Source organism: Leptonema illini DSM 21528 (assembly GCF_000243335.1).
Taxonomy (GTDB): Bacteria; Spirochaetota; Leptospiria; order Leptospirales; family Leptonemataceae; genus Leptonema; species Leptonema illini.
The window spans coordinates 2,379,242-2,471,368 of record NZ_JH597773.1; the positions used below are offsets into that span (position 1 = coordinate 2,379,242).

Consider the following 92,127-nt stretch of genomic DNA (forward strand, 5'->3'; position numbering starts at 1 on the left):
GGGTAAGCTACGGTCATCAAACCATGCGAGGATTTCCATGACGTCCGTCTTTGACCGCCCTCTCTCTGACGTATTCCTGATTATCAGCGGCACAACGCTATTGCGCTACCTATTTTTTGCCGGCTTCGCCTACGTCGCCGTCTGGATCGTTCTGCGTAGCAGGCTGCTTCACCGTCGCATTCAGAAGTCGTTTCCAAAAGCGAAGCATCTGCGCCGTGAGATCGGCTACTCTCTGCTCACCGTATTGATCTTCGCCTCCGTAGGCGTCGGCATGCATATGGCGCAGAAGGCCGGGTACACTCTCATGTACAGCGACTTTCACGAATACGGATGGGGCTACTTTTTCTTCTCGCTTGCCGCCCTCATCGTTTTGCATGACGCTTATTTCTACTGGGCCCACCGACTGATGCATCATCCGAAGATCTTTGCCCGCGTTCATCTCGTACATCATAAGTCGACCGACCCCTCGCCGTGGGCCGCTCTTGCCTTTCACCCTTTTGAAGCGGTGCTTGAGGCGGGCATCCTCCCGATGGCCGTTATGCTCTTCCCGCTGCATGTGTACACGTTGCTTGCTTTTCTCGGCTTTATGATGTTCCTGAACGTGCTCGGCCATCTCGGATTCGAGCTGTATCCGAAGGGCTTCACAAAAAGCCCTCTGATGGGCTGGAACAACACGGCGACGCATCATAACATGCATCACCGTTACTTCAACTATAATTACGGGTTATACTTCAACTGGTGGGATCGTATCATGGGTACCAATCATCCGAAGTACCATGAAACGTTCGAACGCATCACATCGACTCCGTTGATCGGTTCAGGGAGAACCGGCTCCATTGAAGTGGCCGAAGAAGGGGCTTGAATCAACGAAGGATGCTCGACACATAACGGACAGGCCACCGCTGAATGCTCAAGCCCTCTTTATTGGAATGTGTTTGAGGGCTCAGTTAACGGCGTTTTTGATCGCCTTCTCTTTCTGATCTTCGAGATTCTGAATCTGCTTCTTATTTCCTTCGAGGACGGCGCTGTATTTCGACTTCATATCGTCGTCCATCTCATCGCCCATCTTTTCAAGAACGTATTCAAGCAGCTCGGCTCGATCCTTCATGCCCTTCATCTGAAAATCATAGAAGGTCGTAATATCGTCGGCCGAAGCCTTTCGCGAGGTGATGCGCTGCTGGATGTCGACGATGCGGCGTCGCTCTTCTTCAAGCTGCTGCTGTCGCTCGGGCGTTACGCGCTGCGGAATAATGGAGTTACCCGGAAATCGCTTACGCAGCGTGTCGAACTGCGACATCTGCTCGTCCGTATAAGGCATGCCCGTTTGCGGGTTGGTCGGATTGCCCTCACTTGCCTTTTCGAGAATCTCGGGTTCTTCTTCCAGCGGAGCCGGTCCGCCTTCGTCGGGGATGGCGCTTTCGCCGACGCCCGTTCCCCAGAACTTCGAATCAAAGACCGATGTTGGAGCGCCGGCATCGGAGCTCGATCGTGACGATCCGCCCCCGAAAATGGCGGCCATCGCCTCTTTCTCGCCATCGACCTCGCCCGGGCGTGTATCGTCCGGCGCCGTCCATACAACGATAGCGGCAAAGATCACAGCGATGATAAGAAAAGTAATGCGCGATTTCGACATGGTTCCTCTATTTTAGAGACGAACCATGCCGCAACTCTGTTTCTTTTTTTCTCAGCTCTCAAGTATGGTCGGAGTGCAGCTCTTTGTAAAAATCTTTAAGCCGATCATACATCTTTAAATAAACGTTGCGATAGATGCGCTCATACGTTCGATGCACGGTCGGATTCGGCTCGAATCGGCGCGGAGCTCCACTCATACGCTTGATGGCCGTCTGCACATCGGGAGCAAGGCCTAAAGCGGCCGCGGCGATCATCGCCGCTCCCAGCCCTGACGCCTCATAGATCGCCGGACGTTCGACCGGCATGCCAAAGATGTCGGCCGTCATCTGCATGATGACGTCGCTCTGCGATCCGCCGCCCGCAGCCACGATTCTGCGAATGCGCTTCGCTCCCGATTTCTCGATACGCTCCTTGCCTTCGCGCAAAGAGTACAGCAGGCCTTCAAGAATCGCTCTGTAAATATGGTAGCGGTTATGCCAGTCCGTAAAGCCGATGACGGCGCCGCGAGCCTCGGGACCGGGCACCTTCAGGCCAGGCGACCAGAACGGCTGCAGCACAAGGCCTTCAGAGCCGGGCGGAATATCGCGGATGCGCTCTTCAAGGATCTGCTCGGCGCTTTTGCCGAGCTTCGCCGCCTGCGCCTCATCCTCAAAGCCGAACTGCTTTTTGAACCAGCTCACCATCCAGAAGCCGCGAAAGATCTGAATCTCGTTGCTGTACTGGCCGGGAAGCGCCGCGGGGTAAGGCGGAATAAAGCGCACCGCCTCTCTGTATTTCGCCGAGAGAACGTTTACCGTCGCCGTCGTTCCAAAGCTCAGATGGGCGGTCTCTTCATCGCTGACGCCGCTGCCGAGCACCTCGCAGGCCTTATCGGCGCCGGCGGCGACGATGGGTAACCCTTCGGGGATGCCGGTGACCCGTGCAGCCTCTGCGCTGACGTGGCCGATGATCTGGCCCGGCACGACCAGCTCGGGCAGCTGTTCGGGACGAAGACGCGTTACCTGCCACTTCCAGTCCGATGGAGAGGCCCAGGCATGCTTCTTGTAATCGAAGGGAATATAGGCGACCTGTGAGGCGACGGAATCGCGATACTGTCCGGTCAGGCGATAGATGAGATATCCCGAGAGCAGAATATACTTCGAAGTTCGCTTCCAGATATCGGGCTCGTTATGCTCGATCCAGGTGCTCTCGGCCATGCTCTGAAAATAGCGGATGGCGTCGGTCATACCGATCAGACGAAAGGCCAGGGCCCAGAGCCCCTGCACCGGACGAAAATTAAAACATCTTCGTTTGTCGAACCACAGGATCACCCGGCGAAGCGGCTTTCCATTCTCGTCCAGGTTAACGACGCTGCCACGCTGCGATGTCAGCGCCATACCGGCGATGCGTGCGACGACATCGGGACGCTTTGAAAATAATTCCTGCGTCGCCTGCCCCAGGGCTTGCCAGAAGACCTCGGCATCCTGCTCCCCCCACCCGGGTTGTTCGGCTACATAGTCGAGTGCGACCTGCGATTTATCAAGCAGCTGTCCGTCGGCGTCAAAAAGCAGGGCGCGCAGGCTCTGCGTTCCACAGTCAATGGAAAGAATCAGATTTTTCATAAACACTCCTCAACATTCTTTTTTTATATCAAGAACACGTCCCGAACCCCCTCCTGAGTTTCAGAACCAGCTCAAGCGCCTGCACGTTATGAATAGCTTTTCGCTATCAGATCCTTGTAGCGCTGTTCTTCCTGCGCATAATAATCCTCGCTCCAGCCGGCCTTCAGACACATCGTACGGATCTCGCCAAGCACGGCCTTCCCGCCTTCGGGTAACAGGATGCCCAGTCGCAGTCGTCGAATCATCAGATCGTCAAGATGCACGACCCACTCCTTCTCAAGGGCATAGCGCGCCGCCTCTCTCAAAATCTGCGTACCGGCGAAAAAAGGAGAGGGCTCCTGCTCGAGCCTCGATTCAAGGCCGGCAGCGTCGGCTCCATAGGCCGCCGATAGATAACGCGAAAGCTCAGTATTCTGTTTCATGGCCGGATTCGCAAAAGGACGCGGACGCAATCCTTTCAGAGTCGGGAATATGCCATCCAGTTTGGTTAACGCATGAATCGCCTCGTTGCGAAAGGTCGTCAGCTTGCCGCCCGTTACCGTCAGCAACCCTCGATCGAGGTCGATGAACATGTCACGGGATTCTTTCGACGGATCCTTTGCACCGCTTGAAACGACGGGCCGCACGCCCGACCACGTCGAGATGACGTCGGCCCCGGTGATCTTCGCCTCGGGAAACATAGCGTTCACCGCCTCAAGCAAATACCTGCGCTCCGCATCGCTGATGACGGGCAGCGTATCGGCCGGAGCGTCGTGATCAAGATCGGTCGTTCCGACAAAGGTCACGCCCAACCAGGGCAAGAGAAAGACGTTGCGCCGATCGACGGGATGCGAAAAGGCAAGCGCCTTTGTAACAGGAAGCCTTTCGTTCTTGAAAACAAGGTGGCTTCCGCGAAGAGGCCGTATCAGTTTCGGAAGGCCAAGCGTCTTACGAAGCTGGTCGACGTTCGCTCCCGTAGCGTTTACAAGCACGCTGCACGGAATAACATGTTCCGTGCCGTCGATGCGATCCTGGATCTTCACGCCTTTTACGCCTCCGCCTTCGAGCAGAGGCTCCACAAGAGGCGCATAGTTCATAATCGCAGCGCCCGCGTTCTCGGCATCATGCAGAATGCGCATCACAAGACGCATATCGTCGGTCTGCGCGTCATAGTAAACGTAGCCGCCCAGCAGATTGGCGGACTTCAGACCGACAAAGGCATCTTTCATCGCCTGCGCCGATACGGAATGATGATACGATTTACCCGCGAAAATATCGTATACCATCAATCCGACCTTGAAAAGCACTCTGTTCTTCGTTGAATAAACAGGAAGAACAAAATCGAGCGGACGTATCAGGCCGGGCAGTTCTTTCATCAGCGCCTCTCGCTCGCGCACCGAACGATAGGTCACGCCGGGCTGACCGGATTGCAGATAACGCAGACCGCCATGTACGAGCTTTGAAGAGCAGCTCGAAGATCCCCATCCGAAATCCATCGATTCAACAAGCAACACCTTGAGGCCGGCAAGCGCCGCCTCGCGTGCGATGCCCGCTCCCGTCACGCCGCCGCCGGCGATCACAAGATCAGGCGGATGTTGCTTCATCTTTTCAAAGACGGCTCGTCTCTGCTCTTTCCATTCGTTCATATAGATCTCCTTCTCTCGGATCAGCTCTTTCGGATCTGTCCGCTCTGACCCCTATCAGATCGGTTCCGTACCAATCGCCTAATATTCCGGTTAACGCTGCGTCAGATTACCCGTATCAAATAATCCCTTCGGATCAGCCGTTTTGATCATCGACTCAAGCCACTTCATGCCTACCTCGCCTTTTTCAGCGGGCAGGTACGGAGAATGATCGCGGCCGACTCCGTGCTGATGACTGATCGTGCCGCCCATCTCCACAATCGCGCGACTGGCCGCATCTTTCATACGTTTCCAGAGCTGCAGCGTCTTTTCAGGCGTCGCCTGTGCGCGAAAGACGTAGGTCGTATAGATCGCCGATCCCGATCCGTAAAGATGCGATAGATGCGTATACACCAGCAATCGCTCGCCTGCTTCATCCATGGCCGCTTTCTGCAACGCCTCTTCGATGCGACTCACACCATCGGTCACCTTATCCCACGGAACGGCCGTTTCAAGCGTGTCGACGGCCCAGCCCATCTCCCACAGCGAATTGCGCATATAGGGCCCGCGAAAGCGATTCTTCTTCCAGGCCGAACCGAGCTTCTGACCGAGAGAGACACCGTTATATTTCGAGGCAAGATGCATCGTAATCTTCTTCGTATGGCTAACATGCGCCTTCGTTCCCGTAAAACCGACGATAAGAAGGCACTTGCCCTCGCCCACTCCGCGAAGAGCAAGATAACGCTCCATCCATTTAATCAACGAAGCATGACCGGCCAGCGACAGCGTAACGAACGTTTCGCGCGCAGAGCTCAGACGCATCATGGATAACGGCAGGCGATTCTGAACGGCTGCCCGTGCAAAGGCCTCGGCTCTTTTCCAGTCAGGGAAGAATACGCCGTGAAACTCCTCGGCCTCGGGAATAGGCCGGGCACGCACCGTCACCTCGGTGATAACGCCCATACGCCCTTCTGAGCCAAGAAGCACCTGACGCAGGTCAGGCCCGGCCGCACTCGCCGGATGCAGCGGCAGATTAATCTCTGCATCGGCAGTAATGACGCGACCGCCGGCAAACTGATCTTCGATACGGCCATAATAGAGGCTCTGCTGACCGCTGGAACGAGCAGCCACCCATCCGCCAAGTGTGCTGTATTCGTAAGACTGTGGAAAATGCCCGAGCATCATTCCGTGCGGCGCAAGCTGGCGCTCGACGTCGGGGCCTGCAACGCCGGCCTGAAAACGAGCCAGTCGACTGACCGGATCAAAATGTAGAAGGCGGTTCATGCGGCTGAGATCAAGCACAAGCACGGCCCGATCCCCTTTCGGACGATTGATATGCCCGACGACGCTTGTGCCTCCGCCGTAGATCATCACGACGGCGTTTTTTTCGGCGGCCAGCGTTAACAGCCGGCGCACATCCTCTTCGCTTTCAGGAAAAGCGACGGCGTCGGGAAAGTCCAGGCCGATGCCCTGGCGCAGAGAAAGCCAGTCGGGTAACGATTGCCCGCGTGCATGCCACAGTCGGGCCTCAGCCGACGTATCGACGCCCGGCATACCTTCGAGTCGTGACGGTCCTACAAGGCGCAGCGCCTCTTCGTAGGTAATATCTCTTGTCGCCTTCTCAGGAGGCGTCGGCTCTCCCGTAATCTCTTTTAAAAAGCGGATTCCATCTTCGGGTAACCCCACATTGATCGAATCATCTCCCCATCCGTTCCAGCGTTTCATCGTCTCCCCCTTTTCTTCGATTTTGTTGATGCCTGTTCGCTTCCTGCCGCCCCACCGGAGGCGGCAAGCCATATATCGATGCTGCGCCTCATCACGATGCGCACCTCTTCGGCGGCTCGCTCCGCATCGGGCAGAGCGGCCATAAGATCGGAATAAAACATACGTGACGATTCGCGGGCGCCGGGCAGCGAGAAATACAGCTCACCTGCCTGCCTGTAGACCGATGAGAAGCTATTGAGAAGCATCGGATACACAGGATTGCCCGACTCGATACAGAGAAGGCGATGCAGCTGCCAGTCATAGATAGCAAAGGCATCGGCGGCGTCGGTTAACAATGTCGAGCGTTGCAGATAGGCCTCGATTCCGGCTGCGTTGCGCCTCACGGCGGCGTAGCCATAGGCCGGCGCAAGGGCCAGGCGCACATCAAGCAGCGACGAAATCCAGCCTGCATCAAGAAGCTCCTGCCGGGCCAGCGTATCGAGAATCGTCAGGCCGCCCTCTTCTCGATAGTTGCGAATGACGGTCGGCTTGCCGTGCCGTATCTCAATCCAGCCGTCGCGGCTCAGCCGCTGCAACGCCTCGCGCAGAGGCTGACGATTCACGCCCAGCGCCAGAGCAAGCTCTCGCTCTGAAGGCAACGCATCGCCCGGAACGCCTGCCATGATACGATCCAGCAACGCCTTCTCGATATAATCCGAAGGCCGAAGAGCGCCCGGCTCCGGTTCTGTTTTCTCATGAGTTCTTTGCTGTGTCGAAAACGTCATTGTATCGCCTTTTCTTTTTCGAGAGCCGGCAGCCCTCACCATTTCGGCATTCAGATCACCCGCTCTGGTCGGAGGTCCGACCAGTTCAAATCTGTGAGATTCCAGAAATCCTGTCAAACAAAAAAAAGCGGCTACTGGGGGTGGCCGGGGCGTGGGGGCAAAAAGGCAGATTGTCCTACTCGCAACTTCCATCGACATATTCGCATCCACTCGACTTTCTGCACTTTGTTTGTCGAAAAAACAGTTGAAACAGAAGCCCCGCAATACACTGTTTTCAGTGCCAGGACCTCACAGTCCGATATCGCCAGGGAATATGAAGCACACACACACCTTCTTTATATCCTTTCAGCTCTCATGCTTCTGGGGCCTTGCTATACGGGAGCTGAAACACCATCCGGTTTATGGAAGGTCGCCGGTAAGATCACTGTGCCCGATAACAAAGGACGACTACACGCCTGCTCAGCGAACGGAGTATCCTACATCGCCAATAATGTATCCCTATTATCATCGAGAGATAACGGTTCCACATGGAAGGAAGAGCGATTCCCCGTAGAAACGGTAACCATTGTATTCTGCAACCAGCATATTCTCATCGCCGGGAATATTTCTGACCTCAGAGTCAGTCGAGATGGAGGCCTCACCTGGTTGCAAACAACAGGCATTGACACTCCTCAATGGACGATGGACCCCGTTTTCGCCCGATGTGGCGAGAAGACCTTTGCCGGCATTAGCCAGATCGGCGATATGATAAACACTCCTGACAGCGGTGTTCTCTATTTACTCAGAGAGCAAACCTGGATACCATACGCCGACTGGAAACGAGGACCCGTCTATCAACTGCATTGCAGTGAACACGGACTCTTTCTGGGGGACGATACAAATATTGAAATCGTCAAACTGGACGATAGTCCAGTAAGCTGGCAGGTCACACTGAATGATGGCCTTCGGGTCCCCTGTCCGATGTACCGCTTTGGTTGCGATATCGGTCGCAGTGAACCCTTCCTGACAACGCCCGACGGGATTTTTCTTTTCACAGGCTGGGCTATTTTCAAATTTCGTAAGAATTTGACTGGCTGGGATAACACAGGTACGACCATTCCCGATTCTTTCTACGCCGATGAGGTTATACACTGCAAAAATCAGATCTACCTGACCGGGAAAAAAGGACTGTTCCAGGTAAACTTCCAAGCGCCACCGAATATGGAAATCATTCCCGTCGATGGGCCTCCGGGTTCCGGCCGCAGCTACTGGTCTTCAAATGGTGACCTGTTATCCATCAATAGTGCTGGCGAGATCTACAGACATCAATGTAATTGACATAGGAACGGGACTACAAGACAGAGAGCGGGTCGGCGCCTTTCATTGAAAACAAGCTCTCTTGCATGAAAGATTTCGGTATGTGACCGGGGACTCACCATCGTTGTCCCCGGTCATATAAACACATTCCGCCCGTGCCAAAGCTCTTCTCACGAATTGCGGAACTGTCGCTCCATCGCCTCATCAATCGGATAAAAATGCACGAACGCAATGCCTGCCATCATCAATGCGATGGGCAATGCCGTGAGCAGGATGCGGATTCCCGTCAGCGTTCCGTCGCCGAGTGTGCCCGACTCGCCTGCCGATGCGGAGTATCCGGCGAGGTCAAGGCCGAGGCCGGCCAGCAATCCGCCCAGGGCAGCGGCGGCCTTGAACGAGAAATAAAAGAAGCCGTAAAAGAGCCCTTCGTGACGCTGCCCTGTTTTCCATTCGCTGTAGTCGATCGTCGACGGAACCATCGACCAGGGAAAGACGTAGATCGTCGACATGCCGGCGCCGGCGACGATCATCACGGCGATGACGACATACGGATTCGGATTCTCGATCAATAAAAGCGGAACAAGCATCAACGACAGAAGCGCCATTCCGGCGTTAAACGTAGATTTGCGTCCGATCTTCTTTTCAAGCCTCAGCCACAGCGGAAGCGTCAGAGCGGCGGCAACAAACAGACTTACAAAGGCAAGAGGAGTAAGAGCCTCGCTGCGCAGGTTATACTTGAAGTAATAATTCACAATCGTCGCCACAACGGTGATGGCGGCAAGATGCACGATGATCGCTCCGTTCAGAAGCAGGAACGGCACGTTGCTCTTAACGATGCGCAGGCGCTCGATGAATCCCAGATGCTCCACGATCGTAACGCGACTGCGCTCGTAGGTTGTGGCAAAGGTAACGATCGTAAAGACCGCAGCCAGCACACCATAGAGAAGACCGACATAACGAAAGCCTTCCTGAGGAGTGTCAAACGCATCGACAATCGGACGCGTCGCTCCGCCGACAAAGAGGATGGCCAGGATGGCAAAGGCCATGCGATAGGCGGTGAGGCTTGACCTCTCTTCAGGGCTGCTGCTGATGCTTGCCGTGATAGCCCCATAAGGAACAGAGACGATACTGTAGGCCGTCGAAAAAAGCAGGAACGTGACAAGAGCATATGCGAACTTCGCCTCGATCTGCGGAGCGGCGACCAGCAGAAAGAAGCTGATGCCGAAGGGAACGGCCCCAAAGAGCAGAAAGGGCCGTTTCTGCCCCCAGCGGGTTTGCAGCCGGTCGCTGAACGATCCGATCGCCGGATCACAGACGGCATTCCAGAGCTTCGCAATTGCGAAGATAAGACCGGCGGCGGCGGCGCTTAACCCGAATACGTCGGTAAAATAAAATACGATAAACAGCGTGACGCTCTGAAACGGAATACTTCCGCCGAAATCGCCAAGCGCATAGCCGATCTTTGTCTTCAAGCTTAATCGTTCTGTGTCTTGCATGAATCATCCTCTTTCTTCTTTCTCTTTGTGTGGGCGATCATCGCCCGGCTATATTTGAGCCACCCTTTCGTCCTATATATGAAACGCAGCTCGCAGAGGCAGTGCCTCTTCAAGGCGCCCCTCGACCTTCAATCTGCCCTGTAAAAAGGCCGTCTCGATCCTCTTTTTACCGAGCAATATGGCCGCCCACGTCCCTGCCGGAATCGTTATCGATAAGACGGGCTCGGCGGGTAACCCGACCTCAAGCCTGGGTTTGCCGTCCGCGATATAAAGACCGAAGGCCATGGCCGGCGCCGATCCGTCGGCAAGCAGCGAGATGCCGATGGTGCTGCTCCAGCCCTTTGCCTGACTCTCATCATAACGATCGAGCAGGTTCAGCGTAAGCGATTCGGCCTGCGATGCATAACGCTGCGTGCTACCGAAGAGGCGTGCGAGCAATCCCTCTTTCGACTGTAACTTTTTATCTGCGCGGCGAAGACGCATCCTGGTTAGCAGAGGCCATGTGGAATCAAGCTCTTCGACGAAGACCTCACGGTGTTCGACGGCCGAACGCTGGATGGCCAGGCTGAGGCGCAGAATCTCATAGCCCGATGTTCCATCAAGATCGGGCTTCGCCCTGCCCTGAATGGATTCGATGAAGTTCTGCGTCGCTCCGCGAAAGCCCTCCAGCCAGTCCGACGCAATATCTGAAAAATGCTGCCATCCCTTCTCGTTAAAGAGACTGATGATCGGCCCCGTATCAAGACGTCCCGTGCAGCGACGCACGATGGCGACGCCCCGGCTACCGCTTACCTCGAACCATTCGTCGTTCGCATAATAATCCGAGGGGATGGACAGCTCGGCCGCATGCGCGTACTCGCACATGCCGTAACGCATCGGATCTCTGTATTTCCAGGTGACGACGGCAGGCGAATCGATCACCCCGTCGATGGAATCGATCCAGGCATGCACGCGATCGATGGAGCCGAGCAGATAGGTGGCCGCCGCCCAGAGATGATGACCGTGATCGAAGGTCTGCATGCCGCGTCCTTCTTCGCGCTCCTGCATACGCCATTTCCAGGACGAGGCCGGAACCTGCCATCCACCGAGACCGCCGCTGATAAACTTGATGCGCAGATTTGTCGGCGTACCTATCTCGCCGGCATCGATCATCTCGCGAAGACGCACAAGCGGCGGATAATAGATATAGTTATCCGTCAGTCGAAAGACGCATCCCGATGCCTTCATCGCCTCGATCATACGCCGGGCCTTCTTGAGATCGATCGTCATCGGCTTCTGTAGGGCGACATGCTTCTTTGCCCGCGCGGCGGCGATGACCATGGGCTCATGCAGTTTCTGCGGCGTCAGAATCTCCACGGCGTCGATATCGGGATCGGCAAGCAGGGCATCGTAGTCCGTATAAACTCGTTCGGCATTCCATTCCTGTTTACGCTTCGCCACAAGGGTCGGATCGGTATCGCAGACGGCGAAAATACGGGCATCTTCGCGGCCCGCATAACCCGGAGCATGCATGTCGGCGATGCGTCCGCAGCCGACGATGGCGACGTGTATCGGTCTCATCGCACGACCAGGATCAGGCCGACAAGCATGAGCGCCAGGCCGCCTATCTTCTTGAACGAGATCGGATCAACGGGCGAACCCAGCCATCCGAAGTGAGAGAGCAGAAGACCGATCAACACCTGGCCTGTGACGAGAAGCAGGAATCCCGTCGCCGCCCCGCCCGTGCGCTCAGGAATGAGAAAGGTTACGGCAAAAACGATGGAGGCACCGAAGGCGCCGGCCAGAAAGAGCGGGCGACTGCCGGCCTGAAAGAGCTCGGTCATCGAGCCCGGGCGGAATACGAAAAAATACACGGCGGCAAGAGTGGCTCCAATCAGCCAGAAGAACAGATTCGCCGCAGCGGCGGCCTTCATGGGGCTACCGGCGACGGCCTGCATCTCGCCGCCCAGTCGGCCGTTCATGGCAAGGTGAAGGCCGATGGCCATGCCCACCCCCACCGTAATCAGTGCATAAACTAACTTTTCCATATTGAGATCTTCCTGAATGGTTTTTCTGGTTTTATGTTTTTCTCTATAAAACTTAACCCTATCGATTCCAATCGAATCCAGAGAATCGATTATCTCGATCTATGTAATGAGAACTCCCGTTTACGTAAACGGAAAATTTTGGTCATACCAATCCATAAGAAGGCCGTCTTTCAGGTCAAGAGCAATAGAAGGGCTAAATTTCGGACAGTTCAGAGCGGAAAATGGGACGGCGGACCAACTTTGCCTTCTTTTGACAGAAAAAAAGTCCTCCGCTTCAAAATAGGATTGAACGCTGAGCTTTTTCGTGTACAATTCCTGTCGCATGAGAGAAGCCTGGGTCGTCGAAACTGCATGGGAGGTCTGCTGGCAGCTGGGTGGCATCTATACCGTTCTTCGTAGCAAGGCGCCTGCGATGACGGCCCGCCTTCAGGATCACTACTGTCTGGTAGGTCCCTATAATCAGGCCACAGCCTCCATTGAGTTCGAAGAGACGAACGAAGATACGCCCTTTCATCGGGCGGCGGCCGAGCTGGCAGCGAAAGGGGCACATATCCATTGCGGTCGATGGCTTGTCAGCGGACGTCCGCTTGTCGTGCTCATCGACTTCCTCGCCTCCTGGAATAAGATCGCCGAGTGTAAGTACTTTTTCTGGAAGGATCATCAGATCGACGCCGGCGACGAGGCTGAGGTGAACGACGTCGTGCTTTTCGGCTACCTTGTCGCCGACTTCTTTCAGCAGCTGCAGGCGCAGATCGCCCTTCTTCCCGAGGCCGAACGTTACCCTGTCATCGGACATTTCCATGAATGGATGGGAGGGGCGGCCATCCCCATTTTAAAGAAGCGCCACGTCGGCATAGCGACGGTCTTTACGACACATGCAACGCTGCTCGGTCGCTATCTTGCGTCCGATGATCCTTTCTTCTACGGGCGGCTTCCGTCCATCGACGCCTACAGAGCGGCCGGCGATCGCGGCATCTACAACCGCTTCGCCATCGAACGGGCCGCCGCACACGGCGCCGACTGTTTCACGACCGTGAGCGACATCACCGCCGTCGAGGCCGAACATCTGCTCGGACGCCGGCCCGATCAGGTTCTACCGAACGGTCTGAACATACGACGCTTTGCCGCTCTTCACGAATTCCAGAACCTGCATCAGCTTTACAAGCAGGCCATCCATGAATTCGTCATGGGTCATTTTTACCCGAGTTATACATTCGACCTCGATAAGACGCTCTATCTTTTCACGGCCGGTCGCTACGAATACCGCAACAAAGGCATGGACCTTTTCATAGAGTCGCTGGCGAGGCTGAACTTCAGACTGAAAGAAGAGAAATCGGATCAAACCGTCGTCGCCTTCATCGTCACAAAGGCGCCCGTGCGCGCCATCAGCGTCGACGTTCTCAAAAGCCAGATGATGTTTCGCGATCTGAAGCATACGTGCGAGCGCATCAGCCATCGTATGACCGAACGCCTTCTGTATTCGGCCGCTCTCGGCAAGGTGCCGACGATTGAAGATCTGCTCGAAGAGAGCTCGCAGATGGCGCTGAAGCGGCAGCATCACGCCTGGAGGCGCCAGGGATGGCCGGCCATCTGCACGCATGACATGCTGCATGACGCCGAAGACGCCGTCCTGAATCAGCTGCGCACCTGTCATCTGTATAACGCACCGGAAGATCCGGTCAAGGTCGTCTATCATCCGGAGTTCCTGACCGGTACGAGTCCGCTGCTCGGCCTGGACTACGATCAATTTGTTCGCGGAACACATCTGGGCGTATTCCCGAGCTATTATGAGCCATGGGGCTATACTCCGATGGAATGCGCCGCCCTGGGCATCCCCTCGATTACAAGCGACCTTGCGGGCTTCGGTTCGTATATTCAGCGTCAGATGCCCGATCACGAAGAGAAAGGCCTGTACGTCTGCCGCCGTAATATGCTCAGCTTCGACGACAGCGCCAATCATCTCGTCGATCAGCTCATGAGCTTTATCAAAACGAACCGTCGCGACCGCATCGAGATGCGAAACCGCGTGGAGAGCACCAGCGACCAGTTCGACTGGAACGTGCTTGTCGAGAACTACTGGAAGGCGCATGACCTGTCGCTCTCGTTCTTCGAGCGCTTACAGAAGGGCGGATCTACAAAAGCGGAATAGCCCCTTCTTGCAGTTTCTGGTGGCAGTGCCACGGCCATGGCGAATACGGGCCGGCAAAATCCACATGAAAGGGCTTGCCCCGTCGCCTGACGCTGCAAAAACGGAGGCATGAGGGCCTTTTTCAAGCTCACTGTCGCCTTTTCGCTCCTGGCCGGATGCGGGGTGAACACCGATTCGCCGGTCTACCCCATCTCGTCGCTTCTTGCGATCGGCGCTCCGACGCTGGTCAACCTCGAACCCGTCGCCTCCACCGATCCCGATGTCGCTCCGTATTTCAAGGTCTCTTATTTCGTAACGAATCAGGAAGATGAGTTCATCGGCTACAACCTCTACGTGAGCAAGGTTCTGCTTTCAAGTGAGGCCATCATTACCGGAACTGCCGGATCGCCCTATCTGCCCGACGGCCTTGATCCGACCTTTCGCCACACGAACGATGAAGCAAGCACGCTCTCGACCGACTTAAAGACAGAGACGATCTCGTATTTCAAACCGCCGCCGTCGCCTGAGCATTTTCAATACTGTCGCGTCTATTATTTTGCCCTGCGAGCGGTGCTTTTAAACGGCCAGTACTCGCAGCCCGGACCGCAGCTTTCGGCCTGCATCACCGATGCGAACCACTGCCCTACCAGCAATGACTGCAACTGAAGAAATGCCGGCCGGCCTCTATGTGGCCGCCACGCCCATCGGAAATCTGCGCGATATCACGCTTCGCGTTCTTGACGCCTTGAAGTCGGCCGATCTTATCATGGCCGAAGATACGCGCAAGGCCGGCCTGCTCTTGAAGCACTTCGAGATCTCAAATGCTCTGAAATCCTTTCGTATCCATCGGATGCGCGAAGATACGGAGTATGCTTTGCGCGAGCTTGCGGCGGGTAAATCCATCGTTTTTGTCACCGACGCAGGCACCCCCGGAATCTCAGATCCCGTCTCGCATCTGATCCGTGAGATCCGTCAGCGCAAGCTTTCGGTGCCGGTCATCCCCCTGCCCGGTGCCTCGGCCATGACGGCAGCCCTGTCGGTCAGCGGCTGGCAGGCCAATCCGTCGGTTTTTGCCGGATTTCTGAGCCCGAAGTCGGGTAAAAGGCGAAAAAGCCTTGAACAGATGAGAGAATTCGACGGAGTGATAGTGATCTACGAGTCGGTGCATCGCATCGACCGGCTGCTCGAAGAGATTGTGCAGATTCTGCCCGACCGGCCCGTGCTTGTCGGCCGTGAGATCACCAAGATCCACGAGCAGTTTATTGAGATTCCGCCGGGCGGGCCGATCCCCGATTTCGTCAGAAAGGGCGAATTTACGGTTCTTGTGGGGCGCCCCGATGACGGAAAATAAGAAGAAAATGTTTCACTTTTTCGAGCATCCGACCGATATTGTGATTGAGGTAAATCCTGATGGTTGTGGATAAAGTAGGCGGCATAGGTCCCGGATACGGACCGAAGAAGATTCAGACGAAAGCAGAGGTCAATCGAACCGATGCTCCGAAGGATAACGTGACGATCTCTGATGCGGCCATGCGTCAGCAGAACATCGATCGCGTGAAGAAGCTTGCTCTGTCCACCGAGAACCGCACGGATAAGCTGAAAGAGGTGCGCGAGCGTCTGGCCGAGGGTGTGTACGATAACCCGTCCGACGAGATCCTTGGAAAGGCCGCCGATCAGATTACCGATTTCTTTCTCACTCGCTGAAAGCCGCTTTAGCTCTGAGAATAAAAGGCCGGGATAACACCCGGCTTTTTTATTTGGGGCGGCTCAATATGACTTTTCTTCGCAACTCTCCCTCTTTTGAAGGTAAACCGCACACGCCGCGATTGCCACAGATTCCCACCCGAAATCAGAATCCACAATGTTCAACCCAAGGGCGTCCAGACAATTGGGCCGATAGATATCCTCCAGATCTGCTTCGCAGGCACTCCTGGGAGTTAGATCGGTGCATCTGACAGATAGGAAGATTATCAAAATCAGTATCGTAGGTTTCAGTAACTTCACTATGTTTCTCCGTTTTGACTTCCAGCCTCTCGACAAATCCTTATGCTAATCAGGCTGTCGAACATAAGACTTTTGTCCACGAAATACACAAAAGGCGCGAAAGTTTCGATCCGAAATCAGAAAGTAAACCTGACGGCATCTTGCTGCTATCCGGCGAACATGGAGCAACAAGATGGCTTGCAAACGCCCCCTCCCTTTTCGGCTTTCTCAGCGCCCCCCGTGCCCTCTGTAGTTAATCGGTTCCGGTTCTTTCACTAAACCGCACAGGGTCGTGCTTTGCCAACCCAGCAGGATCCCAGGCAGCAATCTCTGCCCTAAAAACCTGCTTGCCACCGCCGGCGCTGCTCTGTAGATTTGCCTTACCTGCATGACTGACGCGTTCGAGGAGCACCTCGAGGGAGTGCAGGGAATTCACGCCGTGCGTCTGGGCGCCTTAATCTCTAATTGCAGGAGGAGCCCATGACCGCTCAAACCGATAATACGCTGAAATCCATCGACAGCGAGGTATTCAACCTCGTTCGCTCTGAGGAGTCGTATCAGCGCTCGACCATCCGCCTTATCGCCAGCGAGAACTATACGTCCCGTGCCGTTCTCGAAGCGTGTGGCACAGTATTCCAGAACAAATACTCCGAGGGTTATCCGGGGGCCCGCTTTTATCAGGGGCAGATTAACTGCGACGCCCTGGAACGCCTGGCCATCGATCGCGCAAAGGCGCTTTTCGGAGCGGAGCATGCAAACGTGCAGCCCTACTCGGGCTCGCCGGCTAACCTTGCCGTGTACCTTGCCTTCGCAAAGCCCGGCGATACGATCCTCGGCCTTAACCTGAGCCACGGCGGACATCTGACGCACGGCTCAAAGGCCAGCGTTACGGGCAAATGGTTCAACGCCGTGCATTACAATCTCAATCCCGATACGGGCCTGCTCGATTACGACGAGATCCGTCGTCTTGCTCTCGAACACCGACCGAAGCTTCTGATCGCCGGGCATTCGGCGTACCCGCGGCAGCTTGATTTCGCTAAGTTTCGCGAGATTGCCGACGAAAGCGGAGCGATTCTCTTCGTTGATATGGCGCATTTCGCAGGTCTTGTCGCAGGCGGGGCGCATGCGAATCCCGTTCCGTTTGCCGATGTCGTGACGACGACTACGCATAAGACGCTGCGCGGTCCGCGCGGAGCGATGATCCTCTGCAAAGAGGTGCACGCAAAGGCCATCGATAAAGCGGTGTTCCCGGGACTTCAAGGCGGACCGCATAACTCGACGACTGGCGGCATCGCCGTCGCCCTGAAAGAGGCCGCTACTCCGGCCTTTAAAGAATACGCCCATGCCGTCGTCGCCAACGCGAAAACCCTTGCCGCCGAGCTTTCGGCTAAAGGATTCAAGCTCGTCTCGGGCGGAACGGATAACCATCTGATCTTGATCGATCTGACGAATAAAGGCATCACCGGCAAGGAGATGGCCATCGCCCTTGAAGCGGCCGGCATCGTGCTGAACTATAATACGGTGCCGGGCGAGACGCGGCCGGCCTTTGATCCGTCGGGAATTCGACTCGGAACGCCGTCCGTAACCAGCCGCGGCTTCGGCGTCGGCGAGATGAAACGCATCGCCGAATGGATGGATGCGGTGGCATCGGATGCAAAGAATACCGATAAGCTGGCCTCTATTGCCCGTGACGTTGCGACGCTGTGCAGCGGTTTTCCCGTGCCTGGAATCGATTGAGGAAATAAAAGCCTTCCCTATAGGCAGATGATTGTTGTAAGGCAGGCGTCGCGATGGCAGCGGCGCCGGCTTAACCTTGCTCACTTCATGTTTCAAGATCCTGTACCGTCAGCCCGGTAATGCCCGATATTTCGTTGAAAGGGTAACCCTTCTTGAGCATAGCCCTTACAGTCACGTGCGCCTGCATCTCTATGTTGATCCTGCGGCCTCTTGAATCCCTTGCAAGGATATCGAGAATCGCATTCTTATCGTCGATGGCCTCACCGGGTAGTTCCGGGTTTTGAATAATGGGGGACTGGAAGTTGATGAGGAGGCCAGCATAAAGTCGGGCGCGACATAATTTCGTTACTGTCGCGGCAAAAATGTTCCGGTAATCTTATTATGTCGCCGGTGAAGGACCTCACGCAGCCATTAACATCTCGAAGTCATGAAGTCTCTGCATTTTTTCCACAGGGACGCTTGTTTTTGCTGGACCGATTAACTATTGGGCAGTAAAATCATCTATCGACTGCAAACATGCAATAAACCATTCATGACCGACGTCTTTTCTAAAGAACAGCGCTCCTGGATTATGGGTCGCGTAAAGGGATCAGGAAACAAAACCACGGAGCTTGCCCTGATTGCGCTTTTTCGCAAATACCGAATCACCGGTTGGCGTAGGGGCAGCAACTTACCCGGAAGGCCGGATTTTGTGTTCCCGACTGTCAGGGTCGCTATCTTCGCCGACGGCTGCTTCTGGCATGGTCATGACTGTAGAAATACCCAGCCCCTTGGAAACGGCAGCTTCTGGCGCGAAAAAGTCGAAAAGAATAGAAAGCGAGATCGCCGAGTAAGCCGAAAATTAAGATCTATGGGCTGGTCGGTTTACCGGATTTGGGAATGCCGAATAAAAAAAAGGAAGCTGCCGGCCACTCTTCTGGCCAAAGTCGGACCTTCATAATCATATGAAACGCGTATCATTCAAAACCCGGGCGAGAGTAGTCGACCTTCTCGGACGTGAGCAAATTGCCGATGCACCCACCGCGCTTACGGAGCTTTTGAAGAATGCCGTCGACGCTCAGGCCGAAACAGTGACGATTCACTTCCACTCTCAAGCGGGCCTTCTCGAAGTCAGCGACGACGGGCTTGGCATGCGACCGGAGGACTTGATGGACCGCTGGCTGGTGCTTGCCACGGACTCCCGGCACGGTAAGCCAGATCCGGAATGGTATAAATATGCAACACCGGAGCAAACAAAACGCTTACAGCACGATAAGCCTTTCGGTGAGAAAGGCATCGGACGACTTGCCGTGGCCAGTCTTGGAAATGGCGTTCTCGTATGGACGAGATGGGGTAAAGGCAAAAATTTTAAGCGCTCAATGGCCCTCGTTCACTGGCATCTTTTTCGGTATCCCAAGCTGAATCTCGATGATGTCTATATACCGTTTATGGAACTGGGGGCTCAGGATAACCCCAAAGATGCGGCAAAGCTTCTACTCGAGTCTCTAAAGGATTGGTACGAGAGACATAGCAAGGATTTCTATATCGATAAAAAATCCTCCATTGATCCGAAAACGATCAGCAATGACATAAAGCGAGGCTTTGCGCAGGCCATAGACTCTATCGTTGATTATCATGCAGACTCACCGGGGACCAGCTTTTTTATTCTTTCCACAACTGATGAAGTTCCGGATATTTTTCAATCCGGAGCGGAAAGGAAAGGAGAAAGTAATTGGCCCTCAGAGGGATTGCGCGCTATTCTTGGTTTTTGCAACCCATTCTCCGATGATGCTCCTCGCATCAAAATTGAAGCCTTCGCAGACGACCGACCAGCGTTTGAAGGGAAGAATGATTTCTGGAAATCGAAAGATTTTGAAGAGTGTGATTACTTTATTCATCTCCGCTCTAACTCGGAAGGATTCGTTAAAGGAGAGATTAGACATTATTCAAAAAAAATAAAATACGAATTTCAAACGCCACAATTGCCGCCGCAAAGTGATTATCCTGGCCCGTTCGAAATCAAGCTTGGATATGTTCTCGGTAAGCCGGAAGAATCACGATTAACACCGGATCGATTCGCATACTTCAGTAAAAAGTTGGAGGATATCGGCGCTCTTTACGTCTACCGAAACGGCATAAGGGTCATGCCATACGGTAGACAGGATACAGACTTTTTGGAATTCGAATATAGGCGCAGTTTAAACGCTGGCACTTATGTATTCTCCCATCGACGTATGTTCGGGTATATCGGAATCGATTCCGAAAATAACCCTGGCCTCATCGACAAGGCTGGGCGCGAAGGATTGATCAAAAACAAGTATTACCGGGGGCTATACAAGATCGCTACGTCAATCTTTATCGATATTGCTAAGACCCATTTCGCAACCAAAGTTAAGAAAGAACAGAAATTGAAACTGGATACGGCCTTAAGAGCGGAAATAGAGGTGCAGACCCGTTCTTTCTTAGAAGAGTTTAAAAAATCCCGAAAATATTTGAGCGAAGCCGAAAAGCTTCTCGAAAAAAAATACGCCGACCTGTATTCTCGCTCCAAGGATATAGAGAGAAGTTCAATTGATACAATCGATCGATTTTTCCAAGATTTAGAAGCTCTACGAGATCGTTTCCGGCTTGATATAGATACTATGTCAATGGAAATCCCTTCCCTTGCTTCTCCCTCACCGAAAGTCCTCGCTGCGTGGGATTCTTACCAGACAGACCGCCAACAATTTGAAATCCGCTGGAACCGAGACCTGCTCCAGCTTCAGCGAAAACTATCTGCGGCCTTAAAGCGTAACGCGGACAAAATTAAATATCTAAATAAACTGAGAACGCGCCTATCGAGCAATGAACTCCGTATCCAAGCAAGGTTAGAGCAGAAGCGAGACCGTCTAATCGATGGGGCTCGCCAGATTGCCGAAAAAAAAGCGCCGATATGGTTCAACAACCATGTTGAAAAAATAAAGAGGATCCCCCGCGATCTGCTTGGTGAAGATCCACCTCAAGCAGTCGTCAATGGGTCTGACCAAGCCGCTGTCGATTTTGAGGATGCGATCCTAAAGCAAGATATTGTAGCCAAGGGCGAACTCGAGCCTTACTGGGAAGGTATTTTAACCGATATCGAGCGAATAGCCACCGCACGCAGCATGGATGGCGCCGTAGGTGCCTTGAGTCGTGAAATGGAAGCCCTCAAGGAACGAGAATTCGTGTACATTGAACTTGCGCAGCTTGGTCTAATTGTCGAAGGGATCGACCATGAGTATCGCACGCTCTTCTCTCAAGCGAAGAAAGACTTCAAAACTCTGCGCTCCGGCAAAAATACAGTCGACAGCGAAACTTTCGATCACCTGTACTCCGTCTTTAACGCGATCAATGAAAAGATCGAATCCCTAGCTCCTCTATATCGAGCAGGAAGAAGAAGATACGAAACGGTAACAGGCGACAGCATCCTAAGCTTCATAAAAAGTCGCTTCCAACAGGAATACGAGACTGGCTTGATTCAAGTAGACAAGTCCTTCTCAACGTTAAGATGGAGCAGCACAAACAGGTCAGTTCTATTTGCTGCCATCATCAACGTAATCAACAATGCCCTTTATTGGATTGAGAAATCGGTCACCCCAAAGGAGATCCGGATCACTCTAGATCACGAGGATTTTGTGATCTCCGATTCGGGCCCCGGGGTGGCACCGAGAGATGCGGACCGAATCTTCGAACCGTTCTTCTCCCGCAAGCCCTCAGGACGAGGCTTAGGACTGTATCTCTCCAAAACGGCGATGCAACAGCATGGCATGGATTTAACGCTGGCAGACGAGCCGAGGAAAAAGGCCCTCCAAGGGGCTAACTTTGTTTTCAAGAAACCCGAACAGGAAGAATGAAATGACGGCGACGATTGAAGACTTGAGATCTCAAATAGCAAGGAAATATTGCAGGACTTTGACCGTTATCGACGATGATGCCTACCAAACCGGAACCTGGGAATCAACGAACCCTGTGATTGACGAAACGTACGTAGCTCTCGTAAAGAAGTGTAACGAGGATTCTATTCTTTGCCATTTGCAGTACTATCCAAACGGAAAATTGGGCGGCCCCGATATTGAATTTTACAAAAAATATTATGATCGAGCTGTTCAAACCGCAAAAAACTCTGAGGTTGTAATCCTCGATTGGTATCTCGGTGCTGAAAGTTCGGAGCACTCTATTGCTTTGCTCAAAGAGCTTGCAGCGGACGGAGCTCTGCGATTTGTGATCGTATATACCAAGCATAAGGAAGATGCGACGAGTAGTCTGGAATCCGAAGGCTATCATCGATTAACTATCTCCACGAATCACTCCAACTCGCCTGTCGAAGACGACGATACTTTTCAACCCATTGGGGTGCACGACAGCCAGACGGCAGCCGTTGATTTTTTTTCCAATGAAAATAGCAGTATCTTCATCTTGGTACAGGATAAGCCTTCGGAACCTGAGAAAAATACGCCTGATCTCTTAACGCTCATTACCCAACTGATGCTGGCTGCCTACCCTGACTTCCTTCATTGGGCTGGATTGGAGTTGCATACTTTCATCCGCGAGAAAATGCCCCAATTAATATCCAAGCTGCCGACTGGCACTGACCACGCAATCGTGTATCAGAGCTTATTTACCGATCTCCCGGACGATGTTGCCCACCAAGTTGCAGTTATTCATCTTGAACAGATGGAGCACGAACTTTTCAAAGAGCCCTTACAAGCGGTTTGCGATTTATATCTTCACCAAGCCATTGAGAAAGACAAGGAATGGACCAAAATCAAGGACGAGCCGACGATAAAGAAAAGGGATAACGCTCGAACAAAAATAAACGAAAAAGAAAAAACGGGAACAAATGGGTTGAAACTCACCACTGCTATGAATCAACCTGATTCAGCCTTTCGGGCACATACCAAGCTTGCCTATATACAAGAGTCCTACATTGACATCAGTCAAGAAAAGCTATTACTGAGGCGAGGAACCATCTTCAAGAAGAAGCAGGCCACCGACGATGGATGGGATTTCCTGCTATGCATTACACCAGAGTGCGATCTTTACAGATTAAATGACGGACAACATATTCATTTTATTCAAGGAAGACGTAAGGACAATCTTGACAAGACTAGCGGTCCTTTGTTTTTTCAAACCTTTGTGTCGGAGTCTACCCAAATCGAATGGGAAAGCTTTCGAACCAAGGTAATTCTCGCACCGACAGGCAGCGCTGCCGGCTTTCCATCTATCTCAGATGCGGCTTTCACTGATTACGAATACGTTGGCCAAATCAAAAGTCGGTTTGTCGATCGCATAATGCAACGTGGCTGGTCACAGCAAACACGTGTTGGCGTCGATACTGCAGAATATATAAGGTTTGTTAGAAGTGAGAAGTAAACCGACTGCCATCGATCTCTTCAGCGGATGCGGCGGAATGACGCAGGGGTTGAAGTCCGCGGGCTTTAGCGTTTTAGCCTCCGCCGAAATTCTTGCCGTAGCGCGTGAGACGTATCACGACAATCATCCCGAAGTTCGCCAGTATACCGATGTGCGGCGGTTAACAGGAGCGACGCTGCTATCCGATTTGAATTTGCGCCCAGGCGAGCTTGATCTTCTCGCAGGCTGCCCGCCCTGTCAGGGTTTCTCGACCATTCGCACGAGGAATAAGCCGAATCCGGTCGCCGACGAGCGCAATGAACTGATTTTCGATTTTTTACGACTTGCGCTTGCTCTACGACCGAAAGCCATCCTCATGGAAAACGTCCCGGGTTTGATGAAGGATCGCCGTTTAGAAAAAACGGCTCGTAGACTGCGAGCCGCAGGGTATGACGTTGAGGTCGACGTCATCGATGCGGCGGATTTCGGCGTACCGCAGCGCCGGAAGCGGATGATATTAGTGGCGACGCGAACCGGCAGAGCCAGTCTTCCCTCGGGGGACAGCAAACAGCGCACCGTCGCCGATGCTATCCGTGATCTGCCGAAGGCGGGGAAATCGGGAATACACTGGCATGACCTGAAACGAGATCACTCGGAAAAGGTGATGAATATAATCCGCCGTATTTCGAAGGACGGGGGTAGCAGGAGCGACCTCGGAAAGGAGCAATTGGAATGCCACAAGCGAACGGACGGCTTTCGCGACGTTTACGGTCGATTATCCTGGAACAAAGTCAGTTCCACGATCACCCGATCATGCGTTAACCCTTCTAAAGGAAGGTTTATTCATCCCGAAGAAGACAGGGCTATCACGGTTTTCGAGGCTGCTCTATTGCAATCCTTCCCGAAGTCATATCGATTTTCCCGATCGATTAATCTGACCGAGGTCACATCCATGATCGGTGAAGCCTTGCCCCCTTTGTTCGCCAAGAAGCAAGGCTTACATATCCGTCGAAAGATTCTGAACCGCCAATAACCCCTCCAGCACGCATCCATCCGAACCCCGCCTGGCACTCAACCAAACAACAAAAGTGCCACCCGCGGGGTGAGGAATGAGATGCGTGCGGGAGTTATTTATACTTCTCGACTTCGACTGCCAGTTTCTGCGCCAGTTCAGTGTAGGACTTGCGCATCGCGTCGTCGGCGTTATCCGAGATCGAGGCGGGTTTGCCCGATTCGCCGGCTTCCATGACGTCGGGCTGCAGCGGCAGCGATCCGAGGAAAGGAACGCGGTATTTTGCGGCGAAGGCGGTGCCGCCGTTCTTCGAGAAGATATGCGAGGTCTTGCCGCAATGCGGGCATACGAACTCGGCCATATTCTCGACGACGCCTAAGATCGGTATCTTCACTTCCTGGAACATGGCGACGGCTCGCGTCGCGTCCTGGATGGCGACGTTCTGCGGAGTCGTGACGACAAGGGCGCCGTCGAGGTCGATGAGCTGGGCCAGCGAAAGCTGTACGTCGCCGGTGCCGGGCGGAAGGTCGATGAGCAGGAAGTCGAGCTCGCCCCACATGATTTCGTAGAGGAACTGTTCGACGGCCTTGCCGAGCATCGGGCCTCTCCAGATGACGGCCTGATCGGGATTCAAAAGAAAGCTGAACGACATGACCTTCACGCCGTATTTCTCGGGCGGGCTGATCTTATTCTTGCCGTCGCCTGTAAGCGAGAGCTTGCCGTCGAATCCGAACATCTTGCCTATCGACGGTCCGTAGATGTCGGCGTCGAGAACGCCTACTTTCAGGCCCATCTGCGCCATGGCAGCGGCGAGGTTGGCCGTTACGGTGGACTTGCCGACGCCGCCTTTGCCTGATCCGACGGCGATGACGTTTTTCACGCCACGGATGCGGTTTCCAAGCGGTTCGGGTTGCAGCTCGGGATCATATTCAAAGCGGATCTTGAACTTGCCGGGAATGCCCACCTTGCCCAGGACTCCGCGCAGCTGCGACTCAAGGCCGATCTGCACGCGACGATCTTCGTCGGGGCTTTTTACGATGATGCGGAGTTGTTCGCCGTCTTCTTCGACGCGGCCAAACATACCGAGATCAAAGAGGTTTTCTTTAAAAGTAGGATGTTCGACCTTAGTGAGAGCTTCTTTCACCTTCGATTCGATTTCGGTCAGATTCATAGATCCTCATTTTAGGAGTGTTAGGTGTTGATAAGGAAAATAATACCAATCCTCCGACTCAGCCAGAAAAAAGGGAGAATCGCCCGTTTTCCCGTTCAACGGGTCGCAAGGCCACCTTCATAACTTGCTATCGACGCATGCCCGGCTTCTTCTCGACAGCACTGGCAGGGCGGAAATTCCATTCGTATGGGCTCGCTGGGAGACGGTATCCATACGGAAGGACGCTTCACGTTCGGAGGAGACGTGCCGGAACGCTTCGAAGAACACGCCCGCCGCTCCATTCCGCTCTATGACGAAGGGCATGAGCTTATACTGAAGATAAGCGACTCCTTTATCGGCGAGAATTCCGTCGTTTACGATCTCGGCTGCTCTACGGGTCGCCTGCTCTATCGCCTCGCCGAGAGACATGCCGCTCAGGGCATCCGCTGTGTCGGAGTGGAGCGCGAAGAGGCGATGATCGAATATGCGCGCCGTCAGAATGCGCATCCGGCGATTGAATATAAGGCCGAAGACGTGCTGGAGTTCGATCTCGGTCAGGAGAAGGCCGATCTGATCATCTGCTATTATACCGTGCAGTTCGTGCGGCCGGCGGTGAGGCAGGATCTGATCAACCGGATCTTTCAGGGATTGCGGTGGGGGGGCGCTCTGCTGCTTTTCGAGAAAACCAGAGGCCCCGATGCCCGTTTTCAGGATCTGCTGACGGGTCTGTACAACGATTTCAAGCTGGATCGCGGCTATGAGGCCTCTGAAATTCTACGAAAATCGCAGTCCCTGCGAGGAGTTCTTGAGCCATTTTCTACGCAGGGGAACCTCGACTTGCTTGCACGTGCGGGTTTCCAGGATTGTATGACCATACTGAAATATATCTGCTTTGAAGGGATGATTGCAATCAAATGAAAAGCTTCATGATCACGGTCGGGAATTTCTTTTTTCGCTGGAGGGACACGGCCTTCTCTCTGATCTTTCTCGGCGGACTGGTTCTGATCGCGTATCCGCGGCCCGGCTACTGGGTAACGGGATGGTTCGGCGATCTGCAGGTCGATCAGATCCTCTCCCTTCTCGGACTTCTGCTTGCGCTGTCGGGCATCGGAGTGCGCGCCCTTGTGATCGGCTTCATCTACGTGAAACGTGCGGGCGATCGTAAAAAGATCCACGCCGACGAGCTCTTTCGCGACGGCCTGTTCGCACATTCGCGCAATCCGCTGTACGTCGGCAACCTGCTCGTCGTCACCGGAGCGATGTTCACGGTGAACCTGGGGCTCTTCTGGTTTATCGTTCTGCCTTTCTTCTACTTCGTCTATTATTGCATCATTTTCGCCGAAGAAGACTTCCTCTCGAAAAAATTCGGAGCCGGCTATGCCGAGTATATGACGACGGTCAACCGTCTGTTTCCCGGCAACCTCGGCAAACTGAGCAGCTCGTTTAAAGGCCTGACCTTCCTCTTCAAAAGAGTCGTCAAGGTCGAGCATGCTTCGACGTCGCTGATCCTCTTCTCGGTACTTGCGGCAAATCTTCTGAAGTTCCGTTACCGTTACGGCATCGATTATGATACGGCCCTGCAGCAATCTCTGATCGCCGGTATCGTTATCGTGCTGCTCTATTTCATCACGGCCACGTCGCTGAAGCAGGCGGGTAAACTGGAATGGAATCAGAACGACTGAGCGACCTCGTTTCTTGGCCGCTGCTTGCCCTGGGCATCGTTCTTACGCTGATCGGAGTGTCGCCGCTTCTTACAGCGGCGGCCATCATGGCGGGCCTGATGCCGAAGCCCGAGACGATGCAGATCGGCGGCATGTTTCTCTCGGCCGCCTTCTTTCTTGCAACGGGCCTGCCCGCTCTCTTTTCGTTCGTGCTGCGTGAGAAGGCCTCTTCACGTACGCTCGCCCGGGTGACCGGTGGGCTGCTTCTGATTTTCGCCCTAGCCTTCCCGTTCACGCTTGCGATTAACGTTCCGTTTTTTATTCCGCTGTTTTTCTATGTTAGCGGGGCCACTGGAATCTGGGCGCTTCTGCGGAGTAGATAACGGGAGCGTCGCCCCAGAGCTTTTCGAGGTTGTAGTAGTTCCGCTGCTCCTGCACGAAAACGTGCAGCACGACATCGACGAAGTCGTGAATGACCCATCCCGATTCCACATCAAGCGGTCGTATCTTTTTATTTGTCAGATGCTCGCCAAAACGACGCGAGATCTCACGAGCCGTCGTTCCGAGCTGAAGCGATGATCCGGCCGTTGCGATCATAAAGAAGCAGAAATACGGATTCACATCTTCCAGATTCATCACCTTGATATCGGTGAGCTTCTTCTCATCGAGAAAGGCGACCAGATCCTCAACAAGCTTGCGGATCACGGGATCTGACGATGGCTTGCGATACTCTGCTTCGACTGCAGGCCGCTGCGCTTTGACGACGTCGGCCTTCTTCGCAGGGGCGACCTTCTTAACCGGCTTTATCGCTTCTTTTTCAGTCGCCTTTATGGTCTTTTTTGTGGCCTTTTTTGCGGTCTTTTTCACCGTCTTCGTTACAGCCTTCTTAACGGCCTTTTTTACGGCCTTCTTTGCGGGCGTGACGGCCGATCTTTCGACCGACTTCTTTGCCGTCGCCGGGGATTTCTTTGCCGTCGTTTTCTTCGCTTCTTTCGTAACGCTCTTTTTTACGGATTTCTTTGTCGCCATTTTAAGATTCCTGAATGATTTCTGAGAGACACGTTTTGAGCCCCTACGGCGAAAATCCATAGCAAGCGCACCGGTAAAGTAAATTCGAAGCAAGCAGAAGCTGCCCTGCTCTTTGCGTGCGGGCGAGTGAACCTCAGAGAGCACTGAGCACGCAGAGAATAGGCAGAGCAGTGTACCACAGAGGACCCGGAGGACCCGGAGAAGACCAGAGAGAAGAATACTTAGAGGACTATCTCCTCCCGTTCTCTTTCGCGCCTTTAGCGTATTTCTCGGTCAACAACTTTTCTTCTTTTCTCTCTTCCTGCGCGTCCTCTGAGACCTCAGCAGTTAAACCTCTTTGCGTCATCCTGAATAGAGAAATTCAACCAGTAGAGTAGAGAGGGTGCCGGAAGCCCGGCAGCCCTCCCCCTCGTCAAACCGGACGTGCAGATTTCCCGCATCCGGCTTTCCCGAAAACAGACCATCCCAGAGCGTATTCATTTGAGATAGAGCAGTCCCATTTTGCTTATCTGGGAGTAGAAGCTCACACCATTCGGCGGGCGAAAACCACGCTGACTTCTTCTCTTTAAATGCACTGTTAAGCGATGAACTGTATAGGAGTTGACTTTTCTAAAGGAAGCCGCTGGATAACCGAAGCGAAAATAATTTGACCAGCCGACAAGGGTTCTGTTGATACCGCCTATCATCTCATCAATAGGTTGATAGCACATCTTCTTGCCCGTCATGATCTTAAGCCTATCCCGCATCCGCTGCACGGCTTTCTTAGAGGGTAACACATTCAAATAGTCTCGATTTCTGCCCTTGAGATCGCGATCAAACCGAAAGGTAAACCCGAGAAAATCCAGACTCGCTTTCTTCTCCTTCAAGTTGACTGTCTTCGTCTTGTCACGATTGATCTTAAGACCCATGCGGGCTTCAATGAATCCCTCAACAAAATCGGTGAGGCGATCCGATTGATACCGGGCCAACACGACAAAGTCATCCGCATAACGAACAAGTTTTGCGTTGGCCCACACAGCGGGTCCGTTACGACCATGAAACACCTTATCGAAGTAATGTAGAAACAGGTTCGCGAGCAGCGGGGAGATCACTCCCCCCTGAGGCGTTCCCTGTTTCGATCTTGCGATGCGTGGTGGACTCCCTTTATCGTCGGGGGGTTCAACCACAGGCGTCTTCAACCACATCCGGATCAGTCGCAAGACCGACCTGTCACTGATTCTCTGCTCAACGCAGAGAATCAGTTTGTCATGTGGGATGGAATCGAAGTATCCTTTGAGATCAGCATCATATACAGCCTGAAAACCCGACAGAATATGACTTCTGATTTCTGCGAGCGCTGTATGTGCAGATCTTTTCGGTCTGAACCCGTAGGAACAGTCGAGAAAATCAGCCTCATAGATAGGCTCGATAATCAGGAGAGTCGCCATTTGCACGACTCGGTCTTTAATCGTCGGAATGCCAAGAGGACGGCGTCTTCCATCCGGCTTCGCAATATACTTCCTGCGGACCGGGCTTGGTCTGTACGTCTTCTCTTTCAGTTCCTTCTGTATCGATTCAAGAAATGCTTTCGCACCTCCTTTGCTGTTCTCAATTTGTTTGAAGGTTATCCCGTCAACGCCGGGAGAACCGCGATTCGCTTTCACTCGTGAATACGCCGCCTCCAGAACGTCCATCCTGAAGATACGATCATAAAGCACGTAAAATTTGAAGCGTGGTTCGTTCCTCGCCTTGTGATAGAGTTTCGATCTCAAAAGAGCGAGCTTCTCGGAAAGTCCCTTCTGGTTAAGCGGTATCGCTGCCTCAGTTCCCTTTCCTTCTTCCGTAGAGGATGTTTCCATCAAGCGGTCTTACTCCTTTTCTTATCCAAACTTGTTTTCGGCAGAGTCCCTTCGCTCCACCGGAATTACCCGACTTCCTCGCTACTATGGACTCCTCCGACTCCCGATGAGGATGAGTCACAGTTATGGATTCCTGTCACTCGTTGCCGAATCCCTCACCGGGCCTCCCAGGTTCCTCATGTCTTCCTTCTGCAAGTGCTATCCGCTCTGACCCCGAGCAGCCAGTCGGGTGCTAACCATTGCTTCCCCGACCGTGTCAGGCTTCACCAACTCCGAGAGGCTGGCCGCTGCTAATGGTGTAACGAGGCTCATGTCGGTTCACTTTTGTTACGGCCCTTACATTTGATCCGCGTGGCTTCACCCAAATGGATTACTCCAGCAGATGCACGCTTCACTACCCGCCGAATGGCTAATTGCGGGGTGGGTACCTTTCAACCCACGGGAGAACACAGGCTTATCCTGGCGCACCGGAGGCACGGAGAAATCTAAAAGAAAAGCCGGGAGAAGGGATCGGGCCATCAATCCTTCCTCAACCGTTCATTCTCCCCGTGGTCAATTCCCTCCGCGTCCCCTGAGCCCTCTGCGGTTAAACTTCTTTGCTGCGATGCTACGAGAAAAACCACGACAAGCTACCACGGAGAACCCGGAGAAGACCAGAGAGAAGAATATTTGGAGCCCCGTCCCATTTCGCGCTTTTAGCGTATTTCGCGGTTAAAAACTCTTCTTCTTTTCTCTCTTTTCTCCGCGCCATCAGGGACCTCTGTGGTGAATCCTTCTTCCCTCGCTGTCCCTCGTAACGTTCTGCTATTCCTTCAGCAGGGATTTCATGTTGAAGTCCTTGCCCATGATAACCGTTGCATGCAGATCGAGAGCACGGCGTCTGAAAAAGACGCGATTCTCTGACAGGCCGAGCAATTCCATAAGCAGCCGTGCCTTTCTGAAGTCTCCGGAATGCTCGATGGCCGTCGAATGAGCGAAGTCCTGACTGCGATAGTTATCCGTATTGAGTACGCGCACGCCGCGATTGTGAACGAGATCTTTCACCCGAGACGCAAGCCGGCTTGTATCGGTTCCGTTTAACACCTGAATCGGAAAACCGTCCACTTTAGTCTTCAGCGATTTTACATAATCGTTATACAGGAATTCAGCCCGATCGGCCTTGAAAAGCAACACCTTCTCGCCGAAACCTGCCGTGCCGAGTTCCAGAGGCGCTTCCATGACCGAGACGTCGAAGGGTCGGTCCGATCCAAAAAGCAGAAGAAGCTCGCGAAACTTCTCTTCAGAGAGATCGGTATCGAGTAAAGAATGCATCAGCTTGATCTGCTCGGGCCTGTCGATCTGATCCATCTTTCCTGGCAGCTGCCATAAGACGTTCATGAGCACGCTCTCTGCGCGAAACAGGCGATCGATGTCTGCCAGATACTCCGATCCCTTCTCAAATTTTCCTTTTGCCAGAGAGAACTCTTTTGCCTGCTCTCCAGAGAAGAGTTGCACTCCGTCAGGATACTGGAATTTACCTTTATCAAAGATCACGGGATCCTCGACAAAGAAATCGACCCCTTCGGTTAAATCGATCAGACGTGAGAGAGACTCAGGGCTGATCGTGATCTGATGATCATGCCCTTTTCCCGTGATCTCCTTCATCGGATCGCCGAATACTCCAAAGCCCTTACGTAACGGATCAGCCGTCGTCTCGGTGCGGGCCTCGGTATTCACGAAAAAGAAAAGGGCGCGACGCTCTGTCGGGAAGATCACAAGCCGACCGTAAAGGAAAAGAGACTTATCGTTCTTATCCTGCAGGGATAGCCTGATATGAATCGGATCTTCGGAAGTGGTGAAGTCTCCGCCGCCAAACGAGCAGGCGGTCAGCATTAACCCAATCAGAATAGTTAACAGACGCTTCATGCGACGGATTCCTCGGCCTTGCGCAGATTCATAATCGATACGGCCTCAACGTTGGTTTCGTTCGTGATCTCTTCATGAGCCAGAACGGCAAAGTTACGCTGCGGAAAGAGACGCTCCAGCAGCGTGAAAAGACCGGCGCGAATCGAGCGACTCGCCAGAAATAGCGGGAAGTAGCCCTGCTGATTCGCCTTTGACACCTCTTCGGCCAGGGCCTGCTGAAGCGCCTGTTGAAAATCGGGTTTCAGCGCCATAATAAAGCCCTCTTCGGGATCTCGGTGAATGCCTTCACGCAGCCTGCGATCGATATCGGGATGTACCGAGATGCAGCGAATCGTGCGCTTGTCGTCCTGATACTCGGCGATGATCTGTCGGCGCAAAGACTGGCGCACCGATTCGGTTAACAGATAGGGGTCGCCCTGCGAACGATCGGCGTTTGATGCGATGGCTTCCATAATGCGTGACATATTGCGAATCGAGACGTTTTCTTTGAGAAGGCTCTGCAAGACGATCTGAATCGTTCCCAGGCCGACCTTCTTCTCGGAAAGCACTTCGTCGACGACGACGGGATTCTCTTCGCGGACGGTATCGACGATGCTTTTGATCTGCTGGCGTCCCATGATCTCCTGACTGTTCTGCTGGATCATGCCCGACAGATGCGTGGCGATGACCGTAGACGGATCGACGACGTCGTAATCAAGGCCTTCGGCCTCGCTCTTGCGATCCGGAGTGATCCAGTAGGCCGGCAGGTTATACGTGGGCTCGCGAATCTCGGTCAGTCCTTCGATCGGGCCTCTCGTGCGTCCCGTATTGATCGCAAGCAGATGATCGGGCTCGACGCTCGACTGAGCGATCGTCGTGCCATGCAGCCGGATCGCATACTCGTCGGCCTCAAGGTTCATGTTGTCGCGAATCCGCACAGGAGGAACGATCAGGCCCAGATCCATCGCAAAGCGACGACGCAGACGCGAAACCTGCTCAAGCAGAGTACCGCCCGATTTTGGATCCACAAGCGGAATCAGGTTATACCCCACTTCCACCTCAAGAGGCTCGGATTTCAGGTGTTCGAGATAGGACTCGGGTTTCGTCTCTTCTTTCTTCTGCGTCTCTTCTTTCTTCTGTTGTTCGACAAGAACCTTTGCCGCCTTATCGACGCGGTAGGCAAGAAAGATCAGACCTCCGCCCAGTATAAAGAGAGCCGTCGTCGGAAAGCCAGGAATAAAACCCGAGAGTACAAGCAGGCCACCCGTAATATAAAGCGTCGTCGGTGAGGCAAGCAGCTGCTTCTTCAATTCTTCGGGCAGCGATTCATCGGCCGCCGAACGTGAAACGATAATACCTGTGGCAGTGGAGATCAGAAGCGCCGGGATCTGCGAAACAAGACCGTCACCGATCGTGAAGCGCGTATACACCTCAAGAGCATCGGTGAAGTTCATGCCCATGAGCGTAAGACCGATAACGATGCCTCCGATGATGTTTACGGCGGTGACGATCAGCCCGAGACGGACGTCGCCCTGAACGAATTTTGAAGCACCGTCCATCGAACCGTAAAAATCCATCTCTTTCTGTAAAAGCTGGCGGCGACGACGCGCCTCTTTCTCGTCGATATAACCGGCCGTCTGATCGGCATCGATGGCAAGCTGCTTACCGGGTAACGAATCAAGGGCGAACCTTGCGGCCACTTCAGAGACACGAGTGGCGCCCTTTGTAATGACGATGATCTGAACGAGGGTCAGGATAACGAAGATCACGACTCCCACAACAAGCCCCGACGTCGAACCGCCGCCACCCACGACGAACGTACCGAATGCTGTGATCATCGAAGAATCGGCGGCTGCTCCTTTCGTGAGAATGAGTCGGGTCGTCGAGATGTTCACGGCGATACGATAGATCGTCGTAATCAAAAGCAGGGTCGGAAAGCTGCTGAAATCGGCCGGGCTCGTGCTGGAAAGCGCCGTCAGAAGAATCAGCAATCCGGTAAGAAGGCTGATGCCGATCAGAAGATCGAGCAGCACTCCAGGCAACGGAATGATGATAAGCGCCAGGATAAAGACGACGCCTAATCCAAGGACGGCATCGCTGTTGCCCGCGTAGCGGCGTATCGTTTTTAAGATGTCATCCACGTCTGTTCAACCTCATTCCTACAAGCTGTCTCAAAAATAGCCGCACTTCACCGCGCCATTCGACGGAACCGCTCCAGTTTCTGGAATATTAGAACGATCGAGCGAAAGAAGTTCTCGGGAATCTCTTCGCCGATCTCCACCTGATCATAAAGCGCCCTCGCAAGCGGCGGATTCTCTTCTATATGAACGCCGTTCTCGCGAGCGATGCGCCGGATCATCAGCGCAAGGCTATCCTGCCCTTTGGCCACAACAAGCGGCGCCGAGGCCTGAAGCGGATCATAACGCAGAGCGACGGCGAAGTGCGTCGGGTTCGTCACGATGACGTCCGCCGTCGGCACTTCATCGAGCATTTGTCGGTTCTGTCGCATCTGCATCGCCCGCTCACGCTGCCGCTGTCGCAGCATCGGATCGCCCACGTCCTCTTTCAATTCACGCTTCACGTCTGAGATGGACATCTTCAGGTTCTCAAGGTATTCGAACCGCTGGTAATAATAATCGGGAATGGCGATCGCGAGAAGAAAGACGCCCGTGGCGATCAACAGCTTGAAGGCGATGCTACCAAATAAAGCCACCGCTCCGCGCAGCTCCATGCCCGACGTCTTGAGCATCGGGATCAGGTCATCAATAACGATAAGATACGCGAGAAAGCCGACGGCGATTACCTGTACGAGCACTTTGAGCAGATTCACAAAGTTGCGGCGCACCGGAAGCACACGCTTGAAATCGGGAATCAGACGCTCCAGCTGAAACTCAAGCGGTCGCGTCGTGAACATGAATCCGACCTGAACGAGATTGCCGACGATACCGAGGATCATGGCTATGATCAGAACCGGAAAGATAATCGCACCTGTCTGAAAAAAGAAATCGCGCAGGAGCAGTCGCACCTCTTCTTCACCGAATCCCGTGCCTACCGAGGCGATGCGGCTCAGATAGATGCGAAAGACCTGAAAGATACGCTCGGCCATAAAACCGGCAAACAGAAAGAGCATCACGGCAGAACCGAGAAGCACAAGGGCTCCGGGCAGATCCTGTGAGCGCGGAACATTACCGCGTTCCCGCTCCTCACGCTTGCGCCTTTCCGTCGGATCTTCGGTACGTCCCTCATCTTCGGCCGCGAAACGCTGCAGATCGATAAAGACGTCGGGATACGAAAGGACGGATAACGCGAAAAATCCGGATTCAACCGGCCTGTTCTTCCATTCAAGGAAATCTTGATCAAGGAACGTCGGGGTCATGTCGCCCCCTTCGGCCATGCGTTCAGCATCTCGCCGATCAAATCATACATGTGCTGGAACGAATCGCGCATGAGCGGTATGATCACGGGCATGAGCACGGCCAGGATAACAAGCCCGACCATGACGTTGATCTGAAGGCCCATGTTCATCAGATTGAGCTGCGGCGCGGCCTTGCCCGCCACACCGAGCGCCACCGACGTAATAAAGAGGATGCCAGTTAGAGGCAGCCCGATACGCAGCGCCGTCAGGAACATCACTCCGAAGGCCTGGTCGACGTAGGCCAGAAGTCCGCCCATCGTTTGAATATCAAGCACCAACGTAGGCGCCTGCTGAAACGAATAGCTGAGGGCGCGAAAGACGTGCAGATACGCCGGTACGTAATAGCCGTCGAGCTCGAAGTCGACCGAAAGAAAAAGCAGGATGGCGATCATATTCTTGAGCGTGCCCAGAATCGGAATCGAAACCTGCGCCTGCGGATCAAGAACCTCAGAAAACGATACGCCCATCTGAATACTGAAGAATTCGCCAGCCAGGATAAAGGCGGCAAATACGATCTGCAACAGATAGCCGATCATGACGCCGATGAAGGCCTGCGAGGCGATCTCGAGAATGTATAACGGCATCGCATCAAACGACGTCGCCGACAGAAAGTTGCGCACGACGGGATACAGCACTCCGGCGATAAAAAGCGCAAGGATGGCGCGCACGCGATACGGAACGCCCTCCGCCGACAGAATGGGCATAGTAAAGAGAAGGCCCGTCGTTCTTGCGAAGACGAGCAACCAGCTCCAGAATCCGTCGCTGTAGGCCGCAAGCTGCATGTCAGAACCTCGCGATCAGAGCGAACATCTCCTTCGTATAATCGACCGTCGTATGCAGGATGTAGGCTGCGAACAGCATGATGGCGAGAAAGACCGACACCAGTTTCGGCACGAAGGTCAGCGTCTGCTCCTGAATCGACGTCGTCGTCTGAAGCACCGAGATGACGAGTCCGGTCACCATGCTGAAGATAAGCACGGGCGCCGAGATCTTCAGCGTTACGATCAGAGCGTCGTAGATGATTTTAATGACGTCGGTTTCCTGCATATCGTCCTCACATCACGTAAGATTGCACAAGGTTGTAGGTGATCAGATGCCATCCGTCTACAAGGATGAAGAGGATGATCTTAAAAGGCATCGAGATCATTGCCGGCGGTAGCATGATCATACCCATCGACATCAGCGTCGAGGCGACGACAAGATCGATGACGATAAACGGAATAAAAATCAGGATGCCGATGATAAAGGCCTTCTTGATCTCGCTCAACATGAATGCCGGAATTAGAATGTACGAATCGATATCATCGACCGATTTGATGTCCTTGAGGTTCTTTCCCGAAAGCTTTGTGAAGAGAGCGATCTCCTTCGCCCCATCCTTGCCGATCTGCTTGATCATGAACTTGCGGAACGGAACCATGCCCTTCTCGATAAAGGTCGGAGTGCTCATCTTATCGCCGCTGATATAAGGCGTGAGCGCCGTCTGGTTAAACTCGCGAAACGTCGGCGCCATGATAAAGAACGTCAGAAAAAGCGCCAGACCGAAAAGCACCTGATTCGGCGGCATGTTCTGTAGCGCAAGGGCGCGACGCACGAAGTCAAAAACGATGACGACCTTCGTAAAGGACGTCATCATCATGATCAGGGCCGGCGCCAGGCTGAGCACCGTAACAAGCATGATCAGGGCAAGAGACGTCGACGCCTCCTGTCCGCTGCGAGCGGCGCGCACGTTATCGAGGACAGGTATGGGAAGGCCCGGGATCTCCTGCGCAAGCAGAGGATCGGCAATCAGCAGCGCTGCCAGGCTGACGAGAAATAGGACGACTCTGCGTTTCATAACCCCGGATCACGATTGGCCGGAACTCCGGCCTGTACAGAAAAAAATTGCCCCCGATAAAAAAATTATGTCACATGCCGTCGACACTGGCCTGTAATTTGCGGTTTAACATGGCACCGATACTGGCCCATTTTTTTCCGGTTTATCTTGCCGGCAAAACGGGCTGTCTCTTCCGGTTCATCCTGGCGCCGATACCGGCCTCTTGTTTCGCCCGTCCTCCGCCGCCGTACTAACGCTCCGGCTCTTCCTGCTCTGGCTTCGTCGATCGCCGGATCTTTCGGTTCTGCATCTGCAGCAGATCTTTCAGGCGATCGGGCGGAACGTCCTCGCCCGTCTTCTCGCCATTCAGAAGATCCATGAAATCGGGACGATCCTTCACTCGCTCGCCGCCCCAGAACTTGAACTCGCCCTGCTTGATCGATTTCTGCACGGCATCAAGCAGCGAGGTTGCCGTCGGCTTCGGACGGCTCTGATGCCACAGACGAATGCGCTCCGCCGTCGTCGCACTGTCGATCTCATAGACGAGACGCACGCCCTGCTCTGACACGCCAAGCACAAGCAGCTGCCCCGCAAGATCGACGATCTGCAAGAACTTACCCGGCATAAGCGGCACCGATGCAAGCACCTCCACAGGCCCTTCTTGTGGATGCAGGATGCCTGCCTTCTTTTTGAAGAAGCGAACAAAGAGATAGAGACCGCCGCCCATCAATCCGGCAATCAAAACAAAGCGAAAAAGAAGTCCGATAAACGACGGCGCCGCATCATCGGCAAAGAGCGCACCTGGCGGAGTTGCGGGTTGCGTCGCTTCCGGTTCTGCGGTACCGGGCTGCGCAGCGGGCTGCTCGGATTCCGACTCCTGCGCCGGCGCTCCCTCACCCTGAAGCTCCTTCATCCAGCTCTCTTCGATAGCCTTCTCCTGCGCCCTCTCCTGCGGATTGCGCGGAGCGGGGTCCTCTCGCTTCTCACGAGACTCAGGTCTCTCGCGCCGCTCCTCTCTGCGCTCACGAGAAGGCTTCTCCTGCGCCAGAAGCAGGCCCGGAAAAAGTGCAATCAGAAGAAAAACGGAAAGCGTACGGCGCATCGATTCCAGTATGCAATCTGGCGAAATCGTGTACACAATTTTTTCGGGAAGAGCAGACGCTGAGCGGATGGGCGGGAATAGCGAGACGCTATGAACGGCCGGCATGGCAGCAAAGCGGGAAGATACGAGCAGGCCGGCGTGAGCGGGGCTGGAGCATGCGGGAAGGCAAGCGTGCGACCGTGACGGGAGCGTGCGGGAAGGCAAGCGTGGCCGTGATGGGAGCATGCGGGAAGGCAAGCGTCGGGCGCCACGGGAGCGTGCGGGAAGGCCAGTGTGTAGCCGTGATGGGAGCATGCGGGAGGGCAAACTTCGGGCGCCATTTTTTTCTTGACAAACTGGAAAAAATGCAACGAGGGGGTGCCCCGTGACGCTGCATGAAATCTGATTGACATTTCATGCAGTCGTGTGCTACATTATGAGCGGAAGGGGTATATGGCAATACTACAGGTAAGAGATATTGATGACCGACTCTACTCTCTTCTGCGCGACAGGGCGAGGCTGGAGAACAGGTCCATCAGTCAGGAGGTGGTAACGATTCTCGAAGCATATCTGGCCAATCCGGCAATGCATTCGGCCAATCCAACACGCGACTTCCTGTCGCTAACCGGATCATGGGAAGATAATCGTTCGTCGGCCGAGATAGTTCAAGAGATCAGGCGGATGAGGAAAAACAGCCGACGCTTTGAGGATGCCGATGTCCTATTTGATTGATACGGATATCATCATTTACAGCATTAAGGGAAATTCTACCGTTCATGACAATTTCTCCCGGAACGAGAAGATCCCCAAGTCCATCTCGGTTATCACATACGGAGAGCTTTTATCTGGAGCAAAGAAATCGCAAAACCCGGCCAGGAACCTTGCCGTCGTTTATCGTATTCGCGAGTTATTCCCTGTCATCGATGTAGATAGAGCCGTCATCGAAACGTTCAGTGATCTCAAAGCTCGAGGCCAGAGGACAGGCAGCGTCGTCGATGACATGGACCTTTTGATTGCAGCAACGGCGCTGACTTACAATCTAACGCTTGTCACAAACAACATAAAGCATTTTCAAAAGATCGAAGGCTTGAAGATCGAAAACTGGAGCAAGCCGTGAAGGCCAGCCTGGGCCATAACGGGAGCATGCGGGAGGGCCAGCGTGGCTGTGATGGGAGCGTGCGAGAGGGCAAACGTCGGGCGCGATTTTTTTTCTTGACAAACCGGTATTGTTTACGGCGGCCCCTCCGAAATCTGATTGATTCTCCATGAAGCGATAGGAACGTTTCGATAGTGCAATATGTCTGCCCGCGAAAGACAGAGAATCTTCGACCTGTACCACAAGCAGTACGTCGAGTTGAACTTCGAGCGACTTGAGCTCTGGAAGGCCGCCCGGCAGCATCTTCAGTCCGAGAACGTACTCTACGTCGGCTCCTCCATCCATATCACTCCGTCCTTTGTTTTTCAGAGTGTCACTTATGTTGATCCCGGCACGGGAGCCCGTGACTTCTTTCAAGATCTATCAGCCGTGAAAGACCTGATTCGCTCACAGGCTATCTACCGAAGCGATCCTTACGTTGCCTTCCTACCGGACGACATCCGCACCTGTACGCAGCTGCGTCCTGACTCGTATGAGCTTGTCATCACAGGCTACTCCGGCGCGATCGGCCGGTACTGCTGGCCTTATCTGCGCGCAAACGGGCACTATCTGTCGAATAACCATGAAGGGGATGTCGTCGATCTTCTTCTGCTGCCTGATGCGCAGTACACGGGATACTTTGCGAAAGCCCATCGACAGTATGCGTTTCACGCCACGACCGATGTCAGTTCGATCCTGCCTCCGCCTGTCAGCTATAAGGGACACCGAACCGGACAGATCTCTTATCTGGAGAATGAGCGTTACTACCTCGTCAAGAAGCGTGCGGGTGTTGCGCGGAATTAAGGCTGGAGTATGACGGATGTCATCGTCGTATGCTATAAGCGGAGGCATGGATTCCACTCTGAGGGCCGTTAACGGAGAAGCCTCTGCGCCTGCTGCGTACCATACGCAGAGGCGCAGAGGCTATTGTCGGGCGCCCTCGGATTTTTTATTGACAGGCAACGGGCCAAACAGGAGAAATGCGTTAGGCGGATGCCATGTGCAGATTTATAAACAAAAGCAGCCTTTTTCTGATTTTCACGCTCTCAGCGCTGAGCTGCTCGCTTGCTGCCGATGAGCCTGATCAACTTCGTGTGGCGACTCGGAAGGGCCTGTATCTGCGTGAAGCCCCGAGCACAACGGCCCCGAAGATCAAGCTTGTTCCATATAGAGGTGGTGTAACCAGAATCACCGTAACCAATGTCATAGCGGAAATCGATGGCATCACTGCTCCCTGGATTCAGGTTTCATATAAAGACAAAACAGGTTATATGTTCGGTGGCTACCTCACGCATTTACCATTACCATCGACGAATTGCACGTCTCTCTCCCAATACTGGAAGCAGATACACGGCGAGAGTAGCCTTCGCAGATACTATCAGATCGCACAGAAGAACAGCAAAAACGAATACATTACTCAGGAACGAGAATATTCCGAAGAACCTGCAATTGATTACAACAGCCAGTTGCTCATATTGGAAGAAAAGGGCTCCGCAAGCGCAATGCGGTTCGAAAGCTGGACGATTAACGGTGCTGGATCGGAGTCGCTCACATTCAAGAGAGGAACGGCGACCGATGCGTATCTCATCCTGCTTCTTTGCGGTCCACGGGGTATTGAAACGCTTTCTTTCTTCCGCTCGAATAATCATCAGTGCATCTATGACGATGTGGGAACCTATTCCATCAGCCTCAAAGAATCGACTGACTCGACGACTGTTCGTATTGACGGCAACCTCGGTCCGACAAGCGGGGATTGTCCAGGCCCGAAAAATTAGGAGCATGCGGGTAACGGGGCTCGGGAAGGTTTCACCGACATACTCACAACACAGCATCTCTGAAATGGCCGATAAAAACCGATTGACATTTCTTCCACACCTTTAGACCATGAGTCCATGATCCACCTGCAATCCATACGAATATGATGCCCTTCCGGCGCGTATTCTCGTATTGGGATGTAGCTCAGGTGGTGAGAGCGGCGACCTTATAAGCCGCGTCTGTCGCGGGTTCGAATCCCGTCATCCCGACTGAAGCCGCTCAGGAATCATTCAACATGCTACGAATCCAGCCAGTCCGAATCGGCATCCATATCCACGGCCAGCTCATGTTTCTGGGAAATGCGGTAATGGCCCGCTGTATGTATGCCCTCGGGAATTCAGGCATTAGCGCAGCAACGGGCACAGGCTCTGGCAAATGAAACGCTATCTTTACACCATCAGCCTGTTCGTTCTCGTCAATTGTGTTCCTTCCCTCAACGAAAAGGAGCGGATTCAACTCTATGAAGCCGGCATTCATCTCATGCACAACCATCCCCAAAGTAAGCTCCGTTACGCGACAGGCCTGCCACCGGAGATTAAAGATTTAGGCCCGAGTCGCGTTTACTTGAGAGACGAAGGGCTCTATATCGTAACATTCTCGTTCTTCGTAGAAGAGCATGGATTCTTCATTCCCCGAGCGAAAAACAACGAGAACAACCTATCTGAGCACGGCGATCCATCATACAAGCATATCGGCAATGGCGTCTACAGATTCCGTATTAAGGGCTGAATGCAATGACCTACAACTCTCAACGAAATGCCGCCCTTGATCCAGACCGACCGATTGAACAACGAGCATCACATCTGCGCTCCTGCGCCCTGCTTGTGGGCCGACAGAGGTCAGCTCAAAGATCAACGATCATAGCAACCATGAAGAACGACTTGAGCGTCAGTATAGAACACGATCTTGCTTCTGAAGATATCATGCGCTGCGTTCAATATCTTGATCGCTTGAAAGAGGAGTTAAATCGCCGATGAAAGTCACGTATATCTTCATTAATAGTGTATTGACTGCCTTGATATTCTTCTCTGACCCGGCATTTGCCGATCCCGCCTACATCACAGGCAGCTCGGTCAATATTCGCAAGGCGCCCGATATCAAGGCGCCAGTGGTCAAGGTCGTTCCATTCTTGCAACCGGTAACCATTATTGAAGAGGGACCGTTTGTGGAAGTCTCTGGAATAGGACGAAACCTCTGGTATCGAATCGAAACCGGCGGCAGGACGGGATGGGTATTCGGTAGCTTTGTTACGAAGAACTATTGCCTGAATTCAAGCGGACAGGTGCTTGTTTATGCTCAGGCATACGATGTTTATGGTGCCACTTCATTATTTCGAATTGGCTTCATGCGTGACGAAGGGCCTTTAAAGTATCAGATAGAAGCCTCGTCCGTTTCCCTGTCTCCATCGTGCACATATCTTGCTACGGATTCCGGTTCAGATATCATCGGCTTGATTGCCTTTTATAAGGCAGCCAAACCCGACTCCCGACCAATATTCCAGGCAACGCACGATCGCGGGGAACTGGTATGGGAAGGAGAATGCTTAACTTTCCATGACATCCAGTATATCGGAAACGGCTGCACGCTCTGGAAGGAAAAGCAATTCTGCAATGGGTCGGTTGCCGAAACAGGCCGGACCGGTCGATCAATATTCCACGAAACGGCATCGACCCCTGACCGGCGCTGCAACCAATGAACCCGGAACCCTCGTATACGACAAGTTTATGATAGAGAACGATTCCTTCGTTCTGAAAGCATTCCAATCGGTCAAGCGAAGGCAATGAAGGAATACTCTGCATGAGGCAAAGCGACTGGCAAACCATGATCAAGGATGCCGGGACGTTCGATGAAAAACTTCGGATCGTCTGCGAGGCCCTTAATGAATATCCGGATGACTATGACTTGCTCATCATGAAAGGCGATTTTATCCAGCTTGCCGATGATAGCGAATACGATCTCGAAGAAGCAAAACGGCAGTATGAACAGGCGTTGAGCATCGATCCCGCCCGACCGGAAGCCTGCGCGTCCCTCGGTTATTTCCACTATGCCATCCTTGATGACGATGAGGAGCAGAGCTATGGTTTCGCAAGTCCTTGAACATACGACCAACAGCCGAAGCCGTCATCGGCGTAGCGAAAATATTGCTCGACAGAGGTAAACGAGCGGAGGCAGTAGATTACCTCAATTACATGAATAGATCGATCCATGACAGGACCATTCTCTCCTTCATCGAAACTCTTGAGACAACGGATTCGCTCGGCCATGATTAATGAGGAAGCTCTTACCTGCTTCATCCCATGCTTGCACAAAATAGAAAAGATACTCTGACGCTCTCTTTTGCTGTAACCTTCAGCATCATAGCGTCTCTCTTTCTCTATGCGGTCATTCTGCCGAACTATTCTTTCGGCAGAGCCTGCTCCCTTTTTGATGGAGTGGCTTTGCCTGATCGTTCAGGTTATATACTCTATCACAGCGGTTTACTTCTGTACTCGATAATACTGCTCGGTCTTTTTTTCGTCATCTTTCCACATCGCGCGGACCGGAGTTCGCTGTTCCGTCTGATCCTCTGCGCTCTTCTCATTTATCCGCCCTGGTGGATTCTCATTGATTCGCCCCTTATTTTGAGCTTTATGGCTGCTTTGCTGCTTTCTCCTCCGGAGCCCGCAGCGTTTTCAGCTATTGCTATTGGTCTATCTCTACTCGTCATCGTCCCCGTAACTCTGCTATTCCTGCTTACGGCGATCTTGCTTCGCTTTATACTCAACCTGCACACAACGCGCATCCGCCTTTTTCTGTTCCATGCGACCGCCGTGGCCACAGGCATTGTCTTCGGCTACTTCGCCCTTGCTGAATTTCTGAAGCCTTTCTTTCCGCCCCTCTACGAATAATCCTCCTCCCCCTTTTTTTGAGATGCCGGATCAGCCCTTCATTCCTTCATTCTAATTCTATTTATGGATGCCAATTTCTGGTTACAGCGCTGGGATGAGAACAACATCGGCTTTCACGGAAACGAGGCCAATGCCCTTCTCGTAGAACACCTTCCCTCGCTCGGTCTGACTGCGAACAGTCGCGTTTTTCTTCCGCTTTGCGGCAAGACTCTTGATATCGCCTATCTGCTCTCGCGCGGCTATCGCGTCGTCGGAGCGGAACTGAGCGAGAAGGCCATCGAACAGCTTTTCGACGATCTGGGAGCCCGACCCGAAATCGTCGATATCGGCGGCCTCAAACACTACCGTGCAGATAACCTCGATATCTTTGTCGGCGACATCTTTCATGTTTCGCGATTCCTGCTCGGTACCGTCGATGCGATCTATGATCGAGCCGCTCTTGTCGCCCTTCCGCCGGCCATGCGCAAAGAATACAGCAAACATCTCATGCATCTGACCGAGACGTCGCCGCAGCTGCTCATCACCTATGAATACGATCAGACGGTCGTGCCGGGCCCGCCTTTCTCGGTGAGCAAGGATGAGGTGCACGAACACTATGATGCGGCCTATACCGTGAAACATCTTGCACGCATCGAAGCGCCATTGCGCGGCAGCGTACCGGCCGAGGAGAACGTATGGTTGCTGCAACAGCGATAAAACCCGGCTCGCAGGCCAGTACCAGAATGCCGCGCATCCTGCTTTCCGTAGATTCCCTGGCCGCCCTGTCCGTCGGACTGATAACGCTTCTTATAACGCCGTTTCTTGCAGATCTGTACGGCTGGACCGAGGGCTTTACCCGCTTCATGGCCGCGGTAAATATCGCCTATGGTTCCTTCTCGGGTGTGCAGGCCTGGCTCTTTTTGCGGCATGGGCGACTGTTCCGGCCGGCTGTGCTTCTGCTTGTCATCGCAAACGCCGCCTGGATCGGTCACTGCCTCGCGCAGATCTGGTACCTCTATGATACGGCGACCTTTTTCGGGCTTGCCCAGCTCGGACTCGAAGCGATCTTCGTCGGCGGTCTGGCCGCCCTTGAAGCGCTCTATGTGCTGCCGTTAACCGATGATCGCTCTTAACGTTAAGAAACAGTAGACTAACGTTCTTCCAGAAGCTCCGGAAGAGAGTCCCACATCTGTGCGAGCACGATCAGATCAGGGAGAAACGCCTTTAGCTGGCGCCCCGTGATTGAGTGGCACTTATGGCCTCCTCCGCGCGAGGGGCTCGCCGAGATCTGTTCGCCGGAGAGGTACATCGTCCCCATAGTCCACCGCCATTTTTTCGCCAGCTCATCAAAAAGACGCAACGAAGGGCCGGCATGCCGCAGGGCCTCCGCCACACTTCTGGATGCAACAGGATTGCTATCACAACGAGTGAGAACGCTATGACTTCCGTTACCATTTTCTTACTTTGATCTTCCTATTGCCTCATTCATATCGGCGTTTTCCCCCCAGGCTGATATCTGACAATTCTCGTTGACCCGGCCCGCTTCTTCCGTCTATGCTCTTCCAATGAGCGGTCCGATACGCATTTACTCCAATACCGAGACAGAACTAAAGCATTTTTATCGGGTATTTCTGGTTCTCTCTTTATTGCTTCTCTCTGCTGCGATCGCCATCTGGATTCTCCTGGTCAGGGACCAACTGACCGGTGAACCTGCGCTGAACCGGTGAACCTGCGCTGAACCGGTGGCCCTTTGTGCTGTACATACTCCTGCTGGCCCTGGCTCTGCTCTGTTCCGCCTTTACGATCATGGCGCGCACCGGAGCAAGGTGGAATCACGTCTCTCATTTTCTGGTTACGCTTCCCATCGCTGGAATGATGTTCCCTGTAGTGGGAACGATACTGTGCGGATACTGTTTGAAAAAGATCGCCGGCCCCGAGCTGCCCGAACTCATGTTTTCTCGTAAGCCCTTCAGACGCCGCTACAGAGGACCGGATATGCATCCGAGAGTTTATACGAAGGTTCCCTTTCGCAAAAGCAACATACCCGGAATAGCGAGCCTATCTTTTATCATAGCCACCCATGTCTTCTACCTGAGCATGAGCCTTTTCTATGCTATCACGGACTGAGCGCCGCGAGATCACGGTCCGGATGCTGCCCTCATAGCCCTACCATACCGCCCTTAAAAAGGCCCTTGCTCCGTCAGCAGCCCGCGGATCATAAGCATCAGCTCGGGGATCTGCGACAGCTCCCCCGTAAGAATCACCTTTAACGCACGGCGTCCTTCATAATAAACGCATTCGACGCGACCGCCTGATGTGGCGCCGCTGTTCATGACGGCCATTGCCGAGCTGACAGGCGAGCTGCTGCTCGAATCGGTGGGGGATTTTCTTGATCTGCTTGCGAACGCTCCGAGCTCAAGCATCGTCATTAAAAAAACGTCAATCCACGAATCCTTCTTCGATCTGCGCACGCAGTTTGCCGGCGAGATCATGCAGAAGGTGACGAACTACGGCGTGCGTCTGGGCATCGTCGGCGATTTCTCGATCTATTCGAGCAAAAACCTCGCCGACTTTATGCGCGAGAGCAACCGATCCAACCGCGTCGTTTTCGTCGATACGGTGGACGAGGCCCTGCGTCGCCTCGACGGTTAACGATCTTCGAGTTCGGCCAGACGGGCAAGCTGCCGCCTGTTCCATTCATCCGTGCTTTTCTCGGTGTCAAACCATGCATCAAGAATCTCACGGGCGCGGACCGGCGTGATCAGCCGGGTGCTTAACGCAAGTACGTTCGCATGATTCCAGATTCGGGCCCCTTTTGCCGTTTCCGGATCGATGCAGAGGGCGGCACGAATGCCGCGCAGCTTGTTGGCGGCGATGCTTGCGCCGGTGCCGGTATAGCAGAGAACGATGGCCTCGTCGGCCTCGCCGCTTTGCACCTGTCTGGCCGCCTCAGCCGTGACGGCCGGCCAGTCGGCTGCCGTGTCGCCTTTACGAGGCCCGTGGTAAAACACGACATGCCCTCGCTTCTGACATTCGAGCTGCAATACGTCGACGAGCTCGCAGTATTCGTCGCTTGATATGGCTATTTTCATTTCGCGCCTCCCGCTCCTCCTGCCGGCTCTTCCGGAATAAGAACCCGTCCCGAACGGGTTCCGCAACACAAGAAGCGTTGCCCGCATGCTCTATTTCGATCGACAACCCGATTGACCGCTTCGTTGCATCCGGTTCTCTGGGTCTGTGCCGATCCTCTTTTTTTTCCTGACCGCCCTTCTTCATACGATGGTGCTGCTTCTTCCACTCTTTTTTGATTTCATGATTATTCCGGGCTATGCAGGACTATTTTTTCTGATCTCCCTCCCTCTGTCGATGCTTGCTCCGCGCGTCGGCGGCCTGAAGCGATGGCATTTTCTCGCCTTTCTGCCCGTGCTTTTTCTTATTGAGCGGCTTGTTCTGATGTTGCTTGAACGTCTTCCAGGCCTCATCCCCGCCACCGTCTTGCAAACGCAGGAATTCGTGAACGGGATCGCTCCAACGGGCATTATCAGCAGCCTTGGAGTCTATTTCTTTGCGAGCATGATCGCGATGATCTCACTTCTCTTACAGGAGAAGAGATCGATTCTCTATATCCATCGCATCGTCGATACTGAGGATGAATGGAACAGGGTATTCGCCTGGCTTCGCGACAACGATGCTGCCGGCGACATGAGCGAATTCCGCTGGCGCCTGATGCAGAATCGATGCTTTGCCTTTGTCGCCGTCGTCGCCGACCGCATTCTTGCAAGCGTCCTTCTTACGCCTGGAAAGCCGGGCGTGGTTTTCATTTCGGATTTCGTCTTTCGCGAGAACGAGATCGGGCTCGAATTACTTTCGGGCCTTCTCGGTCGCCCCGAACTGCGTAAGGTGAAGCAGATTCATTTTATCAGTCGTCTGCCCGACGATACGCCGCAGAATTCCGAGGCCATGCCCGAAACCTGGCTACGCCAGCTTTATTCCGAGGATTGTTTTCAGGTCGTTCCCGCTGATGCGATGGGCGAGCTTCGCGAATTCTCGCCCGACGGCTCGGCGCTGCGTCCGTTTGCGCTCGCACGTCCACTTTTTACGTTTCTGCCCGAGGCGGCCCTTGAAGCAGAGGCAAAAAACACTTGAAAATCGCCGAAAAATCAGAAAGCTGTACATCATATCTATGAAACGTTTTATGAAAAAGATCCTCATTCCCATCGACGGCTCTGAAAGCTCGAAAAAGGGATTGGAGATGGGTTTATCGATCGCTGAATCCGCAGGAGCCAGCGTTACCGTTCTCGAAGTCATCGAGGAGTTTGGTCCGCTTCCTGGCTACTATGAGGCTCCTCCGGCAAACGTCAATCGAGTGAAGTGGGTATCAGAGCAGCGATTCGAGAAGGTTCACGACCCGCTCGATAAAACCAAGGTTAAATGGGATCGCCGCGTCGAAGAAGGCTATGCCGCCGAAACCATCGTGCGTATCGCCGAAGAAGGAAAATACGACCTCATCGTTATCGGCAGCCGTGGTATGAACTTTTTAGGCCGTTTCCTGCTTGGTTCCGTGTCGGATCGCGTCGTGCATCACGCTCCGTGCAGCGTTCTCGTAGTCCGCTGAGCTTTAGCCGCTCCGACTATTGCTATTGTTCTATCGTAATTTCAAGAAACACAAGAGGAGAATTTCATGATCAAGGTTGGCATCAACGGCTTCGGCCGCATCGGTCGGATGGTATTTCGCGCCGTTGTCGAGCAGAATCGCAACGTAGAGATCGTCGGTATTAACGACCTTCTCGACGCCGAGTACATGGCATACATGCTTCGCTATGACTCCACACACGGCCGTTTCACCGGCGACGTTAAAGTAGAAGGCGGACAGCTGATCGTAAACGGCAAGAAGATTCGCGTTACCGCCGAATCCGATCCCGCAAATCTGAAATGGAACGAGATCGGCGCCGAGTATGTTATCGAGTCGACAGGCCTTTTTACGACGCTTGAGAAGACGCAGGCCCATCTGAAGGCCGGTGCGAAAAAGGTCGTTATCTCGGCTCCGTCGGCCGACGCTCCGATGTTCGTCATGGGCGTAAACCATTCATCTTACAAAAACGACATGGACATCGTCTCGAATGCAAGCTGCACGACGAACTGTCTGGCTCCGATCACGAAGGTGATCAACGATCGCTGGGGCGTTGAAGAAGGCCTCATGACGACCGTGCATGCCGTAACGGCGACGCAGAAGACGGTCGACGGCCCTTCGAAGAAGGACTGGAGAGGCGGTCGCGGCGCCTATCAGAACATTATCCCCTCCTCCACCGGAGCGGCAAAGGCCGTCGGCAAGGTCATTCCCGAGCTTGCAGGCAAGCTTACCGGCATGTCTTTTCGCGTACCGACGTCTAACGTTTCGGTCGTCGACCTTACCGTGCGCCTGAAAAAGCCGGCGAAGTACGAAGACATCTGCAAGGCCATGAAAGAGGAGTCTGAGGGAGCGATGAAAGGCGTTCTCGGTTATACCGATGAAGAGGTCGTATCAAACGACTTCCTGCACGACGCCCGCACCTCGATCTTTGATGCGAAGGCCGGCATCCAGCTTTCTGACACCTTCGTTAAGGTTGTGAGCTGGTATGATAACGAATGGGGCTATTCCTGTAAGGTCGTCGATCTCGTCGAGTATATGAATACGAAGAAATAATCTGACAGGACAACACATCTACGAAGGCGGGCGCAATCCCGCCTTTTTTGCGCCATAACCGACTAAACCGTATTAACACGAGGAAACCGCATGGATTATTCAAAGATCAAAAATATCGATCAGATCGACGTAAATGGTAAACGCGTACTGATCCGAGTCGACTTCAACGTGCCCGTAAAGGGCGGAGTCGTCACCAACGACCTGCGCATCCGTGCCGCTCTGCCGACGATTGAATCGCTCTTGAAGCGAGGCGGACGTCTGATTCTCGTCTCGCATCTCGGCCGTCCTAAAGGCAAGGTCGACGCACAGTACAGCATGAAGCCCGTACAGGAGGCCCTTGCGAAGCTTGTTTCTGTTCCCGTGCATTTCTGCGAAACGATCGAATCGCTGAAAGGGGCGTCAGAATCGCTGAAACCAGGCGAGATCCTGCTTTTCGAGAACATCCGTTTTTATGCAGGCGAAGAGAAAAACGATCCCGATCTTTCGGCGAAGCTTGCTGAAGCGGGCGACGTCTATGTTAACGACGCCTTCGGTACGGCGCACAGAGCACATGCCTCCACCGAGGGGGTGGCCAGGCTTCTCCGTCCGGCCGTATGCGGCTACCTCATGAAGAAAGAGCTCGATTTTCTCGGCAAGGCCGTGAGCCATCCCGAGAAGCCCTATGTGGCCATCATCGGCGGAGCGAAGATCTCGGGTAAGATCGACGTGATTGAGAACCTGGCCTCAAAGGTCGACCATCTGCTGATCGGCGGCGCCATGATGTTTACGTTCAACAAGGCAAAAGGACTGCCGACGGGTAAATCGCTTGTCGAAGAGGATCGCGTCGAGATGGCGAAGGACCTGCTGGCGCGCTTCGGGCAGACGATCCTCTTGCCCACGGATTGCATGGTCTCGACGAGCTTCGATTTCGAGAAGATGACGGTCGGGCCTTTAAAATCGGTGGCCGTTGACGCTCTCGGCTCCGACGACATCGGACTTGATATCGGCCCCGACACGATTGCACGGTATCGTGATCTTCTTCTTTCGGCTCGCACGGTCGTCTGGAACGGACCGATGGGTGTGTTCGAGGTCGATAGCACGGCTAAAGGCACATTCGCTCTTGCCGATGCGTTAGCCGAAGCGACATCAAAAGGTGCGACGACGGTGATCGGCGGCGGGGATTCGGCGGCAGCCGTCGAGAAGGCCGGTCTTGCCGACCGCGTATCGCACGTATCGACGGGCGGAGGCGCTTCGCTGGAATTCCTTGAAGGCAAAGAGCTACCTGGGGTTGCGGCGCTCGATCGCAACTGATGCGGCGACAGATACGGCCAGCAAAGCCTGCCTCTCTCACAACGAGAGAACAAAAAACCCCGACCGGAAATGGTCGGGGTTTTTCTTTTTCCGGCTTGAGCCTGTCCGAGCCCTCTTCGGAGCAGGCGCCGCCTTCAATTGATCAAAGTAGCTCGCTTAACGTGGAACGGCCTTCTGTCCTTTTCTCGAATAGTCGATGGAAAGTCCGAGTACGCGGGCCGACTCCTGAGGAGCGTGAAAACCGGTGGAGTTCTCGGCTTCGACAAAGTCAAAGAGGAACTGCGCCTTGCGCTGGTAATCACGGGCCTGTGTCAGAGCGGCATCCGATGCGCCTTTATCGCGAGCCTTCTTGATATCCTGGATCAGATCGATCAGTGCATCAAAGGCGACGTTACGCAGCTGCCAGTGGCTATCCTGAATGACGTCGATGCGCTTCTGCAGCTGATCCTCGGGTAACGAATGGCATGTTCCGCACGATGCCTGCGTATTCATATACGGGCTTCGCACCTGGTGATCGCTGATCTTGGCGTTGCCCTCACGCTTGAACGGCATATGACAATCCGAACAGGTGACTCCGGAACGAGCATGAATGCCCTGAGAGAACATCTCGAACTCAGGATGTTGCGCCTTCAATGTCGGAGCGCCGGTCTCTTTATGCGTCCAGTCTTTGAATCCAACCTTGTCGTAGTAAGCGAGAATCTGATCGGCCTTGAGTCCTTCGGACCACGGATACGTCAGGGTCTTTTCCTGACCTTTAAAATAATACTCCACGTGGCATTGAGCACAGACATAAGTGCGCATCTCCTGACGGGTCGCATCTCTGTTCACGTCATAGTCCTTGATGCCCTGCGTCGCCTTAAAGGCCTTGAGGCCTTCCATCAGCGCCGGTCGGGTAACGCGTAGAGACATATCGGTGGCGTTATGACAGTCGATACAGGCGACGGGATGATCGACATGCTCTTTTACCTCGACGTATTTCATGGCGTTCATCTTATGAAAGCCGTCGATGATGTCGCCGTTGCCCAGCTTCTTCATGGCGCCATAGGTGGAGGCATGGCAGTTCACACAGGTGCCAGGCTGACCGACCTTCTGGCGCTCGGTGTAGATCTGGTCTTCAAGCATGTAGGCATGCCCGCGCTCTTCACGAAAATCCTTCGAGAAGGCGTAGCCCGCCCACATCGTCACAAGCCGCGGATCTTCGTGCAGCTTCGACTGAGCCACCACCGATCGCGGATCGGCCTCAGTCGGCGTATGAGGCATGGCCTCGCTACCGCCGTAACGCGTGCGACGCATGTCGGCCGTTTTCAGGTAATCTTCGTATTGCATGGGGAAGTTCTTTCCCCAGATGGCCGGATCATTTGTGTCGTCGGTGATTTCAACGACGCGAAAAAACGCATGCCGCGCCTGCTCTCTTTTCGAGACGATGTCGACAAGCAAGTACGATAGCAAGCCTCCAACAACAAACCCGAGCACCGTCGTGATGAAAAAACGACGGTTCCGATGTTCGGGATCATTGTAGAAAGCGGTGAGACGATCGAGGAACTGTTTCATTTTAGCTCTCCTGCTTTTCTTTTTTTATTTCCGTTCGAGATGAGGTTTTCCCGTTTCCCGTTTCTGGACTCTTTCTCAGTGACCGGCGTTCTGATGACATCCAAGGCAGTTGATGGCATCGCGGTGCTCGGTCGTAGCCGCTTTGTAAAAAAGGTCTCCATGACAATTCAAACAGGCCTTCTCGGCGATTGCGCGATTCCTGTCGTTCACGCGAATCGGTTCGGGATAGCGGCCCGTTGTAAATGCCCAGGAGTGATTGAAGCCGTTCAGCGCCTTTGTCAGATACTTTCCTGCAAAGCCTGGCGGCGTGTGACAGTCGTTGCATTGAGCTGCCTGCCTGTGCAGCCCCGTTACCCATCCGGTGTATTGCTCCTGCATGACATGACAGTTCGTGCAGGCTTCGCTCCGATCAGAAAGATAGGAGTATCCCTTCGCGTACACGAAGGTATAGAAGCCAAGTCCAAGAACCAGTCCGGCCATTACGGGCAGGGCAATGAATTTTAAAGGGATTGAGCCCATGCTGCCGTGATTCTGACACTTCGTTCAGAATATGCAACCCTTTTTTGGATTTAACAGTCATGGACTCGGATTTTACTTGAGAATCACATCCACACGTGCAGGATATACCCGCCCAGGGTAACCCTGACCATCGCTGTTTGCTCCACTACGGAAAAGCAAACCGGCTCAGGTCTTCTTTAATAGGAAGATAATCGTTAATGATCTCTAACTATACATAATGCGAAGACCCGATGCCAGAGATAATGTATCGATTCATATACTGGAAGATATCAACTTTTTTTTCTGCTCTTCCAGGGAATGTCAGTGGTTCCGGCAAGATGGTTGGCAAATCGCGCGGCAACAAATAGATAGTCAGACAAGCGATTGACGTATTTCAGAGCACCAGCCAGAACAAGCTCGGGACGTTCTTCGTGTACCGATGTCATCTGTCTTTCAAGACGGCGACAGACGGTACGTGCCAGATGTAAAAACGATGCAGCCGTCGTTCCTCCTGGTAGAATAAAGGACTTCATCGGCTCCAGTTGATCGTTCATACGATCAATGGCCAGCTCAAGAGCATGCACGTCGGCCTCTTCGATGACGGACACTCCGGCGTCGCGATAATAACCGGCCAGCTCCGCTCCCAGTTCAAAGAGCAGGCACTGTTGCTCTTGCATTTCGCGAAGCAGCTGTCGGCGCTCCTCACCCGGCTCATCGCCGACGATGCGCGAAGTTACAAGGCCGAGCACGGCGTTCAACTCATCGGCCGTACCGTACATCTCCACGCGCAGATCATGCTTGGGTACGCGCTCTCCGGTAGCCAGGCCTGTCATGCCTCCATCGCCTTTCTTTGTATAGATCTTCATCTCTTCCTCCTTTAGATCAGCGCTCGCAGCCTTTTCGCGGCTTTCGAGACAGGTTTCGCATATGTTTCAATCGCTCTCAGTCATCTCCCGCTTTTGCAAGCGTCGCCGCCACCTGCCCGGCAACCACTTGAACCGGCAACGCCGCATCAATGATCACCGCACTGGCCGGCAATACTTCTCTGTAGGCGTCTCTGATGCGACGCCAGCGATCAGGCCTTTCAAAGACCTCACGATCGCCCGAGCGGGCCTGCATGCGCGCGAAGGCCGTCTTCTCATCGATATCAAGAAAGATGAGCAGATCGGGACGCGGAAAGTCTGCAAACTCAGCAAGTACGCCTTTCGGGCCGATATCGGCAAAGGCGCCCTGATAGGCGGCGGTTGAATAAAGATAACGGTCCTGAACGACGATCTCGCCGCGAGAAAGGGACGGCCGCACAAAGGTTTGCAGATTCACCTCGCGATCGGCACGGAAAAGCCTGATCCACTCCCGGAACTCCGTGGGCTCATCGGAGGAGAGTCGCTTGCGTATTTCAAGGCCCGTTTCCAGCGAGGTGGGCTCGCGAAGAAAGACGACGGTACGGCTTCGCAGACGATCGACGGCCGACCGGGCCTCTTCGACGACCGGTACCGCTCCCTGAATCCAGTCTGAGAGGACTTGCAGAGCGGTCGTTTTCCCGGCGCCATCCATGCCTTCGACGACGCAGAAAAGACCTTTTTTTCGAACGTTCATGAGAAATGTATTTACCTGATTCTGCTGCGATGCTACTGGTTCCTGGCCCCGGCAATCTGCAAGGAAAACAATATGGAAAATCGAGCCCTTCAAGAACTCTGGAATCAACCGACCAGAAAGCGAAGCATCGGAAAGCTCGTATACGAAATCCTCTTCGTAACCGTCGCCGTCATCAACTATATTCTGCTGCTTTTTGATGCCCTGTATCTTTATAAGATGCCCTACTTTCGCATGACGATGCGCGACGTGCTTCTCAGGCAGGCTCCGGCCATCGTTGAGACCTACGATTCCGTAAAAGGCATTCAGCCGCATCGCTTCACCGTCGCCTACGAGAACGACTACAGAGCGCTGAAGATCGCCTTCGAAGATCTTGCCACGGCTCCTCTGCTTGAGCGGCCGGCAAGAGAGCAGCGCATCACCGAACTGCTTGCCTCGCTTACCGAGCACAGCCGCGACATGATCGATCGCCGCGGCGTCGATAGCCACTTCTATCTCGCCGAAAAGGACGGTGTGCTTGAAATGGTGAAGAACATCATTCGCGAGCATCTTCCGAACGAAGAGAATTCGGCAAAGCAGGGCTTCGCGCATTTCTTCAGTCGCGAGAATCTAACCGATGAACGCCGGGCCGACGAATTTGCCTTCTTCGAGAAAGAGATCCTGCCTCTCATGCAGGAAAACTACTTTCGCTGGATCGGTGAAGACGGCGAGAAGACCGATTACTTCTATCGCATCGATCGCTGGTTCGTTCTCTTCTTTCTTATAGACTTCCTGTTCCGCTGGGCAGGCGCCATTCGCGGCCGGGCTTACCGACGCTGGTATCTCTTTCCCGTGCATCATTTTTACGAGATCGTTATGCTGTATCCGCCGCATTATTCGGCCGCCCTGCGTCTTCTGCGTATCATTCCCATCTATCTGCGTATGAAGCGGAATCGCTTTATTCCCGACGATGGTCTGATGCCGAACATCATTCATGATAACGCGCAGATCATCGCCGCCGAGATTTCTGGCCTTGTCGCATTAAACATCCTCGACCAGGCAAAGAGCTCTCTCGAAACGAGCGGACGCCTGAACCTCTCGCCGGGCACGACCGAGGCCGTCGAAAAGCTGCTGGCCGCCCGCATGGATCAGTTCAGCCGGCGTGTGATGCCCGAGATCGAGCCGCAGATCACCGAGATGGTACAGTACTCGATCAACCGTGCGATGGAGCCTTATCTTTTATCGCCGCTGGGCCCTGTCATCCGCCTTGTTTTGCTGAACGTGCATGCGACGATTCGCGAAGGCCTGGAGGCAGCCTTCTCCGGACCCGAGGGTACGGAACGTCTCAGTCGCATTCTCCAGAAGGCGACACATGAGCTGCTTATGAGTCTTACCGACGCTCAATCGCAGGAGTCGCTTATTCGCGATATCACAATCTTTCTCGATCGTTTCAAGAAGGACCTCGAAGAGCAGATGCAGCGCTGAAAGGCGCTCCGAGCATTGACTCTGGCCGACTCGCCGCTCGCCCTTTCCTCTCATCGAAAAAGGAATGCCTGCAAAGCGGCCCGTGAGTTCCTGAACTCATGAGCCGCGACCTCTTCTCGCCAGCCGCTCCGCTGCCCGAACGCCTTCGCCCCGATCGCATGTCGGATTTTCAGGGACAGTCCGACCTCGTGCAGAGGCTACAGAAGGCCCCTCTTCATTCCATGATCCTGTACGGTCCGCCTGGCTGCGGCAAGACGACCCTTGCCCGCCTTCTTGCAAGGAATTCGGGCCGTCCCTTTCATCTGCTCTCAGCGGTGTCGTGTGGTATCAAAGAGGTGCGCGAGATCATCGATAAAGGGCGCCAGGGCGGAGGCGTGATCCTCTTTCTGGACGAGATCCATCGCTTTAATAAGAGCCAGCAGGACGCCCTGTTGCATGCCGTCGAAGACGGGTCGGTTCTATTAATCGGCGCCACAACGGAGAATCCATCGTTCGAGGTCATCGGTCCGCTGCTTTCGCGCTGTCAGGTTTATCGTTTGAAGGCTCTTGATGAAGAGCAGCTTGAGGCCATCCTCGAACGCGGCCTTTCAGAATGCGAACGCGTAGCCGGACGCCCCATCGATCGCACGCTTTTTCGCGAGCATGTGCGCGAGCCTCTTCTCGAAGCGGCCGGTGGCGATGCGCGCAAGATGCTGCGCTTTCTCGAACTTCTTGTTGAAGAGGCTCGATCTTCAGAGAGGGCGAGCACTCAGCATGATGACAGTGCAGCGGCAGCCATCGCCATTACCGAAGAGCACGTGAAGTCCGTTCTTTCCGGCAGGGTGCGGCTCTATGACCGGCAGGGCGAGAACCACTTCGACTATGTGAGCGCCTTCATCAAATCACTTCGCGGATCTGATCCCGATGCAGCCCTTCTTTATCTGGCCGTTATGATCGAAGGCGGCGAAGATCCGCTTTTCATCGCCCGCCGAATGATCATCTTCGCGTCCGAAGATATCGGCAACGCATCGCCGACAGCGTTAACCATGGCCGTTTCGACCTTTCAGGCTCTGGAGCGCATCGGTATGCCCGAAGGCCGCATCGTGCTCGGTCAGTGCGCCACCTTTCTCGCCGCCTCGCCGAAAAGCAACGCCTCGTATGTGGCGATCAACGAGGCCCTTGCGCGGGTAAGCGGCCGACGCATTCCCGTTCCCGATCATCTGCGCAACGCACCGACGGCGACGCATAGAGCGGAGGGAGCGGGACGTGGTTATCAATATCCTCATGACTTTCCGGGGCACTTCGTCGAAGAGAATTACTTTCCCGAGGGAGAAAAACGCCAGTTTTACAGGGCCTCACGACAGGGACAGGAGGCCCGTATCGCCGATCGATTGCAGTATCTCTTCCCGGAACGCCGTTATCCGGCAGCGCCGCAGATGCCGAAAGATCGCCCCTCCAGCTCCGGGGCCGATGCTTCTTCTGCCGACGAGAAATCAGCGGCCGACGAATGAGAGGGCATGCGCTTATTGGAGCGGCCAGGACTGAAAGCTCTGATACGATCAGAGACCCAGCATACTTCTGTACAGGCGTAAGTTCTCGTCGTCGAAACAGCAGAAGATTACATGCAGCGAATCGGCCGTCGCCAGAAAATCCTGAACGGCCTTCACGGCGATTTGAGCGGCCTCTTCTTTCGGATAACCATAAACGCCCGTGCTGATATTCGGGAAGGCGACGCTGTGCAGCCCGTTTTCAACGGCAAGCTTGAGCGAGCTTTTATAGCATGATGCAAGAAGAGCGGCCTCGCCCTGCGAACCGCCTCTAAAAATCGGGCCCACCGTATGAATGACATGCCTGGCCTTGAGACGGTAACCGCCCGTTATACGAGCCTCGCCGGTCGGGCATCCGCCCAGGGTGCGGCATTCCGCCAGAAGCTCGGGCCCGGCAACTCTATGAATGGCGCCATCCACTCCTCCGCCGCCAAGCAAAGAGCTGTTCGCCGCATTCACGATAGCATCGACGTCAAGCTTCGTGATATCTCCCTGTAGAACGTCGATCTTCATGCTTCTTCTCTGTACAGGCCGACATGCTTGATGTAGGCGAAGACGGACTGCGGCAGGCATGCCTTCAGCTGCTCGAATCCGGCGCCCGTAGCGATGGCCTGACGCAGATACGTTGAGGAGCAGGCAGGCGGCTCAAACGGTATCAAATAAACGTTTGCGACGGGAAAGAATCCCTGAAGCCGGCGGCGCCAGCTCTGCACCTGCGCATCGTCGATGCCGGCGCGATAAACGACATAGAGCGGAACACGTCCGAGAATCCAATCGGCCTCTTTCCATTGATCGAAGGATTCGAGGCTATCGGCTCCGATTAGGAGGGCCGTATCTATGCCGTCGTCGAGGCTCTGAAGCGTCTCGGCCGTATAACTCGGGCCCGGACGACGTAGCTCGGCATCCGAGATAGCGATGCGGGCCTGAAGATCATCCGAAAGGCCCTGCACGGCCAGCTCAAGCATCTTGAGTCGATGCTCTGCCGGCGCATACTGCCCGGTCCCCTTGAAAGGAGACCGCCCGGCCGGCATGAGCAACACGGAGCGGGCCAGATCATGTTCGATCACATAGCGGATCAGTGCGAGATGACCGAGATGAACGGGGTTGAACGAACCGCCATAGAGCATGCGGCCCGCCGGCGGCGGAGTCTTCAACGCATCGCCGCCTCGTAGAATCGAAAGAAGCCTCTCTTTCATCAGCTTCGGATCTGGCCCTCACCCGACATCACATACGTCGTCGTCGTCAGATCTCGCACGCCCATCGGACCGCGCACATGCAGTCGCCCGGTGGAGATGCCTACCTCGGCCCCCATGCCCATCTGCCCGCCATCGTGAAAGCGAGTCGAACAGTTCACAAAGACGGCGGCCGAATCGACCATACGCTCAAAGCTGCGCGCAGATTCAAGGCTCCGCGTCAGGATGGCCTCGGAATGACCACTGCCATATTTATAGATGAAATCTACGGCCTGCTCCAGCGAATCGACTATTTTCACAGAAAGGCGTTCGTCCAGATACTCCGATCCGTATTCCAGATCGGCGTCGGTCATTTTTTCAACAGAGGGGTAAATGGCATGGCTGCGCTCGCATCCGATCAGGCGGGCCCCTCTGAGAGCAAGGCCGGCCAGCAGCTGCTCCGTATAAGGAAAACGCGAATGCACAAGCAGATTCTCGATCGCGTTACAGACAGAAGGCCGCTGTAGCTTTGCGTTAGCCGCCACCTCAATGGCCTGATCGAGATCGGCGCTTTCGTCGATAAACATCGTACAGACGCCTTTATCATGCTTCACGACGGGGATGCGCGTATTCTGCGAAACAAAGCGGATCAGCCCTTCGCCGCCGCGCGGAACGACAAGATCAATACGATCGTCACGCTCCAGCAGAGCAAGCATGCAGGCACGATCCGTCTCTTCGACGAGCTGCAAAACGCCCGAAGGCAATCCGCATATCTCAATCGCCTCGACGAAAATGCGATAGAGGGCGACATTCGAGTGAAAGGCCTCTTTGCCTCCGCGAAGAATGGCCGCATTTCCGCTTTTGATGCAGAGCGCTCCGACGTCGACGGTGACGTTCGGGCGGGATTCATACACCGTGAAAACGACGCCAAGCGGAACGCGCTTCTGCACCATCTGCACGCCGCTCACAAGCGTCTGCCCGCGAATCACCTCGCCGACAGGATCGGCAAAGGCGGCAATCTCGCGCACCGCCTTCGCCATAGCGACGATACGCGGAACGTCAAGGCGCAGACGATCCTTCATCGCCGACGACATGCCCGACGATACGGCCGCCTCAAGGTCAAGGGCGTTCGCCGTCAGTATGTCCTTCTGCCGCTCATCGGTTTCAAGCAGCTCTGCAAGTTTTATGAGGATGCCATTTCGTGTGGCAGTGTCGGCCTGACGTATATGGCGAAAGGCATGCCGGGCGTCGGCCGTCAGATCATCGACATACGGCCGGAATGATGCCACCGTTTCGTCGGTCATGGTTTGCATGGTCATCCTCCTGAACCTGAAATAAGACGATTTCTCTATCAGAGCCCGCAACAAAACTGGATCTGATAAAACGAAAACGCCTTATCCCCTGTCCTCTGCAATGATTTCTGTGTCAACGAGTTCAGGATTTAGCCGTCGAGGCCAGCTCCTGTAACTCGCTGTGCACCTGCTGTTCGTCGCGTTCGAAATTGGCCATGATGTAGATCCAGATAAGCGAGCACGGAATCCAGAAAAGAATCGAGATCGAAAGCGCCAGGGTGCGATCGGGAATCATGGTCAGGAACAGGGCGCTGATCGCAGGCCCGAGTCCGCGACCGAGGTCGTCGGTCAGGTTATAGACGGCAAAGACGGCGCTGCGATTGCGCGGCGAGTTCGTATTGATAAGGATGGCGCGCACGTTTGAGCCCGTCAGACTGATAAGAAAGCCCGTTCCGATATTGAGAACGATAAAGAGCGGCGTATTCACGATAGAATCGGCCTGAAGCAGATACAGCGACGGAAAGACGCCGAGAAAGGTCGTCACGCCGCAGAAGATCGGCTGTAGCTTTTTATTGCGGTTATACAGCCACTGGCCGATGATGCCGCCGAAAAAAGTGCCTGCGAAGACGCCGACGGCGGCAAGCGTCACAAGACCGGCCGCCTCGTCTTTCGCAAAGGAGTAGTGACGTTCGTAGTAGTCCATCATAAACGTGAAAAAGACGCCCCAGGGAACGGTGCCCGGAATGCCCTGTAAGAAGATACCGAGGTTCGTCTTGCTGCTGAGCACGGCCCGCAGATCCTTCATCGTGAAGCGGTGCGCTTCCATCGAAAGATCTTCGGCGATGCCTTCAAGCTCCTTCTCTGCTCCGCCACGCACGGGCTCCGGACAGAACAGCCAGTACACAAGGGCGAAGAGAAAAGACGGAGCGGCCACGACGATGAAGCTCGTCCGCCACCCGTTTATCGGATCGGCCTGGCCGAGAGTGCCGCCCACAAGCTGACCGACGCCGATGCCCAGGCCCATGGCCAGCGAGAGATAGCCGGCGGCGACGGCACGGTGACGGCTTGTGAAATAATCCCCCAGAACCGAGAAGAGAAGCGGGAATACGCCGCCAAGACCGAATCCGGTTAACGTGCGCAGAATGGCGAATTCGGTGAAGGTCGTGGCGAATCCTGAAAGAAGGCACGTGCCCTCGCCCAGCACCAGGGTAAAAAGCAGAAGGTTCTTGCGCGAATAACGCTGCGACAGATAACCCATGCTGAGCGAAACCGCTCCACCCAGTATGAAGAAGAGAACGGGGATAACGCCGCCCAGATACCAGTCGACATCGGCATCGGTATTCAGACCGAGGGAGCGGCCGATATTCTGCAGATTGGGAGCGATCAGGTTTTGATCGGCGAAGAGGAAGAAGGCGATGGCTGACACCATCCAGAAGGCAAGAATACCCCGCCATCCGTGTTTTTTTAGATCGCCCAGACCGATGTAGTCCAGGGTCGTTTTCTTTTGCATGAAACCCTCCGGCTTAGACCGTGCTTTTCTATTTTGATTCTGTCACTATCGACGCATGTTTCGCTGGCGCAAACCTTCAATCAAAGACGCTCACCGGACCGCGCAGTTCGCGCCGCTTTCAGGGCGTCCGTTACAGGGGCATTTCGAGGAAAACAGGCATCGCGACTGTGAGCAGAAGAGCATGCGCGGTGATCCAGCGCAAGCGTTTTCCGGGCCGCGGAGGGTACGGCCCCCCGTTGCCACAGAATTCGTCCGACCGGATGCTGGTTAGCAAGAGAGGGCAGAGGCAGGCAAGATAAAGCCAGGAGACCACGGAAACACAGAGAGAATGAACGACGGAGGGAGGTCAGAAGGCGGGAACTGGGTAACAGCAATGCATCATCACTTCTGGTAGCTCACTGCTAAAGAGATTTCGGAAAAATCCTTTTGACCGCGAAAAGCGCGAATTACGCGAACCTTGAATACTGGGATCACAGGGACATCCGGTGCAGGCAACAGGTGAAGCGTAAAGATTCATTTGCTTCAATCCATGCTCTGGTTTTCTTTCGCGCTTTTCGTGTATTTCGCGGTTAACAAATTCTTTCTTTTCTTTCTTCCTGCGTGCCTCCGTGATTCACCCTCTTATGCCTTTCCTTGAAGCGAAGATAGAGCAGAAGAAACAACCAGTGAGACACGGAGGTTAATAATGGCGGGCTTCACTGAGTTTCTGTCGGATTCGCTTGAAGACTTCCTCGGTTGGAATTCCTTCTACCTTACCATCTTCAAATTCCTTCCACCGACGTCTGGCTTCTGCAAGCCAGGCTTTTTTAACCTCTGGATCCACCTCTTTCATTTCAAGACCGAGCTCGATTGCCAGGATCTCTTTATCTTCCGGGCTGAGTTCGTTCACAATCTGCCGGGCTTCGTCCAGTGTCCTTGCCATCTTCGCCACCTCGTCTCCAATAGAATCATTTTTTCAGCATCTTCGTCCATTCATTTTTCTGAGGCTCTCGCGGCTTCAGCTTCGCCCATACCGGGCATTTAACAGGCAACGCGCTGAAACAGGGTCATGGCTGACGACCTTAACTGAGATACTGGAACGTTCTCCGTGTTTGACGCACCAGAGAATAAAGGGATTAATCCACCGAAAAGACGCCCACACTACCATCCTCTCTCATGAAACGTTTCACCAGTCTGCGGACTTTGCTACTCATCATAAAGCAAAAGAGCCTGCTCATCACAGGCTCTTATCGATCTATCAAGGCATGTTCTGCTTCTGCTGTTCCATCAGCTCTTTGTTTTTGCGGATCTGCTCGACGACGGTTTCGAAGCTCTTCTGCTTTTCTTTTTCAAAGCGCTCGAAGATGGCGAAGCGCTGTTTTTCGTAGGCGTCCAGAACGCCCTGCACCAGTTCTTTGCCATCCGATACGACCTTGTTGCCGGCCTCGCAATCGACGCTTCGCGAACCGGTCGCATCGCTGACGTTGACGACGCCTTCATCAACAAGCACCGATGATTGTTCGGCATTTGCATCGACGATGAACTCCGTTCCGCGCACGCCGGCGATGGCCGTCGGAGCATGCACCGTCAGATTCAGGTCTTTGCCCGATTCCTTCGACGCCTTACCAAGAAGGGTGCCGTTATTGAGGCGCAGGGCCAGCGTCGATCCTTTCTCGTCGCGGGCGATACCCTCGATGACAAGTGAAGAATTGGCGGCCACCTTTACAAGTACGCCCGACGAGAGCTGCAGGCTGAGCTCGCCGCCCGCTCCCGTTCTGATCTCGTCTTTCTCCTGGATCAGATCCTTCACCTTTGCCGGCTGCACCTTTCCGTTTCTAACAAGCGAGGCATCGCCTTTCTTGAAGACGACAAGGGCAAGTTTAACTGGATCGGCCTGTAGAGGCAGGGCGGCAATCATCGCCGCCGACAGGATAAGCGCCTGCAAGTATTTCATTTTCATTTTTCTCTCCTCGTATTGGCTGCCTGTGCAGCGCCTTTCTCTATTCCGGCCATCCACTCGAATGCCGCAATTCCTTAGACAGTAAAAACCGGGCAGAGTTCATTACAGACAATCTGAAAAACCGACATCCGCGCTGGCTTTTTTGCGAGTGACTTCTGAAGTCCGACATCAGAAGTCTTTTGCCAGCCGCTCATACTCATCGAGACATTCGGCATTGGCAAGGGATTCCCGATTCGTCACCGGCCTGCTCTCGAAAATATTGCGCACGGCAATCTCCACCTTCTTCATATTCCTCGTATAAGGAATCTCTGTCACCGAAAAAATATGATCGGGAACATGACGCGGAGATGCCTTCTCTTTCAGCTCTCGTTTGATCTTCGTACGCAGCTCATCATCAAGCGTATGCGATCCGCGAAGCGTCACAAAGAGCATCACGCTCACCTCACCTTTCAGCGACGGACCGATCACCAGGCTATCGGCGATCTCGGGGATGCCGTCGACGACGCGATAGAGATCGGCCGTTCCGATTCTCACCCCTCCCGGATTCAGCGTTGCATCGGATCTTCCCTGGATGCGGAACCCGCCGCTCTCTGTGCGAATGATAAAATCGCCATGCCGCCATACGCCGGGAAAGGTCTCGAAGTAGGCCGCCTCATAGCGGCTGCCATCTTCATCGTTCCAGAAGAACAGCGGCTGCGAAGGAAAAGGCTTGCGACAGATCAGCTCGCCTTCTTTTCTCGGTGGCTGCGACAGGCATTCTTCGTTTACGACATCGACATCCATTCCAAGGCCGGCGCACTGGATCTCGCCGCGATGCACGGGCAGAAGCGGATTGCCGAGCACAAAGCATCCGTTCAGGTCGGTGCCTCCGCTGATCGAGCAGAGCTGCACGTCGGATTTAATGCGCCCATAAACGAAATCAAACTGCTCGGGAAGAAGCGGCGATCCCGTCGAAAGGATCGAACGCATAGACGTCAGATCCAGCCCCGTTAAGTCAAACTCCGATCGTTCGAGGGCGGCAAGATAACCGGCGCTTGTTCCAAAAACGTTAACCCGCGCATCGGCGGCCATCTTCCAGAGCACGTTTGCATCGGGCGTAAACGGATGCCCGTCATACAGAACCGGCGTGGCGCCCACAGCGAGCGAAGAAGCCAGCCAGTTCCACATCATCCATCCGCATGTAGTGAAGTAGAAGATGCGCTCCTCTGCTTTCAGATCGGTATGCAGCATCAATTCTTTCAGATGATTGAGAAGAACGCCGGGACCCTGCACCATACACTTCGGAAGCCCCGTGGTTCCCGACGAATACATGATATATACGGGATGCGAGAACGGCAGACGATGAAAGACAGGAAGATCCTGCTCGGCTAACGTCATGGGAATCGTCGCGGGCGTTGGCGCTTCGCCGGTCGATCCGGCCACTGGCTTAGCTGCCGGCACAGGCTCTATAAAGTCGCCGAACGGACTTTCAGGGTTATCCAGAGACACGACAATCGTGCGCCTCAGATCGGGCAATCCGGCGACGATCTGATCGAGCTCGGATCTTTTATCGACGATGCGTCCCCGGTAGAGCACGGCATCCGCTGCGAAAAGCAACGTCGGGCGAATCTGCTGAAAGCGATCGAGCACGGCCCGTGCCGCAAAATCCGGAGCGCTGCTTGAAAATACGGCACCGAGAGAAAGGGCGGCGATCATGATGAGCATCGTCTCGGGTATATTCGGCAGATAGGCGGCGATACGGTCGCCGGGCTGCACACCGGCCGCCTTCATGGCAAGCTGCAGACGCCGCACGGTAACGGCGATCTGTGCCGAGCTGAGCTCGCGACGCAGGCCATCCTCGCGATAAAAAAGCATGCGAGTGGTATGGCCGCGACCTTCACGACAATCGGCCATGATATGACGCATGAGGTTTTCGGCCATGTTGATACGCAGAGAAGGAAAGAAGCGCGTATCCTGAAATTTGCGCGCCGGCTGAATGGCAGGCTCGACATCGCCTTCGTAGATCAGCTCGGCGAAGTCAAGGAACTCACGCCAGAACTGATCCGTATGATCGACAGACCAGCGATAGAGCGACGGCCAGTCGTTTATCTGCGGGCTGCGTTTGATGTGCTCGATAAAATGATGAAGTTGCGTTTGCTCTATGTGTTGCGGCTTCCAGAGGATGGTCATGAACGTCTCCGGAACTCTGCTTACTTACGCGAGTGGACGACGCAAGCAGTTTTTTGAATAGGAGTTCAGGAGAGGTGCACCCGTAGCGTGCACCGTCATCAATATGCTCAATAGCCTTCGCGGGGCTGATAGGCGTCGGCCTGAACGGTTTCGTTCAGCTTCTCAATGGCAAACTTATACCGGCTGCTGCGAGCCAGCTCTTCGTCGTTCGATGCCGTCGAAACGGGACCGATAAAATTATAGTGCAGTCGAAACGGAGCGGTGCGAAAAAGCAGCGTTTCAGGCGTTCCCGTTACGAGATTTCCAGGCTCGATGGCAAAGGGGCGATCGAGAACAAGCACGGGTATCTTGATGTTATAACGCTTCACATCTTCCATCACACGGGCGATGAGATGTTCGCGAATCTGACCTGCGTCCGTCGTCTGCACGCCTTCAACGCCGTTCTTTTCGAGATCGGGCTCCAGCGTAAGATACATGGGTACGCCAAGGCGGCTTGCCTCTTCGTAAAAGCGCTCCAGCGCCGGCAGCTCTTCGATGCATGGCTTGCACGTGGGGCTGTAAAAGTTCAGCACAACGGCCGGCGCCTGCAAAGACGCAAGCTGCACCTGCTTTCCGTCGGCCGTCCAGCCGCTCAATTGATCCACTCCGAGATTGGATCGCTGTTTCGGGCTGCACATAGCGAGCGCGAAAAGCGAGACGACAGGAAGGAGGACGGCGATACGTTTCATTGAAGTAATAGAAAAAAGAAACCAGCGCAGGGGCAAGCTAAAAGCCCCGACGCCCGTCAGAGTTTCAATCTCTTGAAAACAAACTCCGGAATGCTGCGGATGATCAGCATGATATAGCGCCACATCCAGAGCGTGTAAATGACGTCCTTCTTCTTATATAAGGCTCTAAAAATGTCTTTCGCCGTCTGCTCGGGCCTCGCCGTAATCGGAGCAGGCAGAGGCATGCCGGCCGTCATAGCCGTCCTGACAAAACCTGGTTTCACCGTAAGCACCTGTATGCCGCTTTGAAACAGTCTGTTCCGCAGACCCGACAGATACGCAGTAAAACCGGCCTTCGCCGATCCATAGAGATAGTTGCTCTGACGTCCGCGATCGCCGGCAACGGAACTGACGCCGACGATGGCCCGTCGACCTTCCTGCTTTAAAAGATACGCAGCGGCCTTCTCAAGAATCAGAGCCTGTCCCGTGTAATTCGACTCAATAATACGAAGCGCCTCTTCAGCATCATCCTGACCTCTGGACTGTTCGCCTAAATACCCGGCAAAGGTGGCCACAAGCGTTACTCCCTTCAGTGAACTGAAACAGGAAGAGCGGCTCTTCTCAGACGTGATGTCAAGCGTGATGCACTCAACGGCGACGCCGTAACGTATGCGAAGATTCGCCGCATCGGCCTCGATCTCTTTCGGCCGTCGCACGGCCAGCACAAGGTCGGTCTTCTCACGCGCAAGCAGTTCGGCGAAGGCACGTGCCATATCTGATCCGGCTCCCATGATCAGGGCTTTTTTGAAAAGTGGTTCTTTCATCGTTCTCTCTATGCTTCAGTCAAATAAAAAGGATATCTGTTTTCTTTCATCGACTACTCGTATCGGGCACTTCTTTTCGAGGGGGCCTTCTCGCGTCGATGCGCTCTATTCATCGATCAGAGCTTCAGCCTCTGTGAAAGCAGCGATTGAAAACGCCCTTTCGGATCGACCTTCTTGCGAATCGCCAGAAATTCTTTCGTGGCAGGATACATACGCCGGAGCATCTCGGCCTTAAGGCGAGCATCTTTCGTGAGGTACACTCTGCCCCCGAAAGACTGCACGATCTCATCCAGACGATCAAGGAACTCCATCATACCGGGTCGGATCGCAAAATCCATTGCAAGCGAATAGCCGAGCAGCGGAAAGGAAAGCGGAAATTGTGGAGGGGCGCCCTTCTTGCCCGCCTGCGGAACGGCCATCGGATCGCCACAGCGCTTGAAGACGACAAGAAACGAACCGAGACGATGCGATGAGATCTCATCAAGAATACGAACCATTCCGTCATAGGCCGTGCGATCGGGTAAGACGAACTGATACTGCAAGAATCCGGCCCGGCCGTAGATACGATTCCAGTTATGAATGAAATCAAGCGGATAAAAGAACTTATCGTAGTCGACCAGTCCTTCCTTCTTTTTCGCAAGATGCGACGAATATACGGCAAGGTTAAACGCCTGAACGGTAAGAGAGTTAAGAACGAACGACGGCAGAACAAACGGAACGGTTAACGGCAGTTTGTGCGGTAGAGCGAAAGGCTCTTTTTCGTACTTTGTTCCGGCCACGTCTTTCAGAGTGGCATGCTCGCCTGTAAAAAGGATTCCGCGACCGCGCGAACGTCCGCGGGCAAGGCAATCCATCCAGGAAACCGTATACGTGCTGTGCTCATGCTCGTTGATCAGCGTGAACATCTCGTCGAGATCGCGGGCCTTGTAGCTCACCTGCCGGATCATCGACGTTTCGATTCTCTTCATATAGAAAGAGACATCGAGAATTAATCCGGTCAGCCCCATGCCGCCAGCCGTCGCACGAAAGAGATCGGCATTTTTAACCGCCGAGCATTCCTGCACCGATCCGTCGGCCATAAGCAGTCGGATGCGCGTCACGTGACGACAGAACGATCCTGAAACATGATGGTTCTTACCGTGCACATCGGAGGCGACGGCTCCGCCCACCGTTACGAATTTCGTGCCCGGCGTGACGGGAAGAAACCATCCGCGCGGCACAAAGGTGTCGAGTATTTCTTGAAGTGAGACGCCGGCCTCGCAGGTAAGAAGCCCGCTCTTCTCGTCAAAAGACAAGAATCGGTTACGCGGCAGATCATTGAATACGCGACCGGATAACGAGGCGTCGCCATACGAGCGACCGAGGCCGCGAGCAATGACGGGCTCTTTGCCGAGCATCGATGAAATCGCCTCGGGTCGGATCGACTCGATCTCTTCGGCTTCGATAACCGGGTACATTCCCCAGTTCGCTATCGTCTTTTTCATACGTTGCGACCATTTCCAAGCGTCGGGGCGCCTTTGCCACCATTTTCAACGGCATCTGTATGCTGAAAGCGAAACACTTAGCGTCCGGACGCAGGAATGGAATCTCACAGATTTTCCACTGCAAAAAAAGCAGCGCCCCATCAGCAAGAGGAGTGGAAAGAATGAGCGGTTTCATCATACTGGAAAAATCAGCTTTTCAAGCGACATAATCAAATCGGCTCTTTTCTCCTGAAACGGGAACGCCGGAACAAATTATGTCTCTTGAAAACGGCCGTTGCCTTTAACTCAGGGCTGAGTTATACATCGACCACATAAAAAGAGAGAACAGGGAAGGACATCCATGTCAGATACGGCACACTCCGAATGGGATTTATGCAAGCAGACGCTGCGCACACGGATTCCGGAACCATTTTATAACACCTTTATCGAACCGTTACGAGCCTTTCAAACCGACGAAAGCGTGCTTTCTCTTGTCGTGCCCGAGGCAAGATTGAAAGAGCATATCGAAATGAGGTATGGATCGCTTCTGCGCGAAGCGGTACAGCAGCATTTTCCCGCGCAGATCTCGCTCGTGCGTTTGCAGAACGCCGATGAGCTGCCGGCTCGCCCCCTTCCCGACGCCGTGCGACGCTCCGTTCTCGAAAAAGCGACCGCTAAGGTTAACCATGACAGGCCCATCCAGTGGGATGGACGCTTCCTGCCTCATCCGGCGCTTGCCGAAGAGCTTGCCTCGCTTCTTAAGCTGAAGAAGTTCTATCGCCCCGTGTATATTAGCGGCGGCGCAGGATCAGGAAAAAGCGTTTTTGCACGCAAGTGGGTTGAACATTTCGAGGGTCGGGCTGCCTATCTTTCGCTTCCGGAGTTTCTGGAAAGCTTCGTCTCGTCCATCCGCTCGCAGAAAACGCTTGAATGGAAGAGCGAACTGCGCAGCAACAGCCTGCTCATCATCGACGATCTACAGCTTCTGAAAACCACGGCAGCACGCTGTCAGGAAGAGCTGCGCAACCTCATCGACGACTTCGAGCGCGACGAAAAGCTGATCGTATTTCTTGCCGATAGAGATCCATCGGCGCTCACAGTGAGCCGCGAGCTGAAATCGCGTCTCATGCCCGCACGCCATATTCATCTGATCTTTCCCGATAAAGAGACGCGCAAGCAGATCGTGCGCTCCGTTCTTGAAGAAGACGGCTTCACGCTCAAAGAGGACGTCATCGATCATCTTGCGACGAAGATTCCGACCGACATGCGTCTGCTCAGGGCGGCCGTGCATCGCCTGAGTTTTCAGAGCACCGATCCGCGGGCGATGGCGGCCGAAGAGGTCGATCGCATCTGCGAGCCGCTTTACCGTCATGAACCCGGCGTTCGCCCCGAGATCATTCTTTCCATCGTCGCCGAGTTCTTTCACGTAAGCCCCGACGATATTCGCAGCTCGGCCAAAGACAAAAAGGTTTCTCTGGCACGACACACCGTCTCGTTTCTCTGTTCGACGATGCTGAATATGACGCTGAGCGAGATCGCACGCATCACAAACCGAAAGGATCATACCGGCGTGCTCTATGCGATCAACCGCCTTGAGAAACTGCTTCGCGAAGATCTCTTCCTGACAAGACAGCTTGAAGAGATCAAGGATCGCATCCTTTCAGAGAGCCGGCGCTGAACCCGACCTGAAACGCGTTCAGCGACACCGGAAGTGTTGCCCGCCTCTTTCAGGCCGCCTGCTTTTTAGCCCGCCTCGCATATTGAAATGGCAATAAAAAAGGCTGCTTGAAGCAGCCGTTTTTACTTTTACGGAGCTCAGAGCCCGTAGGACTTATACGCAATCGAAACCGGCGTTCCGAGAGCAGGCAACGATCCCGTGAAAGCGATCCGGTTAACGGAAGGCAGATACACGTATCCCGTCTGAGCCGATGCCGGGTTCGACGTCGCCTCAATCGCCACGCCGTTCACATAAACCTTCAACGTCGCCGAGATAGGAGTTCGACTCAGTTGATATGAGCTTGCTCCGGCAGCGGTGCGATCGGCCAGTTGATTCAGGAAGGCTCCGTAGTTCTCGCCACAAATGCTTGAAACCGAGCCGCCTGTTTTTGCGGCGAGTTGGTCCATGCGCAGTGCGGCGACTGAAAGTGTTCCCGAAGAGAAGTTGGAAGTAACCGAAGCGCTTCCGTTCACACCGCTGCAACTTCCGTGCTGTCCGGAGTTGTCCAGAGGCATGATCGCATAATAGGTATATGCTCCCGACAGAAAGATGTTACTGTTTATGTCGAAGCGTGCTGCGTCGGAATTGCTTCCGCTACCGTCCCATTTCGTATAGGCGTCGCTTTCATCGGTTACGCAGATCACGGTTAACGGAACGTCAGTGCGAAGAGCGGCGGTTACGGTTCCGAGCGATCCGCCGCCGTTGGTGAGCACGGCGTTCTGAGCGTTCGTGCCGGCAGTGGCCAGGGCCTTCTCGGCATAGTAGGTGCAGGACTCTTTTCCGTCGCCGTTTGTTCCGGCGGCGATATCGGATTCGAACTGAGTTCGAGACGAAGTGAAGCCCGTATTTCGAATCTTGCTGCTATCGGTCGTGATCGTCGCTATGCGAAAATCGAGTCCCAGGCCGGAGAGACGGTCGAAAAATCCCAGTGCATTCTGTTTTACTGCGTTCTGCTCTTCTGACATCGATCCGGAGTTATCCACTACGAACAGAAAGTCAGCCCTGGGAGGCGATGCTGCCAGCAGTTCGTCGGTGATGGCAGCGGACTCTGATCCGGAGGGGCCGATGTTCGTTCCGTCTACAAGACCGGCCAGATCGCTTTCGACGTTCGCATAGTTCTCGTCGGTCGTTACGCCGAAAAGAACGGCAGCATGGCCTTCGTTATCCTGCGAGGCCTGAAGCACGATACGAAAGACCGTCGTCGACGTTGTGCCGCCCGAGGCGGGGAACTGGCTGACATCGCCCGAGCCGTCAACCGAGCCGATCAGCTGCACAAGCGCATTGCGCACCGCATCGGCCGTTGCCGGATCGGTCACACGAATCTGAACCGAGGCCGTCTCGGTGGGAACAGGAGCGTTGCCAACGTCCTGACGTGAGATGAGGCTATAGCCGTTTTCGTCAACGGCATCCCATCCGGCAAGCGCGGCCAGCAGACGATCCATCAGCGAATCGACGGACTCTGCCGGAGGAACGATCGAGCCCGACCCGTAGGTATTGCCGTCCTCGCCTTCAAGCAACGATCCGGAATAGGCGCCTTCGGGATCCGGCTGCTCGGTAAAGCCTCCCGGATAGGTCATCTCAAGGCCGCCATCCCCCATGGGAGACGAGCCGGTATCGACAGGATTGAGATCGACCGTCTCTGCTTCGGCGGGCGTTGAACCTGCCAATCCCGGAAAGAAGAAAAAGCCCTTTTTCTTCTTTCCACAGGAAGCCGTGCTCAGGACCAGAGCGACAAGCATTGCATAAAAAAGTGTTCTGTGTATTCGTGTAACCATCGTTTCCTCCAGCGAAGTATAGGACGCAACGCAGAATACGATTCGGATTTTTTCTGTAGAGGATGAGGGGCAGATGCATCTTTTTGTATAACAATCAGCGGCCGCTTGCACAGAGTGGGCCCTGCCTGTGCGATGATTTGAATGCGATGCAAGATTTGCTTCTTGATCAGAATACGCAGAAAGATCGGATTTTGTAGAGCGGCCCGCCGCCGATCACCGCCGGTTTTTTCAACCGGCTGCTAAGGCATTTCGTCAAATAGACCGATCGTCAGATCAAGAGGACGCTATGCGAAGGATTCTTGCCCTGTTTTTTTCTATTATTCTGACCGGAACGCTTGCGGCGAATCAGAACCGCCCCACCGGCCTGCCCGAAGGCGCTCGTTATGTAGCCGCCCATCGCGTATGGGTCCAGGAATCGGCCAGTCATCAGATCGTCTGGTATGCCGACGGCACAAAAAAATCCGAGGGCGATCTGAAGCAGGGCCAGCGCGATGGAGCCTGGGTTTTCTTTCATGCTAACGGCAATAAAAGGGCCGAAGGCAGCTACACGGCAGGCCGAATGACAGGCCCCTGGAAGCTCTACTATAAATCGGGCAAGCTTCAGTCAGAGGGAGAATACCGCAACGGCAGCAAGCAGGGCCCCTGGACGGTATATTTCGAAAGCGGACGAAAGAAGTCTGACGGAACCTACGCCGGAGGCCTCAAGAACGGCCCCTGGACGGAATATTACGAATCGGGCGCCGTATTCTTCAAGGGCATTTACGTGGCCGACCTCGCTCACGGGCAATGGATCTATTACTTTCAGAACGGTGCTTTCTATCAGGGTGGGACCTACAGCGAGGACGTGCGTACGGGCATCTGGAAAGTCTGCATTGCGCCGGGCGGACCATGCGGCGAAGAGATCATGCGCCAGAACGAGCCGCCACGCGTATCGGGACTGCCAAAAGAACAGAGCACTCCGGCCGGCAAAGATCCGATGAGCATCCTCGACGGGCCGGCTCCAGAAAACAGAGAAGAGCTTCCTCCTTCTTTGCAGAACTGGAACAAGGACTGAACCGAGGGCTCTTGTTCGCCCGGTCAGTCCTTCTACTGGCACAGCGCCGGCCTCTCCTGTTAGGTTCCCGGTCGAACTCTCAATGAACGTAGGGCCGCAGAAAGGGCCGGCAGCCATAGATGCGCTCCGGCCGCCCCTCTTCATTAAATCGCAGTAATCGAACGAACTGCATATCGCTTCGCAGACACCTCTCACACAGAAAAGGATCGGGCGTCAGATGACAGAAGCGCACGTCAAAGATCTCGTATCGCTGCAAGTAAGATCGACCGGCTTCCGGGACGTGATTCAACTGAGGCATCGGCGGCAGCTCGATGGGTTCGCCCGGTTCATTGGCATTCAGCCCGGCCACAATTGCAAGGAACAGCAGAAGACCGACCACACAGAGACGGCGGGCCGTTCTTATTGAGGCGATGCTCCAAAATTCGCCCTCAGATAAAAAAAGCCTTTTCGGGCCCTTCCCCTCGCGTTCCCTGTCCTTCCAGAGATGAAGCGCTTTGACTTTCCCCACACTCATATCATCGACTCGCATCAGTTCAGCCGTGAGGATCTGAACACGATTCTGGCCGCTACCGAACACGTCGTGCGGCTGAAAGAGCAGAATCGGCTTTTCGGAGTTCTGGAAGGGAGGTTGATGGCCTCCCTTTTTTTCGAATCATCGACGCGAACGCGTCTGAGCTTTGAGGCAGCCATGCATCGCCTTGGCGGGCGCATCATCACCACCGTCGGATTCCAGTTCTCATCGATTAGCAAAGGCGAAACGCTTTATGATACGATGAAGATGATCGAGGCCTATGCCGATATCGCCGTAATCCGGCATCCGGTTGAAGGATCGAGCCGCATTGCCGCCGGCGCCGTGAATATTCCCATCATCAATGCAGGCGACGGAGCCGGACAGCATCCGACGCAGGCGTTGCTCGATCTCTATACGATCGTTCGAGAGCGCGGGCTGCCCGATAAAAAACGCATCGCCTTTATCGGCGACCTGAAGTTCGGCCGCACGATTCACAGCCTGGTTAAACTTCTCACACATTACGAAACGGAATTCGTCTTTATCTCGCCCGTCGACCTTGCCCTTCCCGAGTCCTACCGCAAAGAGCTGCGTTCGCTCGGCATTCACTTCGAAGAAACCGAAGACCTGAAGGCCATGTGGGACTGCGACGTCGCCTACATCACGCGCATCCAGGAAGAGCGCTTCGCTGACCGGGCCGATTATGAGCGTCTGAAGGACAGCTACGTCGTTAACCGTGCCTTCGTGCAGGCGTCAAGGCATCCGACTTTGCTGCTGCATCCGCTTCCGCGAGTGAACGAGCTATCGACCGACGTCGACGATATGCCCAATGCCGCCTACTTCAGACAGGCGGCTTACGGCGTCGACGTACGCATGGCACTACTCTGTCTCTGTTTGCAGGCCGAGCTGCCCGATCTTTAATGACTCACGGCCTGCTTCGATTGCCCTCGATATAGAAGGGATGCGCGCCCGTCGGTTGCAGTTTTGTGCCGGTCCAGCGTGTCGAACAGGTCGGTTTTCTCTCGATCTATTCAAGCCGTTCACTTAACGCAATCCCCAAAAAGGGAAACGGTTTTGCAGGACGGCAGTAGTCGATCATTTTCTCTTTCCATTTCATCGAGAACACGCTTGAATGAATCAGTCAACCAATACTCATGATCTCGGAAATACTCAAAGTACAGTGCATTCACTTCTTTCGAGAGGAACGTATGGGAACGGGAACGCCCCCCCTTCATATCGTCCCGAATCGCCTTCTTGAAGCCCTCTGGATCGTCATAGATGATGTGCAGAGCCAGCCAGTATTGAAAATGTCCAGGTACACAATCCCAAGCCGCACAATCGATTCTTTTCAATGATATACGCTGATTGGTTGGGATCCCCTCAGGTTGAAATCTCAAATACATTGCACGAAACATTTCAGCTCGAAGCATTGCCTCGATAACACCTGTATAAGCAGCCTCCCTGTTGAAATGCCTTCCTTTTCGCTTTTGAGCGAGGTTCTCGAATTTCTGCCTCTCAATCTTCTCGACTTCAAGTTGCTTTTGTAGCGCTGCATTATATCTCTTTTCAAAGAACAGCTGTTCGGCTTGAATTGACTCAATTAGGCCGGGATACGTCTTCTGCAATACTTCATCATCGATCACTTTTTCGGCATACCGCCTCAATTGATCGATGGCCTTTCCCCTTTGCTGCACTCCTTCGGCAGAATCCATCAGGCCTGGATTCATAATAAATCGCAACATCAATCGGTTCAGAGCGGCGCCAGGCGGCAGATTATTGATTCGCTCAATTTCCTCCCACCGGGCGATTTCTTTAGCCGAATACCTGAGAATATCCTGGCGATAATGGTCAATCGTCTGTGGCACCTCATCGAACTCTGGCCCTGCGCTTAAAGCATCGGAGCAAACCAGAGCCACTATTACGACAAGACTCAGTAGCGTCTTCTGCCTTCTATCGGGAACCATTGAGTACCTCACGCCCATGAACAGGTATTAGAGATTCGTTGTCAGAAGACCATCTGGCGCAAGCAAGAAACCGCATGCGAACTTGACTTACTCGATCGGGCGACACCCGTGCCTGTTATCACGTTCCCTCCCCTCGAAGGCATATCCTTACCCAGAAGTAGCCTCTGGGCGGAGGATTTTGTAGACGGCGGCCATATCGTAGAGGACGTGCATCCCCTGGAATATGGTGATCGGCCCCGGGAATCCATCGCTCTTTCTTGCAAGGAAACCACCGAGCCTCGCAATCTGAATCATGACGGTATAGAGAGAAGGAACCGTGTTTGGGAGTTCGGATGTATTGTTGATCCGACAGTGCAGGCTCTGCCATTCGTGTGGTTCAAAAACAATTTCTGCGGAGAGGTCTGGAAGTTCCCTGCCTATGAATGTCAGGAAAAGGATTCTCCATGCGATGATGCTATCGACTGTGATGCATGACATCAGTCGAGCTCCGGTCTTCATCTGTCGGTTTTCAATCTTGCATCCAGATTTGAGGACCTTGAAGAAAGTCTCAATGATCCAGCGATCGGTGTACCATTCCACCTTCTCAACGGCTTCTTCGAAAGTGAGAACCGGCATTGTGGTGAGCAGCATCCATGAAATCCCCTCTTCCTTTTGCGGTGGATTTTTTTCGCATGTATATACTGCATAGAGATCGAAAGATGGATTCTCTTTCACAGGATATCGGTGAAAAGGCCGTCGCATTGTTATCTTTGAGAAGCGTATTTGCAGCGTTGCTTCTCTTGCTTTCTTACCCACCTTTCTTTGAACCTGAATATCATACTCACCGAATACATCTATGGACTCCATGAAATCCCACAAAAAGCCCGAATCCCCGGCCAATTTGCGGTCTTTTGCAGCTCGAACAAGCAAATCAGGCGGATTTTCTGTAGATAGTTTATGATGTTCAAGGAAGAGATCATACATATCTCCTTCGCGATCGCAGACGTTTACGAAGTGAACTTTATCATTCATCTCCTTCTGAATCTCACAGACCTTGCGGTAGCTGTTTATCCATTTCATGCTCTCTTTGTCTTCGAGAGGAGTATTTCTTCTTTCCTCACGTGTGAGTTCAGAAGACCATGTGTTGTCAGGTCTATTCCAGATTTGTAGATCCAGTATTCCGAGCGGTGTGCCTTCGGGAGTAACGGCAAGAGTGGGATGAAGCATAAGTCCTCTTGTAAGGCGATTGCCGGCCGGTCCAATATCGTCGGTAGCGTCACGAGTGCTATAGTCAATCGTCGATGTATCCTGAATCGCAAGAACAAGCTCTCGACCCTCGATCCTTTGCTTCGTAGACTCTGTATGCGGACTTAAAATATTCTGTGAGTTCACCTTGCCGTTGTCAAAGAACCGATACACTCCTTTCGCACCCGCCCAGCTTGCCGACGCCTTTGGAACAGACGCACCCGGCTTCTGCATGAAAGCCTCAGCGACAGCAATGAGTCTGGCGTTCAAACGCGCATCACCGATATTTGCACTGGCGAATTCCTGCGCCCCCCAATTGGCTACTTCGCTATCCAGCTCCTGTGGTTCCTGAGCACTCTGCTGTCGTTTCTTCATGCGACATGTTGCACGGGCTCAAAAACAGTACAAGGAGAAATACTTCTGGGTAAGGATATGCCTCGAAGGGAAGGCCTACTAACGCTACTCGAGCACTTCGAGCATCTCTTCTTTACTTACGGGCTCGCCGGCCTTCAGGCGTCTGCGTATCTCATCCCGTCGTTTCTGCTTTTCAAGCTCGACTGCGTCACGGCGCTTGCGCGAAAGATCAAGCGCTTGAGCGCCGGGCGTCAGTGAGATGATGCTTTCATAAGCAAGGCCCAGATCGACGCGTCCTTTTACGGGCACGGCAAAGGGGCCGGGCTCTCTCGTCGTTTGCATCAAAGAGAACACGCCGTCTTTAAACGGCGGGTGCAGATCGGCTGGCCAGCTCAGGCTATCTTGAGGAAGGGCCGAAGCGTCGGGCGAAACGAGCATTTTCGTTTTCGACTCAGGGAAGGATGCAATGAGCGCAAGCGGTCCGGCGCAGTCCGCCCGACACTGTCTTCGAAAGACTTCGCCGTCCTCAAGCTCGTCGGCGCTCTTCCAGTGAAGAAGGCGAAAGCGGGTCTCGCCGTGCACGACTCGATCAAGCATGACCTTTGGTTCCGCTGCATCCTTCCATTCAATGCGTTCGCTTCGGAACTCGGTCTGCACAAGCAGAACCTCGGTGGCCGACGTTTGCAGATAGCCGCTGCGCACGGTCTGATGTACGACCTTACCTGAAAGCGGCAGCTCGCGATAGTTCAGGAATACATTGCGGAACCAACATCGACCGGCGCAGGAGATGCGCAGAACGTCGAGATTATTTTTCTCCTGATAGAGCCAGAGGCCTTCAGGAGGATGCGCCGGATTGCCCTCGGGTTGATGCAAGCGCAGCGAACAGGAAAGGGCAACCGAAAGAAGGAGTAGAATGATACCAGACTTGAACGGGGATCGTGCAGCCCTGCCCGATAGAAGGGCGCTGACGTCGGGCCGGCTGATCAGAAAGGAGGATCGTTTCTCTTTTGTATGCATTGACAGTCTACCAGTTACGCAATATACCTGTATGGCTACGAAGCACGCAAGCAATCCAGCAGTCACGATATAAAAAAAGCCGAGGTGTTCATGCAATCCCGCAGCATACTGCATCATACGTTTCACAGCACAGACGGATTGGATCTGTACGGGCGCTCCCATCTTGCCTCAGACCCTGATCTGCATGTCATTATACAGCACGGCCTCGGCGAACATGGAGGCCGTTACGAGAGGTTGGTCGAACGACTCAACGATAGAAACATCAGCGTGCATCTGATGGACCTGCGCGGTCATGGCCGCTCGGGCGGTCGTCGGGGTGATGCTGCCGGAGTGGCCGAGCTCGCCCTGGACCTTGAGGCCTTTTTTGCACAGCTCAAAGAGCTGGCCGATCTGAAGCGACCTGTTCTACTCGGGCATTCTCTTGGCGGCGCCGTTGCCGCGACCTTTGCGCTGCGCCATTCCAATCAATTCCATCTGGCCGGCCTGGCCGTAAGCGCCGCTCCGTTTGCCGTCGCGCTCAATATCTTTCAGCGACTGAAGCAGGGAGCAGGACGGCTGCTCAATACGGTCGCCCCCGATCTGATTCTCGATTCGGGCCTTGATCCGGCCGACCTCTCACACGACCAGGCGGTGGTGGAGGCCTACCGGCGAGATCCGCTCGTTCACGGAAAGCTGAGCGTGCGTCTCGGCCTGTCCATCCTCTCATGCGGCAAAGAGCTGATCGAGCAAGCCCCTCGTCTCCAGATTCCCCTGTGGGCGGCGCATGGATCCGAGGATCGCATCACCGACCCGACGGGAACAGAGCAGTTTTTTCTCAAAGCCGGCACCGACGAGAAATCGCTCGATATTTACGAAGGGCTCTTTCACGAGATCTTCAACGAACCCGATCCCGATCCGATCGAGGATTTTCTTCAGTTCGTTGAGGAATGTCTGATCTGACGCATGCTTGATTGCTGCCGGCAGCAAGAGGCAGCCGGCAACCACAGGGATCCGCGACATAAAACGGGGAACGACCGATCCAAAAAAAAATTTGCGAAGGGAAAAATAAGGCGAAAAAGTATTTGACCGGAATGATGCACTGCATCATAAGTGCTTTGTGCACCGCACAACCGTATCCTCTAAGGGCGGAAAAACATTGAACTTTATTTAGAAGGAAGGAAAGACCATGGAAAAAGTAGAGAAGATTCTTCAAGACGTACTGAATGCCGGCATTGCGCTTTTCCGCGCAGGCGAAGGCTCCGTAGCATCTGCCGTAGCAGACGTAAAAAAGACGTTTGAAGAGCTGAAAACAAAAGGCGCTGCCGATAACAGTGAGTCTGCAGTTAAACTGCGCAAGATCCTCGACGATATCGTCAAGCAAGCCGGCGACCTGAACAACAAGGCCAGTGGCACCTACGGAGATTCCGTAAAGCAACTGCAAGACCTTTATGCAAAGGCTTCGGCTGAGATCGAGAAGATCGTTCCGAAAGAGCAGCTGGACCAGGTAAAAGGCAAGGTTGACGAACTCAGCAAAGCCATCCAGGCAAAAGTTGAAGAAGTTACGAAAACCGTAAAAGAAAAGACCGGTGGAACCGGAGCTGGCCCGACCGCCGTTTGATCCGCTGATCTGTTCTATTATTGGAACATGAGAGCATCCGGGGCTTCAGAGCTCCGGATTTCTTTTTTTATACAGGCAACCCGGCAGCTTCTCGCTCGCCTTCTCTCAGCACCGAAAAAAATCGACGTTCATGGATCTGCATCTCTCTGAAACCTACGACGGTAAACAGGATCATATACGAGATCTCGTCTTGCCCGATATCGAGGTCTTTCAGAACATCTACAGCGACCGCGATTACCGCATCGAGCTCGAATTCCCCGAATTCACCGCCATCTGCCCGAAAACCGGACTGCCCGATTTCGGCGTCGTCTACTTGAGCTATGTGCCCGACCAGCATTGTCTCGAACTGAAAAGCCTGAAAGAGTATTTCTTCGCCTATCGCAACATCGGCATCTTTCACGAAAACGTGGTGAACCGCATCTGCGAGGACGTGGCTCACGCCTGCAAACCGCGGGAACTTGATGTGCGCGCCGTTTATAACGTCCGCGGAGGGATCACGACGACCGTCTCGACTTCTTATAAAGCGAAGTAACTCAGACGGGGATGCGCTCCGATACGGAATGCGCAGACGCAGGGCCGTCCGTCAAAAGCCCTGCATGCAATGCACAAAGCCCGCTTTATAATCAGGGAAGTCAAACAACCCGAAACGCTCGCTGTATAACGATTGCATGCGACGACCAATTACCGGGCCGGCGACCTCGGGAACGGAAAGTGCCCAGCGATCCTGAATAAAGGCAAGCGTCTCGGCCGTAGGCGACGGAGACGGATCCACGGCCAGAAGCAGGTTGCGGCGCTCATCCCCCGGAAGCATTGACGGCAGGCCCGCTCCTGAGCTGAGAGCCGGCGATATGGCACCTTCTTTATAGAGTGATTGGCCGACGGCCAGAATCAGACGACACAGATCCTGAACATGGATGCGAGAAACGTAGCGATTGTCGGTCGGCACATGCGCCGCCTGGCCTTTAGCGATCGATAAAGGCAGGCACCGACCGGGGCCATAGATGCCTCCACATCTGAGAATCACGGCATCGGGTACGACGGCAAGCACCGCCTCTTCCAGATCAAGTCGCCCCTGCCCTCGTGCATCTTCGGGCACCGCAGGCGTCTTTTCGCTAACAAGAGGCGTATCACGATCATAGACCGATGTCGAACTCAGATGGATAAACACGGCATCGGCAAAGCCCTGCCACTGCTCTCGATAGAGCGGGTTTAAAAGCCTGTCGCCGTCACGTACGGGTGGGATGGAATCAACGATGATCTGTGGTCGAAAGGGTTCTTCTTTATTATAAGAACTCAGATCGCCGGGCACTTCTCGCGACAGAAAGCGCACCTCGGCATCGAAATGTCGGGCGAGATATCTCGTCGTGAAGCCGGCGCCGAGGCAGAGAACGGCAGGCCTATCTTTCTCAGTCGAACCGTCATGCATACATGCATGAGAAAACACTTCAATCCCTGCGTCACTCCGGAAACCTGGCGTATGCAATGGGTACCGGAATTCCCCTCAACCGTTGATCGCTCCTGCGAATTGCCTGTGCTATCATCCCTTCCCGACGAAATCGCCAGGCCTTCCTTTCTTTTACGTGACGAAGCAGGAACTCTTTCTCTGCTCTGTGGCAAAATGCAATTGCCCGCCGCCATCATAAGCGCCGACGAATTCGGTCATTCGGCCGTCTGGAGGCTGATACTCTCGCTTTACAAGACGTCCATCGTAGACGCGGCGCGGTGGTGGCGCTTACATCACAACGAACGTCCGCCTGTCGGAATCATGCAGGCCTTCGGGCTGGCCGAGCACCATCGATCTCTTGCCGACTGGAAAGAGATGTCAGAACTCGAAGCATCGGCGGCGGAGCTGAACCGACGATACGATCTGCCCCTGAATACGCTGCGTCTGTGGAACCGGCTTGGCGACGACGAGCAGAAGGGCTGGCTGCACATCTTCGAACTGCGTCAGGTGAAAAAGAACCTGATCCGCGAAATCGTCATGGACTATTATGATCTTGATGCGGAGGGCCGCCGACTCTGCCTTGAAGAGTGCACCGTCTTCGCCGAAAACTGGCAGGCCCGTTCGTCGGTCTTCCCCTCGCAGGAGCTGCGCGACCTTGTACACCGACGGCGTTATCCGCAGTATGCGGCGATGCGACAGGATCTCTTTGCTCTCAAGAAAGAACTCAATACTCCGAAAAATATCGCCGTCGAGCTGCCCGCCGACCTTGAATCGGGCTATGTACAGCTGCGAATCGAGCTGCGCCGGCCGGATGACGTAAAGGCCCTATCGGCTTTTTTATCGGATGCAAAGAGGCAGGCACTACTCGAACAGATCATCGAGAGGATTTGAGTCAGGAACGAAGTAAGAGGATTCAAGCCGGCGCGAGCTCAGAGATGACCGAGACCGCCGGGCATCCCCGGTCGTCGAGATGGCCGATAGCTATGTGAGCCCCCGGGAAGGCCGCAGGCTCTCGATTTCCTTGACACCCTGCCCCGCAGCTCGACTCTGGCCCTGATACGGGCTGTAGCGCAGTGGTAGCGCACACGTCTGGGGGGCGTGTGGTCGCTGGTTCGAATCCAGTCAGCCCGAATTTCCTTCTCCCCTCTTTCCCCTTTGCATCTATCCCTGCTTACAGGGAAAAACCATCAGATTCACCGCAGAGAAAGCGGAGACCTCAGAGATAAGACCGTCGGAGTATCATTAACAGCTGGCTGGGATTCGAGCTAGGCGCCAGCGCATCTCCCGTCTAACCAACTCCATCACGCCTGCACCCACCCGAATCCCCGCCTGGCACTCAACCAGACAACAAGGTGCCACCCGCGGGGTGAGGAGTGCGGTGCAGGCGTGATTCACCACCCGCGGGGTGAGGATGAGATGCGTGCGGAACCTACCAACTACTGATTCCAGTGAAGCGGAAGTCGGAATGATCAAGGCTTGCCGGGCAATCGGTCATCGTTCCATCATCTGACCCGTAATCACAAATGGCCGTACGCGTCAGAGTGCCGGCAAGAAGAGCGGCCACCGTCGAGGATTGCCCGGGGGTTAGCCCGAGCGCAGAGCGACAGGTTCCCACGGTATCCTGGATAGCAACGAGACCGCGAGGGGTAGCAAGGAAGTCCATCTGGCCTTCGTCTGCAAGGGCTGTGGCACCGCCAAGAAAGGTTGTCGCCTGCATGCCGACGGATTCGCATGAGGCGACCCGGCGAACGGCATAGTTCACAGAGGATTGATGCGGACCGGCCGTGCCGCCCGCCGTGTAAAGGGGCAATTGCGCCGGTAAGGATAACAGGTTAATCTGCTGGATTGCGTTTGTGGCCGCCGTTGAGCATGCCAGGTGCTGCGAAGAGATCGCGTTGATCTGGCTGATAAGAGCGTTTCGCGATGTGGTGCCTTCGAAGCGTAGATCGCCGCGACAGTTATCGCCGTAGTTGCGGATACATACGAGAACGCCCGAGGACGGGATCGTGCGGCTAACGCCGGCGATCAGACAGTCCTGATTGCGAAACGCCTGCTCGGCAATGCGACGCTGATCTTCGAGAAGAAGCAACACGGGCACGGTCTGCTCATCCGTCTGCGGGGTCGGGATGCACCCGCTCAGACAGACGGTCAGAAGGAGCCAGAGACGGTTATGGACGAACATCCCAGCGCAGCTCCGATGAAAGTACGACGGTTTCAACGAACCCATCGCCGGTCCATTCTTTGAACACGAAGTATTCCTGACCTCCTGGACCTATTCGATCCGTGAAGGATTCAAACTTTATGAACCTGCCTTTATTCCGCGGCGGATGGGGCAACACCCAGACCGTAGCCAGCGTCGAAGGATCGACCCGCGTTTGTTCCGTCGGCTTTTTCTGCTCTCCCGTCGGAGCCGGTCCAGCCGCCTGCGGCCGAGTACGCCGGGGAGCGTCCGACGTAGACTTTTCCGTCGCCTCTGGCGCTTTCTCGCGAAGTTTGCATTCCGCCTTCAGTTCAAAGAACCTTTCATTCAAGCTTGCAACTTCGTCTTCGCGCCGCTGAAAGGCCGAATGAATGAAATACAGAAACGTAACCGTTGAGGCCTGAAGCATCAGCAAGATCGTAATCAGCAGGCTCTGTATATTTCTCATGTTATTACTCACGGCAAAGGGAAGGTCAGGTGAAGATTAAAAGCGGTAGGGGTGGTGGGTACGCCAAGGTCGATTTCGGTTTGTGTACGGTTATGCAGTTCAAGCTTCGAACCCGTAATATCGGTGGAGAAATCTCTGTAAGCCCGATACGTATAGAAAGAAAATGTACCGAGCGTAATAGCGCTCATACCATAGTAAATGTTCCTCGCATCCTCAAAACGACGCTCGGCGGCGCGAGACGGCAGAAGCGGACTGGAGGCGAGGTCGCTCGCCCGATGATCGGCGTTGTACCAGGCTAAACCGGTTAACGCAAGCAGCGTGATCTTCCAGAGCGAGCATTCCGGTCGCGCAATCGAGTCGTTTCAGGCTGCCAGCGATGCCATACGTAATCGCCGCCGGCATCGAATAGGATTAATGAGGAAAACGCCGCATCAAGTCGATCGGAACGCCGGATGCGTTCAAAGAATGCCGCTTCAATGAGCCGCTCGCTTTGCTCTTGATCAAGGAATGCCCCCGATTGAAAGGTTCTTATGTATGGACGCGCCTGACCGGTAGGGTCGGGAAAACTCGTTTTCTCAACGGTAGCATACCGGTTTTCACCGAGCAGAAAAACGCTCTTAATCGTCTCGGCTTGAAGCGATGAAAACACGGTACAGATGGTCAGAACGTACAAACAAGCGAACAGTTGTTTTATCGAAATCATAAAAAATTTTGCTCTACGCGTCTAATTGTCGGGAAAAGTTCTTGATATATTGCCGTCATTACGCTAAAAACAGAAAAAATACAAAAAAAAGAACGATTTTTCGCAACCGGCGGCTCTGGGAATGGAGTCATTATATCGCCTTCAAAAAGGCTGGCTCGGAGGAGCCGGCCTCGTGGTTTCGTTTGTTTTCATACTGTTGCCGGTTTTAACGGGCCTGCAACCGGTGATCGGCGCCCCGTCCTTTAGCGACGGGCTTCTGCCCGGCGACCTGCCCGAGGCGACGCCCGGACCTGGGGGCGATTTGAACGTGGACATTCCTGTTCCCATGCCTGCTCCGACAGGCGGCGGAGGCATTGAGCTTTCCCTGTCCCTGTCAGGCGGTCAGAGCGGCCTGCTTGGTAACTGGGATCTGGACGGCCTGAGCTTTATTCAACGGGAAAGGCGAGACGGTATCCTGTATAACAGCACGGATTCGTTTTCCATCTCTGCCGGCGGACGGCTGGTTCATAACGGAGACCACTACCGCTCGGAAATCGACAACGGAACCATTTATAGAGCAGAAGGAAGCTGTGGAAATGGCCCATGCATCTGGACGGCTTATCTTCCCGACGGAGGGCGGATGATCTTCGGCGAAACGACGAACAGTCGCGTCAGAGGGCCGGCCGATATCGTCGAGGCGTCTTCGACCGTCCTCACCTGGCATCTCTCGCGTGTGGTCGATAATAACGGTAACTACGCCACGGTGGAGTACGACAGAGATCAGGGGCAGATCTTTCCCATCGGTATCGAGTACACTAAGAACGATGAAACCTCTCTGGCCGGCAGGCGGGTCGAGTTCGTTTACGAAGAAAAACCGGTCCAGAAGATCGTGTACTCGGCAGGTATTCGTAAGGACCTGAGGCGGGTCCTGCGCGCCATCCGCTCATTTTACAAGGGCGAAGAGATCTTCGCGCAGGAATTCTCGTACGAGGCCGATGCCCTGTCGGGAGCGTATCGACTGGTCTCTGTCGGTGAGAGGATACGCGGTCAACAGCTACGCTCCCCCATCACGCTACAGTATCGTCAGGCATCGCCAACTCCATCATACCGGCAGCGCAGCGGCAATACGGGCGTGGGCACGCCCGACGCAGGCAAGTGCAAATCGGCCGCAGACTGGTGTTATGCATCGAGCTTCAGCGACTTTCTCGATCCTACGGCGAAGGCCATCGTCGACGGTATGTGCACGGCCTACCAGCTCGATGGCTGGATCGATCGATGCGCCACAGGGAACACCTGGCAGGCCGCCGACCTCTCAGGCGACGGACGAATGGAATTCACGGCTGCTACGGATGATCGTTCGGGCAACGGGCTTACGGTCCTGCCCCTGCACGACGCGACAGGCGACTTCACAGCGTCGCCTCATAAGGGAGAAAAAGGGACGACCTTCTTCGCCGACATGAACGGCGACGGTCGTGACGACCTTGTCGGTCTGCAAATCCATAACGGCTTTCCTACGACCTACTCTCTAACCGTTTCCATGCGCACGAATACGGGATTCGCCGCCCCCGTCTATTTTCGCCCGCCTAACGGCATGGGGATGGGCTATGATCCCGATCTCCACCTGAAGCAGATTCTACTTTTCCTGATCAGCATGAAGCTATCCAGCGAGGCGGCCAAAAAGCAAAGAGGAAGCGATTTCTACGGACGCACAAAGGGTATCATCGGCCCGAGCGGGGCGCACATGCTCTTCGGAACGGGCCGTTTCAACCGATCCGCAGTGAACTCCCTTCTTCTCGGGCAGGTCGTGCTTTCGGGCCAGGGAAGCCCCGACAACTACAGCCAGATCGCCGATATGAACGGCGACGGGCTCGTAGATTTCGTGCGTCTGATATCGCCGACCGTCATTTCCGTCGCATTCAATACGGGAAGCGGATTCGGCGGCGACGTCACATCAAGCATCGACGCCGGCATCGGAACGGGCGGAGAATTCACTCCGTCGACGGGAGTAAACCTTGAGGCGGTGGGCGATAGAAACGGCGACGGCAACGTGGACGATCTCGACGTACAGGATCTGATGGATGACCCGACGCTGACCGACGAACAAAAAGCGGCGTACATCAACGTCGGCGGTAGTTATACGCGGCTGGACGGCTTCCGATCGATGGGCGACGTGAACGGCGACGGCATTCCCGACTTCATCACGCTCATTAAAGACGGCAGCCAGCATCGCCTCAAGGCCTATCTCGGCCGGAGCGACGGGAGATTCGTGAGCTACATTCTGAGCGATCTGCTCGATCCCGGCGCCTCGGGTTCGCGCTATATGCTCGATGCAAACGGCGACGGTTATACGGATTTTGTGAGACTGACGGGCCCGGGATACGAATATCTAACCGTTACTTACGGAACGGGAACGGGATTCGGAGAGAGCGTCAGTCACCATGTGGGCACAAGCGTCGAAATGGGCCGAACGTTCGCCGACATGGACGGCGACGGCACGCCGGACTTCGTACGATTCGTCTCGGACAACGGAGGCTATCTCGCTCGCGTGCGCTTCTTTCGCGGCGACGGATACGGCGGCAGCGACGTCTCGCTCGATTTTCGCCACAGCAACAGCTCATCTTTGAATTCCCGATTCGTCTTCTATGGCGATACGAACGGCGACGGACGTGCCGAGCTCATCGCCCCCCGGGGCGGAGCCGTCGACATCTACGGCCCGCCTGCGGATTCTCCGGAGCTGCTTGCGTCGATATCAAACGGATATCAAAAGCTTTCCATCGCCTACCAGACGGCGGCGGAATCGGGCGTCATCGATACAAACCTGGCCCATAGAGAGAGCGGCGCCACCATTCAGGCGAACTCCGCGCCGCGATTCCTCGTCTCTGAAATCGAGGTAAGCGGAAAAACGGGAAAAAAAGCAAGAACCACGTTTTCCTATCAGGGCGATCTGATCCGCCTCGGGCCGACCAGACAGGACTCAAAGGGCCTCGGGCCTGAAAAACGCATCACGCGAAGCTACGTATGGAACGGCGCATGGGTGCAGGCTCCCACGTATACGGAAGAGGAATTCGTTCACAGGCATCCGACCTATGGCTACGACGCCGCAGGCTTACCGTCGCGCAACCTCGTCCGACGCACAAGCGACGACTCCGTCTTACAGGAAGAGAGTTATGCCTTTACCGATACGGCGACCGTCGCCGGAACGAAACGCTTCTCGCCGTCGAATCAGACCAGCGTTAACCGCACCATGACGCTCGAAGGAGGCGGTGCGCTTGAGATTCGCAAGACGCATACCGTACTGGCCTTTGACTCGCTCGGGAATCCGACGTGTAGCGTGGAAAGCGTCTCTTACAACGGTCAGGTCTCAGGCGGAGAAACCCGCGCCACAAAGACGACATTCTCTTATTCAAGCGACGGCACGCGGCCCTTCGCTCTTCCCGTAGAAGAAACCGTAAGGGCCGGCAGTAACTGCGACGCCGGCACCATGCTTTCTTACCGCACGTTTGGATATGACTCCGTCGGCAACGCCACCGTAGTATCGGAAGGGCCCTCGGCGGCCACGCTCGTCACGACTCTTCGCACATATGACGCCGTGGGCAACGTGCTTACAGAGACGCGCTTCGGACGCACCACCACGCAGGTCTATGACTCCGACACGCGCACGCAGGTTATCCGCACCATATCGCCTATGGGACTGGAATCCGTGCGAGACTATGATCTCGCCCTGGGGCTCTTGCTGAAAGAAACCGACTCAGACGGCCGCATCATCGAGTATACGTATGACGAACTCGGCCGTAAGCTCACGGCCACGTTGAAACCGCCAGGGCTCTTATCGGGCTCGCACATCCTCGAAACGAACGAATACTCGTTTGATCCGACAGACGGAAGCTCGACCACGACTACGACAAAGGCGACGGCGGGCACAGGAACCGTCAGCCAGATCACGCAGGTTGATGAATGGGGCCGCACGATCGCCGCCAGGCGCAGTTCAGCCGGCGGCTGGATTACGACGGACCGACAGTATGACATCTTCGATCGTCCCGTAAGGGAATCGCTCCCCTACTTCGACGGACAATCGGCGCCGGGTTACTCCGAAACGACATACGATTCTCTCGGTCGTCCGATTCGCATCACAAGACCCGGACCAAACGGCACCAACACACAGGAGCTTGAGCCGGGCGTCGTAGCCATGACGTCTTTTACAAGCGATGATGGCGTAACGCTTGTCGGCCTCGCGCAGAAAGAGGATCGTCAGAACGGACAGGTCGTCTACCAGTACAAAACCGCCGATGGCCGCGCCCTTGTCACGCTTCACTCCACAGCGTACAGCACGCCAAACCAGCCTGACACACAGGTCAGCGGCTGGAATCGCACACGCTATCACTACGATGGCCGCGGACAGCTGCGACAGATCACACGAGGAATCGGCACCAGCCGCACACCGGCCGAGGACTCCGACCTTACCTCCTATGTCGTCTATGACGAATGGGGCCGCAGATCTCAGGTCTATGACCCTGACAAAGGCATCTCACGTTATACGTACACGGAGGACGGCCAGCCTCTCTGTGACACCGATCCGGACGGGTTAACCATCTGTCGCAGTTATGATACCTACGGGCGTCTGCTATCTGTTACACGACAATCAGACGGCAAGGTTCTCTCGCAGTATTTTTACGACGAATCACAGTCCACGCTCGGAACAGGACGTCTTACCTCCGTAAAAGACGAATCCGGCACACGCCGTATGCATTATGACGCCCTCACCGGCAAACCCGCCCGCATAGAACGCACCTACAATGCTCTCGGCAACGAGAAGCAGTTCGACATCGAGAATACATACGATGAAACAGGCGCCCTCGTGAAAAGAACCTTCCCGTCCATCAACGTCTCGCTCCGTTACGATTACCATGCAGGCGGACCTCTTGCCGCCATGCAGATAGAAGACCCGGATCGCCGGATACTCAGCAGCGGTAGCGTATTCGACGTCGTAAGAACGTCCATTCCGGACGCTCTCGGTAACATCGGCACCATCACATACGGCAATGGAGTGGTGATACAGAGCCGCTACAGCACGACAGGCGTACTGCAACAGATAACCACACAGGGCAACGCCCTGCTGTCGGATTATACGTATCGCTGGAATGACGAGGGTATGCTCGTCGAGAAGCAGGACCTGCTCGCCGCCGACGGCATCAACAGAAGCGAGCAGTTCTCGTATGACACATCACGACGTTTAGTCGAGGCCACTGGCCCGTACGGAGACCGCAACACGCCTCACAGAACGCTCCAGTATGCCTATGGCGTAGACGGCCAGCCCATCGTCGCCGATGAGAAGGTCTATAACTACGACGTCTCCAATCCGCATCGTCTCAAATCGTTTAACCAGCGCAGTTACGCCTACGATAACGACACGACGCCCGATAAGAACAAAGGTCTCGTCGTAGAGAAACGTGCTCCCGGTAACGTCGTATCTCGCTTCCAGTATCACTGGACCGGCCGCATCAAACAGGCCCAGACCATCAACGGCGCCACCATAACGACCGTAGACTACGAATACGACACAGAAGGAAGCCGATTCATCAAGAGAACCGACCTCGGCGGCATCGTCACCGAGATCCACGACCTCTCCAGTGATTACCGCGTGCATGCAGACGGAACCTCAGAGGTCCATACGATAGAAGTCCGCAACGGAAACGAACCCGTAGCAAGGTTTAGATTCCAGGACAACCATCATAACAGCGGTGTCTGGGCACCGAGCAGCCTCTTTGGTCACCGGTTAGGCGCAGATCTACTGCGTATCGCCTTGCTGGAAGACGGCATCACGAAGCTACCGTCTCTCATGGCCTACGCCGCGCATGACGCCTACTACGCTGCGAAGCTATTGCCGCAGATCCAGAACCGCGCACGCCTACTCGTGATGCTCTACTGGACGCTTGCAGCTATCGTAGCACTTGCCGCCCTCACTCTGCTTGTACGTAACTGGCGTCGCAACCCCGACGACGGTCCGGGCCTTTTGCCGGTTGGTGTGTACAGATTCGGCAGCATTCTTGCTCTACTCAGCTTCTCGGCCACAGGATGCATCCAGAGGCCGTCCACGGAGGACGGATCACAGTATCTTCTCTTAGCTAACGGATCGACAGGCTCCAGCAGTGAAGGAGGATCTGGAAGCAACAGCTCTACCATGTCTGTTCTCGGTGCCTTCTATTTTATCTCGACACATAACGGCTCCACAGACATCGTTACGAACAGTGATGGAGTAGCCGTGGCACGATTCCTCTATGAACCCTTTGGTAAGGTGAACTCGGACCTCACGGATCTCGATCCGGACCGAAACGGCATACACTACGGTGAGACGTTTTTGTTCACCGGACAGGAATTCGAGCCCGAGACGGGATTGTATAACTACAAAGCACGGATTCATGATCCGGAGACCGGAAGATTCTTACAGCCTGATCCGGTGCATACAGACCAACCGGGACAGGATAACTGGGATAGGTATCAGTATGTGTGGAATAACCCGGTGAATTTTGTTGACCCGGATGGGGAGGCCGGCTGCTTTCCTAACACCATGTATGGTCACAACTTTAGCGGACCGAGCGCCTGCGGAATTCTGCCGGATGCGTCTGAGCGATTCTTGATCAACTATTTGCTCCTAATCGAAGCCTTTGTGCCGGAGGCACAAAAGAAAGAATTCCGAACAATCCTTATAGCCTATTGGCTTATGACAAAACGGCCGAAAAAGCCTATAACAAAAGTTGACAGAGTGTCCATGCGACATGACATTGAGCAAAAGCATGTATTCGACACAACCCACAAAAAGAAATCCATTGATGCTGATTGGCGCTGGATAAGAGATGGCTGGGGGGCGATGTTTAGCAGCAATTATTTTCCTGATACATACCAACGGGAATATGATGCTACACCAGAATGGTGGGGTGATGCAAGGGGTCTTGTTGCTGGCATAAACACTATCGGAACGTTTATGGCTGACCTTTTTGTTCTGAGCGTAGGCACGCGCCTCTTTGGTCTGCATATTATGGTTAATGCCATTGCAACAGCGGGGGATGCTTTGGCCAGGACTGTGACCCCTTCAAGGGATATTGTCATGAGAAAGTCTATTGAAATAAGAACACCAATTGGGAACATTAGATCAACATTGAACATGAAATTGCTTGATAAGGATCGATTCAAGAACCTGAATAGGATATGATCTTCCCCCCTTTTCCTGGACAGGAGACAGTAAAATGAAAAGGGGTAGTTTATGGGCAAAAGAGGCCAGCATTACGATGATAGCTTTCGCAGAATGGCGGTGGATCGGTGGATTCGCGGCGGCAAAACCAGCAAAGAGGTGGCAGACGATCTTGGGATCTCAGTCAATTCCTTGAGAGCATGGAAAGCGCTGTATCTATCAGAGCCGGGTGGTCCT

At 54.3% G+C, this 92,127-nt stretch carries 85 protein-coding genes, 2 tRNA genes and 1 riboswitch; of the genes, 44 read left to right on the forward strand and 43 right to left on the reverse strand.

Annotation, left to right across the window (positions count from 1 at the left end; translation table 11 throughout):
• Nucleotides 1-37 precede the first annotated feature (37 nt).
• Nucleotides 38-862 (forward strand): sterol desaturase family protein, encoded by an 825-nt coding sequence (locus LEPIL_RS10965; RefSeq protein ID WP_002772550.1) that lies wholly within the window; start codon nucleotides 38-40, stop codon nucleotides 860-862.
• Nucleotides 863-943: 81 nt separating this feature from the next.
• On the opposite strand, the gene LEPIL_RS10970 is transcribed toward LEPIL_RS10965, so the two are convergent.
• From LEPIL_RS10970 to LEPIL_RS10990, 5 genes are all read right to left on the reverse strand, one after another.
• Nucleotides 944-1,633 carry an LIC_20245/LIC_11074 family protein gene (locus tag LEPIL_RS10970; RefSeq protein ID WP_002772551.1) on the reverse strand — a complete coding sequence of 230 codons (690 nt, stop codon included), beginning with the start codon at nucleotides 1,631-1,633 and terminating at the stop codon, nucleotides 944-946.
• Nucleotides 1,634-1,691: 58 nt separating this feature from the next.
• The gene (locus tag LEPIL_RS10975; RefSeq protein WP_002772552.1) at nucleotides 1,692-3,233 is read right to left on the reverse strand and encodes an FGGY-family carbohydrate kinase; all 1,542 of its coding nucleotides are present in this window, start codon (nucleotides 3,231-3,233) and stop codon (nucleotides 1,692-1,694) included.
• 86 nt (nucleotides 3,234-3,319) lie between these two features.
• A complete protein-coding gene (locus LEPIL_RS10980) occupies nucleotides 3,320-4,858 on the reverse strand; it encodes a glycerol-3-phosphate dehydrogenase/oxidase (protein ID WP_002772554.1) in 1,539 nt (512 codons plus the stop codon).
• A 90-nt stretch (nucleotides 4,859-4,948) separates the two neighbouring features.
• The gene (locus tag LEPIL_RS10985; protein WP_002772556.1) at nucleotides 4,949-6,559 is read right to left on the reverse strand and encodes an FAD-binding oxidoreductase; all 1,611 of its coding nucleotides are present in this window, start codon (nucleotides 6,557-6,559) and stop codon (nucleotides 4,949-4,951) included.
• Entirely contained in the window at nucleotides 6,556-7,323 is a 768-nt protein-coding gene (locus tag LEPIL_RS10990; RefSeq protein WP_002772557.1) for a GntR family transcriptional regulator, read from the reverse strand. The genes LEPIL_RS10985 and LEPIL_RS10990 overlap by 4 nt, the downstream gene beginning before the upstream one ends.
• A 225-nt stretch (nucleotides 7,324-7,548) precedes the next feature.
• Here LEPIL_RS10990 and LEPIL_RS23460 point away from each other — a divergent pair, with 225 nt between their 5' ends.
• Complete coding sequence (locus LEPIL_RS23460) at nucleotides 7,549-8,640, forward strand: beta propeller repeat protein (RefSeq protein WP_143464732.1); 1,092 nt, start codon at nucleotides 7,549-7,551, stop codon at nucleotides 8,638-8,640.
• Between the two features lie 149 nt (nucleotides 8,641-8,789).
• On the opposite strand, the gene LEPIL_RS11000 is transcribed toward LEPIL_RS23460, so the two are convergent.
• The 3 genes from LEPIL_RS11000 to LEPIL_RS22050 form a co-directional block, all read right to left on the reverse strand.
• Complete coding sequence (locus LEPIL_RS11000) at nucleotides 8,790-10,115, reverse strand: MFS transporter (RefSeq protein ID WP_002772559.1); 1,326 nt, start codon at nucleotides 10,113-10,115, stop codon at nucleotides 8,790-8,792.
• Between the two features lie 72 nt (nucleotides 10,116-10,187).
• Complete coding sequence (locus LEPIL_RS11005) at nucleotides 10,188-11,675, reverse strand: Gfo/Idh/MocA family oxidoreductase (RefSeq protein ID WP_002772560.1); 1,488 nt, start codon at nucleotides 11,673-11,675, stop codon at nucleotides 10,188-10,190.
• Nucleotides 11,672-12,142, reverse strand: a complete 471-nt coding sequence (locus LEPIL_RS22050) for a DMT family transporter (RefSeq protein WP_002772561.1) — start codon at nucleotides 12,140-12,142, stop codon at nucleotides 11,672-11,674. The genes LEPIL_RS11005 and LEPIL_RS22050 overlap by 4 nt, the downstream gene beginning before the upstream one ends.
• A gap of 322 nt (nucleotides 12,143-12,464) precedes the next feature.
• Here LEPIL_RS22050 and LEPIL_RS11020 point away from each other — a divergent pair, with 322 nt between their 5' ends.
• The 5 genes from LEPIL_RS11020 (at nucleotide 12,465) to LEPIL_RS11045 (ending at nucleotide 17,990) form a co-directional block, all read left to right on the forward strand.
• The gene (locus LEPIL_RS11020) at nucleotides 12,465-14,291 is read left to right on the forward strand and encodes a glycosyltransferase (RefSeq protein WP_052608294.1); all 1,827 of its coding nucleotides are present in this window, start codon (nucleotides 12,465-12,467) and stop codon (nucleotides 14,289-14,291) included.
• A 108-nt stretch (nucleotides 14,292-14,399) separates the two neighbouring features.
• Entirely contained in the window at nucleotides 14,400-14,936 is a 537-nt protein-coding gene (locus LEPIL_RS22055; protein WP_002772564.1) for a hypothetical protein, read from the forward strand.
• Entirely contained in the window at nucleotides 14,923-15,621 is a 699-nt protein-coding gene (rsmI, locus tag LEPIL_RS11030; RefSeq protein ID WP_002772565.1) for a 16S rRNA (cytidine(1402)-2'-O)-methyltransferase, read from the forward strand. Before LEPIL_RS22055 ends, rsmI begins: the two co-directional genes overlap by 14 nt.
• A 59-nt stretch (nucleotides 15,622-15,680) precedes the next feature.
• Nucleotides 15,681-15,974, forward strand: a complete 294-nt coding sequence (locus tag LEPIL_RS11035) for a flagellar biosynthesis anti-sigma factor FlgM (RefSeq protein WP_002772567.1) — start codon at nucleotides 15,681-15,683, stop codon at nucleotides 15,972-15,974.
• Between the two features lie 657 nt (nucleotides 15,975-16,631).
• A riboswitch (ZMP/ZTP riboswitch) is annotated at nucleotides 16,632-16,711 on the forward strand.
• Between the two features lie 22 nt (nucleotides 16,712-16,733).
• The gene (locus LEPIL_RS11045) at nucleotides 16,734-17,990 is read left to right on the forward strand and encodes a serine hydroxymethyltransferase (RefSeq protein ID WP_002772568.1); all 1,257 of its coding nucleotides are present in this window, start codon (nucleotides 16,734-16,736) and stop codon (nucleotides 17,988-17,990) included.
• Between the two features lie 85 nt (nucleotides 17,991-18,075).
• On the opposite strand, the gene LEPIL_RS24185 is transcribed toward LEPIL_RS11045, so the two are convergent.
• Entirely contained in the window at nucleotides 18,076-18,354 is a 279-nt protein-coding gene (locus LEPIL_RS24185) for a PD-(D/E)XK nuclease family transposase (protein WP_078123431.1), read from the reverse strand.
• A 168-nt stretch (nucleotides 18,355-18,522) separates the two neighbouring features.
• On the opposite strand from LEPIL_RS24185, the gene LEPIL_RS11050 reads away from it, so the two are divergent.
• From LEPIL_RS11050 to LEPIL_RS11065, 4 genes are read left to right on the forward strand one after another with little or no spacing between them, the layout of a single operon-like run.
• The gene (locus tag LEPIL_RS11050; RefSeq protein ID WP_002772570.1) at nucleotides 18,523-18,930 is read left to right on the forward strand and encodes a very short patch repair endonuclease; all 408 of its coding nucleotides are present in this window, start codon (nucleotides 18,523-18,525) and stop codon (nucleotides 18,928-18,930) included.
• A 4-nt stretch (nucleotides 18,931-18,934) separates the two neighbouring features.
• Nucleotides 18,935-21,841 carry an ATP-binding protein gene (locus LEPIL_RS11055; protein ID WP_002772571.1) on the forward strand — a complete coding sequence of 969 codons (2,907 nt, stop codon included), beginning with the start codon at nucleotides 18,935-18,937 and terminating at the stop codon, nucleotides 21,839-21,841.
• 1 nt (nucleotide 21,842) lies between these two features.
• Nucleotides 21,843-23,360: a response regulator receiver domain gene (locus LEPIL_RS11060; protein ID WP_002772572.1), complete on the forward strand. Its 1,518-nt coding sequence runs from the start codon at nucleotides 21,843-21,845 to the stop codon at nucleotides 23,358-23,360.
• The gene (locus tag LEPIL_RS11065; RefSeq protein WP_002772574.1) at nucleotides 23,350-24,372 is read left to right on the forward strand and encodes a DNA cytosine methyltransferase; all 1,023 of its coding nucleotides are present in this window, start codon (nucleotides 23,350-23,352) and stop codon (nucleotides 24,370-24,372) included. The genes LEPIL_RS11060 and LEPIL_RS11065 overlap by 11 nt, the downstream gene beginning before the upstream one ends.
• 94 nt (nucleotides 24,373-24,466) lie before the next feature.
• Here the strand turns inward: LEPIL_RS11065 and LEPIL_RS11070 are convergent, their stop codons facing one another.
• Entirely contained in the window at nucleotides 24,467-25,516 is a 1,050-nt protein-coding gene (locus LEPIL_RS11070) for an Mrp/NBP35 family ATP-binding protein (RefSeq protein WP_169314844.1), read from the reverse strand.
• A gap of 192 nt (nucleotides 25,517-25,708) precedes the next feature.
• Between LEPIL_RS11070 and LEPIL_RS11075 the strand changes: the two genes are divergently transcribed.
• The 3 genes from LEPIL_RS11075 to LEPIL_RS11085 are packed head-to-tail and all read left to right on the forward strand — an operon-like array spanning nucleotide 25,709 to nucleotide 27,545.
• Complete coding sequence (locus LEPIL_RS11075; protein WP_002772577.1) at nucleotides 25,709-26,419, forward strand: methyltransferase domain-containing protein; 711 nt, start codon at nucleotides 25,709-25,711, stop codon at nucleotides 26,417-26,419.
• Between the two features lie 8 nt (nucleotides 26,420-26,427).
• Nucleotides 26,428-27,183 (forward strand): methyltransferase family protein, encoded by a 756-nt coding sequence (locus tag LEPIL_RS11080; RefSeq protein ID WP_157135060.1) that lies wholly within the window; start codon nucleotides 26,428-26,430, stop codon nucleotides 27,181-27,183.
• Entirely contained in the window at nucleotides 27,165-27,545 is a 381-nt protein-coding gene (locus LEPIL_RS11085) for a hypothetical protein (RefSeq protein ID WP_002772580.1), read from the forward strand. The genes LEPIL_RS11080 and LEPIL_RS11085 overlap by 19 nt, the downstream gene beginning before the upstream one ends.
• Here the strand turns inward: LEPIL_RS11085 and rsfS are convergent.
• The 9 genes from rsfS to LEPIL_RS11135 form a co-directional block, all read right to left on the reverse strand.
• Nucleotides 27,502-28,191: a ribosome silencing factor gene (rsfS, locus tag LEPIL_RS22060; RefSeq protein WP_002772581.1), complete on the reverse strand. Its 690-nt coding sequence runs from the start codon at nucleotides 28,189-28,191 to the stop codon at nucleotides 27,502-27,504. The two genes, LEPIL_RS11085 and rsfS, sit on opposite strands and share 44 nt — an antisense overlap.
• A 476-nt stretch (nucleotides 28,192-28,667) precedes the next feature.
• Nucleotides 28,668-30,029, reverse strand: coding sequence for a group II intron reverse transcriptase/maturase (gene ltrA, locus LEPIL_RS11100; protein ID WP_002769328.1), 1,362 nt, complete (start codon nucleotides 30,027-30,029; stop codon nucleotides 28,668-28,670).
• An 804-nt stretch (nucleotides 30,030-30,833) separates the two neighbouring features.
• A complete protein-coding gene (locus LEPIL_RS11105; RefSeq protein WP_002772583.1) occupies nucleotides 30,834-31,934 on the reverse strand; it encodes an LCP family protein in 1,101 nt (366 codons plus the stop codon).
• Nucleotides 31,931-34,054, reverse strand: a complete 2,124-nt coding sequence (gene flhA, locus LEPIL_RS11110) for a flagellar biosynthesis protein FlhA (protein ID WP_002772584.1) — start codon at nucleotides 34,052-34,054, stop codon at nucleotides 31,931-31,933. Before flhA ends, LEPIL_RS11105 begins: the two co-directional genes overlap by 4 nt.
• A gap of 47 nt (nucleotides 34,055-34,101) precedes the next feature.
• Nucleotides 34,102-35,289 (reverse strand): EscU/YscU/HrcU family type III secretion system export apparatus switch protein, encoded by a 1,188-nt coding sequence (locus tag LEPIL_RS11115; RefSeq protein ID WP_002772585.1) that lies wholly within the window; start codon nucleotides 35,287-35,289, stop codon nucleotides 34,102-34,104.
• A complete protein-coding gene (gene fliR / locus LEPIL_RS11120) occupies nucleotides 35,286-36,110 on the reverse strand; it encodes a flagellar biosynthetic protein FliR (protein WP_002772586.1) in 825 nt (274 codons plus the stop codon). Before fliR ends, LEPIL_RS11115 begins: the two co-directional genes overlap by 4 nt.
• 1 nt (nucleotide 36,111) lies before the next feature.
• Nucleotides 36,112-36,375 carry a flagellar biosynthesis protein FliQ gene (gene fliQ, locus LEPIL_RS11125; RefSeq protein ID WP_002772587.1) on the reverse strand — a complete coding sequence of 88 codons (264 nt, stop codon included), beginning with the start codon at nucleotides 36,373-36,375 and terminating at the stop codon, nucleotides 36,112-36,114.
• Nucleotides 36,376-36,382: 7 nt separating this feature from the next.
• Nucleotides 36,383-37,162 (reverse strand): flagellar type III secretion system pore protein FliP, encoded by a 780-nt coding sequence (gene fliP, locus LEPIL_RS11130; protein ID WP_002772588.1) that lies wholly within the window; start codon nucleotides 37,160-37,162, stop codon nucleotides 36,383-36,385.
• A gap of 229 nt (nucleotides 37,163-37,391) precedes the next feature.
• Complete coding sequence (locus LEPIL_RS11135; protein ID WP_002772589.1) at nucleotides 37,392-38,243, reverse strand: FliO/MopB family protein; 852 nt, start codon at nucleotides 38,241-38,243, stop codon at nucleotides 37,392-37,394.
• A 432-nt stretch (nucleotides 38,244-38,675) separates the two neighbouring features.
• Here LEPIL_RS11135 and LEPIL_RS11145 point away from each other — a divergent pair, with 432 nt between their 5' ends.
• The 13 genes from LEPIL_RS11145 to LEPIL_RS11205 all read left to right on the forward strand — a co-directional run bounded on the left by LEPIL_RS11145 (nucleotide 38,676) and on the right by LEPIL_RS11205 (nucleotide 46,166).
• Complete coding sequence (locus LEPIL_RS11145) at nucleotides 38,676-38,954, forward strand: FitA-like ribbon-helix-helix domain-containing protein (protein WP_002772591.1); 279 nt, start codon at nucleotides 38,676-38,678, stop codon at nucleotides 38,952-38,954.
• A complete protein-coding gene (locus LEPIL_RS11150; protein ID WP_002772593.1) occupies nucleotides 38,938-39,339 on the forward strand; it encodes a type II toxin-antitoxin system VapC family toxin in 402 nt (133 codons plus the stop codon). The genes LEPIL_RS11145 and LEPIL_RS11150 overlap by 17 nt, the downstream gene beginning before the upstream one ends.
• A 180-nt stretch (nucleotides 39,340-39,519) precedes the next feature.
• Nucleotides 39,520-40,161 (forward strand): hypothetical protein, encoded by a 642-nt coding sequence (locus tag LEPIL_RS11155; protein WP_002772594.1) that lies wholly within the window; start codon nucleotides 39,520-39,522, stop codon nucleotides 40,159-40,161.
• 194 nt (nucleotides 40,162-40,355) lie between these two features.
• Complete coding sequence (locus tag LEPIL_RS11160; RefSeq protein WP_002772595.1) at nucleotides 40,356-41,132, forward strand: SH3 domain-containing protein; 777 nt, start codon at nucleotides 40,356-40,358, stop codon at nucleotides 41,130-41,132.
• A 173-nt stretch (nucleotides 41,133-41,305) separates the two neighbouring features.
• Nucleotides 41,306-41,381, forward strand: a tRNA-Ile gene (locus LEPIL_RS11165).
• Nucleotides 41,382-41,547: 166 nt separating this feature from the next.
• Complete coding sequence (locus tag LEPIL_RS11170) at nucleotides 41,548-41,901, forward strand: hypothetical protein (protein ID WP_002772596.1); 354 nt, start codon at nucleotides 41,548-41,550, stop codon at nucleotides 41,899-41,901.
• Nucleotides 41,902-41,906: 5 nt separating this feature from the next.
• Nucleotides 41,907-42,149 carry a hypothetical protein gene (locus tag LEPIL_RS23465; RefSeq protein WP_143464712.1) on the forward strand — a complete coding sequence of 81 codons (243 nt, stop codon included), beginning with the start codon at nucleotides 41,907-41,909 and terminating at the stop codon, nucleotides 42,147-42,149.
• A complete protein-coding gene (locus LEPIL_RS11175; RefSeq protein WP_002772597.1) occupies nucleotides 42,146-42,868 on the forward strand; it encodes an SH3 domain-containing protein in 723 nt (240 codons plus the stop codon). Before LEPIL_RS23465 ends, LEPIL_RS11175 begins: the two co-directional genes overlap by 4 nt.
• A 101-nt stretch (nucleotides 42,869-42,969) precedes the next feature.
• Nucleotides 42,970-43,269 (forward strand): hypothetical protein, encoded by a 300-nt coding sequence (locus tag LEPIL_RS11180; protein ID WP_143464711.1) that lies wholly within the window; start codon nucleotides 42,970-42,972, stop codon nucleotides 43,267-43,269.
• A 200-nt stretch (nucleotides 43,270-43,469) separates the two neighbouring features.
• Nucleotides 43,470-44,060, forward strand: coding sequence for a hypothetical protein (locus tag LEPIL_RS11185; protein WP_002772598.1), 591 nt, complete (start codon nucleotides 43,470-43,472; stop codon nucleotides 44,058-44,060).
• 63 nt (nucleotides 44,061-44,123) lie between these two features.
• Nucleotides 44,124-44,756 (forward strand): thiopurine S-methyltransferase, encoded by a 633-nt coding sequence (tmpT, locus tag LEPIL_RS11190; RefSeq protein ID WP_002772599.1) that lies wholly within the window; start codon nucleotides 44,124-44,126, stop codon nucleotides 44,754-44,756.
• A complete protein-coding gene (locus tag LEPIL_RS11195; RefSeq protein WP_002772600.1) occupies nucleotides 44,735-45,172 on the forward strand; it encodes a hypothetical protein in 438 nt (145 codons plus the stop codon). The genes tmpT and LEPIL_RS11195 overlap by 22 nt, the downstream gene beginning before the upstream one ends.
• Before the next feature lie 619 nt (nucleotides 45,173-45,791).
• Entirely contained in the window at nucleotides 45,792-46,166 is a 375-nt protein-coding gene (locus LEPIL_RS11205; RefSeq protein ID WP_002772602.1) for a hypothetical protein, read from the forward strand.
• Between the two features lie 53 nt (nucleotides 46,167-46,219).
• On the opposite strand, the gene LEPIL_RS23470 is transcribed toward LEPIL_RS11205, so the two are convergent.
• A complete protein-coding gene (locus LEPIL_RS23470) occupies nucleotides 46,220-46,381 on the reverse strand; it encodes a hypothetical protein (RefSeq protein WP_157135061.1) in 162 nt (53 codons plus the stop codon).
• Between LEPIL_RS23470 and LEPIL_RS11210 the strand changes: the two genes are divergently transcribed.
• Entirely contained in the window at nucleotides 46,371-46,691 is a 321-nt protein-coding gene (locus LEPIL_RS11210) for a DUF4180 domain-containing protein (RefSeq protein WP_002772603.1), read from the forward strand. The two genes, LEPIL_RS23470 and LEPIL_RS11210, sit on opposite strands and share 11 nt — an antisense overlap.
• Here LEPIL_RS11210 and LEPIL_RS11215 read toward each other — a convergent pair.
• Nucleotides 46,688-47,131, reverse strand: a complete 444-nt coding sequence (locus LEPIL_RS11215; protein WP_002772604.1) for an RpiB/LacA/LacB family sugar-phosphate isomerase — start codon at nucleotides 47,129-47,131, stop codon at nucleotides 46,688-46,690. The genes LEPIL_RS11210 and LEPIL_RS11215 overlap by 4 nt on opposite strands.
• A gap of 145 nt (nucleotides 47,132-47,276) precedes the next feature.
• On the opposite strand from LEPIL_RS11215, the gene LEPIL_RS11220 reads away from it, so the two are divergent.
• The 4 genes from LEPIL_RS11220 (at nucleotide 47,277) to LEPIL_RS11235 (ending at nucleotide 51,012) form a co-directional block, all read left to right on the forward strand.
• Nucleotides 47,277-48,185, forward strand: a complete 909-nt coding sequence (locus LEPIL_RS11220; protein ID WP_002772605.1) for a hypothetical protein — start codon at nucleotides 47,277-47,279, stop codon at nucleotides 48,183-48,185.
• A gap of 37 nt (nucleotides 48,186-48,222) precedes the next feature.
• Complete coding sequence (locus LEPIL_RS11225) at nucleotides 48,223-48,654, forward strand: universal stress protein (RefSeq protein ID WP_002772607.1); 432 nt, start codon at nucleotides 48,223-48,225, stop codon at nucleotides 48,652-48,654.
• A 66-nt stretch (nucleotides 48,655-48,720) separates the two neighbouring features.
• Nucleotides 48,721-49,722, forward strand: a complete 1,002-nt coding sequence (gap, locus tag LEPIL_RS11230) for a type I glyceraldehyde-3-phosphate dehydrogenase (protein WP_002772609.1) — start codon at nucleotides 48,721-48,723, stop codon at nucleotides 49,720-49,722.
• A gap of 90 nt (nucleotides 49,723-49,812) precedes the next feature.
• Nucleotides 49,813-51,012: a phosphoglycerate kinase gene (locus LEPIL_RS11235; RefSeq protein WP_002772610.1), complete on the forward strand. Its 1,200-nt coding sequence runs from the start codon at nucleotides 49,813-49,815 to the stop codon at nucleotides 51,010-51,012.
• Nucleotides 51,013-51,168: 156 nt separating this feature from the next.
• Here the strand turns inward: LEPIL_RS11235 and LEPIL_RS11240 are convergent, their stop codons facing one another.
• The 4 genes from LEPIL_RS11240 to tmk form a co-directional block, all read right to left on the reverse strand.
• On the reverse strand, nucleotides 51,169-52,563 hold the full coding sequence (locus LEPIL_RS11240) for an ammonia-forming cytochrome c nitrite reductase subunit c552 (protein ID WP_002772611.1): 1,395 nt from the start codon (nucleotides 52,561-52,563) through the stop codon (nucleotides 51,169-51,171).
• 75 nt (nucleotides 52,564-52,638) lie between these two features.
• Complete coding sequence (gene nrfH, locus LEPIL_RS11245; protein ID WP_002772612.1) at nucleotides 52,639-53,082, reverse strand: cytochrome c nitrite reductase small subunit; 444 nt, start codon at nucleotides 53,080-53,082, stop codon at nucleotides 52,639-52,641.
• Between the two features lie 269 nt (nucleotides 53,083-53,351).
• Nucleotides 53,352-53,927, reverse strand: a complete 576-nt coding sequence (locus LEPIL_RS11250; protein WP_002772613.1) for a cob(I)yrinic acid a,c-diamide adenosyltransferase — start codon at nucleotides 53,925-53,927, stop codon at nucleotides 53,352-53,354.
• 76 nt (nucleotides 53,928-54,003) lie between these two features.
• Nucleotides 54,004-54,657: a dTMP kinase gene (gene tmk, locus LEPIL_RS23475; RefSeq protein ID WP_002772614.1), complete on the reverse strand. Its 654-nt coding sequence runs from the start codon at nucleotides 54,655-54,657 to the stop codon at nucleotides 54,004-54,006.
• 72 nt (nucleotides 54,658-54,729) lie between these two features.
• Here tmk and LEPIL_RS11260 point away from each other — a divergent pair, with 72 nt between their 5' ends.
• Both LEPIL_RS11260 and LEPIL_RS11265 read left to right on the forward strand, forming a co-directional pair.
• Nucleotides 54,730-56,118, forward strand: a complete 1,389-nt coding sequence (locus LEPIL_RS11260) for a hypothetical protein (protein WP_002772615.1) — start codon at nucleotides 54,730-54,732, stop codon at nucleotides 56,116-56,118.
• 98 nt (nucleotides 56,119-56,216) lie between these two features.
• Complete coding sequence (locus LEPIL_RS11265) at nucleotides 56,217-57,608, forward strand: replication-associated recombination protein A (RefSeq protein ID WP_002772616.1); 1,392 nt, start codon at nucleotides 56,217-56,219, stop codon at nucleotides 57,606-57,608.
• A 48-nt stretch (nucleotides 57,609-57,656) separates the two neighbouring features.
• Here LEPIL_RS11265 and LEPIL_RS11270 read toward each other — a convergent pair whose 3' ends face one another.
• From LEPIL_RS11270 to LEPIL_RS11315, 10 genes are all read right to left on the reverse strand, one after another.
• Nucleotides 57,657-58,157, reverse strand: coding sequence for an O-acetyl-ADP-ribose deacetylase (locus LEPIL_RS11270; RefSeq protein ID WP_002772618.1), 501 nt, complete (start codon nucleotides 58,155-58,157; stop codon nucleotides 57,657-57,659).
• On the reverse strand, nucleotides 58,154-58,840 hold the full coding sequence (gene nadD, locus LEPIL_RS22065; protein ID WP_002772620.1) for a nicotinate (nicotinamide) nucleotide adenylyltransferase: 687 nt from the start codon (nucleotides 58,838-58,840) through the stop codon (nucleotides 58,154-58,156). Before nadD ends, LEPIL_RS11270 begins: the two co-directional genes overlap by 4 nt.
• On the reverse strand, nucleotides 58,840-60,129 hold the full coding sequence (locus LEPIL_RS11280; protein ID WP_002772621.1) for a glutamate-5-semialdehyde dehydrogenase: 1,290 nt from the start codon (nucleotides 60,127-60,129) through the stop codon (nucleotides 58,840-58,842). The genes nadD and LEPIL_RS11280 overlap by 1 nt, the downstream gene beginning before the upstream one ends.
• 121 nt (nucleotides 60,130-60,250) lie before the next feature.
• On the reverse strand, nucleotides 60,251-61,618 hold the full coding sequence (locus LEPIL_RS11285) for an MFS transporter (RefSeq protein ID WP_002772622.1): 1,368 nt from the start codon (nucleotides 61,616-61,618) through the stop codon (nucleotides 60,251-60,253).
• Between the two features lie 679 nt (nucleotides 61,619-62,297).
• A complete protein-coding gene (locus LEPIL_RS11290; protein WP_002772623.1) occupies nucleotides 62,298-62,540 on the reverse strand; it encodes an addiction module protein in 243 nt (80 codons plus the stop codon).
• A gap of 315 nt (nucleotides 62,541-62,855) precedes the next feature.
• Nucleotides 62,856-63,557 carry a FecR family protein gene (locus LEPIL_RS22070; RefSeq protein ID WP_002772624.1) on the reverse strand — a complete coding sequence of 234 codons (702 nt, stop codon included), beginning with the start codon at nucleotides 63,555-63,557 and terminating at the stop codon, nucleotides 62,856-62,858.
• Nucleotides 63,558-63,725: 168 nt separating this feature from the next.
• Complete coding sequence (locus LEPIL_RS11300) at nucleotides 63,726-65,726, reverse strand: acetoacetate--CoA ligase (protein ID WP_002772625.1); 2,001 nt, start codon at nucleotides 65,724-65,726, stop codon at nucleotides 63,726-63,728.
• A gap of 107 nt (nucleotides 65,727-65,833) precedes the next feature.
• Nucleotides 65,834-66,454 (reverse strand): TlpA disulfide reductase family protein, encoded by a 621-nt coding sequence (locus LEPIL_RS11305; RefSeq protein ID WP_002772626.1) that lies wholly within the window; start codon nucleotides 66,452-66,454, stop codon nucleotides 65,834-65,836.
• A 56-nt stretch (nucleotides 66,455-66,510) separates the two neighbouring features.
• The gene (locus tag LEPIL_RS11310) at nucleotides 66,511-67,257 is read right to left on the reverse strand and encodes an SDR family oxidoreductase (RefSeq protein ID WP_002772627.1); all 747 of its coding nucleotides are present in this window, start codon (nucleotides 67,255-67,257) and stop codon (nucleotides 66,511-66,513) included.
• A gap of 116 nt (nucleotides 67,258-67,373) precedes the next feature.
• Nucleotides 67,374-68,741, reverse strand: a complete 1,368-nt coding sequence (locus LEPIL_RS11315) for an FAD-binding oxidoreductase (RefSeq protein ID WP_002772629.1) — start codon at nucleotides 68,739-68,741, stop codon at nucleotides 67,374-67,376.
• A gap of 340 nt (nucleotides 68,742-69,081) precedes the next feature.
• Here LEPIL_RS11315 and LEPIL_RS11320 point away from each other — a divergent pair, with 340 nt between their 5' ends.
• A complete protein-coding gene (locus LEPIL_RS11320) occupies nucleotides 69,082-70,398 on the forward strand; it encodes a helix-turn-helix domain-containing protein (protein ID WP_002772631.1) in 1,317 nt (438 codons plus the stop codon).
• Nucleotides 70,399-70,535: 137 nt separating this feature from the next.
• Here the strand turns inward: LEPIL_RS11320 and LEPIL_RS11325 are convergent, their stop codons facing one another.
• On the reverse strand, nucleotides 70,536-72,212 hold the full coding sequence (locus LEPIL_RS11325; RefSeq protein WP_002772632.1) for a vWA domain-containing protein: 1,677 nt from the start codon (nucleotides 72,210-72,212) through the stop codon (nucleotides 70,536-70,538).
• 286 nt (nucleotides 72,213-72,498) lie between these two features.
• Here LEPIL_RS11325 and LEPIL_RS22075 point away from each other — a divergent pair, with 286 nt between their 5' ends.
• Nucleotides 72,499-73,266, forward strand: coding sequence for a toxin-antitoxin system YwqK family antitoxin (locus LEPIL_RS22075; protein ID WP_002772633.1), 768 nt, complete (start codon nucleotides 72,499-72,501; stop codon nucleotides 73,264-73,266).
• A 79-nt stretch (nucleotides 73,267-73,345) separates the two neighbouring features.
• Here LEPIL_RS22075 and LEPIL_RS11335 read toward each other — a convergent pair whose 3' ends face one another.
• Nucleotides 73,346-73,645: a hypothetical protein gene (locus LEPIL_RS11335; protein WP_040918688.1), complete on the reverse strand. Its 300-nt coding sequence runs from the start codon at nucleotides 73,643-73,645 to the stop codon at nucleotides 73,346-73,348.
• Between the two features lie 105 nt (nucleotides 73,646-73,750).
• On the opposite strand from LEPIL_RS11335, the gene pyrB reads away from it, so the two are divergent.
• Entirely contained in the window at nucleotides 73,751-74,695 is a 945-nt protein-coding gene (gene pyrB, locus LEPIL_RS11340) for an aspartate carbamoyltransferase (RefSeq protein WP_002772635.1), read from the forward strand.
• Between the two features lie 119 nt (nucleotides 74,696-74,814).
• Here the strand turns inward: pyrB and LEPIL_RS11345 are convergent, their stop codons facing one another.
• The 3 genes from LEPIL_RS11345 to LEPIL_RS11355 form a co-directional block, all read right to left on the reverse strand.
• Entirely contained in the window at nucleotides 74,815-75,738 is a 924-nt protein-coding gene (locus LEPIL_RS11345) for a hypothetical protein (RefSeq protein ID WP_002772636.1), read from the reverse strand.
• Between the two features lie 147 nt (nucleotides 75,739-75,885).
• On the reverse strand, nucleotides 75,886-77,337 hold the full coding sequence (locus LEPIL_RS11350; RefSeq protein ID WP_002772637.1) for an IS4 family transposase: 1,452 nt from the start codon (nucleotides 77,335-77,337) through the stop codon (nucleotides 75,886-75,888).
• A gap of 84 nt (nucleotides 77,338-77,421) precedes the next feature.
• Nucleotides 77,422-78,333: a hypothetical protein gene (locus tag LEPIL_RS11355; protein WP_002772638.1), complete on the reverse strand. Its 912-nt coding sequence runs from the start codon at nucleotides 78,331-78,333 to the stop codon at nucleotides 77,422-77,424.
• Nucleotides 78,334-78,423: 90 nt separating this feature from the next.
• Between LEPIL_RS11355 and LEPIL_RS11360 the strand changes: the two genes are divergently transcribed.
• The 3 genes from LEPIL_RS11360 (at nucleotide 78,424) to queF (ending at nucleotide 80,462) form a co-directional block, all read left to right on the forward strand.
• Nucleotides 78,424-79,272, forward strand: a complete 849-nt coding sequence (locus LEPIL_RS11360; RefSeq protein WP_002772639.1) for an alpha/beta hydrolase — start codon at nucleotides 78,424-78,426, stop codon at nucleotides 79,270-79,272.
• Nucleotides 79,273-79,498: 226 nt separating this feature from the next.
• Nucleotides 79,499-79,930, forward strand: a complete 432-nt coding sequence (locus LEPIL_RS11365; RefSeq protein WP_002772640.1) for a phasin-related domain-containing protein — start codon at nucleotides 79,499-79,501, stop codon at nucleotides 79,928-79,930.
• A 130-nt stretch (nucleotides 79,931-80,060) separates the two neighbouring features.
• On the forward strand, nucleotides 80,061-80,462 hold the full coding sequence (gene queF, locus LEPIL_RS11370; RefSeq protein ID WP_002772641.1) for a preQ(1) synthase: 402 nt from the start codon (nucleotides 80,061-80,063) through the stop codon (nucleotides 80,460-80,462).
• Nucleotides 80,463-80,513: 51 nt separating this feature from the next.
• Here the strand turns inward: queF and LEPIL_RS22080 are convergent, their stop codons facing one another.
• Nucleotides 80,514-81,356 carry a Rossmann-fold NAD(P)-binding domain-containing protein gene (locus LEPIL_RS22080; RefSeq protein WP_002772642.1) on the reverse strand — a complete coding sequence of 281 codons (843 nt, stop codon included), beginning with the start codon at nucleotides 81,354-81,356 and terminating at the stop codon, nucleotides 80,514-80,516.
• Between the two features lie 51 nt (nucleotides 81,357-81,407).
• On the opposite strand from LEPIL_RS22080, the gene LEPIL_RS11380 reads away from it, so the two are divergent.
• Together LEPIL_RS11380 and LEPIL_RS11385 are read left to right on the forward strand one after the other, a co-directional pair.
• Nucleotides 81,408-82,265 (forward strand): hypothetical protein, encoded by an 858-nt coding sequence (locus LEPIL_RS11380; RefSeq protein WP_002772643.1) that lies wholly within the window; start codon nucleotides 81,408-81,410, stop codon nucleotides 82,263-82,265.
• A 168-nt stretch (nucleotides 82,266-82,433) separates the two neighbouring features.
• Nucleotides 82,434-82,505: transfer RNA gene (locus tag LEPIL_RS11385), tRNA-Pro, on the forward strand.
• Between the two features lie 298 nt (nucleotides 82,506-82,803).
• Here LEPIL_RS11385 and LEPIL_RS11390 read toward each other — a convergent pair.
• Complete coding sequence (locus LEPIL_RS11390; RefSeq protein ID WP_002772644.1) at nucleotides 82,804-83,556, reverse strand: hypothetical protein; 753 nt, start codon at nucleotides 83,554-83,556, stop codon at nucleotides 82,804-82,806.
• A complete protein-coding gene (locus LEPIL_RS11395) occupies nucleotides 83,543-84,022 on the reverse strand; it encodes a hypothetical protein (protein ID WP_002772645.1) in 480 nt (159 codons plus the stop codon). The genes LEPIL_RS11390 and LEPIL_RS11395 overlap by 14 nt, the downstream gene beginning before the upstream one ends.
• An 875-nt stretch (nucleotides 84,023-84,897) precedes the next feature.
• Here LEPIL_RS11395 and LEPIL_RS11405 point away from each other — a divergent pair.
• Entirely contained in the window at nucleotides 84,898-91,911 is a 7,014-nt protein-coding gene (locus tag LEPIL_RS11405) for an RHS repeat-associated core domain-containing protein (protein WP_169314811.1), read from the forward strand.
• A gap of 51 nt (nucleotides 91,912-91,962) precedes the next feature.
• On the forward strand, nucleotides 91,963-92,127 hold a 165-nt coding region (locus LEPIL_RS24190), incomplete at its 3' end, for a transposase (RefSeq protein ID WP_002772649.1).

What these genes read in the sequence shown, in the direction of transcription:
- LEPIL_RS10965 (WP_002772550.1), top strand. Translation starts at nt 38, where the DNA reads ATGACGTCCGTCTTTGACCGCCCTCTCTCTGACGTATTCCTGATTATC.
- LEPIL_RS10970 (WP_002772551.1), bottom strand. Translation starts at nt 1,633, where the DNA reads ATGTCGAAATCGCGCATTACTTTTCTTATCATCGCTGTGATCTTTGCC.
- LEPIL_RS10975 (WP_002772552.1), bottom strand. Translation starts at nt 3,233, where the DNA reads ATGAAAAATCTGATTCTTTCCATTGACTGTGGAACGCAGAGCCTGCGC.
- LEPIL_RS10980 (WP_002772554.1), bottom strand. Translation starts at nt 4,858, where the DNA reads ATGAACGAATGGAAAGAGCAGAGACGAGCCGTCTTTGAAAAGATGAAG.
- LEPIL_RS10985 (WP_002772556.1), bottom strand. Translation starts at nt 6,559, where the DNA reads ATGAAACGCTGGAACGGATGGGGAGATGATTCGATCAATGTGGGGTTA.
- LEPIL_RS10990 (WP_002772557.1), bottom strand. Translation starts at nt 7,323, where the DNA reads ATGACGTTTTCGACACAGCAAAGAACTCATGAGAAAACAGAACCGGAG.
- LEPIL_RS11000 (WP_002772559.1), bottom strand. Translation starts at nt 10,115, where the DNA reads ATGCAAGACACAGAACGATTAAGCTTGAAGACAAAGATCGGCTATGCG.
- LEPIL_RS11005 (WP_002772560.1), bottom strand. Translation starts at nt 11,675, where the DNA reads ATGAGACCGATACACGTCGCCATCGTCGGCTGCGGACGCATCGCCGAC.
- LEPIL_RS22050 (WP_002772561.1), bottom strand. Translation starts at nt 12,142, where the DNA reads ATGGAAAAGTTAGTTTATGCACTGATTACGGTGGGGGTGGGCATGGCC.
- LEPIL_RS11020 (WP_052608294.1), top strand. Translation starts at nt 12,465, where the DNA reads ATGAGAGAAGCCTGGGTCGTCGAAACTGCATGGGAGGTCTGCTGGCAG.
- LEPIL_RS22055 (WP_002772564.1), top strand. Translation starts at nt 14,400, where the DNA reads ATGAGGGCCTTTTTCAAGCTCACTGTCGCCTTTTCGCTCCTGGCCGGA.
- rsmI (WP_002772565.1), top strand. Translation starts at nt 14,923, where the DNA reads ATGACTGCAACTGAAGAAATGCCGGCCGGCCTCTATGTGGCCGCCACG.
- LEPIL_RS11035 (WP_002772567.1), top strand. Translation starts at nt 15,681, where the DNA reads ATGGTTGTGGATAAAGTAGGCGGCATAGGTCCCGGATACGGACCGAAG.
- LEPIL_RS11045 (WP_002772568.1), top strand. Translation starts at nt 16,734, where the DNA reads ATGACCGCTCAAACCGATAATACGCTGAAATCCATCGACAGCGAGGTA.
- LEPIL_RS11050 (WP_002772570.1), top strand. Translation starts at nt 18,523, where the DNA reads ATGACCGACGTCTTTTCTAAAGAACAGCGCTCCTGGATTATGGGTCGC.
- LEPIL_RS11055 (WP_002772571.1), top strand. Translation starts at nt 18,935, where the DNA reads ATGAAACGCGTATCATTCAAAACCCGGGCGAGAGTAGTCGACCTTCTC.
- LEPIL_RS11060 (WP_002772572.1), top strand. Translation starts at nt 21,843, where the DNA reads ATGACGGCGACGATTGAAGACTTGAGATCTCAAATAGCAAGGAAATAT.
- LEPIL_RS11075 (WP_002772577.1), top strand. Translation starts at nt 25,709, where the DNA reads ATGGGCTCGCTGGGAGACGGTATCCATACGGAAGGACGCTTCACGTTC.
- LEPIL_RS11080 (WP_157135060.1), top strand. Translation starts at nt 26,428, where the DNA reads ATGATCACGGTCGGGAATTTCTTTTTTCGCTGGAGGGACACGGCCTTC.
- LEPIL_RS11085 (WP_002772580.1), top strand. Translation starts at nt 27,165, where the DNA reads ATGGAATCAGAACGACTGAGCGACCTCGTTTCTTGGCCGCTGCTTGCC.
- rsfS (WP_002772581.1), bottom strand. Translation starts at nt 28,191, where the DNA reads ATGGCGACAAAGAAATCCGTAAAAAAGAGCGTTACGAAAGAAGCGAAG.
- ltrA (WP_002769328.1), bottom strand. Translation starts at nt 30,029, where the DNA reads ATGGAAACATCCTCTACGGAAGAAGGAAAGGGAACTGAGGCAGCGATA.
- LEPIL_RS11105 (WP_002772583.1), bottom strand. Translation starts at nt 31,934, where the DNA reads ATGAAGCGTCTGTTAACTATTCTGATTGGGTTAATGCTGACCGCCTGC.
- LEPIL_RS11115 (WP_002772585.1), bottom strand. Translation starts at nt 35,289, where the DNA reads ATGACCCCGACGTTCCTTGATCAAGATTTCCTTGAATGGAAGAACAGG.
- fliR (WP_002772586.1), bottom strand. Translation starts at nt 36,110, where the DNA reads ATGCAGCTTGCGGCCTACAGCGACGGATTCTGGAGCTGGTTGCTCGTC.
- fliQ (WP_002772587.1), bottom strand. Translation starts at nt 36,375, where the DNA reads ATGCAGGAAACCGACGTCATTAAAATCATCTACGACGCTCTGATCGTA.
- fliP (WP_002772588.1), bottom strand. Translation starts at nt 37,162, where the DNA reads ATGAAACGCAGAGTCGTCCTATTTCTCGTCAGCCTGGCAGCGCTGCTG.
- LEPIL_RS11135 (WP_002772589.1), bottom strand. Translation starts at nt 38,243, where the DNA reads ATGCGCCGTACGCTTTCCGTTTTTCTTCTGATTGCACTTTTTCCGGGC.
- LEPIL_RS11145 (WP_002772591.1), top strand. Translation starts at nt 38,676, where the DNA reads ATGGCAATACTACAGGTAAGAGATATTGATGACCGACTCTACTCTCTT.
- LEPIL_RS11150 (WP_002772593.1), top strand. Translation starts at nt 38,938, where the DNA reads ATGTCCTATTTGATTGATACGGATATCATCATTTACAGCATTAAGGGA.
- LEPIL_RS11155 (WP_002772594.1), top strand. Translation starts at nt 39,520, where the DNA reads ATGTCTGCCCGCGAAAGACAGAGAATCTTCGACCTGTACCACAAGCAG.
- LEPIL_RS11160 (WP_002772595.1), top strand. Translation starts at nt 40,356, where the DNA reads ATGTGCAGATTTATAAACAAAAGCAGCCTTTTTCTGATTTTCACGCTC.
- LEPIL_RS11170 (WP_002772596.1), top strand. Translation starts at nt 41,548, where the DNA reads ATGAAACGCTATCTTTACACCATCAGCCTGTTCGTTCTCGTCAATTGT.
- LEPIL_RS23465 (WP_143464712.1), top strand. Translation starts at nt 41,907, where the DNA reads ATGACCTACAACTCTCAACGAAATGCCGCCCTTGATCCAGACCGACCG.
- LEPIL_RS11175 (WP_002772597.1), top strand. Translation starts at nt 42,146, where the DNA reads ATGAAAGTCACGTATATCTTCATTAATAGTGTATTGACTGCCTTGATA.
- LEPIL_RS11180 (WP_143464711.1), top strand. Translation starts at nt 42,970, where the DNA reads ATGAGGCAAAGCGACTGGCAAACCATGATCAAGGATGCCGGGACGTTC.
- LEPIL_RS11185 (WP_002772598.1), top strand. Translation starts at nt 43,470, where the DNA reads ATGCTTGCACAAAATAGAAAAGATACTCTGACGCTCTCTTTTGCTGTA.
- tmpT (WP_002772599.1), top strand. Translation starts at nt 44,124, where the DNA reads ATGGATGCCAATTTCTGGTTACAGCGCTGGGATGAGAACAACATCGGC.
- LEPIL_RS11195 (WP_002772600.1), top strand. Translation starts at nt 44,735, where the DNA reads ATGGTTGCTGCAACAGCGATAAAACCCGGCTCGCAGGCCAGTACCAGA.
- LEPIL_RS11210 (WP_002772603.1), top strand. Translation starts at nt 46,371, where the DNA reads ATGACGGCCATTGCCGAGCTGACAGGCGAGCTGCTGCTCGAATCGGTG.
- LEPIL_RS23470 (WP_157135061.1), bottom strand. Translation starts at nt 46,381, where the DNA reads ATGGCCGTCATGAACAGCGGCGCCACATCAGGCGGTCGCGTCGAATGC.
- LEPIL_RS11215 (WP_002772604.1), bottom strand. Translation starts at nt 47,131, where the DNA reads ATGAAAATAGCCATATCAAGCGACGAATACTGCGAGCTCGTCGACGTA.
- LEPIL_RS11225 (WP_002772607.1), top strand. Translation starts at nt 48,223, where the DNA reads ATGAAACGTTTTATGAAAAAGATCCTCATTCCCATCGACGGCTCTGAA.
- gap (WP_002772609.1), top strand. Translation starts at nt 48,721, where the DNA reads ATGATCAAGGTTGGCATCAACGGCTTCGGCCGCATCGGTCGGATGGTA.
- LEPIL_RS11235 (WP_002772610.1), top strand. Translation starts at nt 49,813, where the DNA reads ATGGATTATTCAAAGATCAAAAATATCGATCAGATCGACGTAAATGGT.
- LEPIL_RS11240 (WP_002772611.1), bottom strand. Translation starts at nt 52,563, where the DNA reads ATGAAACAGTTCCTCGATCGTCTCACCGCTTTCTACAATGATCCCGAA.
- nrfH (WP_002772612.1), bottom strand. Translation starts at nt 53,082, where the DNA reads ATGGGCTCAATCCCTTTAAAATTCATTGCCCTGCCCGTAATGGCCGGA.
- LEPIL_RS11250 (WP_002772613.1), bottom strand. Translation starts at nt 53,927, where the DNA reads ATGAAGATCTATACAAAGAAAGGCGATGGAGGCATGACAGGCCTGGCT.
- tmk (WP_002772614.1), bottom strand. Translation starts at nt 54,657, where the DNA reads ATGAACGTTCGAAAAAAAGGTCTTTTCTGCGTCGTCGAAGGCATGGAT.
- LEPIL_RS11260 (WP_002772615.1), top strand. Translation starts at nt 54,730, where the DNA reads ATGGAAAATCGAGCCCTTCAAGAACTCTGGAATCAACCGACCAGAAAG.
- LEPIL_RS11265 (WP_002772616.1), top strand. Translation starts at nt 56,217, where the DNA reads ATGAGCCGCGACCTCTTCTCGCCAGCCGCTCCGCTGCCCGAACGCCTT.
- LEPIL_RS11270 (WP_002772618.1), bottom strand. Translation starts at nt 58,157, where the DNA reads ATGAAGATCGACGTTCTACAGGGAGATATCACGAAGCTTGACGTCGAT.
- nadD (WP_002772620.1), bottom strand. Translation starts at nt 58,840, where the DNA reads ATGAAAGAGAGGCTTCTTTCGATTCTACGAGGCGGCGATGCGTTGAAG.
- LEPIL_RS11280 (WP_002772621.1), bottom strand. Translation starts at nt 60,129, where the DNA reads ATGCAAACCATGACCGACGAAACGGTGGCATCATTCCGGCCGTATGTC.
- LEPIL_RS11285 (WP_002772622.1), bottom strand. Translation starts at nt 61,618, where the DNA reads ATGCAAAAGAAAACGACCCTGGACTACATCGGTCTGGGCGATCTAAAA.
- LEPIL_RS11290 (WP_002772623.1), bottom strand. Translation starts at nt 62,540, where the DNA reads ATGGCAAGGACACTGGACGAAGCCCGGCAGATTGTGAACGAACTCAGC.
- LEPIL_RS22070 (WP_002772624.1), bottom strand. Translation starts at nt 63,557, where the DNA reads ATGAAAATGAAATACTTGCAGGCGCTTATCCTGTCGGCGGCGATGATT.
- LEPIL_RS11300 (WP_002772625.1), bottom strand. Translation starts at nt 65,726, where the DNA reads ATGACCATCCTCTGGAAGCCGCAACACATAGAGCAAACGCAACTTCAT.
- LEPIL_RS11305 (WP_002772626.1), bottom strand. Translation starts at nt 66,454, where the DNA reads ATGAAACGTATCGCCGTCCTCCTTCCTGTCGTCTCGCTTTTCGCGCTC.
- LEPIL_RS11310 (WP_002772627.1), bottom strand. Translation starts at nt 67,257, where the DNA reads ATGAAAGAACCACTTTTCAAAAAAGCCCTGATCATGGGAGCCGGATCA.
- LEPIL_RS11315 (WP_002772629.1), bottom strand. Translation starts at nt 68,741, where the DNA reads ATGAAAAAGACGATAGCGAACTGGGGAATGTACCCGGTTATCGAAGCC.
- LEPIL_RS11320 (WP_002772631.1), top strand. Translation starts at nt 69,082, where the DNA reads ATGTCAGATACGGCACACTCCGAATGGGATTTATGCAAGCAGACGCTG.
- LEPIL_RS11325 (WP_002772632.1), bottom strand. Translation starts at nt 72,212, where the DNA reads ATGGTTACACGAATACACAGAACACTTTTTTATGCAATGCTTGTCGCT.
- LEPIL_RS22075 (WP_002772633.1), top strand. Translation starts at nt 72,499, where the DNA reads ATGCGAAGGATTCTTGCCCTGTTTTTTTCTATTATTCTGACCGGAACG.
- pyrB (WP_002772635.1), top strand. Translation starts at nt 73,751, where the DNA reads ATGAAGCGCTTTGACTTTCCCCACACTCATATCATCGACTCGCATCAG.
- LEPIL_RS11345 (WP_002772636.1), bottom strand. Translation starts at nt 75,738, where the DNA reads ATGGTTCCCGATAGAAGGCAGAAGACGCTACTGAGTCTTGTCGTAATA.
- LEPIL_RS11350 (WP_002772637.1), bottom strand. Translation starts at nt 77,337, where the DNA reads ATGAAGAAACGACAGCAGAGTGCTCAGGAACCACAGGAGCTGGATAGC.
- LEPIL_RS11355 (WP_002772638.1), bottom strand. Translation starts at nt 78,333, where the DNA reads ATGCATACAAAAGAGAAACGATCCTCCTTTCTGATCAGCCGGCCCGAC.
- LEPIL_RS11360 (WP_002772639.1), top strand. Translation starts at nt 78,424, where the DNA reads ATGCAATCCCGCAGCATACTGCATCATACGTTTCACAGCACAGACGGA.
- LEPIL_RS11365 (WP_002772640.1), top strand. Translation starts at nt 79,499, where the DNA reads ATGGAAAAAGTAGAGAAGATTCTTCAAGACGTACTGAATGCCGGCATT.
- queF (WP_002772641.1), top strand. Translation starts at nt 80,061, where the DNA reads ATGGATCTGCATCTCTCTGAAACCTACGACGGTAAACAGGATCATATA.
- LEPIL_RS22080 (WP_002772642.1), bottom strand. Translation starts at nt 81,356, where the DNA reads ATGCATGACGGTTCGACTGAGAAAGATAGGCCTGCCGTTCTCTGCCTC.
- LEPIL_RS11380 (WP_002772643.1), top strand. Translation starts at nt 81,408, where the DNA reads ATGCAATGGGTACCGGAATTCCCCTCAACCGTTGATCGCTCCTGCGAA.
- LEPIL_RS11390 (WP_002772644.1), bottom strand. Translation starts at nt 83,556, where the DNA reads ATGTTCGTCCATAACCGTCTCTGGCTCCTTCTGACCGTCTGTCTGAGC.
- LEPIL_RS11395 (WP_002772645.1), bottom strand. Translation starts at nt 84,022, where the DNA reads ATGAGAAATATACAGAGCCTGCTGATTACGATCTTGCTGATGCTTCAG.